Below are 114,197 nucleotides of genomic sequence, written 5' to 3'. Positions count from 1 at the left end.
CATCCCGATCCACCGGCCGTCCGCGCCGGCGGGCTCGCCCGTGACCCGGCGCAGCAGCACCTGGCGGCCGAAGAGGGACCGGTCGTCGGGTTCCGAGCACTGCACGAAGTCGTTCGTGCTGCCCGCGTCCTCATCCGTCGCGGCGGCGGAGTCCACGACCACCGCGAAATCCGCTGTGACCTCGACCAGGTCGCGCAGGATGTAGCCGCGCAGCATCAGGTCGCCGTAGGAGATGACGGTGTCGCGCGTCAGCGCCGGCAGCGCACGCCGCAGCGACTCCAGCTCGCCGGTCTCGTCGAACCGCTCGTTGACCTCCAGCTTCAGCCCCGAGATGTCGATCGCGTCCGCCCGGTACCCGCCGACCACGGTGATGTCGTTCATGCCCTGGGACTTGAACGTGTCGACGAGCCAGCGCAGCAGCGGCTTGCCGGCGATGGGCAGCATGACCTTCGGCCGGTCCTCGGTCACCGCCTCGAGCCCACGGCCCCGCGACGCGGCCAGGACGACGGCGGCCGGCGGCTGGTGCGCCACGGACAGGTAGCGCCGCTCGGCGGCGGCGTACTCGTCGGTGCCCTGCAGTCGAAAGATCTCCCGGACCGGCGCGACCCGGTCCTCCACGTTGACCAGGGTGCGGCTGTCGTGGATCTCGCGGGCCACCGACTGCATCGCCGAGGCCGCCGCGCGCAGCAGGTGGTTCGCCCAGATCACGACGCTGATCCCGGCCTCGCGGAACACGGTGGTGGGCGTGCTGTAGTACTTGGTCGGCACGATCACGAGCGGCGCCCGGTCCTGCCACTGCGCGGTGAACTCGAGGATCTCGTCCGGGCGCGACTTGGCGCTGTGGATCAGGATCGCGTCGGCCCCGGCCTCGTGGTACGACGCGGCGCGGTGCAGCGCCTCGTCCACGCCCCAGCCGGCGATCATCGCCTCGACCCGGGCGACCAGGACGAAGTCGTCGTCGAGCTGCGAGTCCTTGCCGGCCTTGATCCGGCCGCAGAACTCCTCGACCTCGGCCAGCGGCTGCCGGTCGCCGTCGATGAAGCTGTTGGTCTTGGGAAACTGCTTGTCCTCGATGCAGACGCCGGCGACCCCGCGCTGCTCCAGCTTGCGCACCAGGCGGCGGACGTTGTTGAAGTTGCCGAAGCCTGTGTCGCCGTCGAGCAGGATCGGCAGGTCGCTGGCGTCGGCCATGAACTCGACGACGTCGACGATCTGCGTCCAGCTGGCCTCGTTGTTGTCCCGGACGCCGAGCTGGGCCGACATGGCCAGCCCGGAGGCCCAGATCCCACCGAACCCGGACTCCCGCACGATCCGGGCGGACAGCCCGTTGTGCGCCTCCATCAGGAAGTCGAGCTCGTCGGAGAAGATCATCTGCCGCAGGGCCGCCGCCCGGGACCGCGGCGCGGGCGACCCGGCCTCGATCCGGGGCCGAGGCAGGTCGGCGGGCAGCAGTGGTTCGGCCATCGAGGGTTTCCCTTCGTCCTGGCGACGGTGTTCCCGGAAGGTGCGTGGCGGGTCACCGCGCTCCGACCGGCCGCCACTCGCGTGTCCGCACGATTGCGTTGTCGTCCAGGTAGCTCCAGGTCGGATCCGGCGTGCGCCAGTCGCCGTAGTGGAGCTCCAGGATCTTCTCGTGGTCGACGGGCTTGAGCCACGTCCGCCCGAGGAAGTCGAACGGTCCGAGGTCGAGCCGGGGCAGCCGGCCGACGGCCTCGACCAGGCCGGTGGAGTCGGCCCCGTACAGGTGGAACTCCTGCATGTCCTGCTCGGCGGGGTGGAGCCGGAAGAACTCGAACAGCGCCCCGCGCCGGATGAAGATCCGCTCGGTCAGCTCGCCGTGGTTGTCGCGGAACGAGTACCAGCGGCGGAAACCGGCCGCGAGCAGCGCAGGTTCGGCATTGTCGAGGAGCTCCTCGTCGGCCGCGTCGTAGCAGAAGTCCGCGTCGCCGATGTCGTGCAGCAGGAGCCGACCCTCGCGTGCCCAGCCCAGAAGCATTCCGCCCCAGACCCAGTAGCGCTCGCCGAACGCGGTGTCCGCCAGTACGTCGTTGAGCAGCCGGAGGTCCTCCACGAAGCGACGGGCGCGCCGGCGGCGCACGACCTCCGGGACCAGCCCGAGGCGGGAGAGGATCCGGTCGGCCTGGGGGCCGAGGAAGTCCCGCAACGCCACGACCTCGTTGCCGGGGATGCGCCGCACCGTGCGGTCCAGCTCCATGCTGCGCAGTTGGCGGCGCACCACGTCGACGACCTGCTCGATCGTCGCGGGCAGTTGCACCACGGTGTCCCCTTTCGGGTGTCGGAGCCGGAGATGATCGTGTCCAACCGGTGAATCGGACATGTACTCGAAGCAAACGGCCGCCAGCGTAGGTCATTGGGTAAAACGCGGCGAACCGAGCGGAACCGTCCGGTGCGAGGTTCCGTCCGCATTCCTCCAGCCATGATCGAACAGCAGTGCCGGATGGGCTTCCGCCTCTTTCGGACGATCTTGTTCGGCTCGGCTGCGGTGTTCTGGGGAGCGCCCGTTGTGGGCCGGTGGTGGGCGCATCACTCTCGTGACTCGCGGAAGGTTCGGCTCAGCCGCCGTCCGGAAATCGGAAGGTCACGACGCCGACGTCTCCTCGGCGGACGATCGGAGAAGCGGGAGGGCAAGGCGGACCCGGTGCGCGCGGGAGGATCTTCGGCGCTCAAAAGAAGGCACGGAGAATACGCGTCGGGAGGGGCGTGCGCTCCTCGCAGTATTCGTACCATTGGTCCTTCTGCACCCCTTCGATCGTCCGAATGAACAGTCTGGCGTCGATCGCCCGGCACGCGAGAACGATCTCGAATTCGGTCGTCGCCGAGGAGGCCAACGCCCGGTCGGCGAGATCATGTCGGTCGGGCGTCCTCCGGTGAGCAGGCGTCCGATGTTCCGGCTCTCGTCCAGGGTCAGGACGATGACCGAGACCGCGGTCGACGCGCGGGGTAGCTCCGGCGTCGATCCGTTCATGTGGCCCCCTGCCGTCGGTGCGCCCGCCGATCCACCTGCCTGCTCGTGGTGGGCGAGGCGTTCCGCATGCTCGTGTCATCAGCCGTCGACCGGCGCGGGTTCGCCGAGCTGGTTCGTGGCCATCGACGCGGTGGATCGCCATGTGACGCCTTCCGACACGTTCCTGGACCAAAGTTGGGCCGGGCGGCCGCACGAGTAGGACCGAGCAGCGCAGGGCGCTCGCAGGTGAAGGCCGTCTTCAGGCCGAGTGCGCCGCCCGCCAGGCCTCGTGCACCTCGGGCCGCAGCCTCCCCTTGTCCGGGACGGCGATCCCGTTCTCCCGGGCCCAGCGCCGGACCTCGGCGGTCGACGGCGGGGGTGCGGCCGGGGCGTCGGCCAGCGCGGAGTCGCCGCCGATCCGTTCGGCGGCCACGGCCTCGGTCTCGGCCCAGGACCGGGCTGCGGCGAGGAAGCGGTAGGTCCACTCCTCGGCGAGCGCGCGGGTGTCGCAGAAGACGATCGGGATCGCGGGCCATCGGACCTGTAGCTCCGCGAGGCCGTCGGCGATCGTGGCGGGCCGGACGTACGTCTGCTTGAAGATCGACGAGTACCGCTCCTCGACGACGACGGCCGCCCGCGGGAGAGTCGCGAGCTCGGTGAGGGCGAAGCGCAGCCGGCCGTCGGACACGCTGCCGACCAGATCGGACAGTGCCTTGCGCTCGACGGCCGCGACCACCGCGCCACCCTGCCCGAGGACCGCGTAGTCCCCGCAGCTCAGGCCGCGCTTGGTAGTGGTCACCTGCTGGCCGCTGAAGGAGTACGGGTAGCGCTCGTGGGCGTCGACGACGATCTCGAGTCCGGCGATCCCGGAGGCGCGTGCGGTCGGGAGCCGGACGTCCGGGCGCGCCTGCTTGCGGGTCCGCGGCGACTGCCAGAAGACCATCTCCCGCCCGCGGGCCCGGGTGAAGACGATCTGCGAGCGCTGCTCGCGCCCACGGTCGGCGACGACGTCGATCGCCGCCCCGCGCCGGACGCAGGACTTGAGCGCCACCCGCTCGACGATCTCGGGGTCGGGCGGCCACTCGTCCGCGTCGACGGGATGGCAGTAGATCGCCTTGGTGCGCGGCCAGGTGTCCTTGGCCCGGAAGACGAGCCCGCCGGCGAGCGGCACGCGGATCAGGTACGGCAGCGAGCTGTCCGGGTCGGGATTGCGGGCGACGAGCAACTCCACACCGCGAGTCTCGCGCACCGGGCAAGCACTGCTCCGAAGGGCGCAGTACTTGTCCAGATCGTGGCGCCGGGCACTGCCGGACGGCGATGCACCGATCTCCCGCGTCTGGAGCCCGGCCGGTGACGCCCCGCTCACGACCTTTCCGGATCGACCTCTCTACGGCGCCAAGGACGAGGCCTGGGACATCACGGGCTCGCTCATCGTGGCGCGGTGAACGACGCCGCTCCCATCGACCGAGCGACGTCCATGACGTACTGCCCGTAGCCGTTCCTGGCCTGCTTCTCGCCGAGCGCGTAGCAGGCGTCGGCGTCGATGAAGCCCATCCGCAGCGCGACCTCCTCGAGGCAGGCGATGCGGATGCCCTGCCGGTTCTCGAGGACCTGGACGTAGTGCCCGGCCTCGATCAGCGACTCGTGGGTGCCGGTGTCGAGCCAGGCGAAGCCGCGGCCGAGGTCGACGAGCCGGGCGCGGCCCTGCTCCATGTACGTGCGGTTGAGGTCGGTGATCTCCAGCTCGCCCCGGGCCGACGGCCGCAGCCGCCTGGCGAGCTCGGCCGCGTGGCCGTCGTAGAGGTAGAGGCCGGTGATGGCGCGGTCGGAGCGCGGCTTGTCGGGCTTCTCCTCGATGGAGACCAGCCGGCCCTGGTCGTCGGCCTCGCCGACGCCGTAGCGCTGCGGGTCCTTGACGGGGTAGCCGAACAGGACGCACCCGTCGCCCTCGGGGCCGAGGCCGTCCCGGGCGTCGCGGAGCATCCCGGAGAAGCGGGGGCCGTGGAAGATGTTGTCGCCGAGCACCAACGCGACGTTCTCGCCCGCGATGTGGTCCTCGCCGATGAGGAAGGCCTCGGCGATGCCGTTGGGTTCGGCCTGGATGGCGTAGGTGATGTCGAGGCCCAGCTCGCTGCCGTCGTCGAGCAGGCGGTGGAACATCGGCGCGTCCTCGGGCGTGGTGATCACGAGGATCTCGCGGACGCCGGCCAGCATCAGCGTGGAGAGCGGGTAGTAGATCATCGGCTTGTCGAACACCGGGAGCAGCTGCTTCGAGACGCCGCGGGTGATCGGGTGCAGCCGGGTTCCGGTGCCGCCGGCGAGGACGATGCCCTTCACGTGTCGATCCCCTCCCGGGCGAGATAGGCCTCCAGGCTCTCCCGCCAGTCCGGCAGCGTGACGCCCGCCTTCGCCGCCTTCGTCAGGTCGAGGACGCTGTTCAAGGGCCGTCGGGCTGCCTCGGGCTTGTCGGCGAAGTACGCGGCGGTGGTGGTGTCCGTGACGTCGTGTGTGTTCCGGCCGGACGCGGCGAAGACGAACCGGGCGACGTCCGCCCAGCTCGCGGGCTCTCCGTCGTTGGTCAGGTGGTAGGTGCCGGGCGCGGCGTCGAGGAGCCCGAGGATCCCCGTGGCGAGGTCGGAGGCCAGCGTGGGCCTTCCGATCTGGTCGGCGACGACGGTCGGGCTGACGCCCTTGTGCGCCAGCGTGCGCATGGTGCGGGCGAAGTTGGCGCCGTCGCCGATCACCCAGGTCGGGCGGACGATCCAGTGTCTCGGGGTGGTCGCGACGGCGGCGTCGCCGGCGGCCTTCGAGGCGCCGTAGGCGCTGAGCGGGGCGATCTCGGCGGTCTCGGGGATCGGGCCCTCGTGCGTGCCGTCGAAGACGTACTCGGTGGAGACGTGCACCAGGCGCAGGTCGTGCTCGGTCGCGATGCGGGCGAGCGCGGCGGGGGCGAGGGCGTTGGCGGCCCAGGCCCGGCGACGGCCCTCGGGCGTCTCGGCGGCGTCGACCTTGGTGTAGGCGGCGGCGTTGAGGACCGTGTCGAAGGCCGACCAGTCGACGGCGGCGACGGCGGCCTTGTCGGTCAGGTCCAGCTCGGCGTGGGTCAGCGCCCGCGCGGTCGGCAGGGCCGCGGCCAGCGCCTTCCCGAGCTGGCCGCCCGCTCCGAGGACGAGGGCGCGCACGGGGGCATTCTGCCGAGCGGCCCGTCGCTACCCTCGCCGGGTGCGCGTTCTGGTCACGGGTGGGGCGGGGTTCATCGGGTCGCACTTCGTGCGGTCGCTGGTTGCGGGCGCCTACCCGGCCCTGGCCGGTGAGGTCCGGGTGCTGGATCTGCTGACCTATGCGGGGCGGCGGGAGAACCTGGCCGGCTGCGACGTGGATCTTCGGGTGGGGGACGTCCGGGATCCTGCTGCCGCGTCGTCGGCGGTGGCGGGCTGCGATGTGGTGGTGCACTTCGCGGCGGAGTCGCACGTGGACCGGTCGATCGCGGGGGCGGCGGACTTCGTGTCGACGAACGTGGTCGGCACGCAGGTGATGCTGCAGGCGGCGCTGGACGTCGGGGTCGGGAAGTTCGTGCACGTCTCGACCGACGAGGTGTACGGGTCGATCGAGGCGGGGTCGTGGTCGGAGGACCACGTGCTGGAGCCGAACTCGCCGTACTCGGCGTCGAAGGCGGGCAGCGACCTGCTGGCGCGGTCGTATCACCGGACGCACGGGCTGGACGTGTCGATCACGCGGTGCAGCAACAACTACGGGCCGTACCAGTTCCCGGAGAAGGTGATCCCGCTGTTCGTGACGAACCTGCTCGACGGGGGCACGGTGCCGTTGTACGGCGACGGGCTCAACGTGCGGGACTGGCTGCACGTCGACGACCACTGCCGGGGGATCGCGCTGGTCGCGGCCTCGGGTCGGGCCGGGGAGGTCTACAACATCGGCGGCGGCACGGAGCTGGCGAACCGGGAGCTGACGGCGCGGCTGCTGGAGGCGGTGGGGGTGGACTGGTCGCGGGTGGAGCCGGTGCCGGACCGGAAGGGCCACGACCGGCGGTACTCGGTGGACTGGTCGAAGATCCGCGCCGAGCTGGGGTACGAGCCGCGGGTGTCGTTCGAAGCGGGGCTGGCGGAGACGGTGCAGTGGTACCGGGACAACCGGCCCTGGTGGGAGCCGCTGAAGAGCGGGGTGGCGTCGTGAAGTACCGGGAGCTGGGGATCTCGGGGGCGTGGGTGTTCGAGCCGCCGGTGTTCCCGGACCGGCGTGGGGTGTTCGTGGCGCCGTTCCAGGGGCCGGTGTTCCGCGAGGCGCTGGGGTTCGACCTGGTCGTGGGGCAGACGAACCACTCGGTGTCGCGGCTCGGGGTGGTGCGCGGGGTGCACTTCGCGGACGCGCCGCCGGGGCAGGCGAAGTACGTGTCGTGCCCGTCGGGGCGGCTGCTCGACGTGATCGTGGACGTGCGGGTGGGGTCGCCGACCTTCGGGCGGTGGGAGGCCGTCGAGCTGGACGACGGTTCTCACTCAGGGTCGATGCGCGCGGTGTACCTCGCCGAGGGGTTGGGGCACGCGTTCGTCGCGCTGGAGGAGGCGACGGTGATGGCCTACCTGTGCTCGACGCCGTACAACCCCACCGCCGAGCACGGGATCTCGCCGCTGGACCCGGAGCTGGGCCTGCCCTGGCCTTCTGATCTCGAGCTGGTCCTGTCCGACAAGGACCGGGACGCGCCCACCCTCGCCGAGGCGAAGGAGCAGGGGATCCTGCCGGTGTACCGGTAGGGCGTCCCAGCCGGGGCAGGCGATCACCCCCTGTGGACGCGGGGTCGGAGATCGACCGTGCTGGTCCACGATTCGTGATCGTGATGGTGCCCGCTGCCGAGGTGCCGCCGAGCTGAGCGCTTCGCGAGGCCGGCCCGGTACGGGCACCGGGATCAGCGGCCGAGGGGGACCAGGTGGCGGTCGAGTTCGTGTTCCACGGACTCGGCGGCAGCGAGGGCGAGGACCTCGTTGGCGACGGCGTCGACGCGGACGTTCGTGAGGCTCGGGCCGGTGAGCAGGGCGTCGACGATCGCGAGCAGGCGGACGCCCGAGGGGCGGGGCTGCGGGCTCACCAGCGGCTGCGCCCCGTCGAGCGCGGCCTTCAGCCCGGTGACCTGGTCCGACGGCGGCGGGGCGAGGGGGAGTGAAGCGCTCGGTTCGTCGCCGAGCAGCAGGGGGAGCCAGGCGGGCCGGACGCGGTCGAGATCCAGGAGGACGCCGCGCAGCTCCTCCCGGCCGGGCGTGATCCACATGCGACCGTCGGAGTCGCGGATGCTGCCGGTCGCGCGGTGGTCGACCTCCTCGGCGACGTCCTGCCAGCGGTTGTCGGGGTCCTCCGGCACCCAGGGCCCCGGCGGCCGCTCGGCGAACACGGTGCGGCGCACACAGACCGTGCTCCCGATGTGGTCGCCGCCGGTGAGCTGCAGCGACACGATCTCCAGGGTGACGGAGACGGCCGTGCCCTTCACGGGCTCGCGGGCCGCGAAGAAGCGAGGTGGGCCGCCGTCGCGGTCCGTGCGGAGCGAGCGGTTCAGGATGCGCTGGAGCTGGCCGAGCTCCAGGTCCAGGGTGGCGAGCTGGGTGCGGAGGGCGGGGTCGGGCGCCTCGGCTCCGAGGGAGGGCCCAGCGGGTTTCGCGGGCTCAGCGGGTTTCGCGGGCTCAGCGGGTTTGGCGGGCTCAGCGGGTTCTGCAGCTGTTGCGGGTTCCGAGCGCACTCCGGGTTCGGCGGGTTTCGGGGCCTCGGTGGGTCCGGTCGGTTCAGTGGACTCGGTGAGGTCGGCGGCCTTCGTGCGCTCGGGGGCGTCGGTCCGCCGGGCGGCCTGCGCGGCGACGGTGGCGCCCACCGCCCCGACAGCCGCGGCGGTCGCGGAGGTCGTGGCCTCGGGCACGGTCGGGACCTCCGCGGCGGCGCGCTCCTCGAGCAGCTCGTCGTCCGACGGGGTGGTGGGCTCCGGAATCTCCTCGACGACGGTGCGCTTCGGGCGATCGGTGGGGGCGGCCGCTGCTGCTGCGGTGGGTGTCGCCGGCGGCTCGTCACGTGACGGTGGCTGCTCTGAGCCGGTCGGGCCCTCCGCCGGTGCTTCTGCGGCCGGCTCGGTCGGCCGCTCGGTCGGCTCGGCGCCGGCTGCCGCCGTGGGCCCGGCGGGCGGGCTGCTCCCGGCCTCCGCGGCGGAGGCCGAGGGCACGCCGATGTCCGGCGGTTGCTCGCCCTCTCGTGGTGCGCCCGGCCCAGCGCTCGCCTGCGCCGCAACGGCTCCGACCCCCGCAGCGAGGGCCCCGGCCGCTGACAGCTGAGCCGCCGCGGTCCGCTCGGAAGCGGCGTGCTGGGCTTCGGCTGCGGCCGCGTCGAGGGAGGCGGTCGGTACGGCGGGTCCCGGGGTCGGCGGCTCGGCGGTGGTTGGCGCGGTCCGTGGCTCCTGCTGCTCGGGTTCGGGCTGGTCCTTCTGAGGCGACGGCTCGCTGTCGGGGGAGGCGGCTCGAGCAACCCCAGCCGCGCCCGCCGACGCCGTTTCCCGCTTCTCGTCCGGCTTCCCCTCGGACGGCCGGGCCTCGCTAGATCGAGCCGACGTGGTGCCGGTCGTCGCCGGAGACCGTGCTTCCCGTCCGTCGGCGGGCTGCCCCTCGGCACGACCGGGCACGTCGGCCTCGGTACGGCTAGGAGCGGTGCCGGGCTCGGACGTGGACGGCGTTGCCCGCGTCTCGCCTGGCTCGCCCGTCGTGCGGACGGACGGTGGGGGCCCGCCCTGACCGGACGGGGCGCCTTCGGGCTCGCCCGACTCGTCCCGCTGCGGCGCCACGCCGGTCTCGCCGCGCTCAGTCGGCTCGGCTGCGGTGCGGCCAGGCGGCTCGTCCCCCGTGCGATCCGACGGCTCTGCTCCGCTCTGACCAGGCCTCGCGGTTCCGGGCTCCGAGGCCGGCGCGCCCCGTTGCTCCTCCGACTCTGGGGCGCCGCGGTCAGTGGGCTCGGCTTCGCCGCGGTCGGATGCGTCAGCCTCGTCGCGGACGGAGGGTTGGGCTTCGCTGCGCGGGGACGGTTCGGCCTCGCGTCGTGGTGTCGGTTCGACCTCGCGTGGGGCGGACGAGGGCTCGGCCTCCTGGCGCTCGGCCGCGATCTCGCCTGCGGCGAGCACTCCGGCGGCCGCGGCCACACCGGATGCCGCGCCGAGGGGGCGGGAGTCGGGCGGCAGCACCTCGGCGGGCTCGGGCTCGGCGTCCTCACGCATGCGGGCCCAGCGGGCGTCGGCCTGCTGCTGAGTGCGGCGCCCGCGCTTCGACTTTCCGCGGCCGAGGTCCCGGCCGCGGCTCAGCCAGGACCGCTCCTTCCGGGCCGACGGCGTCTCGGCGCTCGTCGGCCGGTCGGCCCTTCCGAGGTCCGCCCGCCCGGCAGCGCCCGCCTCGGCCCTGTCCCCGGCCCGGTCTCCGGCCCTGTCTCGGGCGCTGCCGCCGGTCGTCGCGCCGCTGGTCGTGGCACCGGCGGTTCCCGCCCCGCCGACTCCTGCGCCGCCGACTCCTGCGCCGCCAGCCCCCGCACCGTTGCCGGCACCCCCGCCGCCCTCCGCACCGCCGCCGGCCCCCGCGCCACTACCGGCCTCGGCGCCGCCCACCTCCGACCCGCGTGCCCGAGCGCGCGCCCCACCGCCGGCCCCGGCGCCGCGGCTCCACTCGCTGTCGTCGCCTGTCGAAGCCCGACCGCCGCCCGCTCCGGCGCAATGGCTCCACTCCCGACCGTCGCCCGTCGACACATCCAGGTCGGCAGGGCGGACGCCCCGCTCCTCCTCCCGATCCGCCGGGCGCAGCGGCTCGGGGACCTCGTCCTCCCGCGCCTTGCTCCGCCGCCACCCGCGCCCCCGCCACACGAGGAACGCGGCGGGGCGGGCGCGCCCGTCGTCGGGATCGGGACGGTCGGAGGCGGAGGACCGCGGTCGGGCGATCCCGCCCCGGCGCCACAACAACCCCACTCCGACGACGGCGAGCACGGCGAGCACCAGCGCGGGGAGCGCGAGCTGCCAGCCCGTCCACCACGACGCCTGCGGGTAGGGCGCCACCGCGGGCAGGGGGAGCGGGGCGCTGCGTTCGGCGGGCGGGAGGCCAAGGCGGACCAGGCCGTTGGACGCCGCCTGGTTGCCGGCGTCGAGCCGGAGCGCGGACTCGTAGGCGGAGCGGGCGAGGTCGGTGCGGCCCTCGATCTCGGCGGCGGAGCCGCGGGCGGCGTCGGTGTAGGCCATCGTGTAGCGGTCGCCGACCTCGGTGAGCCCGTCGTCCGCGCACATGCCCTCGTTGCGCACCTGCGCCCGGGCGAAGAGCTCCGCGGCCTGCGCGAGCTGGCCCTCGTCGACGAGTCCGCGCGCCTGGTCGCACAGCGGGGTCGGGCCCGAGGTCGCACAGCCCGCGAGCCCGGCGAGGCCCGCCGCCGCGACCAGGGCCAGGGCCGCCCGCCGGAAGTGCATGCGGCCCATCGTGGTCGGGTGACGACGGCCGAACAACCCGAGCGGGTGACCGGGAGGTCACCGGGTGTGTCCGCGCGGCCAACCGTCGCGCCCCCGACCGGCGGACGGACGAATCGCCCGGCCTGCCATCGGGCCCGGCGCGGGGACCGCCCGTCGGGTATCACCTGTCCATGCACCCGCACGCCGTCCTCGCCTCGCTCGGTCCTCGCGACCGCGACGGTTTCGCGCTGCTCTCCGCCCCGGCCGTACCCCGCCCGGAGCGGTACGCGTTGGGGCGCAGCCTGCGCCAGGGGGTGCCGCGGTCCGCGCTCGCGGCGTGGTCGCCGAGCAACCGGCGCATCGGGGCCGTCGAGTCGGTGATCGCGACGAACGAGGGCCGCGTCTCGCGGCTGGTCCCGGTGCGGATCGGGCGGATGAGCGCCAGCCCGTACGCCTTCCTGCGCGGTGCCGCCGCCCTGCACACCGCGGACTTCGCGACCCTGCCCGCCACCGGGATCCGGCCGGTGATCTGCGGCGACGCGCACCTCGGCAACTTCGGCTTCTACGCCTCACCGGAACGCGAGCTCGTCTTCGACCTCAACGACTTCGACGAGGCCCACCCGGGCGCGTGGGAGTGGGACCTGCGCCGGCTGACGGCGAGCATCTGGGTGGCCGGCCGGGACAACTCCGCCACCGAGGAGCAGTGCCGGACGGCGGTCGCGCAGTGCGTCGACGCCTACCGCCGTCATCTCGAGCGGCTCGCTGAGGAGCCGCTGCTCGCGCGCTCCTTCGAGCGGATCGGCGCCCAGGAGCTGCATGCGGGGGCGCCCCGCAAGAGCAGCCGCAAGGCCGTGAAGTCGGCCGCGCGCAAGGCCCGGCGTCGCACCAGCGACCGCGCGCTGCCCCGCTTCACGCAGCGCGACGGGGCGGAGCGCAGCCTGGTCACCGAACCGCCGCTGATCACCCGCCCGGACCCCGCGCAGTTCGAGCGGATCCTCGCCGCCCTCGACGAGTACCTGCGGACCCTGCCACCGCACTGGGCGCGGGTGGTCGGCGGGTACCGGGCGGTCGACGTGGCGCACAAGGTCGTGGGCGTCGGGTCGGTCGGGCTGCGCGCCTACATCGCGCTGTGCGAGGGCTCCGGCGCCGACGACGTCCTGTTCCTGCAGCTCAAGCAGGCCCGCCGGTCCGTCGTCGCGCCCTACGTGCACGGCGACGCCGCCTGGCACGCCCACCAGGGCCAGCGCGTCGTCGAGTACCAGCAGGCCCTGCAGACCGTGTCCGACCCGCTCCTCGGCTGGACGACCGTGGGTGACCGGCAGTACTACGTCCGGCAGTTCCGCGACATGAAGGGCGCGATCGTCCTCGACGGCATCGACGCGGCCACCCTCGCCGACTACGCCGCCGTCTGCGGCCGGCTGCTGGCCAAGGGCCACGCCCGCACCAGCGGCGCGTCTATGATCAGTGGCTACATCGGCGGGGGCGGGAAGATGCGGCGGGCGATGGGCCGCTTCGCCCGCGCGTACGCCGACCAGACCGAACGGGACTTCGACGAGCTGACCGGCGCGATCCGCCGCGGGGTCCTGCCCTGCGAGGCCGGGGTGTGAGCCAGGTCCACCCCGCCTGACATGCCCGGACCCCACCCCATGGGCTAGGTTGTGCAGCCGTGAGCGTGGTGCAGACGGTGTTGGTCTTCGTGCTGCCGCCCCTGGTCATCTACGTGGTCGTCGCGCTGCTGACGATCGCTCGGAGGACCGCGAAGCGGCCGAGGTACCGCACGGGTGAGAAGTGGGACTACGAGCCCGTGCTGTGGACGGCGAACCCCGAGGGGGCGCACCTGCCCGCGCACGTCGAGCACATCGAGCCGGCCGACGGGGCCGCGACGACCGGGGGTGCCCGTGGCCACTGGTGAGCACGGCGGGCACGGCCACGGTGCCGTCGCCACCATCGACCCGGAGAGCCTCCCGGAGGGCACGGTCGTCACCGGGTCCGGGCGGTTGTCGGCCGCCGAGATCTTCAGCGAGCCGGACACGACCGGCCAGGTCCCCTTCACGGCCCCGCAGCTGTCCCGGCTCGACGAGGCGCTGACCCTCGCCAGCCGCGAGACCGGCCTGCTCTTCGCGATCTTCCTGGGCGACCTCGGCGCCAAGCCCGAGACCCGCGCGGCCGAGCTGCAGGCCTCGCTCGAGCGTGCCCCGGAGTCCGTGCTGGTCGCGGTGAGCCCGGGCCAGCGCGTCGTCGAGGTCATCACCGGCTCCGAGGCGAGGCTGCGGCTGCCGGACCGGGGCGCCAAGCTCGCCGTCATGAGCATGGTGGCCTCGTTCAAGGAGAGCGACCTGCTGGGCGGGCTGCTCAGCGGCCTCCGCATGCTGGCCGACCAGGCCGGCCCGCGCCGCTGACGCGACCGTGAGCACGGCCCGGGAGCGGGCCGTGCCACACCGCCATCACGCAATCGTGCGTGATGGGTAGGGCTCGTCAGCCATATGGTGCAATCATGTGGGCAAGGTGTACGGATTCACCCACGCCCCGGGTCGTAGCGCGTACCTGGTGGGCGAATCGGTGCCGTCCGAGTACCGTCCGCCGAACCCACAGCGAAAGCCGCCGTCGTACTCCATGAGCGAACCGACACGGATCGATCCCGGGCGGAAGCCCCCGGGCGTCGGCACCCCCGTCGTGGTCGTCGACGACCACGAGCTCGTCGCGACCTCGCTCGTGCTCAGCCTGCGCTCCGAGGGCATCGACGCGTCCCGCATCCGCCCGGCCGCCGAGCGCGGGATCCTCGCCGAGGCCGCCAAGCTCGAGCCCGGGCTGGTCCTGCTGGACCTGGACCTGGGCCGGGACGCGGAGGGCAACCGGATCGACGGCGTCGAGCTGGTCGGCCCGCTGCTGGGCGCCGGCTGGCAGGTCCTCGTCCTCTCCGGCAGCGCCGACCCGGCCCGTGTCGGCTCCGCGCTCGACGCCGGCGCGCTGGCCTGGGTGCCGAAGAACGCGCCGTTCCCGACCCTGCTCGCGGCCGTGCGCGAGGCCGTCGCCGGGCGTCCGGTGATGTCCGACGACCGGCGGCGCAAGTTCATCGACCTCTACCGCCGCAGACAGGCCGAGCGCCGGGACCTCGCCGAGAAGCTCGGCAGGCTCACCCAGCGGGAGCGGGAGGTGCTGGCCGAACTGGCCCGCGGCAAACGCGCCCAGGCCGTGGCCGACCACTTCGTGGTGTCGCTGGCGACCGTCCGCACGCAGATCCGCGCGGTGCTCACCAAGCTCGAGGTGAGCTCGCAGCTCGAGGCCGTGGCCCTCTACCGCCGGGCGACCGGCGCCTGATCCGCGTCCGTCGCAGCTCACCGCGGGCATGCGGTGTCGGGCGAACGCCCGGCGGCCGTTCGGCTGAGGTCCATCGTCCGCCGGGTACCGGGGTACCCGCATCCCTAAGATGGATGAACGGCGCGCCCGGGGCGCGCCCGGGGAGGGGGTCCTCGGGGTCATGGCGACCGGTGTGACGAGCGCGGTGGGGCGGCTGCGGCGCGCCCGCTTCACCTCGCGCCTGGCCGTCGACGTGGGTGCGCTGCTCGCGCTCTGTGCCGGGGTCGTCGTGCTGGCCTCCAGCCCGCGCGTGCTCGAGTGGCTCCACGAGGAGACCACGTCGGACATCGTCACGCTCGTCGCCGCCGGTGTCGGCGCGGCCGCCGCGATCCTGGCCCTGGTGGCGTCGCGGCTGCTCAACGAGGCCCGGCTGGCGTGGCTGGCGGCCGCGCTCGTCCTCTACTGCCTGGTCGTGCTGCCGTGGGGCGTCTCGGCGCCGGCGGGCACCGTCTCGTCCGCGACCCAGGTCTCGCGGCTCCTCGCGCACGCCACGGCGCTGGTGCTGCTGGTCTTCGCGCTCCGGTCGCCGCGGCGGATGGGCACCTGGGGCGGCTGGGTGATCATGCTCGGCGGCGCGGTCCTCGCCCTGCTCGCCCTGTTCCTGGTACCGGACCTCGGCCCCGTGACCCGGCTGGTCGCGGGCCCCGTCAGCTCGGTGGTCGTCGTCGCGGGCTGGGGTGGCGCCGCGGTGCTCGCGGTGATCGACGCGGCGCGCCGGCAGAGCACCACCCGGCTGCGGGTCGGGCTCGGTCTCGTGGTCCTCGCCGGCGCCCAGCTCTACCGGCTGACCACGCCGATGGGGCCGCCCGTACCGGATCTCGTGTTCCCGGCGCTGCGGCTCGTCGCGATGGCCGTGCTGCTGCTCGGCCTGCTCCAGCTCGTCCAGCGCGGCCTGCGCTCGCTGCAGGAGGAGAACTTCGAGCAGCAGGAGGAGCTCGCCATCGCCGCGCTGCACATGGAGCGCGCCGCCACGCACACGGCCGAGCGCAACCACGAGCTGCGCAACGGCCTCGCGGGGCTCGCCGGCATCACCCACCTGCTCTCGGCCGACGGCGAGGGGCCCGACCACGAGCGGCTGCGCAGTGCCGTCCTCGCCGAGCTCGGCCGCCTGCACACCATCCTCGAACGCTCGGCGGACCCGCTGGAGCTCGAGGAGGACCTCGCCGAGGTCGACGGCCCCGCCTCCTACGAGGTCGAGCCGATGCTCGCGGGCCTGGTGGCCCTGCAGCGGGCGCGGGGCCGGGACGTGCACCTCGAGGTGGCCGACGGGCTCGTCGCGACCGGGAACTCGGCCGTGGCGGCCCAGATCGTCACGAACCTGTTGGCCAACTGTGAACGCCACGCCGCGGGAACCCCGGTCACCGTGACGGCGTTTTCCGAGCATGACGACGTGGTAATCGAGGTCAGGGACCGCGGACCGGGCCTTCCCCCGGGGAAGGAGCGCGAGGTTCTCGGACGGGGTGTGCACGACGCCCGTGCCGGCGGTTCCGGACTGGGGCTCCACATCAGCAGGGAGCTCGTGGAGGGGCAGGGAGGGTCCCTGACCCTGCGGACGGTGGACGGTCCGCGCGGCTGTGCCGCGACGGTCACCCTTCCGGCCGTCGACGCGAATCGACCGGCCACCGACACCGTCGCGCGGTAAGGCAACCGCGCACACCGTCGGGCGTCTCACCTCACCTGGTGATTCCCCGCAGGGGTCGTTCGGTTGCATACTGTGGCGCATCCGGCCCCCCGAGGCCGGGTCGGAAGAAAGGTGGGATCCCGAATGGGTGAGTCGGACAACGCCCGTCCGCGCAACCGGACCACGGCGCGTCGTGGTGCGCAGGGATCCTCCTCGTCGGTGCTGACCCCGCCCACGGGGCTGCCGGCGGTGGACGATCTCGCGACGTCGGACGTCGCAGTACCCGCCCAGCGGACCGGCACGGAGAGCGGCACGCAGGCCGGTGCCCCGACCGCGCCGCCGGTTGCCCCGCCGCCGCAGGCCCCGGCCTCGGTCGGGACGTGCGTCTGCGGGCACGAGGCCGAGGCGCACGAGCACTACCGGCCGGGCGACGACTGCGGTGCCTGCGGTGCCGCCGTCTGCGGTCACTACACGCCGGCGGACGGCAGCGGCAAGAAGAAGGGCCTGCTGGGCCGCCTGCTGGGCCGCTGACCCGGCGCTCGACAGCACGAACCAGCGAGGGCCCCGTCGGACGTCGTCCGGCGGGGCCCTCGTCGTGCCCGGGTCAGGCGCGGCGCGCGTGCCACCGGGCGGCGACGAACTCCAGCAGCAGCGCCGTGCCCAGCACGAACGCCACCGCGGCGCAGAAGCCGCCCACGGTGTCGGTGGGGTAGTGGGCACCGGTCGCGATCATCGCCGTCCCGATCGTGCCGCCGACGACGAGGGCGATCGTGACGACCAGTGCGATACCCGTGATCCGTCCCGGCCGCACCAGGCTCACCAGCAGCAGCGCCGCGACCAGGGCGATCGACGTCGCGCCGCCGGTGTGGCCGCTGGGGTAGGCGAAGCCGCCGAACTCCATCGTGCGGCCGATCGCGGGCTTGAGGAAGGTCGTGGCCACGCCGGTGAGCCCCGGCCCCACGATCGCGACGACGGCGAGGCGGCGACGCCCCCACGCCAGGCAGAGCCCGCAGAGGGCGAACGCGGCGAACACCACCAGCGGCGGCGACCCGAGCTCACTGAGCCGTTGCAGGATCCAGCTGTGGGCCGAGGTCAGCGAGTCGACCAGGTTCTCGGCGTGCCCGTCGATCCGGCCGTAGCCGCGCTCGCCGGCGTAACGGGTCGCGAGCAGGGCGAACACGACCGTGGACAGCCCGACCGCGACGGCGGCGGGCCGGCGCAGGTACGCGGGCAGGGCCGGAGGGGCGGGCGGACCTGCGCTCGTCACGATCTCCAGAGTTCCCCGTGATCAACCGGAGATACATCGCCCGTTCGAGTAGAGCGGTGTGGTGTCGACCGCGCGGCCCGGCGGCGGGGAGACCTCGACCGCGACCAGGCCGGACGGGGTGAGCGACGCCTGGCACGCCGTGACGCCGCTGTCGAAGCCGCCCGTGTAGAAGTCGATGTGGGGGTGCCGGTTCGCCTGGTACTCGTCCTGGCAGGGCGCGCAGAGGTCCTCCATGACGAAGTACTTCCGCAGTGGCGCGTAGTAGACGAGTGTGCCGACGGCCATGTAGTCCGGGTCGGCGGCGAAGGTGATCGGGTCCGCGTAGGTGCCGGTCCCGCCGGCCTCGGAGTGCTTCACCGGGTAGGCGATCGCCGCGCTGCCGGGCGGGTCGTTGTCGTAGGCGCCGTAGAAGGTCACCTCGGTGTTCGCCGTCCGGCCGGCGGGGCCCGTGGCGCCGCCTCCTCCACCACCGCCTCCGCCGGAGCGCGAGCGGGGCGCCGCGGCGTTCGACGACGGGGCGGGCGTGGGCTTCGGCAGGTGCCGGCTGGCGTCGACGGCCGCCTGCAGGACCGACGGGGCGCCCGGGACGGGCATCGCCGCGGGCTCGTGGGCGGGCTCGGTCGTCGCCGGACCGGTGCTGACGAGCGCCGCCTGGTCGGCGCTCGGGTTGCCGCAGCCCGCGACGACCACGAGGCACGCCAGCAGGACGGGGTAGAGCGCGGACGTGAGGCGCATGCGCGGACTCCGGCGGGTCGGGGGCGCCGCAGGTCGGGGGAGCGCGGATCACCCTCGGTGAGGTGCGGAGTATGGCAGTGCCAGGAGGAGCAGTCGACATTCACCCGAACGCCGAGCAACCTTCTCGCTCGGTGTTACCGACCTGCGACGAAGCGTGGCACAGGAGGGATCCACAACGCGTCGGGGACGGGCTCTCGCGCGCACTGTGGATCCATAACGCGCCCGGGCCGGGTGCCGGGCGCGTCATGGATCCATGGTGCGGGTCAGCTGCGGTCGAACTCCCGCGCGGCCAGGGCACGGACGATGCCCGCCCGGCCCTCGGACACCAGCCGGCGCAGGGCCGGCGGGTGGCTCTCGTCGGCCAGCCAGGCGTCGGCGGCGTCGACCGTCGACTTCTCCACGGCCCAGGACGGGAACAGCCCGAGCACCACGCTCTGCGCGCGCTCCGACGTCCGCCGCGCCCACACGTCCGCCACCTCGGCGAAGTACTTCTCCACGTAGGGCGCGAGCAGGGCCCGCTGACCCGGGTGGCTGAAGCCGCCGATGATGGCCTCGTTGACGGCGTTGGGCAGCTCGTCGTCGTGCACCGCGCGGTCCCAGGCCTTCGCCTTGGCCTCCGGGGTCGGGACGAGCGAGCGGGCGCGCTCGGCCTGCCGCTCGCCGGCCGCGGTGGGGTCGCGGCGGTGCTCGGCCTCGATCGCCTCCTCGTCGGCCCGGCCGTGCGCGACCAGGGCGTGCAGCAGGCGCCACCGCAGGTCGGTGTCGACGGTCAGCCCCTCCGGGACGTCCCGGCCCTCGAGCCACGCGGCGAACCGGTCCAGCGTCGCGGCGGGCAGCACGCTGCCGGACAGCGCGTTGACCACGGCGAGCTGGGCGTCCGAGCCGGGCTCGGCCGCCGCGAGCTGCGCGGACAAAGCGTCGGTGAGCAGCGGCCAGCCCGTGTCGGTGGCCCACGACTCGTCGGCGTACGAGGCCACCGCGGTCTGCACCTGCAGCAGCAGCCGCTGCACGACGCCGATCTCGGTCTCCCGGCCGAACCCGCCGGCCACCAGCGTGGTGAAGTCGCGCGCCTTGAGCTCGGCCTCCCGCGTCATCTCCCAGGCCGCCGACCAGCACAGCGTGCGGGGGAGCGGCTCGGCGATGTCGCCGATCCGGTCGATCAGGGTGGCCAGCGAGCCCGGGTCGAGCCGCAGCGCGCAGTAGGTGAGGTCGTCGTCGTTGACCAGGACGAGCTTCCCGCGCGGGACGCCGACCAGCTCCTCGACGGGCGTGCGCTCGCCGGTGACGTCGACCTCGACCCGGTGGGTCCGCACGAGCCTGCCCTCGGCGTCGTCGTCGTACACGCCGACGGCGACCCGGTGGGTGCGCAGCTCGCCGGCGCCCGGCCGCGCGCCGCCCTGCACGACCTCGAAGGAGGTGAACCGGCCCTCGTCGTCGAGGTCGAACTGCGGGCGCAGCAGGTTCAGCCCGGTGGTGCGCAGCCACTGGGCGCCCCAGTCCGACAGGTCTCGGCCGGACGCCTTCTCGAGCGCGCCCAGCAGGTCGTCGAACGTGGCGTTGCCCCACTGGTGGGCCTCGAAGTAGGCGCGCAGGCCGGCCATGAACGGCTCCAGCCCGACGTACGCGACCAGTTGCTTGAGCACCGACGCGCCCTTGGCGTAGGTGATCCCGTCGAAGTTCACCTCGACGGCCTGCAGGTCCGGGATGTCCGCGGCGATCGGGTGCGTGGAGGGCAGCTGGTCCTGGCGGTAGGCCCAGGACTTCTCGACGTTCGCGAACGTCGTCCACGCCTGCGCGTACTCGGTGGCCTCGGCCTGGCAGAGCACGGAGGCCCAGGTGGCGAACGACTCGTTGAGCCACAGGTCGTCCCACCAGCGCATGGTCACGAGGTCGCCGAACCACATGTGCGCCATCTCGTGCAGGATCGTCTCGGCGCGCCGCTCGTAGAGGAACCGCGTGACCCGGGACCGGAAGACGTAGTCCTCGAGGAAGGTGACCGCGCCGGCGTTCTCCATCGCGCCCGCGTTGAACTCCGGGACGAAGAGCTGGTCGTACTTGCCGAACGGGTACCGGATCCCGAAGTTGCGGTGGTAGAAGTCGAAGCCCTGCCGCGTCTCCGTGAAGATCCGCTCGTGGTCCATGTGCGGGGCCAGGCTCGCGCGGCAGTAGATCCCCAGGGGGATCCCGTCGTGCTCCTCGTGCCAGGACGCGTAGGGGCCCGCGACCAGCGCGACCAGGTAGGTCGACATGATCTCGGACTCGGCGAAGCGGTGGACGGTCGCGGGGCCGGCCTTCTCGGTCGCCGCGAGGGCGTTGGACACGACCTGCCAGTCGTCCGGCGCGGTGACCGTGATCGTGTAGCGGGCCTTGAGGTCCGGCTGGTCGAAGCAGGCGAACAGGCGCTTGCAGTCGGCCGTCTCGAACTGCGAGTAGAGGTAGACGCCGCCGTCGACCGGGTCGACGAAGCGGTGCAGCCCCTCGCCGGTGTTCATGTAGGTGCCGGTGGCGCGGACGGTCAGCTCGTTCTCCGCGGCCAGTCCGGGCAGGGCGATGCCGTCGTCCTCGCGGTAGCCGGAGACGTCGAGCGTGGTGCCGTTGAGCGTCGCGCTCTCGACCGCGGCGCCGACGAAGTCGATCCAGCTGTCCGCGCCGGGCTCGGCGCAGGAGAAGCGGACCGTCGTGGTGGTGGCGAACGTCTTCTCGCCCGGTCCGCCGCGGCCGTCGGTGAGGTCGAGGTCGACGACGTAGCCGGAGACGGCGAGGAGGGCGGCCCGGCGCTCGGCGTCGGTCCGGGTCAGGTTGGGCGGGGCCATGAGCGCAGCGCGGTCCTTCCGGAGGGTTGTGGCGTGGGGGCATCCAATCACGTGGCCGGAGTGGTCGCCCCGTCATTGCGGCCGAGACTGCGGGGTATCCGGGAACACGTCGTCCACCCCTCGAGGTTGTGTCCGACGGAAGAGTCCCTCCCCGGACGAACGGAGTGCCCATGACCAGCACGGAGACGGACAAGGCGAAGGTGGACATCTGGTTCGACCCGCTGTGTCCGTGGGCGTGGCTGACCTCGCGGTGGATCCTCGAGGTCGAGAAGGTCCGCGACATCGAACTGAACTTCCACGTGATGAGCCTGTCGGTGCTCAACTCGGGCCGCGAGCTGCCGGAGCAGTACCAGGCGATCATGGAGAAGGGCTGGGGCCCGGTCCGCGTGTGCATCGCCGCGGCCGAGCTGAAGGGCCCGGAGGTCCTGCGCCCGCTGTACACGGCGATGGGCGAGCGCATCCACAACGGCGGCAACAAGGACTTCGACGTCGTCATCAAGGAGGCGCTGGCGGAGCTGGACCTGCCCGCGTCGCTGGCCGAGGCCGCCTCCTCGACCGAGTACGACGAGAAGCTGAAGACCAGTCACCACGCGGGCATGGACCCGGTGGGCATGGACGTCGGGACGCCGGTCATCCACGTGAACGACGTCGCCTTCTTCGGTCCCGTGATCAGCAAGGTGCCGCACGGCGAGGAGGCCGGGAAGGTGTTCGACGGCGCCCGCCTGCTGGCCGGCTGGCCGCACTTCTTCGAGCTGAAGCGGACCCGTACCGAGGAGCCGGACTTCGACTACTGATCCTTTTCGCCCGAACGGCACTTCTGCGCGGAAGATCCGCACGGAAGTGCCGTTCGTGTCATTCGGCGGAAATCAGTGGGCGGCGATGAACATGTCCCGCAGCACGCCCGTCTCGAGCTCCATGTCGCGCAGCCGCGCCTTGACGAGGTCGCCGATCGAGACCATGCCGGCGAGCCTCCCGTCCTCGACCACCGGGAGGTGCCGGTGACGGTCGCGGGTCATCCGGGCCATGGCGCTCGCGATCGGCTCGTCGAGCCGCGACGTCGCGACCTTCCTGGTCATGACCTCGTCGACCCGCCGCTCGAGCAGATCCGTCCCCCGGCGGGCGAGCTCCCTGATCAGGTCCCGCTCGGACAGGATCCCGACCATGCGCTGGTCCGCGTCGCACACCACCAGGGCGCCGACCCCCAGACGCTCGAGCCGGGCCACGGCGTCCGCGACCGTCGCCCAGGGCAGGATCGTGTGCACGGTCCGGCCTTTCGCGTCGAGGATGTCCGCAATCTTCATCGCCAGTCCCTCCGCCGCAGTTCTCGGACGCCGTTCATTCTGCTCCCGCAGGCTCGATTTCAGCACGAAACGATGTGAAAGATCACTGGTCCGGCGGAGTCGGGCCCCGGGCGTCGCCGGCCGGGTCCCGTTCACGATCGTGACCGGATGATCCGTTCCGGCCCGGGCGGGCGGGGCGCGCTGCGAGCGTGCGGCCCGTGGGTGGTTACGGACGGGCGCTGGGTGCGGCGCTGGCGGTGGTCGTCGTGCTGGCGGGTGTGCTCGTCGCGGCCGTGGTGCGGGAGGCGCCGGAGGGCGGGGTCCGGGTCGACGGCCGGTGGTTCTCCCGGCCCGACGGCACGCCCTTCTACTGGCTCGCCGACACGGCGTGGGGCCTCGTCACGGCGCTCGACGGCGACGAGGCCGCCGACTACCTCGGCACCCGGGCGGACCAGGGCTTCACCGTGGTGCGGACGGCCCTCGTCCGGCCCGGCGCGCCGCGGGACCGGGACGGCGCAGCGGCGTTCGCGGGGCACCTGGGTGCGCCGACCGAGGCGTACTGGCAGCACGTGGACGGCCTTGTCGAGGCCGCTGCGGCGGAGGGCATCACCCTGGCCCTGGCGCCGGTGTGGAGCGACGGGCTCGCCGGCAGCCTGGTCACGGAGCGCAACGCCCGGGAGTACGGCACCTTCCTCGGCGCGCGGTACGGGGACGCCTCCGTCGTCTGGCTGACGGGTGGCGACGACGGGGGCGGGCACGACGGGATCTGGGCCGAGCTGGTCGAGGGGTTGCGGGAGGGTGGGAGCGACACGCCGGTCGCGCACCTGCCGCGAGGGGCGTCGTCCCGGGTGGTGGGTGAGGGCGACGCAGGAGGTGCCGAGGGTGCCGCGGGCTCCGGTGGTGCGGGCCCGAGCGGGACTGTGGAGGGCGCCGGCCTCGACGTGGCCGATCTCGACGAGGGGGGCGAGATCGAATCGGGCGGCGGGGGCGGCCTCGCCCTGGGTGGCGAGGGCGATCTCGAGGCGGACGGTGGTTCCGGCGACCTGGCCGGGTCGGGCGATGACGTTGCCGAGTCCGGCGGGCTCGGCGACCAGACCGACTCCGGGACGGGCGATGGGCTCGATGCGGAGGTCGCCGCCGAGGTGGGCGGCGATTCCGGAGGCTCGGAGGAGCCGGCGGACGTGACCTCCGCGGCCAGCGGCAGCTGCGCGTCGTCCGCGTCGCGAGCCGACGCCCGGGCTGCGGCGGCAGGGACCGGGACACCGCTGCTCGACGCCACGCCGCCCACCGAGGGCGAGGACTGTGCCGGCACCACCGGCACCACGACCGACCACGACGTCCGGGCGGAGGCCTGGCGCGCGGCACTCGGCGGCGCGAGCGGGGCGACGTACGCGGACTCCACGGTCTCCGACTTCGAGCCGGGGTGGACCGAGGCCGTCGAGACCGACGGCGGCGCCCAGCTCGGCGTGCTCAAGCGCGTGCTGGAGTCGCGCCCGTACCGCCTTCTGGAGCCCGCCGACGAGGCACTGGCCGGCACCGGCTCCGCGGGCGACGCCCGGGTCTCCGCGGCCGTCGCCTCGGACGGCTCGTTCCTCGTCGCCTACACGCCCGAGGGCGAGGACGTGACCGTCGACCTCGACATGCTCGCCGCGGACCGGGTCCGGGCGTCGTGGGTCGACCCGCGGAACGGCGAGGTGCTCGAGGTCGAGGAGCCGGTCGAGGCGACCGGCATCGCCGCCTTCGAGGCCCCCGCCGGGACGGGCGACGAGCGGGACTGGGTCCTCGTGCTCGACGACGAGGCCGCGGGCTACGGCGCGCCCGGTACCGAGGTCCTCGAGGATCCCGGCTCCGCGACGCTCCCCGGGGCCGGCGACGGCGAGACCGACAGCGAGACCGACAGCGAGACCTTCAGTGAGACCTCCGGCGAGACCGACGGAGCGTCCGGTGACGAGCGGTCGCGGGCCGACGGGCACGGCGACGGCGACCAGCCCGAGAACGAGCGACCCGACCGCCGGTCGAGCGGCGGGGCGGAGGAACACGAGACGGGACAGGACCGGCCCGAGGAGCCTGCCCGACCCGAGGAACCCGCAGCGCCCGAGGAGCCGGAGCAGGAGGAGCAGGAGGAACAGGTCGAGCCGGAGAAGCCCGAGAAGCCGGAGCAGGAGCAGCAGGCCGAGCCCGAGAAGCCCGCCGAGCCCGAGAAGCCCGCACCGGCGAGCTCGGGCACCTGGGACAGCCTGGCGGCCTGCGAGTCCTCCGGGAACTGGGGCATCAACACCGGCAACGGCTACTACGGCGGGCTCCAGTTCGACTCCGCGACCTGGTCCGACTTCGGCGGCACCCGTTACGCCCCGCGCGCCGACCAGGCCACCAAGGAGCAGCAGATCGAGATCGCCGAGAAGGTCCGGGACCAGCGCGGCGGCTACGGCTCCTGGCCCGCCTGCGCCCGCAAGCTCGGCCTGCCGCGATGATCTGCCTGTCGATCATCCCGCCCCGCGACCCCGGGGCCCACGACGGGGCCCGGCGCGACCCGCCGGACGATCACCCGTCGTCACGTGTCACCCTGGCGAGGGAGCGCCGTCCGACCCGACCTCCCGCAGCCTCGCGCGCGCGGAGTGCCTACCCTTGACGGTCATGACCCCGTCCGAGCCCGACGCCCCGCGTATCGGGAACCGCTACCGGCTCGAGGAACGCATCGGCGTCGGGGCGATGGGCGCCGTGTGGCGGGGAACCGACGAACTGCTGAACCGGACCGTCGCCGTCAAGGAGCTGATCGCGGCCGCCGCGCCGGTCAGCGGCAACGGGGCCGACGCCGCCGAGGAGTCCCGCCAGCGCCTGCTGCGCGAGGGCCGGATCGGGGCGCGGCTGCAGCACGCGCACGTCATCAGCATGTTCGACGTCGTGGTGCACGACGACCGGCCGTGGCTGGTCATGGAGTACCTCCCCTCCCGGTCGCTCGCGGTGGTGCTGGGGGAGAAGGGGCCGATGGAGCCGCGCGAGGTCGCGGCGATCGGTCGTCAGGTCGCCGACGGGCTGGCGGCGGCGCACGCCGCGGGCGTGGTGCACCGCGACATCAAGCCCGGCAACGTCCTGATCGCCGAGGACGGCCGCGCCAAGATCACCGACTTCGGCGTCTCGCGCGCGGTCGACGACGTCCAGCTCACCCGCACGGGCATGATCGCCGGCACCCCGGCCTTCCTCGCGCCGGAGGTGGCGCGCGGGCAGGAGCCGACCTCGGCGTCGGACGTCTTCGCCCTCGGCGCCACGCTCTACGCCGCGGTCGAGGGCGAGCCGCCCTTCGGCCTCGACGACAACGCCTACGCCCTGCTCCACAAGGTCGCCACCGGCGCGGTCCGGCCGCCGGAGCACGCGGGTCCGCTCACCGCGCTGCTCATGCGCCTGATGTCCAACGAGCCCACGGACCGTCCCACCGCCGCGCAGGCGCGGGACGCGCTGACGGCGATCTCGGGCAGCGCCTCGACCGCGGGGCCGGCCACCACCGCGCCGGTCACCACCCGCATGCTGCCGGCGCCGGAGCAGGCCCCCGCCAAGCCCGGCCCCCGTACGCTCACGGACATGCCGGCGCCGCCGGTCGTCGTGCCGCCGGGATCGGAGCGGCCGCCGGCCGGGAGCCCGCCGCGCAGGCGGCGGCTGCTGCCGTTCGTCATCGCCGCTCTCGTGCTGATCGTGGTGGGCGTCGGCGTCGCGATCGGCGCGATCCGCTCGGCCGACGACGGCTCGAGCGGCGGGGCGACCGCGCCTCCCGTGGCCGCGCCGACGACCACCCCGTCGGCGACGAGGACCACTCCGCCCACGACGACCCCGCGCACGACCACCCCGTCGCCCACGCCGTCGAGCAGCGCGGCCTCGGACACCGACGCGGTGTCCTTCGTACAGCGCTACTACAGCCTCCTGCCCGACAACCCCGACGCCGCCTTCGCGCTGCTCGGCTCGCAGGCGCAGGCGGCCTCGGGCGGTCTCGACGGCTTCCGGAACTTCTACGGCGGCATGAGCGAGGTCGAGATCCAGAACGCCCGCTCCATCGGGCAGGGCCAGGTCTCGGGCACGATCGTCTTCACCCGCAACGACGGCTCCACCAGCAGCGAGCCCTACACCTTCCGGGTCGGCACGGGCAGCGACGGCAACCAGCTCATCCAGTCCTTCTCCCGCGCCTGAGCGTGTCCCGGCCCATGGACGCGCCAGTCACGCGGTCCGGGAGGCCGGCTCCGTGAGGTGGCCCGTCACCCACCGCACCACCTCGGCGGTGAACTCGGCGCGGTTGGCGACGGCGTGGGTCTCGTGGCCCTCGTCGTCGAACAGGAGGAAGTGGGGGGCCGCGCCGCGGGCCCGCAGCGCCTCGACGATCCGCTCGGCCTCGCCCAGCGGGACGTTGGTGTCGTACGCCCCGTGCACCACCATCAGCGGGGCACTGATCCGGTCGGCGCTGTGGATGGGGGACAGCGCGCGCAGCATCTCGCGGTCCCGCTCCGGGTCGCCGTACTTGGTGGTCGCGGCGGCGGCGATCCACGGCTCGGTGTCGGAGTAGAAGGTCTGCAGGTCGGACATGCCGCACACGTCGACGCCCACGGCGAACAGCTCGGGGAACCACGCGAGCGCGACGAGGGTGAGGTAGCCGCCGTAGGAGCGCCCGGACACCCCGACGCGGTCCGGGTCGGCGAGGCCCGACGACGTGAGGAAGCCGACCGCCGCCCGCACGTCCGTGATGGCGGTGAAGCGGCGGTCCAGGTCGTCCGCCTGCGAGAACACGCGCCCGAACCCGGCCGAGCCGCGGACGTTGGGCGCGAAGACCTGCACCCCCGACGCGACCAGCGCCTGGAACAGCGGCTGGAAGACCGGGCGTTCCTGCGCCTCCGGCCCGCCGTGCAGCCACACCAGGGTCGGCGCGGCGCCGAACCCGCCGCGCGGCCGGAACAGCCACCCGGTGAGCGTGAGCCCGTCCTCGGCGCGGAACTCGTGCAGCGTGGGGTCGACGAGCTGCTCGAGCGCGTCGAAGGTGTCGGGGAGCAGCGGGGTGGGCTCGGCGAGGGGGACGTCGAGCGCGATCCGGGCGATGTGCGGCGCCACCGCGGGCCCCTCGCTGCCGACGAGCAGCGCCTGGCCGTCGCGGGTGAACGCCAGTCCCGTCACCACGTCGCCGGGGTGGTCGGGCACCGGGTCGGTGAGGCCGGTGCGCAGGTCGACGAGCTCGAGCTCCGAGCGGCCGTCGACGTTCCAGACGAGCGCGGCGCGGGCGCCGGCCGGGTCGAGGGCGACCTGGTCGAGGTCGTCGTGTCCTCTGCAGGCGACCTCCCACGCGAGGGAGACCTCCCCGCCGGACGCGTCGTCGCCGATGGAGCACGCGAGCAGCGCCGGGTGGTCCCGACCGGCGTCCGTGTGCAGGTAGAGCACCGCGCCGGTGACGCCGAAGCGCCCGTCGGCCACGGTGGCGTCGTGCCCGGGGAGCAGGTCGGTGCGCCGGCCGGTCCACAGGTCGATGAGCTCGAGGGTGCGGGCGCCGCGGCGCCCGGTGCGCAGGACGGCCCGACGGCCGTCGCGGCTGACCGCGCACACGACGGCGGCCGGCCCGGAGCCGAGGACGATCGAGGAGCCGTCCCGGACGTCGACGAGGCAGGCAGTGCCGGACCCGTCGCCACCGGAGGCGCGGTCCGAGTAGATGGTGACGCCGAGCTGGCGGCCGGTGGGGGACCAGGCGCCGAGCGTGACGGCGGAGGAGCCGGCGGCGATCTCGCGCCGCTCGGTGCCGTCGGGGGAGAGCAGCAGGACCCGGGTCCGCTCCCCGCCGCCGGGGGCGACCTCGCAGGCGACGAAGGAACCGTCGGGACACCAGCTGAGGGCCTTGACGTCGCAGGCCACGACCGGGTCCACCTCGGTGTCCAGCGGCGCGGCGGGCTGCACGGCGGGCCGCTCGCCCGCCGGCATGGGGCCGACGTAGGCGCGCGGCCGCCCGTCCCGGTCGGAGACCCAGGCCAGCAGGGTGCCGTCCGGGGAGGGCAGCGCGGAGCGGTAGGAGGGGGTGAAGAGGTGCTCGTCCAGCTCACCGGCCAACTGCGCGCGGCGCCGGTCGGTGAAGGTATCCACGTTGACACCGTTCATGAGCTAGATCCCCCTCTCCTGTAACCACATCTCCAGCAGCGCTACCTGCCACAACGCGTTCGACCCCAGCTTGGTGCGCTGGGTGTTCGGATCCGCGAGCATACGGTCGAGCCAGTCGCCCCGGACAAGGCCCCGCGCCTTGGCCACCGGGTCGGTCACGGCGTCGCGCACCCGCTCGAGGAACGGTCCCTCCAGGTGACGGATGGCGGGCACCGGGAAATACCCCTTGGGCCGGTCGATCACCTCGTCCGGGACGACGCCGCGGGCCGCCTCCTTGAGGATGCCCTTGCCGCCGAGCGCGAGCTTCAGTTCTGGTGGGCACGCCGCCGCGAGCTCGACGAGCTCGTGGTCCAGGAACGGCACGCGTGCCTCGAGACCCCAGGCCATCGTCATGTTGTCGACGCGCTTGACCGGATCGTCCACGAGCATGATCGTGCTGTCCAGCCTCAGTGCGGCGTCCAACGTCCCGTCGGCACCCGGCATTCCGAAGTGCTCGGCGATGAAGGCCCGGCTGGGGTCGTGGTCGAGCAGCCATTCGGGCTCGAGGATGTCGGCCAGCTCACTGTGCGGGCGGTCGGTGAACACCGCCTGGTAGGCCTCGACGGCCTGGTCCCTGGGGGTGTCGCGCAGCGGCGGGTACCAGTCGTAGCCGGCGAACACCTCGTCGGCGCCCTGGCCGGACTGCACCACGGTGACGGACTTCGACACCTGTTCGGACAGCAGGTAGAAGGCCACGCAGTCGTGGCTGACCATCGGCTCGGCCATCGCCGTGATCGCCTCGTCGACGGCCGGGAGCATCCGCGCCGGGTCCACCAGGATCTGCTGGTGGTCGGTCTCGAACTCCTTGGCCACGATGTCCGAGAACTCGAACTCGTCGCCCTTCTCGCCGCCCGCGGCGTGGAAGCCGACGGAGAAGGTCTTCAGCCCCGTCTGCCCCTCCTGCGCCAGCAGCGCCACGATCAGCGACGAGTCCAGCCCGCCCGAGAGCAGCACGCCGACCGGCACGTCGGCGACCATCCGGCGGCGCACGGCCGTGCGCAGGCCGTCGAGCACGGCCTCCTTCCAGTCCGTGATCCCCAGCTCGGGGCGGCGCTCGTGGACCGGTCTCCAGTACACGCGGTCGGTGTGGCGGCCGTCGGGCTCGTAGACGCGGACGGTGGCCGGCGGCAGCTTGCCGACGCCGGCGAGGATCGTCCGGGGCGCCGGGACCACCGAGTGGAACGTCATGTAGTGGTGCAGCGCCACCGGGTCGATCGAGGTGTCGACCCCGCCGGCCTCCAGCAGTGCGGGCAGGGACGAGGCGAACCGCAGGACGCCCGCCCCTTCGGTCAGGTACAGCGGCTTGATCCCCAGCCGGTCGCGGCCCAGGACGAGCCGGCCGCTGTCCCGCTCGGCCACCGCGAACGCGAACATCCCGTAGAAGTGCTCCACGCACTCCGGGCCCCAGTGCGCGTACGCCTTGAGCACCGTCTCGGTGTCGGAGTCGGAGAAGAACGCGTAGCCGGCCGCCTCGAGCTCGCGGCGCAGGTCCTTGTAGTTGTAGATGCAGCCGTTGAACACCACGGCGAGCCCGAGCGCGGAGTCGACCATCGGCTGGGCGCCCCGCTCGGACAGGTCGATGATCTTCAGACGCCGGTGACCCAGCGCCACCGGGCCCGCCGCGTGCACCCCGGTCCCGTCCGGGCCGCGGCGCTCCATCGCCTTGACGATCCGGGCGACGACGGCCGGGTCGGCCGAGCTGCCGTCGAACCGCATCTCACCGGCGATACCGCACATGTGGCTACCTCCTACTGCCGACTACCGCAGGATCCAGGTGTCCTTGGCGCCGCCGCCCCGGGACGAGTTGACGATCAGGCTGCCGGACGGCGCGACCCGCGACAGCGCCGCCGGGACGACGTCGAGGTGCGCCCGGCCCCCGTACTGGCTCTGGAACACGAAGGCCCGCAGGTCGACCGCCCGCGGCTCCAGCCGGTTCCCCGAGAAGGTCGGGTGGGTGGACAGCGACACCATGTCCTGGGCCACCCACCCGGCCGGCTCGGCCCGGATCAGCTTCTCCACCTCGGTGAGCTCCGAGCGCTCGGCGTGCGGGCCGATCACGATCCCGCTGCCGCCGTAGCCGTCGACGGGCTTGAGCACGAGCTCGTCGAGCCGGTCGAGCACCTCCGCGCGCCGCTCGTCGTCGACGCAGGGGTAGGTCGGGACGATGTCCAGCAGCGGGGACTCGTCGAGGTAGTAGGTGATCATGTCGGGGACGTAGGCGTAGACGAGCTTGTCGTCGGCCACGCCGTTGCCCAGCGCGTTGAGCAGCGCGACCCGGCCCCGGGACACCGCGCTCGCCAGCGCCCGCCCGATCGGCCGCATGTCGGCGCCGCGGGCGTTCATCAGGTCCTTCTCGTCCATCCGGCGGTAGAGCGCGGAGAGCCGCCGTTTCCCGCCCGTCGTCACCAGGTAGACGCCGTCGTCGGTGACCTGCAGGTCCCGCGGCGTCACCACCGGCACACCCATGCGATCGGCGAGCAGCCTGTGCTCGAAGAAGGCCGAGTCGGACGGGCCCGACGACAGCAGCGCCACCTCGTCGGCCCCCGGGCTGCCCGAGTCGGTCGCCGAGAGCAGCGCGGCCCGCAGCCGTCCGGGCACGTCCTCGAGCCCGACGACGCCGGTGGGCGGCTCCAGGTCGCTCATCACGCTGCGGACCAGTCGCCGGCTCATGATCGAGTAGCCGATTCCGGACGGGACGCGCAGGTTGTCCTCGAGCACGAGCCAGCGGTCCGGTGCGTCGCGGACCAGGTCGATCCCGGCCACGGCGATCCGCACGACGTCGCCGGGCACGATCTCGCCCTCGCGGTTGCGGCCGGGCGCGCCGTCGACGACCGCCGCGGGGACGACGCCGTCGAGCAGGATGCGGCGCTCGCCGTAGACGTCCCGGACGAACAGCTCCAGCGCCCGGACCCGCTGCGCGAGCCCCTCCTCGAGGACGTGCCAGTCCTCGGCGCTCACGATCCGCGGCACCAGGTCCAGCGGGAAGAGCCGGCCCTTCGCGGTGCCGTCCTCGGGGCCGAACGTCACCCCGCGCGCCCGCTGCTCGGTCTCGAGCGCGGACTCCGCGGCGACCATCCCGCGGCGCCCGAGGCGCTCCAGCGCCCGGAACATCCAGCCGTACTGCGGCAGGACGGTGCCGCCGTTGCTGACCGCCTCGTCGAACCCGCCCGGCCGGTAGTCGGCGAGCAGCTCGCGGGCGAGCGGCACCTCGACCGGGGGCTCGATCGAGAGCAGCCGGCCCTGGGTGTTGGCGACGAGGGCGTCGACGACGTCCGTCAGCCGGCCGCGGCGACCGAACATCCGGCGTTGCCGGGCGGCGGCGCTGCCGCGCTCCAGGGTGGCCTGCGACAGCGCGAGGACCTGCTCCCAGTCGCCCAGCTCCTCGAGCTGCGGCCGCAGCATGTCGACGAGCTGCCCGACCAGCAGCGGGGGCGAGACCAGCGACGGACCGACCAGGTCGACGAGGTCGCCCTCGAGCCCCGAGCGCGCCGCCCGCCAGTTCGCCGAGCGCAGGAGCTCCTGCCGGCTCGTCGGCAGCGGGAGGCCCTTGTCCAGGTCCTCGCGGGCCTTGCACACCAGGGCGCGGAACAGCCCGGCGATGAGGACGACGTCGTCGACCTCGGTGCAGGCGTCGCACACCCGCAGCTCGACGGTCGGCACGTGCGCGCTCGGCCGGATGTCGAAGTAGAGCATTCCGGGGTCGCTGATCGTGCCCGACGCGATCAGCTCCTGGACCATCGCGTCGTACTCCGCGGCGGTCTCGACCATCGCCGGCGGGCCGGAGGTCGGCCAGCGCGACCAGACCATGCTGCGGTAGCTCGCGTAGCCGGTGTCGTTCCCGCGCCAGTACGGCGAGCTGGCCGACAGGGCGAGCAGGATGTGCAGGTAGGGGGCCACGCGCCGGACGACCTGCACCGCGGTGTCGCGGTCCGGCACGTCGACGTGCACCTGTGCGCCGCAGATGTGCTGCTCCCGCACGAGCATCTGGTACTCGTGCTGCATCTTCTCGTAGCGGGCCCCGGCGGAGATGTCGTCGCCGGTCAGGTCGACGAGCGGGACGGTGCCGGCCGCGACGATCCCCAGCCCGTGCGGCTCGGCGACGCTCTCCAGCTTCGTCCGCAGCCGGCGCAGGTGGGCGCCCAGGTCGTCGAGCGTCTCGCAGACCGGCGTGTTCGTCTCGACCAGCGAGCGCTGCAGCTCCCGCGCGAACTCTGCCCCGTCCAGCTGCGGCAGGAGGGTGTCGGCCTCGGGCGCGGCACGCCGCGTCTCGAGGTCCACGACGTGGAACTCCTCCTCGACCCCGAGAAGGGGTTTCCCGGCGCCACTCATGCGGGTGACGCTAGGGGCCGATTGTTACGGGCGGATAGCGTGCGGGCGGGGCCCTGCTCACGTCCGGACCCACCTCCGCGGGACTCAGCCCGGGTAGGCGGCCTCGAAGAAGGCGAGCTCGAGGTCCACGGCCTCGGCGAAGAACCGGGCCAGGCGGCGCGGGTCCCGGGCCTGCGGCGCGGCGCGGTCCAGCTCGGCGCGCAGGAACGCGACCCAGGCCTCGAACTCGGGGCCGCGGTGCAGGTCGATCCAGCCGCGGGCGATCGGGTCGGTCGGCAGCGGTCCACGGGGGCGGGATGCCCAGTCGAGGTAGAGCCATTCCGCCACGACGAGCACTGTGACGATCTCGGGGTAGCTCGCGTCCGCCCGCGTGGCGTCCATGAGGTCGATGAAGCCCTGCGTCGGGGCCGCCCGCTCCGGCGCCGTCCGGTCGGTGTCGGGGACGCCGAGGAGGTCGAACGAGCGGTGGAAGTAGTCGTGCTCGTCGCCGGCGACCAGCCCGACCTGGCGGGCGTGCACCACCCGCGCGGCAGGATCGTCGCAGGTGGCGACGGCGGCGCCCATCAGGGCCAGGAAGGCGTCGCAGAACTGGAAGTCCTGCACGAGGTAGCGGCGCAGCACGTCGGGCGCGACGGTCCCGGCCCACAGCTCCTCGACGAACCGGTGGCCGACCGCGGCCTCCCAGGTCTCCCGGCCGGACTCGCGCAACTCCTGCGAAAAGCTCACGTGCCATGACCCTAGGCCCAGGGGACGCCGGGGTGGGGCGAGCGCGCCTCCGCCTCGGCCTCGTCGAGCTCCCCGACCGCGACGGCGCGGGCGAGCGCGGCCACCGCCGCCAGCTCGCCGTGCTGGGCCCGGGCCTGGGCGGGGGTCATCGGGTGGCCGTGTCCCGGGACGTACGTGCCGGCGTCGAGGGCGAGCAGCGCGGCGACGGCGTCGGCCCAGGCGAGCGGGTGGGCGTCCTCGTAGTCCGGAGGCGCGCCGGACTCCAGCAGGTCGCCGGCGAACAGCACGCCCACGTCGGGCACGTGGACCGCGAGGTCGTGGTCGGTGTGCCCGGGCCCGGGCGCGAGCAGCACGACCTCGCGCCCGCAGAGGTCGACCGACGCCGGTGCGGGGTCCGGCGGCACCGGCTCGGTCGCCTCCAGCGCCGCGGCCGTCGACTCGTGGCCCTCACTGCGGTAGTGCGTGACCCAGCGCTCGCGCTGCCCGGCGGCAGTGCGCTCGAGCGCGTGGCGGCAGCCCGGGTGCGCGAGGACCGGGGCCGGCAGGAACGCGGTCGTGCCGAAGCAGTGGTCGAAGTGGGCGTGGGTGAGCACGACCGTCACCGGCAGCGCCGTCACGGCACGCACCGCGGCGGCCAGCTCGGCGCCCTGCTCCCGGTCGCCCCTGGTGTCGATCACCAGCGCACGCTCGGCGCCGAGGACCAGGCCGGTGGTGAGGTCGAGCTCGGCGTGCCGGCGGGCCAGGACCCCGTCCGCCAGCTCGATCCAGGTCACCGCGGCTGCGCCTTCGCGGAGGCGTACTCCTCGGGCGTGTTGACGTTCACCAGGGCCCGCAGCTCCGGGTCGCGCTCGCGCAGCGCGGGGTCGGCCAGCAGCTCCGCCTCGTCCGCGCGGTGCACGTCGACGGCCGCGAACAGGTCCGGCGGCCGGCTGCGGCCCTCCGCGATCAGCTCCGCGACGACGGGCGCCAACGCGGTCCGGTACGCCGCGGCGAGCGGCTGGTGGTGCCCGTGCGCGACCGGCAGCAGCACGGCGTGCTCCCCGAGCAGGCCCAGCACCCGCCGCACGTAGGCCTCGTGCAGGAAGGGCAGGTCGACCGAGGCCACGAACGCGACCTCCGCCCGTGTCACGACGGCCGCCAGGCCGACCGCGATCCCCTGCAGCGGCCCGCGCCCCTCGACGGGGTCCTCGGCGGTTTCGACGCCCTCCGGCAGCGGGGGCAGCTCCTGGCCGGGCGCGCGCACCACGACCACCGGCCCGTCGACGACCGCGCCGATGATCCCGCACACGCGGTCCAGCAGCGTGGTCCCGTCCCAGTCCAGCCACGCCTTCGACCGGCCCATCCGCGACGAGCGCCCGCCGGCCAGCACGATCCCCGCCGCAGCCACGGCCCGGACCCTACCGCCGCAGCGCATTACCTCCGACGTCGTCGACCGGCGGCGCCGCGGGCAGCAGGCTCGGTGCCATGACGAACACCGTGACGGACATCGTGGACCGCTACCTGACCGCCTGGAACACCGCCGACGCCGACGCCCGCGCCGAGGCCGTCGCCGAGGTGTTCACCGAGGACGCCCGCTACGTCGACCCGCTCGCCGACGTCACCGGGCACGAGGCCATCACCGCGCTGATCGGCGGCGTGCACACCCAGTTCCCCGGCTTCGTGTTCGGGCCGGTGGGGGAGGCCGACGCCCACCACGACGTCGTCCGGTTCCGGTGGGGGCTGGGCCCGGACGGCGCGGGCGAGCCGCCGGTGATCGGCGCCGACGCCGTGACCCTCGCCCCCGACGGCCGGATCGCCCTGGTGGTGGGCTTCCTCGACAAGGTCCCCGCCTGACCCGGGATGTGCAGCTCGGTCGGTCGAGACCGCCGACTCGCGGGTCAGACCGCCACCCGCATGACCCGGCCCCGGGCGCCGGTCCCGCCACCCAGGACGTCGGCGGTGCCGGCGGCCCAGCGGGCGGCGGACCAGGTGGCCGCCAGGGCGTCGAGACAGTCGTCGAGCCGGGCGCCCTCGGGGAGGTCGGCCAGCGCCCGGGCCGGGTCCACCCAGCGGGTCAGCGCCGCGATGCGCTGGCCCGCTCCCCGGGCCGTCTTCTTCGACGCGAACTCCGTCCCGGGCGCCAGCCCGCGGACCGCCAGCTCGGGGTGCACCTCGATCACGTTGGCCGGCAGCGGGTGCACCGCGTCCCAGGACAGGATCTGCCGGCGGATGTTGTAGGTCTGGATGCTGATCCCGCGCCCGGTCAGCTCCTGCGCGCGGCGCACGGCCGCCTCGTGCGTCGGCTCGAGCAGGACCTCCCGCGGCGGCGCCGGGAACACCGAGGACCGCGCGCGGCCGAGCCGGGCGGCGCACAGCGCGTCGCACTCCCGGGGCGTGCCGTCGACCGGCAGCGCGAGCGGGATGTCGACCCCGACGGCCGCACACCCCGCGGTCAGCCCGACCGCCTCGGCGGCGCTCGCGACCACGGCCCAGCGCACCGTCCACCGGGGTGCGCGCCCGCGCAGCACCACCACGACCCAGCCCCCGGGCACCCCGTCCACCCCGGCGATCTCGTTCATGAGGCAGGATTCTCGCCGTGCGCGTCTACCTCGGCAGCGACCACGCCGGCTTCGAGCTGAAGGCCCGGCTCTCCGAGCACCTCCAGGGTGCGGGCCACGACGTCGTCGACGTCGGCGCCCTGACCTACGACCCGGACGACGACTACCCGGCCTTCTGCATCGACACCGCCCGCCGGGTCGCCGGCGACCCCGGCAGCCTCGGGGTCGTGATCGGCGGCTCGGGCAACGGCGAGCAGATCGCGGCGAACAAGGTGAAGGGCATCCGGGCCGCCCTGGCCTGGAACACCGAGACCGCGAAGCTCGCCCGCGAGCACAACGACGCCCAGGTCGTCGGGATCGGGGCCCGCCAGCACAGCGAGGAGGAGGCGCTCGCGATCGTCGACGCCTTCCTCGCCACCCCGTTCTCGCAGGGCGAGCGGCACCAGCGCCGCATCGACCAGGTCGCCGCCTACGAGCAGACGGGCGCGAGCGCCGAGCAGGCCTGATGCCCGAGGGGCACACGCTGCACCGGCTGGCGCGGCGCCACCAGGCGCTGTTCGCGAGGCGGCCGGTGGCGGTCAGCAGCCCGCAGGGCCGGTTCGCCGACTCCGCCGCGCTGCTCGACGGCCAGGTGCTGACCCGTGCCGAGGCGCACGGCAAGCACCTGTTCCACCGCTTCGGTCCGGACCTGGTGGTGCACGTGCACCTCGGCCTGTACGGGACGTTCGACGACGGCGAGCTGCCCGCGCCGGAGCCGCGCGGCCAGCTGCGCCTGCGGTACGTCGGTGAGACGCACTTCGCCGACCTGCGCGGCCCCACGGCGTGCGAGCTGCTCACCCGCGCCGAGGTGAGGGCGATCCGCGAGCGGCTCGGCCCGGATCCGCTGCGCCGGGACTTCGACGCGGAACGGGTGTGGGAGCGGATCTCGCGGTCCGCCTCCCCGCTCGCGACCCTGCTGATGGACCAGAAGGTGCTCGCCGGCGTCGGCAACGTCTACCGCGCCGAGCTGCTCTTCCGGCACGGGCTGGACCCGCAGATCCCCGGGCGGGCGCTCGACCGCGGCACCTGGGACGCGATGGCCCCGGACCTCGTCGGCCTGATGCGGGACGGCGTGCGCCGCGGCCGGATCGACACCGTCCGGCCCGAGCACGACCCGCGGCGCAAGGGGCAGGCGGCGCGGAAGGACCGGCACGGTGGCGAGGTGTACGTCTACCGCCGCGCCGGGATGCCCTGCCTGGTCTGCGGCACCGAGGTCCGCACCTCCACCCACGCCGCCCGCAACCTCTTCTGGTGCCCCACCTGCCAGGCCACCCCGTGAGTGCCGACTGCCCCTAGAGGGGCAGTCGGCGCTCACGACCCCCGTTGAACTGGGATGACGGCCGGTCGACGCGCGGGATCGGGCCGGGCGGGGCAGGGTCGGGGACATGCCCGAAGGCCACACCGTGCACCGCATGGCGCGGTTGCAGCAGCGCCGGTTCGGCGGGGCGCCGGTCGCGGTGAGCAGCCCGCAGGGCCGCTTCGCCGCCGACGCCGAGCTCGTCGACGGGCGGGTTCTCGAGTCCACGGACGCCCACGGCAAGCACCTGTTCCAGCACTACGGCCCCGACCTCGTCGTGCACGTCCACCTCGGGCTGTGGGGCCGCTTCCCGAACCGACGGGTCCCCGTCCCGCCGCCCCGCGGGCAGATCCGGATGCGGATGGTCGGGCGCACCCACTACGCCGACCTCAGTGGCCCGTCGGCGTGCGAGCTGCTGACGGACGTGGAGGTGAAGGCGCTGCGCTCCCGGCTCGGGGCCGACCCGCTACGTGCGGACGCCGATCCCGACGAGGCCTGGGCCCGTGTCTCCCGCTCCCGCGCCCCGCTGGCCACGCTCCTGATGGACCAGAGCGTGATCGCCGGCGTCGGCAACGTCTTCCGCGCCGAGGCGCTCTTCCGCTGCCGCCTCCCGCCGCAGCTGCCCGGCCGCGAGCTGGGCCGGGAACGCTGGGAGGAGCTGTGGGCGGACCTCACCGCGATGCTGCGCGACGGCGAGCGGCGCGGCCGGATCGAGACCCTGCGGCCCGAGCACGACCCGGCCTTGCTGGCGCCGCCCGACCGGGGATCGGTCTGCGCGAGCGTCGTCTACACCTACCGCCGCGCCGGGCAGCCCTGCCTGGTGTGCGGCACGCCGATCGCCCGCGCCACCCACCTGGCCCGGAACCTCTTCTGGTGCCCGACCTGCCAGGACCCCTGTGAGTGCGGATGGTCGCTATGGCGACTATCCGCACTCACGAGGTGAGCGGGCCGGGTCAGGCGGGGGTCGCCTCGAGCACGACCAGCCCCACGGGCGACGGCGTCGGCACGATCCGGCGCAGCGCGAACCCGGCCGAGGCGAAGAGCTCCCCGAACTCCCGCGCGGTCCGCTCGCACCCGGTGGCGAGGAGCAGCATCGTCGTGTCCATGCGGATCACCGCCGGCCCGTCCGCGGCCCGCTCCGGCAGCATCGCGTCGACCACCAGCAGTGTCGCGTCCGGCCCCATCGCCTCCCGGCAGCGGGTCAGGATGCGGCGCGCGTCGGCGTCGTCCCAGTCGTGGAGGATCCGGGAGAGCAGGTAGGCGTCGCCGCCGGCCGGGACACCGGTGAAGAAGTCGCCCTCGACGACCTCGGTCCCCTCGGGCACGCGGGCGTCGGCCACCACCTCGGGCCTGTCGAACAGCACGCCCGACAGCGCGGGCGTGGCGGTGAGGACGGCGGACAGCAGCACCCCGGTGCTGCCGCCGACGTCGACCAGCCTGCGGAACCGGCCGAAGTCGTAGGCGGCGACGACGTCGGCCGCCTCGCGGGCCGACCGGTCCTGCTGCGAGGCCTGGAACGCGGCCAGCTCGGCCGGGCGGTCCGCGATGTGGTCGAAGAACGGCTTCCCCCGGGCCCGCTCGAAGGCCACCCCGCCGTCGCGGACCGCGTCGGGCAGCGCCGGCGCGGCGGTCGCGTACAGGCCGCCGCGGGCGCGGACCGCGCCGCGCAGCGAGCCCGGGACGTCGGACCGCAGCAACCGGCCGCTGGGGGTCAGCGAGAACGTCCCGTCGGGGAACTCGGCGAGCACGCCCTCCGCGACCAGCAGGCGCAGGACCCGGCGCAGCGGCCCGGGCCGGGCGCCGACCTCCGCGGCCAGCCGCGTGGCGTCGCAGGCCCCGCGGGCCAGCACGTCGGCCACTCCCAGCTCGGCCGCGACGTGCAGCGCGGCGGTGACGATGTAGCCGTCGGCCAGGCGGGACAGCCGGGCGGCGGGGTCGGCCACCGGGGCCGGTGACGTGCCCGGGGTCGTGCTCTGGGTCGTGCTCTGGGTCGTGCTCTGGGTCGTGCTCTGTGTCGTCGGGGCGACCATCAGGACCTCCTGTCGTCGACACGCAGGAGAGGGCACGGCGGGCGCGGGAGATACGGGAGAAGGGCCCGGAACCGATCCGGAAATGCACGACCGGCCCGGGACGTAGCGCTCCGGGCCGGTCAGTGTCGCAGGGCCGGTCGAGCCGGCCGACGTTCTGTCAAAGGGGAGTTATCCCGGTGATCAGAAGTCGAAACCTCCACCGCCGAAGTCGCCACCCATGTCCCCGCCGAAGTCGCCCCCGGCGTCTCCGCCCATGTCGCCGGCATCGCCCGAACCGTCGCCGCCCGCGGCCATGTCCGCGGCCATCCCGTCCGAGTAGCCGTCGGCGTAGGCGCTGCCTGCCATGCCGGAGAACATCGCGCTGAACAGCAGGGCCGAGCCGACGCCCCAGGCGCCGGCGACCAGGGCCGGCTTCCACCAGGGCTGGCTGTACCAGCCGGCGGGCACCGGCCGGCCCGCGACGTTGCCGCCGGGGTAGTAGTGCGCGTTGCGCTCCGAGGGGTTCGGCGAGGCGCTGTAGTGCTGGCCCTCGACGTCGACCTCGCGCTCCTCGGTGACCGCGCCCGCACGCGCCTGGCCGGGCAGCGGCGGCAGCTCGGGGCCGGGGTCGAGATCCATCGCGGTGCGCGCCGCGCGGACGTAGTAGAGGCCCTCGTAGGCGGTCTCGGTGACGCCCCGGGCCTGGGCGGTCGTGCGGGCCTGGTCCAGCTGGGAGCCGGCCGCGTTGTAGCGCTCGGACGCGTCGGCGAGGGCCTGCTTGGCCGCCTCGTTCGTGCCGACGAGGTTGAGCACCTGGCCGCCGAGGCGCTCGACCCAGCGGCGGGCGTCGGCCTTGGCGTCCTCGAGCTCGCGGGCCTGGCCGGCGTTGCGGTTGCGGACCAGCCACACGACGCCCGCCACCACGGCGAGCAGCAGGACGATGGTCACGAGGTCCACGGGATCTCCTTGTAGGCGGGTTGTGCACACCGACAACGGGCAGACCGGCACGAACGTTCCCGCGACTAGGCTCGTGTCCGTGGCGGACAGCAAACCGGTCGAGGCCTGGATGACCGACATGGACGGCGTGCTCGTCCATGAGGGGAGCATCATCCCCGGTGCGGACGCGTTCGTGAACCGCCTCCGCGAGACGGGCACCCCGTTCCTGGTCCTCACCAACAACTCGATCTACACGCCGCGGGACCTGCAGTTCCGGCTGCGCAACACGGGGATCGAGGTGCCGGTCGAGGCCATCTGGACCTCCGCGCTGGCCACCGCGGCGTTCCTCGACAACCAGCGGCCCGGCGGGTCGGCCTACGTGGTCGGCGAGGCCGGCCTGACGACCGCCCTGCACGAGATCGGGTACGTGCTCACCGAGTCGGACCCGGACTACGTCGTGCTGGGGGAGACGCGGACCTACAGCTTCGAGGCGGTGACGACGGCGATCCGGCTCGTCGAGCGCGGCGCCCGGTTCGTGGCGACCAACCCCGACCCGACCGGCCCGTCGAACGAGGGCAGCCTGCCCGCCACGGGCTCGGTCGCCGCGCTGATCACCCGCGCGACCGGCGTCGACCCCTACTTCGTGGGCAAGCCGAACCCGCTGATGATGCGCGCGGCGCTCAACCGGCTCGAGGCGCACTCCGAGACCACGGTCATGATCGGCGACCGGATGGACACGGACGTGGTGGCCGGCATGGAGGCCGGGATGCGGACGGTGCTCGTGCTGTCCGGGATCATGCGGGCCGCGGCCGTCGACCGCTACCCGTACCGGCCGACGCGCGTGATCGGGTCCATCGCCGAGCTCGTCGACGAGATCTAGCCGAGATCTAGCCGAGATCGAGAAACTGGGTGGTCCACGCCGGCGGGCACCACCGGCGTGGACCGGCGGCCGGTGAGGGAGGGGTTCTCCCGGCCGCGGGGTCGGCGTGCACGCCCGCGCCCGATCCGAAGATCGAACCGGCGGCGCGCCCCGGGAGATGACTCGGCTGGTTCATCCGCGGCGTTACGCGACGTCACGTGACTGTCGGCCGGTGTTCGGACGGGCCGGGCGTGCCCCGCGCCGTGCGCCCGGAAGCGGCTGACCAGCGCAGAGGACCGGCCCGCCGCGACGGACCGGAGCGGGCAGCGGTCGGCCCGTGGCGTAGGTCTCCGCGGTCGTGCTGTCGGAGCGTCGCAGCGGTGTGGACGCCGGGACGCTCCGCACGGCCACGTGCGCCTCCGGTGGTTCGCTGGACTTGGTCAGTCTCTCTGACTATTCTCGGCAGTCCTTCCGATCAGCTGTGCGACCGAGGAGGTCGGCATGAGCATCGCCATCCGGACCCGTGTCTCCGCACCCGTCGAGCTGTACGACGCCGTTCACGCCGAGGTGGTGCGGCGGACCGGGGGAGTGGTCGACGGACTCCTGGTCCACGTCGGCCTGCCGTCGTCCGACGGCTTCGAGGTCCTCGAGGTCTGGGAGTCCAGGGCCGCGTACGAGCACTACACGGAGACCCTGATCGCGCCGGTCGTCGCCGAGCTGTCCGCCGGGCGGACCGGTCCGACACCCGGGATGACGACGGAGGAACTGGAACCGCGCGGTCTGGTGATCCCCCGGAGCCCCGTGGTCGTCTGAAGCGACCGCGCAGGCGGCGGAGGGCGTGGCGCGCCGGGGCTTGCGGACTACAGGGATGTGATTACCCTCGGCACCATGAGCGACACCCTCTGGTGGAGCTGCGCCGCCTGCGGCTCCTACGCCGAACTGCCCGCCGAGGAGTCCGAGGGCTTCGACATCGGCTGCCCCGACTGCCGGGATCCCATGACGGCCCAGTGGTTCTGGGACGACCGGGCCGGCGAGGCCGCCTGACCTAGCCCGCGTTCGGGTCGCCCGCGGGGTCGAGCAGCTCCGCGGGCAGGTCGCGGTGCGGCAGCCAGTCGTCCGGCGTCGGGCCGTCCGTGCGGGCGAGCTGCCGCAGCGTGACGGCCACGACCGCGCGCCCCACCGGATCCTCCGGCAGGTCGACGGGCACCCGCCCGGCGCGCACCGCGTCCCGCACGGACTCCTTGAGTGCCCGCAGCAACGGGTCGCCGGCGACGTCGAGCAGGGCGTCGAACCCGGCGAGGCGGTCCGTGTCGAACGGGTGCGGCCGGCCGAGATGGTCGGCCGCCGGGTGCGCGGGATAGGCGTGCGCGACGGCCACGTGCCCCGCCCGGATCGGCACGGTCGGCGCGGGCCCGCTGCCGATCAGGTGTGGGAGCAGGTGGGTGTGCGGGCCGAGTGGCGAGCGCCCGTCCGGTCCGGGGATCGGGGCGTACACCTCGACCCGGCCGACGGCCGTCAGGAACACGCGGTGCGGGCTGCGGGCGACCAGCTCCGCGCCCAGGGACGTGGCGAACAGCGGCTGCCCGGCGTGCGCGCCGACCAGGGCCAGCAGCTCGGGGTCGTCGGTGCGGACGCAGGCGTCGACGGTCGGGGTGCCGAGCCCGAGGTCGACGAGCACGGCCCCGCGGTCGTCGGCGCGCAGGGCGTCGGCGTCGGGTCCCAGCTGCGTGACCGTCGTCCGGCCCGCACGCCGTGCCTCGGCGTGCGGCAGGCAGAACGCGACGGCCTGGGTCCAGTGCAGGCCCGGCCCCGCCGGGGTCTCGTAGGCGACCGGGAGGGCCGTGGGCGGCGGCTCGAGCCGGATCCCGCCGCGGGCCGTGACGACCGCGCTCCCGTCGCCGTCGGCCACCTCGTCCGGGTCTCGCGCGAACTCCGCGATGGCCCCCGGCGGGCCCATGCTCCAGCCCGTCGCCGGGTCGCCGAGCAGCGCCCGTCCCAGCTCCTGCGCGTCGACCACCCCGCGATGCTGGCCGGGGCACGGACCTGCCCGCAAGCCGGGCCCGATCCGGGCACGAACGGCGGGGTCCGGCGGACGAACGGACGGCCGCGTCCGGAACCGCGGTCGACCACTTGTTCGCCGCAGGAGCCGGGCGCATGCTGGGTAGTCATGCCGAGCACATGCAGAGGTCGGTTCCCGGGGCCCGGGCCGGGCCGCTGCGCCGCGCCCCCGTCCTGATCACGTCTCGAGGGATTCCCGTGTCGCTCACCTACGACATCGTCGTCAAGCGGAAGAAGCAGAAGGGCGGCAGCGCGCCGCACCCGACGCGGGGCGGGACCAACCGCACGTGGTGGCCGGACCGGCTGAACCTGGGAATCCTCGCCAAGAACCCGGCCGAAGCCGATCCGATGGGCGAGGGGTTCGACTACGCCGCCGAGTTCGAGACCCTGGACCTGGATGCCGTGCGCCGCGACATCGAGGAGGTCCTGACCACGTCGCAGGACTGGTGGCCCGCCGACCACGGCCACTACGGCCCGCTCATGGTCCGCATGGCGTGGCACGCGGCCGGCACCTACCGCATCCAGGACGGCCGCGGCGGCGCCCGCAGCGGCATGCTGCGCTTCGCCCCGCTGAACAGCTGGCCGGACAACAAGAGCCTGGACAAGGCGCGCCGGCTGCTGTGGCCGGTGAAGCGGAAGTACGGCCGCAAGCTGTCCTGGGCCGACCTCACGATCTTCGCCGGGAACGTGGCCCTGGAGTCGATGGGCTTCACGACCCTCGGCTTCGGCGGCGGCCGGGCGGACGTCTGGGAGTCCGACGGCGACGTCTACTGGGGCCCCGAGCGCACCTGGCTGACCGACGGCCGCCACACCCACGTCCGCGAGCTGCAGAGCCCGCTGGCCGCCTCCGAGATGGGCCTGATCTACGTCGACCCGGAGGGCCCGCACCGCGTCCCGGACCCGCTCCTCGCGGCGCGCGACATGCGGGAGACCTTCCGGCGCATGGGGTTCGACGACGAGGAGACCGTCGCGTTGATCGTCGGCGGCCACACGTTCGGCAAGACGCACGGCGCGGCCCGGCAGGACCATCTCGGCCCCGAACCCGAGGCCGCCCCGCTGGAGGAGCAGGGCCTCGGCTGGCGGAGCAGCTTCGGCAGCGGCACGGGCGCGGACGCGATCACCAGCGGCCTCGAGGGCACCTGGACACCCACCCCGACGAGGTGGGACGGCAGCTTCCTCACGAACCTGTACGACTACGAGTGGGACGCGGTCCTGAGTCCGGCCGGTGCGTGGCAGTGGATCCCGTCGGGCGGCGCCGGGGCCGGCACCGTCCCCGACGCCCACGACCCTTCGAGGACCCACACCCCGACGTTCCTCACGACGGACCTCGCGCTGCGCTTCGACCCGGGGTACGCGCCGATCTCACGGCGGTTCCGGGACGACCCGGACCTGCTGGCGGCGGCGTTCGCGCGGGCCTGGTTCAAGCTCACGCACCTCGACATGGGTCCGGTCCGGGGCTACCGCGGGCCGCTGGTCCCCGCCGAGACCCTGATCTGGCAGGACCCGCTCCCGGACGTCGACCACGGGCTCGTCGGCCCCGAGGACGTCGCCCGCCTCAAGCAGGAGCTCCTGGACTCGGGGCTGTCGCCGGCCCAGCTCGTCGTCACCGCCTGGGCGTCCGCGTCGACCTTCCGCGTGAGCGACCGCCGCGGCGGGGCGAACGGGGCGCGGATCCGCCTCGAGCCGCAACGCCGGTGGGAGGTCAACGAGCCCGACGGCCTCGACGTCGTGCTGGGCGCGCTGGAGGCGATCCGGGAGTCGTTCCACCGCTCGCGGAGCGACGGCACACGAATCTCCCTGGCCGACCTGATCGTGCTCGGCGGGTGTGCGGCCGTGGAACGGGCCGCCCAGCGGGCCGGGTACGCGGTCGAGGTCCCGTTCACGCCGGGCCGCACGGACGCCTCGCAGGAGCAGACCGACGTCGGGTCGTTCGCCGCTCTGGAGCCCGCCGCGGACGGCTTCCGCAACTACGTCGGCAGGGCGGACCTGATCGCGCCGGAGCACCAGCTGGTCGACCGCGCCCACCTGCTGACCCTCAGCGCGCCCGAGATGACCGTCCTGGTGGGAGGGCTGCGGGTGTTGAACGCCAACATCGGGCGGTCACCGCTGGGCGTGCTGACGGCGCGGCCCGGGGCGTTGACCACGGACTTCTTCGTGAACCTCCTCGACATGGGTACGGAGTGGACTCCGACGCGCTCGGGGCAGGTCTTCGAGGGCCGCGACCGCGCCACCGGAAAGACCCGGTGGACCGCGAGCCGCGTCGACCTCGTGTTCGGCGCGAACTCGGAGCTGCGCGCGCTCGCGGAGGTCTACGCCGCCGACGACGCGGGGGAGAAGCTCGTGCGGGACTTCGTGGCGGCGTGGGACAAGGTCATGAACCTCGACCGGGTATGACCGGCCGGGTGCGCCCGGAACGACCACACCCGGCCCGACGTGGTCGGGGTGGCGGGATTTGAACCCACGGCCCCTCGCTCCCAAAGCGAGTGCGCTACCAAGCTGCGCCACACCCCGTCGCGAAGGAGTCTAGGCCACCCGGTCGGGACCGCTGTGTCGACTACGACAGCCCGGCGCCGTTGTTCGCCTCCGAGGACGTTTTGAGGCCTCGGCGAGGTCGTCGCGGTGACCGCCAACGGGGCGCCCTGATCAGCGAGGTCGGCGACTACGCGCCGCCGACGCTGACCGGCGAGGCCTACGTGCACCGCCGCGACGCCGTCGACCTTCGGCTGCACCACGCGTCGATCCACGGCGTCGTGACCACCGAGGCGGACGACGCGGCCGGCGAGCCGATCGGGCTGTGGATGTTCGACGGCGGGGACGTCGCGGGGCGACGGGGGTGTCGCCCTGCACGGCGTGCAGGGCGACACCCCCGTCGTGCGCTGATGGGAGGCTCGGGCCGCTGCCTCGCCCTCCTGGCCCAACTCGGTCTCCCGACGGCCGACGTGGCGGACGCCTGGCGCGACGCGGTGGGGAGCCTGCCGGGGGTCGGCCGCTGATCGGCTATCCTTGCCGGGCCCGCGGAGGAATCCGGGGGCACGCGGGCGTAGCTCAATGGTAGAGCCCCAGTCTTCCAAACTGGCTACGCGGGTTCGATTCCCGTCGCCCGCTCCACGTCTGACCAGCGGTTATGGTATCGGACACCGGGGTCAGGGCAGCCGCGGGGGATCACTCGGGGTGCGAAACCTCGCTTATCCTGCTCCCATGCCGCGACGTTCCGGCGCTGGCGACAGCCGCGCTCGCGGGTCCGTCGAGACCCGCGCCAACGGGTCGCTGCGCGTCTCCGTGTATGCCGGGATCGACCCCGTCACGGGCCGGCGCCACTACCTGCGCGAGGCCGTCCCCGCCGGGCCGAGGGCGTGGCGCGAGGCCGAGGACGTGAAGAACCGGCTGTTGGCAGAGGTCGCTGCCAAGCGCAACCCTCGTACGAGCGCGACCGTCGACCAACTCCTCGAGCGCTACCTCGATCAGTTCTCCGGCTCGCCAACCACCTTGGATCTGTACCGCACCCACGTGCGCAACCACATCTCGCCCGTGCTCGGGCACCTGCGGGTCGGCCAGCTTCGACGCCGAGACGCTCGACTCCTTCTACGGCGAGCTCCTTCGCTGTCGGACCCGCTGCGCGGGTCGGCGAACAATCGACCACCGTGTCAGTGCGGCGCACGACTGCGACGAGCGCTGCACCCCGCACCAGTGCAAGCCGCTCGCGCCGACGACGGTCCGGCACATCCATTTCATCCTCTCCGGCGCCTACAAGCGGGCAATCCGCTGGCGGTGGCTGGCTGCTAACCCGATGGTCCATGCCGAGCCACCGCCTCCGCCGGGGCCGAATCCGCGGCCACCAACCGCGGCCGAGGCCGCCCGGATCGTGGACGAGTCCTGGCGGGATCCCGATTGGGGCGCTCTCGTCTGGACGGCAATGACGACCGGAATTCGCCGCGGCGAAATGTGCGCAGTGCGGGTGTCCGCGGTGGACCTCGACGAGGGCCGGGAGACGCTTTGGCTCCGTCGGGCGATTCGACGTGAGCCGGGCGCGGGCTGGACCGAAGCCGACCTCAAGACACACCAGCAGCGGCGGATCGCACCGGACACCGAGACGGTCGCCGTGTTGCGGGGCCAGATGGAGCGGTGCCGGGCCCGGGCCGCCGCTCTCGGGCTGAACTACCGCGCGGACGGCTACCTGTTCTCCGGCGCACCGGACGGCTCCACGTTCCTGACGCCGGACAGCGTGACGCAGCGCTACGACCGCATGGTCTCCCGGCTCGGCATCGAGACGACCATCCACAAGCTCCGGCACTACTCGGCGACCGAGCTGATCGCCGGCGGCGTCGACCCGCGGACGGTCGCCGGACGTCTCGGGCACGGTGGCGGTGGGACGACGACGCTCAAGGCGTACACCGCGTGGGTCTCGGAGGCGGATCAGCGGGCGGCCAAGGGGCTCGGAGCCGGGATGCCGCAGCGCCCCGCCGAGATGGACGACGCCGAACGGATCAGAGCCGAACCTCGCTATCCGTACCAGGTCGTCGCCGCGGCTGTGGCCCGGGAGGTCGCGGACGGGAAGCTCGCGCCGGGCGATCCGGCACCCTCCGCACCGGATCTCGTGAAGCAGCACGGTGTTTCGCTCGCGACGGCGAAGCGCTCGCTCGTCCTGCTGACCGAGTGGGGAACGCTTGCACGGCACGGCCGCAGTCCTCTCCACGTCGTCGGACCCGGGGAGGAGCTCACGCCTCTCGCGCCGGTGGCGGTCGAACCACCGTCGTCGCCAGTGGCGATCTCTCCTCCGCCAATGGCGATCTCTCCGCCGGTGACTGCCGAGGCCAAGTTGCTCACCCTGACCGTTCGCCATCGAGGGCAGGACGTTTCGACGTTCTCGACGGCCGCCAACCCGGCTAGTCCGGCCGCGTTGCATAGCATCCTCGCCGCCGCCGTCCGCCGAGCAGGAGGCGATGAGGGAGAGATCGGAGACTACGAGATGGACGTCCGGATTACAGGCGAGCCGGAGCCACTGCTCACCTTCGTCGCATCGCCGTGGACTGGGTAACAGCGACTGCGATGGACGGTCTCCGAGTTAGCAATTCCGGGCTGGCCCTGCGGTCGCGCACGCCCGGTCGACCCCCACTCAGCCGTTGCCCCTAGTGACGGCGTTGGCGGATAGCCCCGCTCTTCCCACGCACGAGATCGACCACTCGCTACGGTGCGTGGGTGACCGCAGCACAGGACGACGGCCGCTGGATCGTGCACGACGAGCGACCTGTCTACGAGAGCGACTGGGTCACAGTGAAACTCACCGACGTAGAGCTGCCATCCGGCGAGCGCTTTGAACACCACACCCTCAGCCTTCCGCCTGCGGCGATGACCGTCGTCCTCGACGACCCCGGCGAGCACGTGCTGATGTCGTGGCGGCACCGCTTCGTGCCGGACGTGTGGAATTGGGAGCTGCCGGGCGGGCTGCTCGACGTGAACGAGGAGCCTGCGACGACGGCGGCTCGCGAGGTGCTGGAGGAGACGGGCTACCGGGTCCGCGCGATCGAGCATTTGGTGACCTTTGAGCCGATGATCGGCATGGTCCGCAACGCCCACCATGTGTTCCTCGCCCGTGGAGCTGAGCTGGTAGCCGACCCGACGGAGCTGAACGAGGGGAAGTTTCAGTGGCTGCCGCTGGCGGACGTCCCGGAGCTCATCGCGCAGGGACGGATCGTGAACTCGGGTTCGCTGGTGGGGCTGCTCCACGTCCTGGCGCTGAGTGGGCGGAAGTCAGGCAACGAGTAGGTCCTTGATCCGCCGCCGCTGGCGCTTCGAGCCGGTGCGGCCGGCGAGCTCGCTGGCTCGACGCGCGTGCAGGTGTGCCTCGTTGATATCGCCGCGGGCGCGGAAGGCGAGGGCGAGGTCGACGCGGAGGCTGACTTCGGCGCGTCCGTAGTGTCCCTCGCCCATGGCGAGCAAAGCGGCGGCGAGCTCTTCAATCGCGCTGGCCTCGCCGAGGCGGGCGAGGCAGTGGCCGCGCCATCGGGCGAGGTGGCCAGCGTCGAGCATGACGTAGGGCAGCTCCTGCTCCCCAGCGTCGGGCAGCACGTCCGTGGCCGAGTCGAGGACGCGCAGCGCGCTGGGCGGCTCCTCGAAGGTGACCAGGCCGAGCTCGAGCGCGGACTTGCCGTAGACCTCGCACAGCAGCTCGATGTAGAAGTCGCTGACCGCGCCGCCCTGGTTCTCCCAGACTGCGATTCGGCGGAGCAGGCTCGCGTCCTGCGGCAGGGTCCTGCCGCGATTGCGCGCCGCGGTACGGAGCGCGTGGACGAGCCGAGTCTTGGTCCAGTCCCGCTCGCCGCGGGCCTGTGCAAGCTTGGTGGTCACGGCGCCTCCCGATCACCGGTGATCACACGATGACGCTCTGAGCTGCGGAAATCAACCCCCGTCCGAATGTCGCGTCATCCTGCGTCATCCCGCGTCATCTGCCGCAACCACGGTCCACAGGCCGACGCTCTGTCCACAGGAGCGAGTCGGAGCGATTGAGCGAACTCCGCACTCGCGCCGACCTTGGAAGGCAGACGGACAAGCGAGGTGGTGGGCATGTCAGGGCTGGTGATGAGCCGGGAGCCGCGAGGAGAGCGGCCGCGGTTCTACAGCGTTGCCGAGGTGGCGCGGATGTTCGGGATGTCGAAGGTGACGGTCTACCGGGCGATCGCCGACGGCGACTTCCCGGCGGTGAAGATCCGCGGCCGGTTGATCGTCCCTGCGCAAGCTGTCGACGCGATGGTCGAGGCGGCGGTGTCCGCGCAGAGCGTCGTGGACGTGGCGGCGTGGTCGGCCGAGGGCGCGTGATCGCGGTGGAGGCCGTCGGAGTTCTGATCTTCTTCTCGGTGGTCGGGGCGTTCCTGTGTGCGAAGGCGCGGTTCGCCGGTGGGGCGGTGGTGTTCTCGCTGGTGGCGTTGGTGTTGTTCGTGGCGACGCCGGCGGGGCAGGGGCTGCCCGGTGCGGTGGGGACGTTCCTGTCGACGCTGAACGACACGACCACCCCGGTCCTGTCCGGGCAGGAGGCGCAGCGATGAGCGCGCGGGACTGGCGTTCGCGGGCGGCGTGCCTGAACGAGGACCCGGAGTCGTTCTTCCCGGTGGTGGAGGAGGGCCCGCGGTGCGCGGCCCAGGTCGCCGCGGCGAAGGCGGTCTGCGGGCGCTGCCCGGTGCGCCGGACGTGCCTGGAGGACGCGACCGAGCGGCTCAGCCACGGCATCGCCGGTGGGCTGACCGCGGAGGAACGCCGGCAGGCCCGCACCGAGCAGACCGCCCACCGCCAGCCGGATTCTCCGCGCAGGGCGGTCCGGGTCGCCGGGCTCGCTCTGATCGCCCGGGGGGTGTCGGTGTCGGTCGTGGCCGAGCGATGCGGGGTGTCGGGGCGGACGACGGCGCGGTGGACGGCGCGGGTGTCGGCATGACCCGCTTCGACATCACCCCCCTTGCCCGTGCCGTGCTCGCGGTGAAGGACCTCATCCGCCGCGCCGCCTGCGAGGTGCACGGCGCACACGCCGTGGAGGTCCCGGTCGACGGGCTCCGGGCGCTGACCCGGACCGAGCTCGACGACCCACTCGCTGGGATCCGGGCTGCGGTCCTTGCGCGGTATGCGGCGTCGGCCGAGATCCGCGCGTATGCCGAGCAGGCCCGCGGTGTCGGCCGGGCCTGGGACGAGATCGCCAAGGCGCTCGGCCTCGACCAGACCCAGTTCGACGACCCGCGAGCCGAGCTGGCCTTCAGGCTGGTCGCGGAGAACCGCCCGCTGCCGTTCCGCGAGTCGTTTGAACGGCTCGACGCCTGGTGGCGCTGCGGCTCCTGCGGGCAGCGGATCCGGGATCACGACCCATTCGAGGCCAACCCCGCGGACAACGAGATCGGGCACGCCGCCACGTGCCGGCGCCACGCCGCCGAGGTCGCGGCCTCCCGGCTGTGGGAGGAGGCGAGGTGAACGCGTTCGTAGTGGTACTTGTCCTCGGCCTCGCGGGCGGAGCTGCGCTGATCTGGCGCCGCGGCAGTCACAGCCTCGCATCGGTGCTGGGCCTGCTGGCAGTCCTTCCGGGCGCCGGGCTGCTCCAGGCGCTCGCTTGGCCAGCCGTAGCGGTCGTATGTGCCTGCGCCGTCGGGTTCGGGGTCCATCGGTGGGCGCGATCGGCGGCGACGGTGTCGCGGTGGGGCGCCCGGTCGCGGCGCAAGGTCGGCGTCGCCTCGACCCTCGACCTGCTGCGGGCCGCCTCCAGGGTGGCGATGCGCCGGCGTGCGGCGACGGTGCGCCCCGCGCTGGCCCAGGTGTCCCGATGGCGGATCAGGACCGCGGAGGTGGCGGTGGAGCTGTGCCGCTCTGGGCTGGTGCGGGTGTGGGCGTCGATCGAGGATGTCACGCTGGTGTTCGGCGGCCCGCGCACCGGCAAGTCCGGGTGGCTGGCCGGGCGGGTCCTCGACGCGCCGGGGGCGCTGCTGGTCACCAGCACCCGCACCGACCTGTACGAGTTGACCGCGCCGCTGCGGGCGCGGCGGGGGCCGGTGTATGTGTTCAACGCGGTCGGCCTCGGGGAGCACCCGTCGACGATCACGTTCGATCCGCTGACCGGGTGTGCGAATCCGGTGACCGCGGCCGAGCGGGCGGCCGACATGCTCGGCGCCACGCACCGCCACGGCGCCGGGGGTGATCGGGATTTCTGGGATGCCCAGGGCCGGCGGATCCTGGCCGCGCTGCTACATGCCGCCGCGCTGGGCGGATGCCGGATGCGCGACGTTCTGGGGTGGGTGGCCGATCCGGAGCGGGCGCAGCGCGAGGTGACCGGGCTGCTGCGGCGCAGCGCCGATCCGGCGTTCGAGCAGGACCTGACCCAATTCGTCACTACGAACGACCGCACCCGCACCTCGATCACCTCCACGATCATGCCCGCGCTCGGGTGGCTCACCTCCCCGGCCGCCTCCGCGGCCGCCGAGCCCGGCCGGTTCGACGTGCGCGACCTGCTGGAGAGCCGGGCGACGATCTACCTGCTTGGGGCCGAGGAATCGCACGCCGCGCCGCTGGTGTGCGCGCTGAGCGGGGACATCGCTCGGGAGGCCCGCCGGCTGGCCGCCCGCCAACCCGGCGGGCGGCTGGATCCGCCGCTGACGTTGGCGTTGGACGAGGCCGCGCTGATCAGCCCGGTGCCGCTGCAGTCCTGGACCGCCGACATGGGTGGGCGCGGGGTGACGATCCTGGCCGCGTTCCAGTCCCGGGCTCAGTTGCTGGCCCGGTGGGGCGAGTACGACGCGGCCACGATTCTGAACAACACCGGCGCGGTGATGGTGTTCGGCGGCACCCGCGACCGCGAGGACCTGCAGTTCTGGTCCACCCTCACCGGGGAGCGCGACGAGGCGGTCACCTCCACCGACCTGCACGGCCGCGGCGGAACGCGCTCGGTGCGCAAGGTCCCGGTCCTGGCGCCGGCGCAGATCGCCAACCTGCCGGCCGGGCGGGTGCTGGGATCCGCCGCGGCATCCCGCCGATCATCGGACGGGTCCGGATGGCCTGGCACCGCCGCGACCTCCGCGCCCACCGCCGCGCCCTCGACCGTGCCGCGACGGCGGCGACGTGGGAGCGGCGCCGCGACACGCTCATTAAGTGGCGCCGCGAGGTGCTCGAGCGGGTGCTGATCTCGCTGGCGCGGCGCTGGCCGGACCGCTTCGGCCACGCAGCGCGACGGCTCCAGGCAGCCCATCGGGCACCCGACCGTCAGCCGCGTGAGCTCGAGCCTTCGCGGCCGCAGCTAGCCCTGGTGCCCGATCATGGGAGCGAGCAGTGACCGCGGCGAGCTCGCCGGATGCGGTCGCGGGGCTGGCCCGGGAGGTTGACGGGCTGCGGCGGATCGTCGAGCCGCTGCAGGGGCTGGCGGGGCGGGTGGACGAGCTGGCCCAGCTGGTCGCCCGGCTTGCTGATTCGGTCCACGCTGCGGCCGCCCGCCGGGCTTCGGCGCCGGCGTCGTCCTGGTTGATGGCCCCGACCGAGCCCGGCAAGGTGGCAGGGCTGCTCGACGAGGTCGCCGCTTGGATGGAAGCGATCTACCTGCGCTACCCCGACGCCTCCGCGAGCTTGCCGGAGTGCTGGTGCTGGCATCCCGACATTGTCGAAGAACTGGCCTGGCTGATGCGTGCCTGGTCCGCCGCCTACCAGGGCGAGACGGCGTCGGTGATGCTCGCGGCGGACTGGCACGACCGCCTCCGCCCCGGGGTGGTCCGGCGGATCCGTGCCTCGACCGGGACCTGCTCGCGCGACAACCACCGCGCCCGCCCCGGCTGGACCTCCTTGGACATGGCCGCGCCGGAGGTACCGAGCCTGGACGCGCTCGAGGCGATCACCGCCTGGTGGGCCGACCGGCGCGGCGAGCCCGCCCCGAACCCGAGCCGACCCCGGTGCGGGACTACGTCACCGGGGAGACCCAGCCGCGATGACCGAGCACCAGCCGCCAGCCGAGCACGAGGCGACGGTGGGTGGGCGTCGGGCGGTGCGGGCGGCGATCTGGCTGCCCGGGCTCGCCGTCGCCACCGGCGCGGCCGCGGCGACCGCGCACGGGCTCTACGAGGTCGCGGTCGCCTCCCGGGTGCCGGCCGGGATCGCCTGGCTGTAGCCGCTGATCACCGACGGGCTCGCGCTCGTGGCCTACGCCGCCACCGCTCGGCTGTCCGGCTCGGCGGCCCGCTACGCCTGGGCGGTTGTCGTGGTGGCCGCCGGGCTGTCCGGGCTGGCGCAGGCGATCTATCTCGCCTCCGACGAGACCCTCGAAGCCAGCCCAGCGGTGCGGTTCGGCATCGGCGCCTGGCCGGCCGCCGCGGCGGCGGTGGTGGCCCACCTCCTGTACCTGCTTGCCGACGCCAGCCGGCCTGTACAGCCGGTGGCTGTTCAGCAGGTCAGCGTTCGCCGGGTCGCTGTTCAACCCGAGGCTGTACAGCCCGTCCCGGCTGTACAGGCGACCAACACGGACGAATCGGCCGGCACGAATGAGCCGGGAGAGTCCGTCGCCGTTCGAGGCGGTGAACAGGACTCAGGTCGGCTGCCGGAGTCGCCGCAGCGCCTCGCCCGACGACCGGGTGCCGGAGGTGTCAGCCCGTCGCCTCGCGGGCGAGGTCCCGAAGCAGGAACTTCTGGACCTTGCCGGTCGCGGTCATCGGCAGTTCGTCGACCAGCACGAGCTTCTCCGGCAGCTTCTGCATCGAGATGTGTCGTTCCTTGAGAAATGACGTGATGTCCGTGAGGGCCGGCGTGGCCCCCGGGACAGGGACGACGACGGCGCAGGCCTTCTCGCCGAGTCTCTCGTCGGGATAGGGCACCACGGCTACCTGGGCGACCTGAGGATGAGCCAGAACGTACCCCTCGATCTCGGCGGCGCTGAGGTTAGTCCCGCCACGGATCACGATGTCCTTCAACCGGCCCGAAACGCGCATGTAGCCGTGCGCGTCCATGCGGCCGAGGTCGCCGGTGTGGTGGCGGCCGTGCGTGTCGATGGTGGCGGTGGTGCGTTCGGGGTCGCGCCAGTAGCCGAGGATCGCTCCCGGCCCGCGGTAGCAGATCTCGCCCTCCTCGCCGGTGGGAACCTCCTCGCCGTCGGGTCCGATCAGCGTGATCTCGACACCTTCGAGCGCGGGGGAGCCATCGGAGCCCGCTCGGCGCTCCAGGGGATCGCCGGGATGACAACAGGTGACCGCCATCAGCTCGGAACAGCCGTAGAGCGGCATGAGGACGCCGCCGTCGAAGGCCTGGTCGAACTCGATGGCGAGGGCTTCAGGGATAGGGGCGCCGGCGCAGAGCCACACACGCATGGACGACAGGTCGTGGTGCGCGGTGCGCTGGGCGTCGAGAGCCATCCGGACGAAGGGCGTGGCCGTGGCCGTGGCGGTGCATCGGTACTGCTCGATGCGGCGCAGTCCTTCGGTGGGTTCCCAGACGTCGAGCAGGTGCGTCTCGGCGCCGACCGAGAGCGGAACGAGGACACCGACCATCAGCCCGGTGGCGTGGGCGACGGGTGAGGGCATGAACATGACGTCGTCGGCCCCGAGTTGGAACACGTCGCGGGCGAGGCCGCGGGCGGAGAAATCGAGGGTATTCCAGGTGTGCACGCAGCCCTTGGCGGTGGACTCGGTGCCGGACGTGTACACGACGACCTGCGGGACATCGGCGTCCGGATGGTCGCCGAGCTCTGAATCCTCGGTCTCCGTCGCACAAGCGGCCTCGAACGTCAGCTCACCCTCGGCCGCTTCGCTCCGGACCACGACGATTGTCGACAGGGCGGGGCTGTCAGCCCGCAGGTCGCGGAACATCGCGGTGTGGTCGAACCCGCGGAAGACGCCGGTCGTGATCACCGCGACGGCGCCGGAATTGCGGAGCACATGTCCGATCTCGGTGTGCCGGTACACGGTCATGATCGGCACCAGGACCGCCCCGATCCGTGCGAGGGCCAGGTAGGCGATCACGAACTCGGACCAGTTCGGCAGTTGGACTGCGACCCGGTCCCCTCGGCGCACCCCCCGGCGGAGCAGCGCAGCGCCGAGACCCCGTGCGCGGGTCCGTGCAGTCGCATAGTCGAACTCGCACACTCCGTCCGAGACGAAGCGCTTGGTCGGGGTGGCCTCCGCCCAGCGGTCGAGCAGCGCCGCTGCCGAGCCGTCCTGCCACCATCCCTTCTCGCGGAAGAGCCGGATGCTCTCGGCGTCGTACCTGTCGCCGACCGTCAGGACCTGGGGCTCGGCAGTAACCATGGGATCTCCGCTTCGTCGCGACCGTCCGATGCGGCGTCGAACGCGGCCGGGCGCGCCGGCGGCGAACCCGGCGGCCCGGACGCCGATTCACGGCAACCCTAGCGAGATTCGGTCGCTCTCATCAATGGTCAGTCCAAAATCGTCGACGATCGTGCCACCGGCGGTCTCCGGCCCTCGAGGAGGCCAGGTCTGCGTCAGCTTCCGTCGGTGACCGTGATGTCGGTCCGGTTCTCCACCTCGAGCGCCGCCTTGGCGTGGTGGTGGATGTGCCGGGCCATGCGCCGCTGGGCGGCCTCGGCGTCGCGCTCGCGGATCGCCCGTGTGACGGATCGGTGGGCCCGCTGTGCGATGGAACGGACCTCGTCGGTCACGAAGCCCTCGGTGTTCGTGGCGGTGTAGATCGCGCGGGAGAGAGCAATCATGACGCCGGTCAGGATCTCGTTGTGACTGGCGGTGGCGACGGCAACGTGCCAGTCGACGTTGGCCTGCAGGAACTCCTCGAGCCCGCCCTCGCCGATGGCTTCGTTGGCCTCGTCGAGCCGGCGAAGGTCGGACTCGCTGCGATGCAGAGCCGCCAGGCGGGCGCAGAAGGGCTCCACCGCCTCGCGGGTCTCGTGGATCGAAGTCAGCCGGATGCGGCGTCCGCGAATCAGCAGCTCCAACGAGTCGGCGACCGACTCCTCGCCGGGCTGCTGGACGAAGGCCCCGCCCGCGCGCCCGGCCTTGATCCGGATCAGCCCCTGGACCTCGAGGATCCGGAGTGCCTCGCGCACGGTCGTGCGGCTCATGTGGGTCTGGGTGACGAGCTCGCGCTCGGGGGGCAGGGGCGTGCCCTCGGGGTACTCGCCGGACAGGATCCGCTCGCGCAGCTCGTTGGCGAGCACATCGGAGGCCTTGGGCACCTCCATCGGCGACAACCGGATCGCCGATCGTCCTCCGCCCGACACCATCCGGTCTCCGTCCGTGCTGATCCTCGGAGCGTACCGGAACCCGCGCGGTGTACCGGGCAGGCGGTCGTCGACGTGCCCGGGCGCGGGTGGGACTGGGAGGTGCACCCGCGCCCGAGCCGTGGAGCCGGTCGGAGCGTCGGCCCGGCCCCGGCGGCGCCGGCCCAGCGACGCTGCCTCGAGGTCGTGCCTGTCGGGGGTGGCGACGACCGACGGTCACGTTACGTGCGTGTGTGGTGCGTGAGCGTCATCCCGGGGGAGTGTTCCCCTACCCCCTTCGGGGTCGCCTGGCACTGCCGGTGCCGCACCTGACTCCCGCGGGCGTCAGCCGGGCGGACCGGCGAGGTAGAGGGCGCCGAGGGCAGCGACAGCGATCAACGCCGCCAGGACGACGAACACGGTCCGCTGGTCGAACTCGATCCGCCGGGGTCCCGACCGGGCGGCGCCGATCGCGCGTCGGGCCTGCTCGAGGGTGGGCGGGCCCTGTACATCGCCGGTCCCGAATCGTGCCTCGAGGGTGTGCGCGTCGTCGATCCCGTGCAGGAGGGCGTGGGCGGGTCCCTCGCCGACGATCCGGCCGTGCCAGAGCACCGCGAGGGTCCCGCCAAGCTCGCGGGCGAGGGTGAGATCGTGCGTGGTGACGAGGATCGTCGCGCCCGTGCGTTCCCGGTAGGCGTGGACCGCTGCGGCCACCGCGTCGCGACCGTCCTCCTCCGCGGCCTCGACGTCGTCGAGAACCAGCAGTGGCGCCTCGGCGGCGAGCGCTCGTGCGAGCGCGAGCCGGCGCCGCGCATGAGCGGGCATGTCGGCAGGCAGGGCCGTGGTCCACGGCAGCAGGTCGAGGTCCTGGAGCAGGCGCGCACAGCGGCGGTCGCGGGTCTCCGCGTCGACCCCCCGCTCGGCCAGCCCGGCCCGGACGTTGTCCGCGGCGGTCATCGAACCGAAGAGCGAGGTGTCGTAGAGCGTCGCGCCCCCGAGCATCACACCCAGTCCGTGGCGGATCCGCCGGAGCTCGTCCGGGGCTGCAGCCCATACGTCCGTCCCGCCGACCCTGACGGTTCCCGTGTCGGGCCGCAACAGCCCGACGACGTGCCGGACGAGCGTGGTCTTTCCTGCTCCCGAGGGGCCGATCAGCACGGTGACCTCACCGGGCCGCACCCGGAGGCAGAGATCGAGCAGGACCACCGCGTCGTCGCGGACGGTCGTCACCCCGGCCAGTTCGACGGCGGGGCCTACGGATCCGGGCATGGCGCCTCCCGCCGGGAATCATGACTGCCGCAGGACGGCCTTCCGGGTCAGGCATAGCTGGTCCGGACGGTCTACGCCCGGCCACTTCTCCGAAGGGAGGGGGCACCTTCCCCCGAGGGATGAGGTGGCGCCGAACACAGCGGGTCATGCTCGCTGCACGACGAGTGATCCACCGTCGAGCCCGGGCCGCGGCCGTTCCACCGGCGGTCGCGGCCCGACCCACGACCCGAGGACGTGTCGCCTGATGGAGGTACAGCGCCCCGTGACGATCGACCCGTTGCGGCGGGACCACGGAACGCGCTCCGAGCGCGGCCGCGGGGCCCACCATCGCCCGCGGCAGACGCGGACGTCCGCCACCTACCCGTGGCAGGTCGGAGTGGCTGCTGTGCTGTGGTTGGTTCTCGGCGCGGTGCTGATCGGCGCGGGTACAGGCATCACGAGCAGCTCCGCCGATCCGGAGCAGGTCGATAAGATCGTCGGCACGCTCGGCTCGGACACGGTGGCCGGTACCGCGCAGCACGGGCCCGGGATCCTCTGGGTCGGTCTCGGACTCGCGATCCTCGTGCTGGGCGCCCTCCTGGGGATCGGGCAGGGCTGGACCCGCTACGTCCTGATGGGCCTCGGTGTCGGCGCTGTCGTCGCGCTCGCGCTCGCCGGCGCCTGGGAGGTGCTCGTCGCGATGGCGGTACTGGTCGTCGCGAGCGTGCTGTTGCTCGCACCGCGCGTTCACCGGTACCTCGGATGAGCCGGAATCGCCAGGCGGCCTCCGCGCCGCTCGTCGCCGGCCTCGACTGGGCCGAAGCGGCCCGTGGCGCCTCCTCGGGCCTGAGCGTGCTGGTGGTCGGCGGCCTCGTACAGCCACTGGTGGGTGTGCTCACACCCGTGCTCGGCGCCGTCTGGTTGATCGTGGTCGCCGTGGCGGCGTTCGGTGTCGCCGGCCGTCGCATCGGCACGGCGACCGCGCCGTATCGCCAGGGCGCGGTCTGCGCCGTACTCGCCTACCTCTTCGTCCTGCCCCTGGTTGTGTACGCGAACCAGGGCCTCGACGTGGCCCAGGCCGCGGGGACGACGGTCACCGCCGTCGTCGTCGGCGGGCTGGTGGGTCACCTGCGCGGCCGCTCCGCAGTGCGTGCCCACGCCCGGACCCGGCCGAACACAACCTAGGAGCCCGATGACTACCTCCACCGACACCACGGCCGCACCCACGCCGGGAGCCGTCGGCATCCCGCGCCGGAGCGTGGGTGGTCGGCTGCGCTCGGCGGGGCGCGGCATCCGGGGCCCGCTGCAGCAGGCGGGCGAGATGGCCGAACTGCTCGCGACGATCGTCTACAGCGCGGTTCGCCATCCGCGCGGCTACTGGGGCGATGTCCGGGATCAACTCTTCGAGGTCCTCAAACTGTGCTGGTTCCCGATGGCCGTGGCCTGCGTGGCCTTCGGCTTCGGTGCCCCCGGTCTACAGGCCGGCAACCTGTTCATCCTGTTCGGCATCCCGGAGCGCCTCGGCTCCTTCTTCGTGATGGCGAGCGTCCGGGAGTTCGCCCCGTGGATCAACGCGATGGTCGTCGCCGGCGTCGTCGGTACCTCCATGACCGCCGACCTGGGCGCTCGACGGATCCGCGAGGAGATCGACGCGATGGAGGTGCTGGGCATCGACCCGGTACGCGCGCTGATCCTGCCGCGGGTCATCGCCGTGACGATCATGACCGGGCTGATGGACCTCGTCGCGCTGACTTTCGGCGTGCTCGGCGGCTACATCGCCGCGATGCAGCTCGACGCGGGCTCGGCGGCCTTCCAGCAGAACTTCTTCTCCAACGCCACCACGATCGACCTGTGGGGCAGCGTCCTGAAGACGACGCTGTTCGGACTGATCATCGGGGTCGTCTGCTGCTACAAGGGATTTCGCGCCCAGGGCGGGCCGATCGGCGTCGGCAAGGCCGTCAACCAGGCCGTGGTGATCTCGTTCGCCGCGATCTGGAGCTTCAACTTCGTCTTCACGACCATCCTGCTCGGGCTTTACCCCGAGATCCAGGTCTACCGGTGACCGGGGGGAGACCATGACCATCACCGAGCCCAACCCGGATCCGGGCGCGACGACCGCGCCCGGGGTGCCGACCGCCCCGCCCAAGCCGCCGCTGAGCACCCAGTTGCGCGACGGCCTCGCAACCGCTGGCGAGATCTTCCGCTTCTCCGCCAACACGGTTCGCGGCTTCCGCGACGTGCGGCACTACAGCAGCGAGGTGCTGCACCAGGCCGGCATCCTCGTCCTGTCCAGCGGCCTGATCATCTGGGTCATGCAGGGCGTTATGGGCACGGTCTGCGGCCTCGAGGCGAGCTACACCCTGAAGCAGATCGGCGCCCCGCTGTACTCCGGCATCTTCAACGCGTACTGCTCGATCCGCGAGATGGCACCCTACATGTGGGGCTACATCTTCGCTGCGAAAGTGGGCTGCGGGCTCGTCGCGGAGCTCGGCTCCATGCGGATCTCGGACGAGATCGACGCCATGGAGGTCATGGGGATCAAGTCCCGCAGCTTCCTGGTCGGCACCCGGGTGATCGCCGCCTGGCTGGCGATCCCTTTCCTCTACACGGTCGGGCTCGGGATCATGTACGTGACCATGTACCTGGTCACGGTCGTGCAGCTCGGCGGCGTCTCGCCCGGCGGTTACCTCTACATCTTCTGGCTCTACCAGAACCCCCTCGACTTCCTGTACTCGCTGGTCAAGGTCATGTCCTTCGGGACGACGATCGTGTTCGTCGGGTGCTACTTCGGCTTCAACGCCAGCGGCGGGCCGGTAGGGGTGGGTCGCAACACGGCGAAGTCGATGATGATCAACATGGTGCTCATCCACATCCTCGGGGTCCTGGGCACGCAGCTGTTCTGGGGTCTGAACCCGAACGCGCCGATCGCGAACTGACACCGAGGCACAGGAGGACACCAGCATGACCGCCCAACCCGCCTACGACGGCCGCGACGAGGCGCCCACCACCGTGATCCCACGGATCGCGCCGGTCGGCGAGCCGGCAGGGAACGGCAAGCCGCACACCATGGAGGTCCGCGGCGTGCACAAGACGTTCGGGTCCTTCAAGGTTCTGCAGGGCCTGGATCTGCAGTTCGCCGACGACGCCATCACCACCGTGCTCGGCCCGTCGGGCACGGGCAAGAGCGTTCTGATCAAGCACCTCGTCGGGCTGCTCGAGCCCGACGCCGGCGAGGTGATGGTCTTCGGTCAGGACATCTGGAAGCTTTCCGAGGACGAGCGCTACGACATCCGCAAGCGGATGGGCGTGCTGTTCCAGGACGGCGCGCTCTTCGGGTCCATGAACATCTTTGACAACACCGCCTTTCCCCTCCGGAAGCACACCGATAAATCGGAGGAGGAAATCCGCGAAATTGTGATCGCACGGTGCACCGAGGTGGGCCTGGAGCGCTCCCTGCACAAGTTCCCGAACGAGGTGTCGGGCGGGATGCGGAAGCGTGCGGGTTTCGCCCGGGCGATGGTTCTGAATCCCGACATTGTGTTCTTCGACGAGCCGGACTCGGGCCTCGACCCGGTCCGGACGAGTCTGCTCAACGACCTGATCCTGCAGATGCACGCCGAGCACGGCGGGACGTATCTGCTGGTCACGCACGACATCCGGACCGCCCGCAAGGTCAGTGATTACGTCGGCCTGATCTGGAAGGGTAAGGTCGTGCATTACGGAGAAGCGGAGGAGGCGTTCAACTCGCCCGATCCTTTCGTACGCCAGTTCCTGGCCGGCGACTCGGCCGGACCGCTCGGGATGGACTGACCTTCGAGCGAAGACGAAGAATCGATCGAAGAGCCGGTGCGCCGTAGCGCGTCGGCTCTTCGGCGTGCCGGCTATGAATCTATCCGGAGCGCTGCCCCGATCGGGTTAATCTGTCGGATCCAACGTTTCCCGCGGCGCTCCCGAATCGTTGGACCAAATGTGAAGCCACTCCGCCGGATAGCCGTCGCCGCCGTATCCGGGCTCCTCGTCCTGGGTGCCGTCGTCGCCATCGGTGGGACGGGGTCCTACCGCGTACAGGCCGTGCTCCCGTCCGCGGTCAACATCGTCGACGGCGGCGCCCTCCTCGTGAACGGGTTCGAGGCCGGCACGGTCGCCGGTATCGAGGCCCGCGACGGTAAGGCCTTCGTGACGATGGACCTCGACCGGGACGTCGCGCCGCTGCACGACGGCGCCACCGTGACCATCGGGTGGAAGGCGGTGCTGAGCGAGCGGTCGATCCAGATCACCGACGGCCCCGCGGGTAACGCGGAGTTGCCGGACGGGGCGATGCTGCCGGGCACGATGCCGAAGGCCACCGAGGTCGACGACGTGCTCAACGCCCTGGACGCGCCGACACGTGACCGGCTCCGCTCGCTCGTCGGCAACCTCGACGGCGCCCTGACGGGCAACGAGCAGAACCTCAACGCCACCCTGCGCACCTCCGGACCGGCGGTCTCGGCGCTCGGCCGGGTCTTGCAGGCCGTCGGCACCGACGGGCCGGCGATCCGGAACCTCGTCGTCCGGCTCAACGACATGATGGGCACGCTGCGCGACCGCGACGCGCAGGTTCGCACCGTGGTCGAGCAGGTCGCACGGTTCTCTGCCGAGACCGCGGGTCGCCGAGACCAGCTGCGTGACACCCTCGCCCAGCTTCCGCCGACCCTCGACCGCGCCAAGACCACCCTGGACCTGGTGCCGAGCGTGGTCGACGAGGCGACCCCGCTGCTCGACGACCTGCGGCCGGCCACCGAGAAGCTCGGCCCGGTCTCCCGCAGTCTCCGGCCGCTGCTCCAGGACCTGCGGCCGCTCACGGCCGATCTCCGCCCGACGCTCGGTGCGGCGCAGGACCTCCTCGACCGCACGCCGAGTCTGCTCGACGTCGCGCACGCCGACCTGCCCCCGCTGACCTCGATTGTCGGCGATCTGCAGGATCCGCTGGCCCTCCTGCGGCCGATGATGCCCGAGGTCATCGCCTGGGCGTCGCACTGGGGATCGGCGATGGCGAACTACGACGGCAACGGCAACTACGCCCGCATCTACTTCCAGGAGGGGACGACGAGCGTGACCGACATGCCCAGTGTCATCCCGCCCGGCATCACCTACGACCCCTACCCCAACCCCGGCGCCATCGCCGGACAGGAGTGGACCGACGCCTTCGGGGACGGCCTCCGGTGAGCGGGCCGACGACCCGTTCCCCCCGCAGGAGTCGCAGGCTCGGTGCGAGCCGGCTCGCGGCCGTCGCGGCGGCGGTGGTGGCGGTCGCGACCATCGGCGCCTCGAGCCCCGACGGCGGGGAGGGTGACCAGGTCCGCGTCCTTGCCCGCTTCGCCGACGCCAGCCCCCTGCTCGCGGGCAACGATGTGCGTCTGGCCGGCGTGAAGGTCGGCGAGATCGCCGGTATGCGTGTGGTGGACGGCGCAGCCCAGGTCGTCATGGACCTCGACCGGTCGGTGCTGCCGCTGCACATCGACTCGCGCGCGACGATCCGCCCCGTCACCCTGCTCGGCGAGCGTTTCGTGGACCTGGACCGGGGAAGTGCCGCCGCGCCCGTCATGGACCCCGCCCAGGAGATCCCGGTCGACCGGACCGGTCAGGCGACGGACCTCGACCAGGTACTCGACGTGGTCGACGACCCGACGGGCGAGGCGCTCGGCGCGCTCGTCGGCGTCCTCGGCGACGGTCTCGACGGCAACGGCCGCAACGTCGACGACGCGATCAAGGCGCTCGAGCCCGCGATGACGCGGACCGACGAGCTGGCCGGAGTCCTCGCCGACCAGAACGACACCCTGAACAGACTGGTCGACTCGCTCGAGCCGGTGGCCTCCTCGCTCGCCACACAGGACGGGAAGGCGCTCGACGGGCTCGTGGGCTCGGCGCACGGGTTGCTCGGCACCGCGGCCGCGAACCAGCAGGACCTGCGGGCGACACTGCAGGAACTGCCCGGCACGATCGGCAGTGCGCGGACCACGCTCGGCGAGCTGGCCGGTACTGCGCGCGAGGCCGCTCCGACCCTTGCAGCCCTGCGCCCGACCACCGACAACCTCCAGCAGGTGAGTCGCGAGCTCATCGCCTTCGCGGAGTCCGCCGACCCGGCTCTCGCCTCGCTCCAGCCCGTGCTCGACGAGGCGAAGGGAATGCTGGACGAGGTCCGGCCGGTCGCGACGAGCCTGCGCGAGCAGGGCCCGGACACCGTCGACACGGTGACGGGCCTGGAGCCGGTCGTCCGCGACCTGACCGCGAACCGCGGCAACGTCATGGAGTTCCTCAAGCGCTGGGCCCTCACGACCAACGCGAAGGACGGGCTCACCCACTACTTCCGGGCGTTCGCCGACGTCACGCCGATGACGGTGACCAGCAACGTGCCGGGTGAGGGCGGCAACGCCGGCCTCGGCGGCACCCCGCCGCCGCTGACGACCGACCCTGCCGGCGAGCCCGTCGAGCCGCCGCAGACCGGCAACCCCGACGGGCTGCTGACGCCTCCGGCCCAGGGCGGAGACGGTGGAGTGACCGGGCTGACCAAGGACCAGGAGGGCGGCGCCCTCGGCTTCCTCATCGGAGGGGACTCGTGAGCGCACCACGCAAGCAGGCCTGGCGCCGGCGACGCTCGACGCTCGTCGGCGTGGGGGTCGTCGGTTTCCTGGCGGCGATCGTCGCCTTCGCCATCACCGCGCAGAACGGCCTCCCCGGCTACCTCCCCGGAGTCGAGCGCACCGAGGTGAAGGCGGCGTTCTCTGACGCCGGCGCATTGCGGCGCGGCGACGACGTGCGCATCGCCGACGTGCGGGTCGGCTACGTCTCCGACATCGCCCTGGTCGACGGAACCCCGGTCGCCACGATGCAGCTCGAGGACGCCCGGCCCGTCTACCGCGACGCGACCGCGGCCATCGGCGCCCGCTCGGCCCTCGGACAGAAGTACCTGTCGCTGACCCCGGGCACCGAGGCCGCCGGCCGGCTCCCGGCCGATTCGACCATCACCGACACGACGCCCTCCCAGGAGCTGGACACCCTGCTGGACACCCTCGACCCGGCCACGAGGGACGCGGCGGCGTCGACCATCCGCAACGTCGGCGGCGGCCTCGCCGGACGCGGCACCGACCTGTCCGACGGCCTCCAGGCCCTACCAGCGGTGCTGCCGGACCTGGGCACCGTCTCCGATGCGTTGTCGGCCGACGGCGGCGCGGGTCTGTCGGACCTGTTGACCGCGGCCGACCGGCTCTCCCGCTCCTTCGCCGAGCGGCAGCAGAGTCTGGGCGAGCTGGTCAGCCAGCTGGACCCGACGCTGGCCGCCGTGAACACCGACGAAGGCAGGCCCGCGGCGGAGACGCTGAAGTGGGCGCCCGACACGTTGCGGGAGGCCCGGTCGGCACTGGACTCGCTCAACGGGCCGCTGGCCTCCACACGCGACGCGGTCACGGTCGTCCGCCCCGGTGCGGAGGCGCTCGGCCAGGCCACCCCTGACCTCCGCGGCGTCCTGCGCGAGGCGGTCCGGCCCCTGGACAAGGTGCCCGGTGTCTCCGGGTCGGCAGGGCCTGCGGTGGAGGACCTCACACCGACCGCAGCGAACCTGCAGCCCCTGGCCCGCCAGCTGGGCACGACCATGGACCAGGCCGCTCCGAGCACGCAGTACATCGGCCGCTACTCGAACGACCTGTCGCTCTTCTTCACCTACTTCGCCGACGCGCTGAAGTACAGCGACACGCTCGGCCACGGCCTGATGATCTACCCGATCATCAAGCCGGAGAGCGTGCTCAACAACGTGCCGATCGAGGACCCGACCGTTCACCGCGAGGCCTACCCGCCGCCGGGCGGCACCTTCGACCACTACGCGAACTCCCCGATCGGAGAGCGGCGATGAGCTTCCCCGCCATGCTGAGGCCGAGCGGCCGGCGCGGCCGCCGCGGCAAGGGCCTCTCCCCGGTGACCCTCGGGATCCTGTTCCTGGTCATCGTGCTGGCCCTGTTCCTCGGCCTGTTCAACAAGGACCGCATCGGGACCTACCTACGCGGCGGCGAGACGATCACCGTGCACTTCGCCGGGGACTACAAGCTCCGCGAGTTCATCAGCGAGGTGAAGGTCGCCTACGTCCCGGTGGGCAAGGTCAGCGGTGTCGAGCGGGCCGACGACGGTAGCGCGGTCGTGACCATGCGGGTCGACGACGAAGCAGTCGACACGCTTGGGTCTGCGCCCACAGCCACGGTCCGCGCGACCACGCTGCTCGGCGGGATCTACTTCGTCGACCTGCAGCCCGGCGGTGACCCGGGCCGCTTCACCGGCGACGAGATCCCCTTGGAGCGCTCGGCCGGACCGGTGGAGCTCGACCAGGTCGTCCAGGCTCTGCAGCCGGACGCACTGCAGGGGCTGCGCAGTACGGTGGGCAACCTCGACGGAGCGCTCGGCGAGCGCGGGTCCACCGCGCTGCGCCGGCTGACCGCCTCGGCGCCGGCGGCGCTCGGGCCCGCGGCCGGTGTGCTCGACGCCGCGCAGGGCGCGCACCCGGGCGACCTCACCGCCGTCGTCGACGGGCTGGAGAACACCGCCCGCGTGCTCACCGAGAACGACGGGCGGCTCGAGTCCATCGTGGACGACCTGTCGACCACCGGAACGGTGCTCGGCAACCGCAGCGTGGATGTCGGCGCCGCAGTCGAGGCGCTGCCGGCCACGCTGGCCAGCACCCGCGCCGGTCTCGAACGGCTCGACGGCACGCTCACCACGTTGCGGGACACCGCGTCCGACATCCGCCCGGTGGCGACCCGGCTCGACAGCACCCTCGACACACTGGACCCGGTGCTGCAGAAGGCCGTCCCCTTCGTGCACGACACCCGAACCCTGCTGACCGACGCCCGCCCGCTCGTCGGGGACCTCGTGCCGGCTGCATCGACCGCGACGGACGCGTTGAACGATCTGCGGGGCCCTGTGCTCGACCGCCTCGACGGACCGATCACCGACTGGCTGAACACCCCGTACCAGGGGAGCGGTCCGTACGACTCGTCGCAGTCCGACCGCCCGTTGTACTGGGACGTCGTCTACACCTTCGTCAACCTCGGCCGGGCCGCCGGCTACGAGGACCAGAACGGCGGCACGATCGGCTTCCAGCCCGGACTGGGCTCCGGCTCCACGAGCGGTTTGCCGATCAGCACGGACCAGATGGTCAAGCGCCTCTCGGGCGGCACCTACTCCCAGGAGCCCGTGACGACGCTGCCGCCGTTCAACGACGTCACCGAGCAACCGCCCGGGACCGGCCCGCTCGGGCTGGTGGGAGGTAACTGAGCATGACCACCACCACCACCACGACACCGCCCCGGCGGTCCAAGCTCCGGACCAGCCTGCAGCGCATCCGCAACGAGCCCGGCCTCGGCCGCAATGTCGTGATCGTCCTGGTCCTGTTGGCCCTGGCGCTCGTGACGGGCGGGATCATCCTCGGCAACCAGCGGTTCACCCTGCCCTGGACCGACCGGTACGTCGTCCACGCAGCCTTCGAGGCGTCCCCCGGCATCTCGCCCGGCAACGGACAGGAGGTCCGGGTGGCCGGCGTGATCGTCGGACAGATCGCCGAGGCCGAGATCGGGCCGGACGGCAAGGCGCGGCTCGAGCTCGACATGGAGCCGGGCACCCAGGTCTACGACAACGCCCGACTGGTGCTGAGGCCGAAGAGCCCGCTGAACGAGATGTACGTCGAGATCGCCCCGGGCGGGCCGCCCGGCAGGCTCGTGCCGTCCGGCGGCGATCTCCCGGTGACGAACACCGACCGACCGGTCCAGGTCGACGAGGTGCTCGCCCACCTCGACGGCGAGGCCCGACGCGGCCTCACCCAGCTCCTGGCCGAGTCCGACGTGGCGTTGGCCAGCGCACCGCAGGCGCTGCCCGGTGGCTTGGATGCCACGGCGGGAGTGACCGAGAAGCTCCAACCGGTCGTCATGCAGCTCGACCAGCGACGCGAGACTCTGCGCAGGCTCGTGACCGCCCTGGGGCAGATCTCCACGGCGGTCGGCGCGAACGACTCCCGGCTCACCGACGTCGCCGGCTCGCTGCAGACCACGCTCAGTGCACTGGCGGAGAACGATCAGCCGCTGGACTCCGCGCTCGGCCAGCTGCCGGACCTGACGGCGCAGTTGCGCGCGGCGACCACGGAGGTACAGGGGCTCGCCGACCAGCTCGACCCGACCCTGCGGAACGTCCAGGCGGCGTCGAACGATCTGCCAGAGGCACTGTCCCGGCTCGAGGGCACCGCTCACCAGCTCGACGCCACGATCGACGCGGCCGCGCCCGTGGTACAGAAGGCCACGCCCGTGGTCGCGGACCTGCGGCCGTATGTCGCGGACCTGAACCGTGCCCTGCCGTCGCTCGAGCGCACGACCAGCCAGCTCGAACCGTTCACCGGCACGCTGCTGGACTACCTGCCCGACGTGGGCGCGTTCTTCGTGAACACGCGCGACATCGTGAGCCTCCGCGACGGCAACGGCGGCATCCTGCGCGGCATCCTGACCTTCAACCCGGAGACCCTGCTGCCTCCGCCCGCAAATCTCGTGGGCACCGCCGGCGGCCCGATCACCGGACCGCTCGGTCCCTCGGACGAGCCCGTCCCTGCCCCGGTGGTCGGTCAGGCGCTCGACCAGGTCCCGTCCCCCCTCGTCGGCTCGAGATAGGTGAGCACCATGTCCGGACAGTCCTCCTCCCGGCTCCTGCGGCCGACGACGGTCAGGCTCCTGGTCGTCGTGGTCTTCACCGCCCTGTGCGCAGCCATCTTCGGCTTCCTCTGGGTCAACTCCGGCGGCAAGCTCCCGGGGTACAGCCCGGCGGCCTATCGGGTCCTGGTCGACGTGCCGCGGGTCGCCAACCTTGTCTACTTCGGTGACGTGATGATCGCCGGGGTTCCGGTCGGCAAGATCGCCGACATCCAGGACCAGGGCGACCACGCCCGCGTGACGATGGATCTCGAACCGGACAACGCGCCGCTGCACGAGGGCGCGGTCGTGCAGGTCCGGGCCAAGAGCCTGATCGAGGAGACGTTCCTCGAGATCACCGACGGCACCGGGCCGGAGATCCCGGCCGGCGGCACGCTGCCGGCCGGCTCGGCCCGCCCGCCCACGCAGGTCAACGACGTGCTGACCACGCTCGATGCGCCCACCCGTGAGTCGCTGGGTAGCGCGGTCCGAGCGGCCGGACTGAGCACGGCCGACAGCAAGCAGGCCGTCTCGGACGCCGTCGTCGGGCTCGGTGCGCTGGGCCGAAACGGTCAGGACGCCCTCGACGCGCTGGCCGCCCAGTCGGAAGACCTCAAGCAGCTCACCGGCTCCACGGCCGCGGTCCTCGCCGCGCTCAACACCCAGCAGGGCAGGATCGCGCAGCTGGTACAGGACGCCGACACGGTCACGCAGGCGACCGCGGACGGAGCGGAGGACATCCGCGGTGTCATGCGCGCGCTGCCCCCCGTGCTGGCGAGCGCCCGGACCGCGAGCGGTGACCTGCGGACCCTGTCCGAATCGCTCGCGCCGGTTGCCAGCAACCTGCAGGCGGCGGCACCTGACCTGTCCGCCGCCCTGGTCGAACTCCCCGGCACCAGCGCAGACCTGCGGGCCACGCTCCCGTCGCTCGACGGGGTCCTCGACCGGGCCCCGGCGACCCTCGATCGCGTGCCGACCCTGACCGACGACGTCGACGGGCTGATCCCGCCGACCTCGGAACTGCTGCGCGACGCGAACCCTGCGCTGGCCTACCTGCAGCCCTACGCGCCGGACGTAGTGTCGATCTTCCAGGGCTTCATGGCCTCGCTGGCCGGCGGCGACGCCCGCGGGCACATCTACAAGATCATGCCGCTCTTCAGCGAGCAGACCTTCAAGGGGATTCCGGTGAACACCAACACCCTGCCGCTGCGTGCGCGGCAGAACCCGATCCCGAAGCCGGGCGCCGCGCTCGACCCCGGGACCATCAACACCGATCCCTACCCGCGGGTCGAGCGGGACGAACCGCCCCGATGACGGCGGGCGCAAAGGTGACCCGCCGGGCGGCCCGGATCTCCGGGCCGCTCCGGCGGCTCGGCCCGGCGATCCGCGGAGCTCGGCGCGGCGCGCGCCGGGCGATCGGGGCACCCGCGGCGGCCCTCCGTTCGGCCCGACGGAATCCCCGCCGGGCCGGGGCGGTGGTCCTGGTCGTCGCCCTGCTGGTGGTGACCGTCGGCGGACTCGCCCGGCTGCGCACCGACACGGGCCTGGGATCGTTCCTGCCCTCGGGGGACCCTGCGGCACGCCAGTTCGAGGAACTCTCCCGGGACTTCGGCGGCGACCCCGTCGTCGTGCTGGTTGAGACCGACGAGCCGCGGGCCCTGCTTCGCGGGGATCGGCTCGAGTCGCTGGTCCGCCTCGAGGGCACCTTCGCGCGGCTTCCCGATGTGGCCACCGTCTACGGGCCCGGGACGCTGCTCAACCAGATCGCGGGCCGGACGCAGGATCTGCTGGCGGAACTGAGCGGCCGACGCGACGCGGAGCGTGTCCGCGCCGAGCGGGAGGCCCGCGACGCAGGTGCGTCCTCCGCGGTCGCCACCGCGGAGGCCGACCGGGCCGCGGCCGGGTTCGACGGGCGCTACGCGACCTTGCTCGCCCAGGGCCTACCTGCCGGACTCCCGACGCTGAAGAACCCCTCGTTCGTCGACACCGTGGTGTTCGGCGCGTCCGGGGGGCCGCGCTCGCAATGGCGGTTCGTGGTGCCGTCCGAGCGCACGATCGCCGTGCTCGTCCGGCCTCGGGAGGGACTCGACGCGAGCGCGGCCGCCGGCCTGGTCGACGGGGTCCGGGCGGAGCTCGCCTCGGCCGACCTGGGACCGGGTACGCGTGCAACCGTCTCCGGTGTACCGGCGGTCGTCGCTGCGCTGTCCGACCGCACGACAGCCTCCGCCCCGGTACTCGGCGGCCTTGCGATCGCCGCGGTCGCCGCGTGTTTCCTGCTCGTCCGCTGGACGCGTCGCCGGGAGCGCCTCGTGCCGGTCGCCACCACCGTGGCGGCGATCGCGATGACGCTGGCCGTTTTCGGATGGATCGGCCGCCCGGTGTCGCTCGGCGTGGTCGCCTTCCTCCCGGTCGTGCTCGGCATCGGCTGCTACTACCCGACCTACGTCCTGCTCGGGGCATCACGACGGACCGTGCTGACGGTCGCCTGTGCGACCGCGACGAGCTTCGGGACGCTGCTGCTGTCCCCGCTGCCCCTGGTCCGCGACCTCGGGGTCACGCTGTCGGCCGGCGTGCTGCTGGCCGCGCTCGTCGGGCTCGCGGCCCCGTTCCTCACCGGCCGGCCGGACGTGCCGTCCGAATCCGTAGTCGGCGCTCCAATGTCAACGACTCCGGTGCGCTCGCGCTGGGCGATGGGCGGTCTCGCCGCGCTGATCCTCGCCGCCGGGACGGGCTGGGCCGCACTGCCGGCCATTCCACTGCGCGCGGACGTCGACCAGTTCGCAGCGGGCCTGCCGGCCGTCGACGAGGCCCGGCACGTCGAGGACGTCGTGGGTTCCTCGGGCGAGCTCGACGTCGTCCTCCGCGGGCCCGACACGATGTCCCCCGAGGCCCTCACCTGGCAGCGTCAGGCTCTGGAGACGGCCGTGACACGGCAGGGCGACGCACTGCGGCCCGTCGTGTCGCCCCCGGCTCTGCTGCCCTTCCTCGGCGCCGACGCAACGGATGCACAGATCCTCTCCGCGCTGCGGCTGCTGCCGCCGTACCTGACCGGGGCCGTCCTCACGCCGGACCGGGCGACCGCGGTGCTGAGTTTCGGCGTGCGGCTCGAGGACCTCGACCGGCTCGCGGCGGCCCGCGACGATCTGCTCGCCGCGTTGCCCCCGCCGGCGCCGGGTTACGAGACGGAGGTGACCGGGCTGCCGGTCGTGGCGCTACGCGGCAGCGAATTGGTGTCGGCGGACCGGCTGGTCGCCAACGTCGCCGGCATCGTCGCTGCCGGGCTCGTCCTGGCCGTGGGGCTGAAGCGCCGCGTCGACGCCCTCGTGGCCGTCGTCTCGGCGGTGCTCGCCACCGGAACGGGCCTCTTCCTGGTGTGGGCCACAGGTACGGAGCTCACCCCGCTCACCGTGTCGCTCGGTTCCCTCATGGCCGCCGTGGGCTGCGAGTTCGCGGTGGTGCTGGCCGAGGCGCGGCGCCGTGGCCGGAGCGAGTTGCGCGTGGCCGTGCCGCTCGTCACGGCCGCCTCGGTGCTGGGCTACGCCGCCCTCCTGCTGGCGGACCTGCAGGTCGTCCGGCAGTTCGGGGCGCAGCTGGCCCTCGCGGTGGTGCTGTCCCTGCTCTGCTCGCACCTCCTGCTCCGAGTGACCGGGGCGCGCCCCACATCTCCCGAGATGTCCTCCGCGGCGACCGCCCCCACGGCGCCGCGATCCGACCGAGAACGATCGTCCGTGGCAGGAGTGTGCTGATGGCGTCGACGACGTACCAGAACGGAATTCGGAACGTGACCGGCGAGACGACCGACGAGAACGAGCCGACCGACCCCACGCGGGACCTCCTCGACGGTGTCGTGGACGACCCGGGCGAGGAGACCGGCCCCGCCGACGCCGACGGACAGACCGTGGTGTCCGAGGAGCCCGCGACGGCCATGGACGCCTCGCAGCAGGGGGTGCCCGACGAGGCCGGGGAGCCCGAGAGGGCCGTGGGGGCCGCGGACGAGGCCGACGCCATCGGGGACGGCACGGGCGACGGAAAGGCCGATCGGGTGCGCGGCCTGCTCCGACGGGCAAGGACAGGCTTGCGCGCGGTCCGGCTCCCGGCGTCCCGGCGCGGCAAGATCGTCGCGGCGCTGGCGCTCGTCCTGGTGCTGGGCCTGACCGGTGGCAGCCTCACCTGGTGGTTGACCTGGCGACTGCCCGACGGTGTCGCGTACCGCGCAGCCGGGCAGGACGTCACCGTCGAGGACCTCGACCACCAGATGGACACGTTGACCGCGCTCTACGGGATGCAGAAGCCCGAGGACCCGGCCGCCCTCGACACCTTCCGGCGTGACTTCGCCAAGGCGTCGGCCGTCGGTGGCGTCATCGACCGGGCGGCGGCGGCCCAGGGGATCGTGATCGCTGACAAGGCCGCCCAGGACTTCCTCAGCCGGTACGTCGACCAGTACTTCGGCGCGGGTGACGGCGCTCGGCAGAGGTTCGTGACGGCACTCGGCACCGTGGGTACCTCCGAGCCCGCTGTGCTCGCGGAGATCCGGCGGCAGATGGCCGCCTCGCGGCTGTTCGAGACGGTGACGAAGGACGTGCCTGCAGCGACGGATGCGGACGTCGACGCCGCGTTCACGGAGCGCAAGGAGGCCCTCGCGACCCCCGAGACGCGCACTCTCGGCAATATCGTGGTTGCCGACGAGGCGACCGCCCAGCAGGTGCTGGCCGAGATCCAGGGTGGCCGGCCGTTCGCCGACGTCGCCCGTACCCGCAGCGCCGACGCCTCCAGCCGGGACGCCGGGGGGGCGATCGGCACGCTCGCCGCGACTCAGCTCGAGAAGCCTTATGCCGACGCGGCCTTCGGAGCCGGTCAGGGTGCGGTCTTCGGGCCGGTTCGCACACAGTCCGGCTGGAACGTCGGTGTGGTGACCGCGATCCAGGCGTCCACGCCGGCCGATCCGGCGCGTCTGCACGAGCCGCTCAGGCAGCAGCTCCTGCTGGAGCGGCAGGGGCAGCGTTGGCGCGACTTCCTGGGGGGCGAGCTGGCTGCCGCGGACGTCCGCTACGCCGACGACTACCAGCCGGCCGATTCCGCGGCCCTCCCGTCGACCCCGACCGGGATCACCCCCGGCGCGCCGCGTTAGGTCCGCCGTGCTGCTCGGTGTGCTCGCCCAGGCGCTCCTCGCCGTCGCCCTCGTGGCCCTCGGGCTGTGGGGGAGGGCGGCGGCGGGGACGCTTCCGGCCCGTTCGCTCCCGCCGGAGGAGCGGGAGCGACGCTCTCGCGTCCTGCACCGCGGTGGCACGGGGTGCGTTCTGTTGGGGGCCCTGTTCGCCGTGACCACGGTGACGGCCCTCCTGTGACCGGCGCGGCGCCGACGTGGGGGCGATCGGCGCGCGCGACGAAGGGGGCCTCCGGTGCCGCTGCCGGAGGCCCCCGGTCGTCGTTCAGGCGGTGGGCAGGTTCAGCCGCGCAGGTAGCGGCAGACGGCCTCGGCCCGGTTCGCCGCGGACAGCTTCCGCAGGATGTGCTTCACATGTGCCTTCACCGTCGCCTCGGTCACGAACAGGGTCGAGGCGATGCGCGCGTTGGTGTCGCCGGCCGCCATCAGCTCGAGCACCTCCCGCTCCCGGGCGGTCAACGAGCGGAGCACAGCGGCGCGGGCGCTGCGGCTGTTCCCGTCCGCCTCCGGGAGGTCAGGCACGGGGACGGGGCGGGAGACTGGCTCGAGATCGGCCTCGACGGCCTCGTCCACCATGTCCAGGACGGACGAGCTGTACTGCTCCACGCGCGCGCGGATGGCTTGCAGGCGCTCGTGCAGGACGGCGCGCTCGAACGCGTGGCCCATGCACTCGGCCAGCATCCCGAGGACGTCGCGGTCGAACTCGTCGACGACGCCGTCCTCACCCGAGTCGACGTGCACGAACCCGATGACGCTCCGACCGACCACGAAGGGCGCGGCTACATACGCACGCGACTGCGTGAGGTCGAGCAGCTCGCGATGGACCCGGGGATTGCTCTGGGCGTCCGTGACGAGGATCGGGGAGCGCCGGCGGACCAGCTCGGACTCGATCAGTTGCTGATCGACCTGTCTCGGGGCCTCGCTTCCGGCGACCCGCATCGCCTCGGCCATCCCGGGATCACCCTTGACGAAGGCGGAGCGGGCGATCCAACGACCGTTGCGCAGCTTCGAGACGAGGCAGCGGTCGTACCCGACCCTGCCGATCTCGTGCGGCGCCCGATCGATGAGCGTGCCGACGCTGGTGGCCGAGCGGAGCCGGTCGAGCACGCCCTGGACCGAGGCCAGCGCCTCGGTCCGCCGGGCGAGCCCGGCTTCCCTGATCGCGGTACGCGCCTGCGCGACCTGCAGGAGGACCGCGGAGAGCCGGGCCCGGTCCGCGCGCTCGAGCTCGGCGCGGGCGAGAGCGTCGACGACCGTCGACTGGGCGGCGTCGAGCGCGACCTCGGCGGCGTGGGGGCCGAGGCTCACGGCAGGGCCGGGAGCGCCGTCCCATCCGGTGAGCCGGGCGACGAGTTCGAGGACGGAGCGCGCTCGCCTGATCTCGCTGCCCACCGCGTGGGGGCGGCGGAGGCTCCGGGTGGTGGTGGTGCGGTCGAAGACGGCCGACTGACTGGTCGACGGCATCGTGTCTCCTCGTTGAGCACGGGGGCGGTACGCGCTCGGTGGTCCGGAGGGCCCGCACCCCCGATGCGTACTTATGGTCCAACAGTTCGCTAACGACTGTCCTTCGAGAGGGTTACGTGGATCTCACACCTCCGAGTGCCGGGTGACGCGAGTAGGCGGATCCGGCCGGTCCTGGATTGAGTTTTCGGTCCAACAATTCTACCGTGCCTCTTCGGTGAAGGGCCAGGCTCCACCCTTTCGGTGACTCGGCCACGCCGGCTCCGGCGTAGGAGCGGGGCGGCGCCCTCCTCGACGACGAGAGGAAACAGCGAGTGCGAGCAGCGGTGCTCACAGGGTTCGGTGACGCGTCCAACCTGGTCTACGAGGACTTCCCGGACCCGGAGCCGGAGCCGGGATCGACAGTGGTGCGGTTGGAGGCCGCAGCCCTGAACTGGCACGACGTGCTCGTCCGGCAGGGGAGGTACGGGTCGCCCCTGCCGCACGTGCCGGGTAGTGACGGCGCCGGGACACGGGTCGACGACGGCGCGGAGGTCATGATCCTTCCCTCGCTGTGGTGGGGGTCGGACGAGCGGGCGCCGGGCCCGCGATGGGAGATCCTCGGCGACCACCGACCGGGTACCTACGCCGAGTACGTCCGGGTACCGAGCGAATGCGTCGTACGCAAGCCGTCGGGGCTGTCTTGGTCCCACGCCGCCGCTCTCCCGCTGGTCGGTCTGACCACGTACCGCGCCCTGTTCACCCGCGCACGGCTGCGGGCCGGAGAGTCGCTGCTCGTCCTCGGGGCCGGGGGTGGAGTGGCCACCATGGCCGTCACTCTCGCCGCCGGCATCGGCGCCACCGTGCACGTCACCTCCTCGGCCACGGAGAAGATCGACGCTGCGGTCGCGCTCGGCGCGACGGGGGGCGTGAGCTACCGCGACCCCGGCTGGCCCGCGGCCGCCCGAGCGCTCTCGCCCGACAAGGCCGGCTTCGATGTCGTGCTCGATCCGGTGGGGACGTGGGCGCAGGCGCTCGAGGCCGTCCGGCCGGGCGGGCGCGTGGTCGTGCTCGGCTCGGCCCGCGCAGAGCGGGCGGACCTCGACGTCCGGCGCTTCTACTTCGGACAGTACGACCTGCTCGGCACGACGATGGGTAGCCCGGCCGACTTCGCCGGACTCGTCGACCTCGTGGAGCGGCGGGGCATCGTCCCCCCGCCTGTCGACCGTGAGTTCCCTCTGTCGGACACCGCCGACGCGCACCGCCACCTGGAGTCCGGACGCGGCTTCGGGAAGGTCGTTCTGCGGATCCGCGGCACCTGACGCATCGACGCCTCATTCGACCGGCTCCGGCGACCGGCGCCGGGCCCCGATCCACCGGAGACAGCCATGACCACGAACGGGATCCGCCTCGCGGCCGCGCGCACGACGATGCCGGCCACCACGTCCCGGGTGCGGTACGAGATCGACGACCAAGGGGTCGCCTGGCTCACCCTTGACCATCCGGACAGCCGCAATGCCCTGGGTGACGCAATGCTCGACGAGCTTCTCGTGGGCTTCGCGGCCGCGCGGGCCGGCGACGCCGTCCGGGTCGTCGTGCTCGGCTCCTCGCATGAGCGGGTGTTCTCCGCCGGAGGCGATCTGAAAGCCTTCGCCGGCGACGTGCCCACGATCGAGAAGTACGCGGGCCTCGAGCGCTTCCCGCAGCTCTACCTGGCAATCGCCGAGCTGGGCAAGCCGGTGATCTGCGCGGCGGGTGGCGACGTGCTGGCGGGGGCCTTCGGGCTGGCGCTCGCCTGCGACCTGGTGATCGCCCGCGAGGGGGTCCGGTTCGGCTGCCCGGAGATCAACGTCGGGGTGTTCCCCTTCATGATCTCCGCGCTGATCTACCGCAACGTGGACCGGATGAAGGCGAACGAGTTGATGATGCTGGGTGACCCGATCACCGCGACGGAGGCCCACCGGCTCAACATCGTCAACGCCGTGGTGCCGGGCGAGGAGTTCGCCGAGACGGTGCGCTCCTGGGCGCATCGCCTCGCCGCGAAGTCACCGCTGCTGATGCGGCTGGGGAAGGACGCCATCGCCGCCACCCGGGACCTTCCGCTTCGTGAGGCGCTCGACGGGCTGCGCTCGCAGCTGGCTCTCGCCTTCACCACGGAGGACATCAAGGAGGGGGTCGCCGCATTCCGGGAGAAGCGCGATCCGGTGTGGCGCATGCGTTGAGCGCTGCGGGAGCAGCGGACGGGTAGCCGTCGGGATGACGAGTCTTCCCCCCAGGAGCGATGTGCGACACAGGCCTCCGGTCGGACGATGGCGCTACTCGATCCGACGTAACTCGGGCCGTGAGGCCCGGTACGCGGCGTCCGACGACGCCGCCGCGAACCACCGGAGGACCCGTGACCACCACCGAGGCGGACACCGCCACCACGAAGCCGGTGCCCGACGACATCGCCCGGCAGATCGTCCTGCCGGAGGGCCACCGCGACGAGGTCGCGCTGTTCGCGGCCTACAAGTGGCTGCGGGAGAACAACCCGCTCGCCCAGGTCCACGTCGAGGGCTACGACCCGCTCTGGCTGGTCACCAAGCACGCGGACCTGATGGAGGTCGAGCGCCAGCCCGACGTCTTCACCAGCGGCGGTGGCGAGGAGAAGGGTTCGCACAACCCGATCCTCGCCAATCAGGCGGGCGACGCGTTCACCAAGAGCCTCACAGGCGGCAGCCTGCGCATCCTCGAGACCGTGACCTACCTCGACCCGCCGGAGCACACGGCTGTCAAGGACGTCGCCAACGACTGGTTCCGCCCGGCGAACCTGAAGCGCTGGGAGGACACGGTCCGGCGGCTCGCCCGCGAGGCGATCGACACGCGGCTGGAGTCCGGTGTGAACGAGATCGACCTCGTCAAGGACTGGGCGATCTACTATCCGCTGCACGTCGTCATGACGCTGTTCGGTGTCCCGGAAGAGGACGAGCCCCGCATGATGGGGCTGACCCAGGACTTCTTCGGCACCGCGGACCCTGACACCGCGCGGGCCGACGTCGAGCCGCTGAGCCCTGAGGCCGCCGCTCAGCAGTGGGCGGCTGCGATCCAGGACTTCTACGCCTACTTCGACTCGCTGGTCGAGGCCCGGCGCGCCGAGCCTCGCGAGGACCTGGCGTCGATCATCGCCAACGCGCGGCGCGAGGACGGCGAGTTCTGGCCGAAGACCTTCGCGTACGGCTGGTTCGTCGCGATCGCCACCGCCGGTCACGACACCACGACGACCACCCTGGCCGCCACGTTGGAGGCGCTCTCCTACCACCCGGAGACCCTCGCCGCGCTGCAGCAGGACCCGAAGCTGATCGGTGACCTGGTCAACGAGGGCCTGCGCTGGGCCTCGCCGGTGAAGCACTTCGTGCGCCGCGCGACGCGCGACTACGAGCTGCGCGGGCGGACCATCCACGAGGGCGACCGGCTGATGCTGCTCTACCAGTCGGGCAACCGGGACGAGGACGTCTTCGACGAGCCGACGAGGTTCGACATCTCGCGGCGGCCGAACCGGCAGATCGCGTTCGGCTACGGCCCGCACATGTGCATCGGTCAGCACCTGGCCAAGCAGGAGCTGCGGATCATGTTCGAGGAGCTGCTGCCCCGGATCAGGTCGATCGAGGTCGTCGGCGAGCGCAAGGTCATGCAGACCAACTTCGTCGGTGGGCTGAAGAACCTCCCGGTCAGGCTGGAGCTGGCGTGACCTCCCCTCCTGCCGGCGCGGGAAGCCGCGTCGTCGTCATCGGTGGGGGACATGCCGCTGCGGCGCTCGTGGGCCTGCTCCGGCAGGAGGGGCACACCGGCGAGATCGTCCTCGTCGGCGACGAGCTGGACCATCCGTACCACCGCCCCCCGCTGTCGAAGAAGTTCGTCGAGGGCGAGCTGGAGCAGTGGCTACGCCCGCCCGAGTTCTACGGCGAGCAGCGCATCACCGTTAGGCTCGGCGAGCAGGCCACTGCCATCGACCGGGCCGCGCGGACCGTGCGGCTCGACTCCGGCGTCGAGCTGGCGTACGACGTCCTGGTGCTTGCCACCGGGGCGCGGCCGCGGCCGCTCCCGGTCCCCGGCGCCGACCTGGGCGGAGTGGGTGCCCTGCGCACCCTCGGCGACGCCCGCGCCCTGCGCAAGTGGATCGAGGAAGGGCGCAGGCTGCTGATCGTCGGCGGCGGCTACATCGGTCTCGAGGTCGCGGCCGTCGCCCGGTCGCGCGGGGCCGAGGTGGTCGTCCTCGAACGCGAGGGGCGCGTGCTCGCCCGTGTGGCGAGCCCCGAACTGTCCGCGATCATGACCGAGCGCCACACCGAGCGGGGGACCGTCATCCGCACGGAGGCGGCGGTCGTGGCGTTCGAAGGCGCGGACCGGCAGGTCCGGCGGGCCGTTCTCGACGGCGGTGAGACGATCGACTGCGATGCGGTCCTGGTAGGCGTGGGAGCCCTGCCCCGGGACGAGCTCGCGACCGCCGCGGGGATCGAGACCGGTCCGCCGGGCCGTCCCGGTGTCCTGGTGGACGCCGGTGCGCGGACCAGCGATCCGGCGGTGCTCGCGATCGGCGACGTGACGTGCCGACCCGTCCCCGGTGTGGAGGGCCCGGCCCGGCTGGAGAGCATCCCGAGCGCCACGGAGCAGGCGAAGCAGGCCGCGGCGACGATCCTCGGGACGCCGCCCCCGCAGTCCGAGACGCCGTGGTTCTGGTCGGACCAGTTCGACCTCAAGCTGAAGATCGCAGGCATGGTCGCGCCGGGTCCGGAGACCGTGCTGCGCGGCGACCCCGCGCGCGGTCGCTTCGCCCTGTTCCATCTGGTGGACGGCAGACCGGTGGCGGTCGAGTCGGCCAACGCCTCGCCCGAGTTCATGGCGGGCAAGAAGTGGATCGGTGCGGGCACGCGCCTTGATCCCGACGTGCTGCGGGACGCGGACGCCGCGCTCCGCGGCGCCGCGCTCTGACCCCTGACCTTCCCGGACGCCATCAGACCCCGGCGAGCACACCCTCGCCCCAACCCAGGAGCACCATGCCCAAGGTCACCTACGTGGTCCCCGACGGTTCCGTACACGACGTCGAGGTGCCGGCCGGACAGAGCGTCATGGACGGGTCGGTCCGCAACAACCTGCCCGGCATCGTCGCCGAGTGCGGGGGGAGCTGCTCGTGCGCGACGTGCCACGTGTACCTCGACGAGGAGTTCGCAGGTCTGTTCGACGAGGCCACGGACGAGGAACGGGACCTGCTGGAGTTCGCCGAGGGTTCCGACGCGCGCTCCCGGCTGTCCTGTCAGCTCATCGTCCGCGACGGATGTGACGGCGTGCGGATCAGCGTCCCGGACACGAACGGCTGACCCGTCCCGCCCCGAGTAGTAGCCGCAGACAGCCGAGGAGCTGAAGAGAGCACATGAGCGTCCTGACCGGAACCACCGACTACACCTGGTTCTACATCGACGGCCAGACCGCGAAGCCGGACTCGGGGGAGACCCTCGCGGTACAGGCGGCGGCGACCGAGGAGCGCCTCGGCAGCGTGCCGGTGTCGACCGAGCGCGACATCGACGACGCCGTGGCCGCGGCCCGGCGCGCCTTCGACGACCCGCAGGGTTGGGCCCACTGGGAGCCCACCCACCGACAGGAGGCGCTCGAGCGCTTCGCCGTAGCCCTGGAGAAACGTGCCCAGGAGACCGCCACGCGGGTGAGCCTGCAGAACGGCATGCCGATCTGGTTGGCCCAGCAGTTCGAGGCCGGATTCCCGGCGCTGCTGCTGCGCTACTACTCCGGTCTCGTCGCGAGCACTCCCCAGGAGGAGACCCGGGACGGGATGCTGGGCGGCAAGGCCCGGGTGATCCGCGAGCCCGTCGGCGTTGTCGGCGCGGTCGTGCCGTGGAACGTCCCGCAGGGCATCACGTTCCTCAAGCTCGCCCCGGCGCTGGCCGCCGGCTGCACCGTGGTGCTCAAGCCCGCCCCCGAGACCGTGCTCGACGCTATGTTGATGGCCGAGGCCGCGCTGGAGGCCGAGCTGCCCCCGGGCGTGCTCAACGTCGTTCCCGGCGGGCGCGAGGTCGGGGCGCACCTCATCGCGCACCCCGGTGTCGACAAGGTCTCGTTCACCGGCTCGACGGCGGCGGGCCGCGCGATCGCCGAGACCTGCGGCCGGCTGCTGCGCCCGGTCACCCTGGAGCTCGGCGGTAAGTCCGCGGCGATCGTGCTCGACGACGCCGACCTGTCGTCGACCATCGAGAGCTTCTTCGCCTCGACCCTGCTCAACAACGGGCAGATCTGCTGGCTGGGCACCCGCGTACTCGCACCGCAGCACCGCTACCAGGAGGTCGTCGACACCGTCAGCGGGCTGGCCGGGTCGCTGCGCATCGGTGACCCGCTCGACGAGTCGACCCAGATCGGGCCGCTCGTGTCGTCGCGGCAGCGGGACCGGGTCGAGTCCTACATCGCCAAGGGCAAGGCGGAGGGCGGTCGACTGACCGTCGGCGGCGGCCGCCCCGAGGCGTTCGACCGCGGCTGGTTCGTGCAGCCGACGGTGTTCGCCGATGTGGACAACAACCACACGATCGCCCAGGAGGAGATCTTCGGGCCGGTGCTGTCGGTGATCCCCTACGGCACCGAGGACGAGGCCGTCGCGATCGCGAACGCGTCGGACTTCGGCCTCGGCGGCAGCGTCTGGACGGCGGACCCCGAGCGCGGCGAGGCCGTGGCCCGCCGGGTGCGCACCGGGACGATCGGCATCAACGCCTATGTCAACGAGCCGACCGCGCCCTTCGGCGGTGTGAAGGCCAGCGGCATGGGCCGGGAGATGGGCCCCGAGGCGCTGCACAGCTACCAGGTCCTCAAGACCGTCTACCTCGACGCCTCCGCCTGAGCGCGGCGTCTGTGAACGAAGGAGATCCCATGAAGAGCCGCGGAGCCATCATCCGCCAGGCGCCTGGCAAGTTCGAGATCGCCGATCTGCTCGTCGACGAGCCCCGGCAGAACGAGCTGCGGGTCAAGATGGTCGCGTCGGGCCTGTGCCACTCCGATGACCACATGACCACCGGCGACCTGCCGGTGGCCGTGTACCCGGTGTGCGGTGGCCACGAGGGCGGCGGCATCGTCGAGGCCGTCGGGCCGAACACCACGGGCTACGAGGTCGGTGACAAGGTCATCTTCTCGTTCCTGCCCGCCTGTGGGAAGTGCCGCTGGTGCTCGACGGGGCACCAGAACCTGTGCGACCTGGGCGCGAACGCGCTGCTCGGGGCGCGCTGGGACGACCCGACGAGCTTCCGGCTGCAGCTGGAGGACGGCACTCCCGTCGGCCAGGCGCTGGGCATCTCCACCTTCGCCGAGCACACCACGGTCGCCGTCGACTCGGCGATCAAGGTGCCCGCCGACACCCCGCTGGAGAAGGCCTGCCTGCTGGGCTGCGCCGCGGGCACCGGATGGGGCTCGGCGGTGTACACCGGCGGCGTGCAGGCCGGCGACACGGTCCTGATCCTGGGCTCCGGAGGCATCGGCTCGAACGCCGTCCAGGGTGCTGTGCACGCGGGCGCGGCCCGGGTGATCGTGGTCGACCCGGTGGCGTTCAAGCGGGACGTCGCCCTCTCCCTCGGGGCCACCCACGCCGTCGAGACGGTCGAGGAGGGCACCGCCCTCGCGCAGAGCTTCACCAACGGGCAGGGCGCGGACGTCGCCATCGTGACGACCGGGGTCATCACCGGCCCGCACATCGCGCAGGCCTTCGCCGGCGTGCGCAAGCAGGGCACGGTCGTGGTGACCGCGCTCGGCAACGCGACCGAGGTCGGCATCCCGGTGCCGCTGCTCGAGCTGGTCCTCTTCGAGAAGAAGATCAAGGGCTCGCTGTTCGGGTCCTCGAACCCGCGGGCGGACATCCCCAAGCTGCTCGAGCTCTACCAGGCGGGCGTCCTCAAGCTCGACGAGCTGATCACCACCGAGTACGCCCTCGACGACATCAACCAGGGCTACGAGGACATGCACGCCGGGCGCAACATCCGCGGCGTCATCCGGTTCTGACGGGCGCGATCCCCGGGAACGACCAGGGACCCCGCCGGGCCCACGACCGCATCGGTGGGCCGGGCGGGGTCACGCCGTGTGTCGGGCGCGCGGCGCGGGCCTCAGGGCCTCAGCCCATGCTGCTTCCGCCGTTGACGCCGATCACCTGGCCGGTCACGAACCCGGACTCGGGCCGCAGGAGATAGGCGACGGCGCCCGCGACCTCGGCGGGATCGGCGGGCCGGGCCATCGGGATCAGTCGTACGGCGTCGTCGACCACCGCCTCGAGGGCGGACGGGAGCGTGCCCGCCTCGATCGCCGCGGCGAGCTCGGGGGTTAGCGTGTAGGACGGCGCGACCGTGTTCACCGAGACGCCGGCGTGGGCGAACTCCCGCGCCAGCCCGACGGCGAGGGCGTGCACGCCACCCTTCGCCGCGTTGTAGATCGCGTGTGCGGTCAGTCCGTTGCGCACGGACTCGGCGCCGATGTTGACGATGCGCCCGCCGCCCCCGGCGACGAGATGGGGGAGCACGGCCAGCGTGGACCGCAGGGTCGTCCACAGGTTGTTGTCGATCGTCGCCCGCAGGGTCTCCTCGGTGTGCTCCAGCGTCGGCCGGATGACTCCGCCGCCGGCGTTGTTGACCAGCGCGTAGACCTGCCCGAAGGCGTCGATCGCCGCGGTCAGCATCCGTTCCGCGGTCCCGGGGGCGGAGAGGTCACCCGCAAACCCAGTCGGTACGGGTACCCCCTCGCCGGGCTCGAGCGCGTCGAGACCGCCCTTGAGTTCCTGCTCGTCGCGGGCCGCGACGAGCAGGCCGGCGCCGTCGGTGAGGAGCCGGCGGGAGACGGCCAGGCCGATGCCGGTCGCCCCGCCGGTCACGATCACGGCCCGCCCGAGGAGCGGGCGGGCCGGGTCGGTGCTCTCGCGAGTGGTCACAGGATGATCGCCACGTCGGAGACCTGGCGGAGGCTGCCCATCCGCAGCACGCACCGTTTCGACGCGATGCGCAGCCTGCCGTCGACGACCCGCAGGCGGTACTGGTAGCGGCCTGCGTAGGAGTACGAGCGCTCCCCGCGGAAGCGCCAGACCACGAACTCGGCCAGGACCGGCAGCTCGTCGCCCTCGACGGGGAGGAGGCGCACGTTCGTCACCTGATGGCTGGTGGCGGAGTGCGGGTACTCGCGGTGGGCGCGCCGGGAGTTGAGCCGCTCGACCCGGCAGGACAGTCGCAGGTGGTCGTCGTCGACGAGCACCAGGTCCCGGGCCGGATCTCCCTCCGGGGTGTCGTTGCAGGGGATCACGTAGCGGCAGTCGTCGGTGTAGAGGGTCAGCCAGGTGTCGAGCTCCCAGTCGTCGAGCAGGCCGGCCTCGAGGTAGAGCAGGTCCTCGACCTGGTCCCGGGTCACCCCGTCCAACCGGCCGACCTCGGGGGCGGGCACCGGCCCGGCGTCGGATCGCGCGTCCGCGGTGGCGGTCATCGGGTCTCTCCCATCATCTGCTCGTTCCAGCGCCGCCAGAAGGCACGCATCTGTTCCTCGTCGTTGGCCTGCGGCTCGCGGGCCATGCCGCGGGAGATGTCGTTCCACTCCACTCCGCCGCTGTGGAAGCCCTGCTGGCAGGACTCGAGGGCCTCGATGTCGTCCGGGGTGGCGAACCCGCCGGGGCCGAGGAAGGTCAGGAAGCTGTCCAGCCGGCGCTGGCGCAGCTGGGGCAGCTCCTCGCTGGGGGCGAGCTCCCAGGCGGTGACCTCCATGCGGTCCGCGGAGACCGGCACGAAGGTGCGGACGGTGACCGCCATGATGTCGTTGATCACGAGGTTGGGGTAGATCAGCAGGTTGCGGTTGGTGTCCGCCATCCGCGAGGCACGCTGCTCGCCGTGGCGCTCCACCAGCTCCGCGCGCAGCCGGCCGATCTCCTCCCGGGAGGCCTCACCGAACAGCGGCTCCCACTTGGCCACGGGGCGGCCCCACGGGGCGGCGTACTCCAGGACCGCGTGGCCGTTCCCGAGCGACTTCGCCGTGCCCTGCACACCGCCCGCGAGATCGGTGCCCAGGGCGACCAGGTACTTGAAGTAGGTGTCGTGGGTCGACACGGCGTGGTAGCCGTCGATGCTGTTCTCCGCCAGAAGCTTCCAGTTCGCGTTGATCGCGTACTCGTTGGTGCCGGAGATGATCTCGGGGGTCCCGGTCGCGTCGACGACGAGGTCGATGTACTCCTTCGCGTCCGCCAGGTACTCGACCAGACCCACGATGGTCGGGTCGTAGGAGAGGAACACGAAGCCGCGGTAGCTCTCGACACGGGGGACGCTGCGCAGGCCGAGCGCCGAGAAGTCGAGCCCGTCGCCGTAGGCCTGCCGGTCCGGGACACCGACCAGGTCGCCGTCGGTGTTGAACGACCAGGCGTGGTAGAAGCACGAGAAGACCTTGGCGGTGCCGCGGTCGGTACGGCACACCATCGCGCCGCGGTGTGTGCAGCTGTTGTGGAAGACGTTTACCTGCCCGGAGCGCCCGCGGACCATGAAGATCTGTCGGCCGCCGACGGGACGGCGCACGTAGTCGCCCTTGTCCGGGATCTCGGACTCGTGCCCGACGTAGAGCCAGCTGCGCGCGAAGACACGCTCCAGTTCCAGGGCATGGACCTCGGGCGACGTCATGGTCGAGCGGTGCACCCGGAAGCGGTGTCCGGCGTGATCCTCCTCGACGAGAGGGCCACTCGGAGCCTGCTGCCGGATCGGGTCGTGCGTGACGGTCATGTGTCTGACTCCTCGACGGCGTCGTCCAGGTTCCCGCCTCGATCGGCGGATTTGGTCCGACCGTACCGATCCTGTGTGTAGGATTCAAGACAATCGACCCTGAGGAGGCTCCGTGCCGGAGGACGGGAGGCCGCTGTCACGTGCCCAGCGGGTGGCGGCGGACGTCGAGAACGAACTGCTGGCGGAGCGCACTCCAGTGGGCGCCAACCTCGGGCGCCGGACGGACCTCATGGAGCGGTTCGGGGTCAGTCCCACCGTGATGAACGAGGCCCTGCGGATCCTGCGGGACCGTGGCCTGGTGGTGGTCAGATCGGGGCCCGGGGGAGGGGTGTTCGTCGCGAGCCGACCGCCGCAGGTGCGGCTCGGGGCGCTCGACCTGTGGTTCACCGGCACCGGTGCGGACCCGTTGGAGCTGTTCGAGGCCCGTACCCATCTCGAGGACGTCCTGGCCAGGGTCGCGGTCGACCGCGCAGGACCGTCGGACGTGCGCGACATGGAGTGGGCGCTCGAGGCGATGCGGTCCGCCGCCGACCCGCGGGCCTATCTCGAGGCGAACCTGCGGCTGCACCTGGCGATCGCCCGTGCGGCCCGGATCCCGGTGCTGGCCGGCATGTACGAGTCCATCGCCGCGATCATCAGCGGGAGCCTGGTGCGCGTCGAGCTCCTCCCCGGGCACGAGGAGATGTACGCCCACAACATCCAGGTGCACGCGGAGCTGGTGGCGGCGATCCGGGACGGCGACCGGGAGGCGCTCGACAAGGTGCTGGGCCTGCATCGGGGCGACCTCGTCCGGGCCGTGGACTCCTCGCGCTCGCCGGTGACGGCCGACGACTCTTGAATCTTGCATACAGGATTGCGTAGGGTGGCCCGACGGCAGCGACGCCGACGACACGTGGAGGGATCATGGCGGAGTTCCTCGGCCTGGGGCTGACGCACTACCCACTGCTCGCCGGGACGGACGAACACATGGCCGGCCTCCTGCGCTGGACGCTGACCGACCCGGACATCCCGCAGGAGCTGAAAGACCCGACCTCCTGGCCGGAACGGATGCGCCGAGAGTGGGGCGAGGACGGCGGGACCGCCGCGGCTTCCGCCCACCGGGCCGAGCTCGTCGAGCACCTCGCACGCTGCCGGGCCGAGCTCGACGAGTTCCGGCCCGACCTGGTGGTCGTGTGGGGCGACGACCAGTACGAGAACTTCCGCGAGGAGGTCGTGCCGCCCTTCTGCGTGCTGGCCTACGACGACCTCGAGGTCCCGGCGTTCGAGGTGATGAACGAGCGCGGCAGCCCCAACGCCTGGGGCCTCCCGGATGACTTCGGGATCACCCTGCACGGCGACGCCGCCGCGGCCCGACGCCTGGCGAACGTCCTCATCGAGTCGGGCTTCGACATGGCGTACTCGTACCGCAAGCGGGCGGGGGCGCACTTCCCGCACGCCATCCTCAACACCCAGCTGTTCCTCGACTACAACGATGCCGGATCCAAGTTCCCGTACCCGCTGCTGCCGATCACCGTGAACTGCTACGGGCAGCACGCGATTGCACGCAAGGGTGGGTTGGCGCGGTTCGCCGACATCGCCCACGAGCAGCTGGATCCCGTCGGTCCCTCGCCGGCGCGCTGCCTGGACCTCGGCGCCGCCGTCGCCCGGGCCTTCCGGGACACCGACCTGCGGGTCGCGCTGGTGGCGTCGTCGAGCTGGTCGCACGCGTTCCTCACCGACAAGCTGTGGCACCTGCGCCCGGACACCCCCGCCGACGAGCGGCTCTACGAAGCTTTCCTCGCCGACGACGTCGACACCTGGCGCGCGGTCGCCGGCGCCGAGATCGTCGATGCCGGACAGCACGAGATGCTCAACTGGTTCTGCCTGCTGGGGGCGGTGCACGAGCTCGGGCTGCCGCGTGACTGGTCGACCTTCGTGACCACCGACGTGTTCAACTCCAACAAGTGCTTCGCCGTCTTCAAGGCGCCTGCCGAGGTGGGTGCCGGGACGGCGGGACGGGACGTCTCATGACCACGGCAACGGCCGCCGACCTCGTGCAGCGCAATCGGGTCGTCGTGCCCGGCCTCACCGCTGAGCCGATCGACACCTTCTACCTCGAGGCCGGGAGCGGCGCACCGGTACTGCTGCTGCACGGCTCCGGACCCGGGGTCTCGGGCTGGGCGAACTGGCAGCACACGATCCCGGGTCTCGCCGAGCACTTCCGCGTCCTCGCGCCGGACACCGTCGGCTACGGCGCGACCTCACGGCCCGCCGACGTCGTGTACTCATTGCAGACCTGGACCGACCACATCGTCGGGTTCATGGACGCGCTGGGGCTCGACCGCGTCTCACTCGTCGGCAACTCCCTCGGTGGGCGGATCTCCCTCGACATGGCCGAGCGATACCCGGACCGGGTCGAGCGGATGGTGCTCATGGGGTCGCCCGGCGTGGGGATGACCGTGACGGACGGGCTGAAGGCCCTGCGGGCCTACGAGCCGTCTCCCGAGAACATGCGGGCGTTGCTGCTCGACTACTTCGCCGTCGACAAGTCGATCATCACCGACGAGCTGGTGCGCATCCGGTACGAGGCGAGCGTCGAGACCTTCGACGCCTATCGAGCGATGTTCACCGATCCGCGGCACAAGGGCAACGAGCTGGGCATCACCGAGGAGCAGGCCCGCGCGATCCGCACGCCCTCACTGCTCGTCCACGGCCGCGAGGACAAGGTCGTCCCGCCGGAGGTGTCGTGGACGATGCTCCACCTCCTGGCGGATGCCGACCTGCACGTGTTCGCACGCTGCGGGCACTGGACGCAGATCGAGCGGGCCGGCGAGTTCACGGCGCTGGTGGCGGACTTCCTTCGTGGGTGACCCGAGCAGCAGCACGCCCGTGCTGACCCCTCCGATCACACCGCACGGCCGGCCGGAGGAGCTGTTCGCCGTGGCGCCGCTCCGAGCCGGCCGTGGTTGGGCGGCAGGGACGATGACGCTCGGCCCGTGGTTGCAGGATGGGCTCGGCGGGGACGGGCTGGCATCCGGCGCCCTCGCCGTGCTCATGGATGACGTGGTGGGGCAGGCCGCCCTCTCGTGCATGCCGTCGGAGATGTGGGCCGTCACCACGGAGCTGAGCCTGAGCTTCCCAGCGCCGCTGCCTGCCGGGGGCCGCGTGCTCGCGGAGTCGGAGATGCTGCACGTGGACAGCAACGGTGGCGCGGCCCGCGGGCGCGCCGTCCACGAGGACGGGTCCGTCGTCGCGGCGGCCACGGTCTGGCTGCACGCCGTGACCGGGGTGCCGGCCGCCGGTGCGGCGGCGACCGGTGGCGAGGCCCGCCGTCGTGCAGGACTCTCCGCCGCGCTCGGCGTTCTCCACGAGGGTGGTGGGCGGCTCACGACCGAGCCGTCATCCTGGCTGGAGAATGCCCAGGGGGTGATGCACGGTGGTGTCCTCGCCTGCCTGGCCGAGATGTCCGGTCGCCGTGCCGCACCGCAGGAGGCGGTCCGGGGTGGGCCCCTCGGCGGGCGCTGGCGAACCTCGTCGGTGCACGTCGTCTACCTGCGGCCGGCGACCGGTCCGCTGACCGTCGTCCCTGAGCTCCTGCACGCCGGGCGTTCGCTGGCGAGCACCCGGGTCCGCATCCTGGGGGCCACCGGAAAGGCGGTCGCTGAGGCATCGGTCCTCCTGCGACTCACTGACGATGGGCTCGGGGCCGGCGGCAGTGGGACATGACAGGGAAGGGTCGATGACCGGGTACGGCTTGACGATCTTCGGAGGAGGGCGGGGAGCGGATCGGTACGCACGGCTCGGTGCGATCGCCCGCGAAGCCGAGGATGCCGGCTTCGACGGCGTGTGGGTGAGTGAGCTCTACAACCGGTCCGCCACGGTCTCGAGGGCCATGCTGGCCGCGGCGACCTCGCGAGTCATGGTGGGCTCGAACATCGCTTACGGCCCTGGCCGCTCGCCTTTGATCTTGGCGGCGGAGGCGCGCGACCTCGACGAGCTCTCGGAGGGCCGGTTAGTGCTGGGCCTCGGCACCGGCACGCGCGGCATGCTGGAGAACTGGCTGAGCGTGAGCGGGGAGTCGCCGGCCGCGAGAATTACCGAGCTGGTCGAGGTGCTGCGGAAGCTGTGGCGGCTGCACGAGGGCCCGGTGCACCACGAGGGGCGCTTCTACAAGGTCAACGTGTCACCGACTGCAGACACGCCGCCGCCGTTTCAAGAACATCTGCCGATCTGGACCGCGGGCGTCAACCCGGGCATGATCCGGGCGGCCGGACGGGCCTCCGACGGCCTGGTCGGGCACCCGATGTTCACGCGCCGCTACCTCGACGAGGTCGTCCGACCGGAGCTGGCCGTGGCTGCTACCGCAGCCGGTCGCAACCTCGACGCGTTCCAGGTCATGGGTATCCGGATCTGCGCCGTGGCCGAGGGGGCGTCCGACCTCGAGCAGGCCCGGCGCCGGGCGGCGTTCGCCGTCGCCCAGTACGCCGCGTCGCGGGTCTACGACCGGTTGTTCGCCCTGCACGGTTGGACCTCCGAGCAGGAGCACATCCGCGAGGCGGCCCGCGCGAAGGACTTCGCGGCCATGGCGGCAGCGGTACCCGATGCCGCGATCGACGAGTGCACGATCGTCGGCACCGCCGCCGATCTACCCACGGTGGTGGCCAGGCATGCGGAGCCGGTCGATCACCTCGTCCTGACGCCTCCGCCGTGGGGGCTCGACCCCGAGGAGACCGACCAGATGACGAGCCGGCTCATCGCGGCGATGCGCCGTCCGCTCGCGCCGCCACCGGCGAGGTGATGCCCGTGCTTGCTCCGACGGCCGTCGACGTCCACGCCCACCATCTCGGCACGGACGTCCCGCAGCCTGGCCCGCACGACCCGTCCGCACCCCGACTCGTCCTCGACAGCGGGTCCGCGGGAAGGATCATGTGCGGCGAGGTCACCTTCCGGAAGGTGACGTCCGTGCTCTGGGACGTCGACGAGCGCCTGCGTGAGATGGACATTGCGGGTGTCTCCCACCAGGTCGTCTCGCCCGTGCCGGTCACCATGGAGCACGCGTGCTCCCCGGGCGCCGACCCCGCCTATGCGAGCTGGATCAACGACTCCGTGGCCGCCGCGTGCGAGCGGTCGGACCGGCGGCTCCTGGGCCTGGGCTGCCTGCCCCTCGCCGACATCGGCAAGGCGGTCGACGAGCTGGCCCGTTGCCGGGATCTGGGGTTGCGTGGGGTCGAGATCGGCACGCGGGTCGGTGACCTCGACCTCGACGCCCCTGAGCTCGCCCCCTTCTGGGCAGCCTGCGACCGGGTCGGCGCGGCGGTGTTCGTCCACCCGATCCTCGGCGGACAGGGCGTGGTTCGCCGGGCCGGCCAGCCCTACGACCTGGGACTCGGGATGCTTGCGGACACCGCCATCGCCGCATCGTCGCTGGTCTTCGGCGGCGTTTTGGAGCGCCATCCGAACCTTCGGGTCGCCCTGGCGCACGGCTGCGGCGCCTTCCCCTGGGCCTACCCCCGCCTGCGGGTCGCCGCGGATCTGGGTGGTGCGGGTGACCCAGACCTCTGGGACGCGCTGACGCGCCGGCTGTACGCCGACACCCTCGTGTTCGACGACGAGCATCTCCGGCTGCTCGTCCACCGCTTCGGCGCGGACCGACTGCTGCTCGGCAGCGACGCACCCTTCTTCCCCGACCAACTGGCGAAGTCGATGCGCTCGGTCGAAGTGGCCCGCGAGTCGGGTGCGCTGCCCGCCGACCTCGGTCACGAGCGCCTGTGCCGCAACGCCCTGGAGTTCCTGGGCCTGGACGATGCCTGAGCCCGCAGGCCCTCGGGGACGCCGGCACGAGTACCTGGCCCTCGGGGCCGATTCCCTCACCGACGGAAGGACGACCATGCCGAACGGCATCCAGGAGGCCGCCGAGCGGCTGCTCGAGGCCACGCGGACGCGCACCCCGTGCGCGCCGATCCGAGACCTGCTGCCCGACGGGAACGCCGGGACGGCGTACGCCGTGCAGAACATCCTGACCGCGCGGTCCCTGGAGGAGGGCCGTCGGATCGTCGGCCGCAAGGTCGGCCTGACGTCACCGGCCGTACAGCGGCAGCTCGGTGTCGACCGCCCCGACTTCGGCGTGCTGTTCGCCGACATGGAGGTCGCGGACGCCACGGTGGCCGACTCGGGCCGGCTGCTCCAGCCGAAGGTGGAGGCGGAGATCGCCTTCGTCCTGGCCGCCGACCTCGACGCCGCGGACCTCGACGCCGCCGCGGTCCGGGCCGCCACCGCACACGTGGTGGCGGCGCTGGAGATCGTGGACAGCCGGATCGCCGGCTGGGACATCACGTTCGCGGACACCGTGGCCGATAACGCCTCCAGTGCGATGTACGTGCTCGGGACCGAGCGGCTCGATCTCGCCGGGCTGGACCTGACCACGGTACGGATGGAACTGGTCGACGGGGCCGGCGCCACGGTGAGCGAGGGGACCGGGGCGGCGTGCCTGGGCGACCCGGTCGAGGCGGTGCTGTGGCTGGCCCGGACCTGCCGGGATCTCGGGGTCCCGCTGCGGGCGGGGGAGGTTGTGCTGTCCGGCGCTCTGGGGCCGATGGTGCCCGCGACGACGGACGGCGTCTACACCGCGCGCCTGTCCGACCTCGGCACCGTGTCGGTCGGCTTCTCGGGCACCGCCCTTCGGCCCGGTGGCGGTGTCGCCCACACCCGCCCGCTGAGCGTCGCGAACTGAGAGGACGCACGCCTTGAGGACGAAGGTCGCGATCGTCGGTTCGGGCAACATCGGCTCGGACCTGATGTTCAAGGTGATCCGGCTGTCGCAGACGCTGGAGATGGGCGCCATGGTCGGCATCGACCCCGCTTCCGACGGGCTCGCCCGGGCACAGCGACTCGGGTACGCCACCACCGCCGAGGGTGTGCCGGGCCTACTGCAGCTGCCGGTGTTCGATGACATCGGTGTGGTCTTCGACGCCACCTCGGCCAGGGCACACGTCGCCAACGCCGCCCTGCTGGAGCCGCACGGGAAGATCCTTGTCGACCTCACGCCCGCCGCTCTCGGCCCGTTCGTGGTGCCCGCGGTCAACCTCGACCAGCACCGCACCGCACGCAACGTCAACATGGTGACCTGCGGTGGGCAGGCGACGATCCCGATGGTCGCCGCGGTCTCGCGGGTCACGGACGTGCCCTACGCCGAGATCGTCGCCTCCATCGCCGCCCGCTCGGCCGGACCCGGAACCCGGGCCAACATCGACGAGTTCACCGAGACCACGTCGAAGGCGATCGAGGTCGTCGGCGGCGCGCGCCGTGGCAAGGCGATCATCGTGCTGAACCCGGCGGAACCGCCCATGATCATGCGCGACACCGTGCTGTGCCTCGCGGCGGGCGGGGACCCCGACGAGATCCGGGCCTCGGTGAACGCCATGCGCGCCGAGGTCGCCCACTATGTGCCCGGCTACCGGCTCAAGCAACAGGTCCAGGTCGACCCGATCCTCGACGACGAGCCGCTGAGCACCCTGATCGGCGACGCCCCGCGCCCGCGCTGGCGGGTCGCGGTCTTCCTCGAGGTCGAAGGTGCGGCGCACTACCTGCCCTCGTACGCCGGGAACCTGGACATCATGACCTCGGCCGCGCTGCGCACAGCCGAGCAGTTGGTCGGCGCTCAGCTGGAGGTGACCCGGTGACCGCACAGCTCTACATTCAGGACGTCACCCTGCGGGACGGTATGCACGCCGTCCGGCACCGGATGACACCCGAGCAGGTGCGGGCCATCGCCGCTGCCCTGGACAGGGCCGGGGTCGCGGCCATCGAGGTCGCGCACGGCGACGGCCTGGCCGGGGCCAGCCTGACCTACGGTCCGGGCAGCCACACCGACTGGGAGTGGATCACCGCCGCGGCCGAGGTCGTCGAGCACGCTGTGCTCACCACCCTGCTGCTGCCCGGCATCGGCACGATCGAGCAGCTGCGGACGGCCTTCGACCTGGGCGTGCGCTCGGTGCGCGTGGCCACTCACGCGACCGAGGCCGACATCGCGATCCAGCACATCGAGACCGCCCGCGAGCTCGGGATGGACGTGTCCGGGTTCCTGATGATGTCGCACATGGCCCCCGCCACCGACCTGGCGGCCCAGGCGAAGATCATGGAGAAGGCCGGCGCGCACTGCGTCTACGTGACCGACTCCGGTGGCCGGCTGACCATGCGCGACGTCCGTGATCGGGTCCGCGCCTACCGCGACGTCCTGGAGCCCACGACCCAGATCGGCATCCACGCCCACGAGAACCTCTCGCTGTCGGTGGCGAACTCGGTGGTCGCCGTCGAGGAGGGGGTGACGCGGGTCGACGCCTCCCTGGCCGGGCACGGCGCCGGCGCCGGGAACTGTCCCGTCGAGGCCTTCGTCGCGGTCGCGGACCTCCACGGCTGGGACCACGGCTGCGACCTGTTCGCCCTGCAGGACGCCGCCGACGACATCGTCCGCCCGCTGCAGGACCGGCCCGTGCGCGTGGACCGGGAGACCCTCACGCTGGGCTTCGCAGGGGTGTACTCCAGCTTCCTGCGCCACGCCGAGCGCGCGGCCACGCAGTACGGCCTCGACACGCGGGACATCCTCGTCGAGGTCGGCCGCCGCGGCCTCGTCGGCGGCCAGGAGGACATGATCGTCGACATCGCCCTCGACCTCGCCGGGAACCGCGTCTGAGAACGGTCCCCGGCGCCGCGGGCGGACCGGCGGCTGTCAGGTCCCGGGCCGCGCCAGGTCGCGGAGCAGGAACTTCTGGATCTTGCCGGTCGCAGTCATCGGCAGTTGGTCGACCAGGACGACCTTCTCCGGGAGCTTCTGCATCGAGATGTCGCGTCCCGTGAGGAACGACGCGATGTCCTCGAGCGTCGGCCGCTCGCCGGGCGTCGGCACCACCACGGCGCACGCCTTCTCGCCGAGCCGCTCGTCTGGGTAGGGCACGACGGCAACCTGGGCGACGGCCGGGTGAGCCAGCACGTAGCCCTCGATCTCGGCCGCGCTGAGGTTCGTGCCCCCGCGGATGATGATGTCCTTCAGCCTGCCGGACACGCGCATGTAGCCGTGTTCGTCGAACTTCCCCAGGTCACCCGTGTGGTGCCAGCCGTCGGAGTCGACGGTGGCAGCCGTGCGCTCCGGGTCGCGCCAGTACCCGAGGATGGCGCCGGGGCCGCGGTAGCAGATCTCACCCTCCTCTCCGACGGCCGCGGGGTCCCCGTCGGGTCCGAGCAGCCGGAGCTCGACGCCTTCCAGCGCGGGGGTGCCGTCCGAGCCCGCCCGACGCTCGAGGGGGTCTCCCGGATGGCAGCAGGTGACAGCGAGCAACTCGGTGCAGCCGTAGAGCGGCATGAGGACGCCGCCGTCGAAGGCCTGGTCGAACTCGACGGCCAGGGCCTCGGGGATGGGCGCGCCGGCACACAGCCAGAAACGCATTGAGGAGAGGTCGAGCCTGGCCTCGCGCTGGGCGTCCAGTGCCATCCGGACGAAGGGGGTCGCGGTGGCCGACGCCGTGCAGCGGTACCGCTCGATGCGGCGCAGCGCCTCGGTGGGCTCCCAGACGTCGAGCAGATGCGTCTCGGATCCTGTCGCGAGTGGGACGAGCACCCCGACCAGCAGGCCGGTGGCGTGCGCGACGGGGGACGGCATGAACATGACGTCGTCCGGACGGGTCTGGAACACGTCCCGGGCCAGACCGCGGGCAGAGAAGTCGATGGTGTTCCAGGTGTGGACGCAGCCCTTGGCGGTCGACTCGGTCCCGGACGTGTAGACGATGACGTGCGGGTCGTCGGGGTCCGGGTACTCGCCGAGGTCCACAGAGCCGGACGCAGGGGCGCACGCCTCGTCGAACGCCAGCTCGCCGGCGGCCGGGGTGGCGCGCGCGACGATGAGGTTCGCGAGCGCCGGGATCTCACGCTGCAGGGCGCGGAACATCTCAGCGTGGTCGAACCCGCGGAACTCGCCGGTGGTGACGGCGGCGACGGCGCCGGAGTTGCGCAGGACGTGCGCGACCTCGGTCTGCCGGTACACGGTCATGATCGGCACCGTCACCGCGCCGATGCGGTTGATCGCCAGGTACGCGATCACGAACTCCGTCCAGCTGGGCAGCTGGACGACAACCCGATCCCCGCGCCGGACGCCGAGGCGCAGCAGCGTGGCGCCGAAGCCGTGTGCACGTTCGCGGAGCGTGCCGTAGTCCAACTCCGTCGTCCCGTCGGACACGAACCGCCGTGTAGGGGTGGCCTCCGCCCAACGGTCGAGGAGGCCGGCAGCGGAACCGCCCTGCCACCACCCGTTCTCACGGTAACGCCGCCGCGTCTCCTCGTCGTACCGGTCGTGCACTGTCAGGGCGGGGGTCTCGGCAGTGACCATCGGTGTTCTCTCCGCTTCGTCGCGAACGCCCGGTTGTGATCGGGGGCACGATGCTAGCGAGAAGGCATCGCCCTTATCAATGGTCGGTCCAAAAGTTACGCTGTCGCCCATGTATCCCGGTGTGCACTCGGCGACGATGCCGGACAGGCCCGCCCTGGTCATGGTCGGGAGCGGGAACCGAGTCACCTGGGCCGAGCTCGACGCCCGCAGTGCGGCGCTGGCGGCCGTGTGGCGCCGCGCCGGCCTCGCGATCGGGGACGTCGTCCTCCTCGCCCTGACCAACGACGTGCGCTGGGCCGAGATCGCCTGGTCCTGCTGGCGTAGTGGCCTGGTGCTCGCTCCCGTCGACACTCACCTCCGTGCGGACGAGCTCGCACCCCTGGTCGAGATGGCCAGGCCGGCCGCCGTGGTGGTGGGGACGGAACTCGTGCCGACGGTCCGGGCCGCCGTGGGTCTCGCGGGGGTCCCGGATCCGATGTGGTCGGTGGTCGGTCAGGGCTACGACCAGATGGTCTCCGCAGCTCGCCCGGAGGACGCTCCACCGGAGACCATGGGCGGCCGGTTGCTGTTCAGCTCGGGCACGACCGGTCGACCAAAGCCATTCCGCGAGAGCCCTCCGGGCGTCCACCCTCGCGAGGTCTCACTGCGGTACGCCACGATGATGACCGACCTGGGCGTGGTCCCGCGCCCTGGCGAGGAGCCGCCGACGTTCCTCAGTCCCGGTCCCGCCTATCACACCGCGCCGATGGGCTTCCTCCACGCAGTGCAGCAGCTCGGCGGCACGGTCGTCATGGCCGAGCGCTTCGACGCGGAGCAGTGCCTCTCCGCGATCGAGCGGCACGAGGTGACGCACAGTCTCTGGGTGCCGACGATGTTCGTGCGCATGCTCCGGCTATCGGCGGAGGTCAGGGGACGGTACGACCTCGACTCCCACCGTGTCGCGGTGCACGGCGCCGCTCCGTGTCCGCCGACGGTCAAGCAGGCGATGCTCGAGTGGTGGGGTCCGATCCTCCACGAGTACTACGGCTCGTCGGAGGGCTACGGGAGGACCTCGATCGGCCCCGAGGAATGGCTCGCGCACCCGGGCTCGGTCGGTCGGGCCAAGGGTGGTTCGATCCGCATCGCCGACGCCGAGGGGCGTGACCTGCCGGCGGGGGAGACCGGGCGCGTCTGGCTCGTCCGCGACGGTGCGCCGGAGCCCCTTCGCCGGCCGGACGGTGGGGCCGACCTCGCGGCGACGCCGGGATGGGGATGTGCGGGTGATCTCGGCAGGCTCGACGACCAGGGGTACCTCTACCTGTCGGGCCGCAGTTCGGAGCTGATCATCACGGGCGGGGTCAACGTCTATCCGCCCGAGGTCGAGGACGTGCTGGCCCTGCATCCGGCCGTGGAAGACGTCGCCGTGTTCGGGGTGCCCGACGGTGAATTCGGCGAGCAGGTCCGCGCGGCGGTCCAACCGCTGGGTACTCCCGGCCCCGGACTCGCGACGGAGCTCGTCGAGTACTGCCGGCAACGGCTGGCGCCCTTCAAGTGCCCGAGGGTCGTCTATGTCGTCGAGCGGCTGCCCCGGACCGAGACGGGCAAGGTGCGCCGGGCCGATCTGCAGGCGCTGTCGCAGGATCGGTGAGGAGTCTGTCTTCCACAGGTTTGGTCTGACCCTTAGCATATTAAGCGCTACGGACCGAAGGAGCTTCGATGGATCTGGCGGACACCCCCGAAGAGGCGACGTTCCGGCAGCGGGTACGGATCTGGCTTGCCGAGTCGCTCCCCGCGCTGCCCTGGCCCGAACCGGTCGAGCTCGTGGACAAGCTGCCGTTCTGGAGGCAGTGGCAGCGGATGCTGTTCGACGGCGGGTTCGCCGGGATGTCGTGGCCCCAGGAGTACGGCGGCCAGGGAGCCGACGCCCGGATCCGAGCGGTCTTCACGGACGAGGCGGACCGCGCCGGCGCCCCGGAGCGGCTGAACACGGTTGGCGAGGACTTCGCCGGGCCCACGATCATCGCGTTCGGAACCGACGCCCAGAAGGAACGCTTCCTGCGCCCGATCCTGGCCGGTGACGAGCTGTGGTGCCAGCTGTTCTCGGAGCCGGATTCCGGTTCCGACCTGGCCTCGCTGCGCACCAAGGCCACGAAGGTCGACGGCGGGTGGCGCATCTCCGGGCAGAAGATCTGGACCAGTCGGGCCCACCTCGCGACAAACGCGATCCTGCTGGCCCGGACGGGCGGCCCCGACCTGCCGCGGCACAAGGGGATCACCTACTTCCTCCTGCCACTGGCGAGTAGGGGCGTGACGGTCAGGCCGCTGGCCCACATGCTGGGCGAGGCGGAGTTCAACGAGGTCTTCCTCGACGACGTCTTCGTGCCGGACGACCTGGTCCTCGGCGAGGTGAACGGCGGCTGGAAGGTCGCCATGGCGACGCTCGGCTTCGAGCGGGTCGGCATCGCGACTGGCCGGGTGAACACCAAGCGCGCGGTGGACGACATCGTCTCCGAGATCCGCGGGATGACCGGCGCGGACGGCACGCCGCTCGGGGCGGACCGCGTCGTCCGGCAGAAGGTCGCTGACCTCTACGGGCGTGCGCTCGTGCACAACGCCATCGGGCAGCGTGTCCTCTCGCTCGCTGCAGACGGCGCGGCACCCGGACCGGTGACCTCGATCGGCAAGCTTTACTTCTGCCCGCTGGTCGAGGACCTGGCCGACTTCCGGCAGTCGCTGTCCCCGATCGGCGGGCAACTGGCGACGACCGAGCAGTCCGACGCCGAGAGCCGCTGGCAGCGGTTGGCCTACCAGGCCCGTGGCACCGCCATCGCCGGTGGCTCGACGTTCATCCAGCGCAACATCGTCGCCGAGCGGATGCTCGGCTTGCCGAGGAGCTGACCGTGTCGACCGTCTCCGAGACGCACGAGGGACAGGACACCGCCTACGTCTGGACCCCGGGACTGGACTACCTGGAGTCGGCCAGGGTCGCCCGGTTCGCCCGCCGACACGGGATCGAGGGGATCGCCGCGCTGCGTGAGCGCTCGGTCGCCGACGTCGGGTGGTACTGGGGCGCTGTCGTCGAGGACCTCGGGCTGCCGTTCAGCTCTCCGTGCTCGCAGGTGCTCGACGACTCGCAGGGCATCACCGACCCCGAGCGGTTCGTCGGCGGCGAGCTGAACCTCGCGGACGCGTGCCTGGCCCGCTGGGCGGCCGATCCCGAGTTCCGTGACCGTCCCGCCGTCGTGCACGAGGACGAGGGCGGGGCGGTCGACCGGCTGACCTTCGCCGAGCTCGACGAGCGGGTGCGACGGGTTGCGGCAGGGCTCCGCGAGCTCGGTGTCGGTCGCGGGGACGCGGTGGCTCTGTACCTTCCGAGGGCCACCGAGGCGGTGATCGCCTTCTACGCGGCGGCCCGGCTCGGGGCGGTGCTGGTCCCGTTCTTCTCCGGGTTCGCCGCCGGTGCGGTCGCGTCGCGGCTGGACGACGCCAACGTCCGCGTGGTGATCGTCGCGGCCTCGACGGTCCGACGGAAGCGCACGGTGGCGATGCTGCCGACGGTGCGGGAGGCAGTGCGTCACTGTCCGGGCGTGCGGCATCTCGTCGTCGTCGGCGGCGAGGGGCACCCTGACGCCGCCGTGCCCGAGGTGTCGTGGCGGGACCTCCTCGCGCACGATCCGGACGCCGGTCCCGCGGTGCAACTCCCGGCGACCGAGACGCTCCTGCTGGCCTACACGTCCGGCACCACCGGCCGTCCGAAGGGTGCGGTGCACACCCACGCCGGCTTCCTCGTGAAGACGGCGTCGGAGGTCGCCTACTCGTTCGACGTCGGCCCCGGCGGCGTGTTCTGCTGGATCACCGACATGGGCTGGATCATGGGCCCGCTGTCGATCGTGGGAACTCATTCCAACGGCGGCACCCTCGTGCTGTACGAGGGTTCGCCGGACGTGCCCGACCTGAACCGGCTCTGGAGCCTCGTCGAGCGACACCGGGTCACGATGCTGGGCGTCTCCCCGACGCTGATCCGCACACTGCGGACCCGCGACAGCGACCTCTCGGGGTTCGACCTGAGGTCGGTGCACACCCCTCGGTTCGACCGGGGAGCCGTGGGACGCCGAGTCCTACGACTGGTTGGCACGGACCGTGTTCGGTGGCCGGGTCCCGATCATCAACTTCTCCGGGGGCACCGAGGTCGGTGGCTCGTTCCTGGCGCCCTACCCGATCGAGCCGATCCGCAGCTGTTCCCTCGGCGGGCCCTCGCTGGGGATGGACGTCGACGTCGTCGACGCCTCGGGGAAGTCGGTACGCGGCGAGGTCGGCGAGCTGGTCTGCCGCCAGCCGTGGCCCGCGATGACCCGGGGGTTCTGGCGTGACCGGAGCGCTACCTCGAGGCCTACTGGTCCACGTTCCCCGGGATGTGGCGGCACGGGGACCACGCGGTGGTCGACGCCGACGGACAGTGGTACCTGCGCGGGCGGTCGGACGACGTCATGAACGTCGCGGGTAAGCGACTGGCGCCGGCGGAGGTCGAGGCCGTGCTGATCGCGCACCCCGACGTGGCGGAGGCCGCCGTCGTCGGAGTGCCGGACGCCAAGAAGGGCGAGGCGGTCTGGGCGTTCTGGGTGCCGCGACAGGGCGACCCGAGCGCTGCGCCGGAGGAGATCGCCGCGGAGCTGCGCGCACGGGTGGCGGACGAGCTGGGCAAGCCGTTCGCGCCTTCGCTGCTCCGCCCCGTGGCACAGCTGCCCAAGACCCGCTCCGCGAAGATCATGCGGCGGGCCGTCCGGGCCGCCGCCCTCGACGAGGATCCCGGGGGCCTGTCCGGAGCCGAGAATCCCGAGGCGCTCGAGGTCGTTCGTGCGGCGGCGCGGGACGCGAAGCGTGCCTCCGATGCCCGCTGACCGAGCGAGCGGTGGTCATGCCCGGTCAGTGGTCGGCGACGGAGATCTCGGTCCGGCTGTCCGCCTCCAGCGCCGCGGCGGCGTAGGAGTGGACGTGCCGGGCCATCCGCCGCACCGCGGCATCGGGGTCGCGTTCCGCAACGGCGCGGGTCACCGACCGGTGGGCCCGCACGGCGATGGAGCGGACCTGCTCGTTGACGAAGCCCTCGTTGTTCGTCGTGGTGTAGATAGCCCGCGAGAGCGCCATCATGACTCCGGTGAGGATCTCGTTGTGGCCCGCCTCGGCCACGGCGATGTGCCAGGCGACGTTCGCCCGCAGGAAGTCGTCCAGGTTCTCGGCCGCGGCGACCTCCTCGTTCGTGACGTCGAGTCGCCGCAGGTCGGTCGGTGTGTGGTGCAGTGCCGCGAGCCGGGCGCAGGACGGCTCGACGGCCTCCCGGGTCTCGTGAACCGAGGCCAGCCGGAGGTGCCGGCCCCGGATCAGCAGGTCCAGCGAGCTGGCCACGGACTCCCCGCCGGGCTGCTGCACGAAAGCGCCGCCCGAGCGACCCGCGCGAATCCGGATCAGCCCTTGCACCTCGAGGATGCGCAGCGCCTCACGCACCGTGGTGCGGCTCATCCGGGTCTGGACGACCAGTTCGCGTTCGGGGGGCAGCGGGGTGCCCTCGCTGTACTCCCCGGACAGGATGCGCTCGCGAAGTTCGTTCGCCAGGACATCCGAGGCCTTGGGCACCTCCATCGCTGGGAGCCGGATCACCGATCGGGCGTCGTTCGGGGCCATCGCGCGCCCTCCTTGGTCTAAAGGTCTGACCCAATCTAGCATCGACAGAGGCGACGCACGGTGCGGTGCGCATCGCGGATCGACGAGGAGCAGGACATGCGTTGGGAACTCTCCGCCGAGCAGGCCGACTTCCGCTCGGTGCTCGCCGACTGGCTGACCGAGGTGTGCGCACCCGAGACGTTGCGCAGCTGGCTGGACGCCGGCGACCACGGCGCTTTCGAGGAGCGCTTCACGGCTGACGGGTGGTTCGGTGTCGGGTCGCCGGAGGACCTCGGGGGCGAGGGGGGTGGGCTCGTGGAGCTTGCTCTCGCGGCCGAGGAGCTCGGGCGCCGTGGGGCGCCGTCGTCGGCCTGGCTGGGGTCGATGCTCGCCCTCCCGGCCCTTGCGCGGGACGCCGAGGCGGCCAAGACGCTGCTGGCGGACGGGATGACGACGGTCCTTGCGGTGCCGTCAGGCGCGGTCCCGAACGGACGGCACGCCCTGGCGGGCGACGGCGGTCTGCGGGGAGCGATCTCGACGGTGCTGGCCGCGACCCGGGCTCGGCGCTTCGTCGTCCCGGTCGAGGACGGAACGCTGCAGCTGGTCGAAGCGGGCCAGGACGCCGTGCGGGTGCACGGACGGGAGCTGACCGATAGGACTCGCACCGTTGGCGACGTGGAGTTCGACGGTGTGCACGGCACGACGATCCCGGGCGACGCGGCCGAGGTGCTCGAGCAGGCGGCCCTGCGTGCCGCGGTGCTGGTGTCGGCCGACGCCCTCGGGGTGATGGAGCGAATGCTCGACGAGACGGTGGAGTACGCCGGTCAGCGCCGTCAGTTCGGCGTGCCGATCGGATCCTTCCAGGCGGTCAAGCACGCGGCGGCGGAAATGCTCGTGAAGGTGGAGTCGGCGCGGTCGATCGTCTATCTCGCAGCGGCTTCCGTGGAGGCGGGGCTGGACGACGCACCTCTGCACGCTGCGGCCGCGAAGGCGCAGGTCTGTGGCGCTGCATCTGTAGCCGCGGACACCGCGCTCACCTTGCACGGGGCCATCGGATACACGTGGGAGCACGACCTCCAGATCTTCTACAAGCGGGCGAAGCTCGACGCGCAGCTGTTCGGCTCCGTCGCCGAGTGGAACGAACGGCTCGCGGCCAGGTTGGAGCTCCTGCCAGGAACGTCACAGGGCTAAGCGTGTCCTTTGGTCAGTCCTTTGTTAGGATCAGACCGATACCAAGACGACGTGGTCCTTGGAGGGGCGCGATGGATTTTCGAGCTCACGGACGATCAGGCGACGATCCGGGACGCGGTCCGGGACCTCGCAGGCAAGTTCGACGATCAGTACTGGATGGAGCACGACCGGGACAAGGAGTTCCCGACCGAGTTCTACGACGCATTGGCGTCGGGCGGCTGGCTCGGCATCACCACACCTGAGGAGTACGGCGGACACGGATTCGGGATCACCGAGGCCTCCATCCTCATCGAGGAGGTCGCCAAGTCCGGCGGTGGCATGAACGCGGCCAGCTCCATCCACCTGTCGATCTTCGGCATGCACCCGGTGATCAAGCACGGCTCGGAGGAGTTGAAGCAGCGCACGCTGCCGCGGATCGTCGACGGCTCGCTGCACGTCTGCTTCGGCGTGACCGAGCCGGGCGCGGGCCTGGACACCACCCGGATCACCACGTTCGCCAAGCGCGAGGGTGATCACTACCGCGTCAACGGCCGCAAGGTGTGGATCTCCAAGGCGATGGAGTCCGAGAAGGTCCTGCTGCTGACCCGCACCCAGAAGGTGGACGAGGTCGCGAAGAAGACGGACGGCATGACGCTGTTCCTCACAGACCTGGACCGCTCCAAGATCGACATCCGGCCCATCCCGAAGATGGGGCGCAACGCGGTGACGTCCAACGAGCTGTTCATCGACGACCTGATCGTCCCCGTGGAGGACCGAGTCGGCGAGGAAGGCCAGGGCTTCACGTACATCCTCGACGGGCTCAACCCGGAGCGGATGCTGGTCGCCGCCGAGGCTCTCGGGATCGGCCGGGTCGCGCTGAACCGCGCGGTCACCTACGGCAACCAGCGCGAGGTGTTCGGCCGTCAGATCGGCATGAACCAGGGCATCCAGTTCCCCCTGGCGGACTCGCTGGCCCACCTCGACGCGGCCGAGCTCATCCTGCGCAAGGCGACCTGGCTCTACGACCAGGGCAAGCCGTGCGGCCGCGAGGCCAACACCGCGAAGTACCTGTGCGCCGAGGCGGGCTTCCAGGCCGCCGACCGGGCCCTGCAGGCCCACGGCGGCATGGGGTACTCCGAGGAGTACAACGTCGCCCGATACTTCCGCGAGGCCCGGCTGATGAGGATCGCCCCGCTGTCGCAGGAGATGGTGCTCAACTACCTGGGCTCGCACGTGCTGGGCCTGCCCCGCAGCTACTAGGAATGGGGAGCTACTGATGCCCGCACTCGACGTCTTCTCGCTCGACGGTCGCGCCGCGCTCGTCACCGGTGCCGGTGGTGGCATCGGCGCCTCGGTCGCGCACGCCTTCTCCCGCGCCGGTGCGGCCGTCATGGTCACTGATGTGAACGAGGACGCGGCTCGTGTCGTCGCCAAACAGATCGTCGAGGCGGGGGGCGTCGCGGACAGTCAGGTGCTCGACGTCCGGGATCGCGCGGCTGCCGACGCAGCTGCGGCGAAGGCCGCTGATCTCGGCGGTGGTGCGATGCACATCGTCGTGAACAATGCGGGAGCGATCTCGCCAGCGATGTTCCCGAAGCTCACCGAGGACGCCTTCCGGCGGATCGTCGAGATCCACCTGGTGGGCTCGTTCACCGTCTCGCAGGCGGCGCTGCCGTTCCTCGCCGACGACGGGTCGGGCCGCATCCTCAACGTCACCTCGGCGGCCGGGCTGGTCGGCACGATCGGTCAGGCCAACTACGGCGCCGCCAAGGCCGGGATCGTCGGGCTCACCAAGTCCCTGGCCAAGGAGCTCGCCCGCAGGCAGATCACCGTGAACGCGCTGGCCCCGCTGGCCGCGACGGCGATGACCCAGAACATCCGGGACAACGAAAAGCTCGCGGCCAAGACGCTGGAGCGGATCCCGCTCCAGCGGTGGGCGGACCCGGACGAGATCGCAGCGAGCTTCGTCTTCCTCGCCTCGCCCGCAGCCGGATACATCACCGGCCAGGTGCTGCCGGTCGACGGCGGGACGGTGATCTGAGTGCCGCTGCAGGGCCGGGACGTCTTCGTCGTCGAAGGCGCGCGGACGCCGTTCGGCAGGTCCCACCCGGAGAAGGGGTGGTTCCGCGACACCCACCCCAACGAGCTCCTCGGCGCGGTCTACCGCGACCTGCTCGGCCGCGCCGGCATCGCCCCCACGGTGGTCGAGGACCTCGTGGTGGGCTGCACCGCCCCCTTCGGCGAGCAGTCGCGCAACATCGCCCGCAACGCCTGGCTGCAGGAGGGCTACCCGCCCGAGATCCCCGCCGTCGTGCTGGACCGGCGCTGCGGGTCCGCGCAGACGGCGAGCGAGATGGCCGCGTCGCTGATCGCCTCCGGGGTGCACGACGTGGTGATTGCCGCCGGTGTCGAGCACATGGGCCACGTGCCCATGAACTCGCCCGCCAAGATCTCCGAGCTCTACGGCGAGCCGTGGACGGCGAAGATGTGGGAGCGGTACGACTTCGTCTCGCAGGGCGAGAGCGCCGAGCTGATCGCCGAGAGGTGGGAGCTGTCCCGCGAGGAGATGGACGACTTCGCCGCGCGGTCGCACCGGCTGGCCGCGGAGGCCATCGAGTCGGGCAGGCTCGAGGACGAGCTGATCGACTGGGAGCTCGACGGCGAGGTCCGCCGCGGTGACCAGACCGTGCGGCCGGGCACCACCACCGAGACCCTCGCGGGGCTCAAGACCGTGTTCCGCCCCGAGAACGGCCGTATCACCGCGGGGTCCTCCTCGCCGATCTGCGACGGGGCAGCGGGTGTCCTGCTCGCGTCCCGCCGGGCCGTGGACGAGCACGGGCTCACCCCGCGGGCGAAGATCCTCGACCAGACCACCGTGGGTGTCGACCCGATCATCATGCTGACCGGCCCCATCCCGGCCACGCACAAGCTGCTCGAGCGCAACGGGCTCAGCATCTCCGACATCGACCTGTTCGAGGTCAACGAGGCGTTCAGCTCCGTCGTGCTCGCCTGGCAGCGCGAGCACAAGCCGGACATGGACCGGGTCAACGTCAACGGCGGCGCCATCGCAATCGGCCACCCCGTCGGGGCGACCGGCGGGCGGCTGCTGGCCACGATCGTCGCGGAGATGGAGCGCAGGGACGTCGAGCTGGGCCTGGTCACCATGTGCTGCGGCGGTGGGCTCGGCACGGCGACCCTGCTGCAGCGGGTCTGACCATGATCGACCTGCGGCCGCACATCCGGGAGGGCGACGGCGTCTGGTGGAGCCAGGCCGGGGCGGAGGCCACTCCACTGGTCGACGCACTGCTCGACCAGGTGGCCGACATCGGCCCGGTGCGGGCATTCTGCGGGCTGAGCTTCAACCGGCGACTGCGCGAGGTGCCCTCGCAGCTCACCCTGGCCTCGTACGGCGCGATGGGGGAGCTCAGGAGGGCCCGTAACCTGCAGGTGGTACCGGCCCACTACTCGGTGCTGCCGCGGCTCTTCGCCGAACGGGCCCTGCCCGGGGATGTCGGGCTGGTTCAGGTGTCCCCGCCGGGGCCGGACGGCGTGTGCTCTCTGGGCATCGGCGTGGACTACGCCGGGGACGCGGTGCGGCACAGCAGGGTCCTGATCGGCGAGGTCAACCACCGGATGCCCCCCAGCACCGGCACGCCCGGCATCCCGATGGACCGCTTCGCCGCGACGATCGAGACGGACCGGCCGCTCCCGGAGGCCCCGGACCGCGCGCCGGACGCCGTGGACGAGGCCGTAGCCGCCCGCGTCGCCGAGCTGGTCGAGGACGGGGACACCGTGCAGATGGGCGTCGGCTCCCTGCCGACGGCGATCATGGACGGCCTCGTCGGACACCGTGACCTCGGTTTCCATTCCGGCATGCTCACCGACGGGGTGCTGCGGCTGGTGGAGAAGGGCGTGCTCACCGGGCGGCGCAAGGAGATCGACGAGGGCCTGCTGGTCACCGGCACCGCGATCGGCAGCGCTCATCTCTACGCCCGCATCGGAGAGCTGCCCGTGCTCTTCCGGCCCGCGAGCTACACCCACGACCCCGGCGTCCTCGCCCGGCTGCGCCACCTCGTCGCGATCAACTCCGCGATCGAGGTGGACCTGTCCGGGCAGGTCAACGGCGAGGCCGTCGGCGGACGCTACCTCGGCGGGATCGGCGGCCAGGCGGACTTCTCCGGCGCCGCCGCCCGCACCGGCGCCCGCTCGATCATCGCGCTGCGCTCCACGGCCGGCGCGGCCTCGACGATCGTGCCGCGGCTGCGCGGGCCGGTCAGCACCGGCCGCGCCGACGTCGATGCCGTCGTGACCGAGCACGGGACCGCCTGGCTGCGGGGCTGTCCGCACGGCGAGTACGGCGAGCGGCTCGTCGCCGTGGCCGCCCCCGAACACCGAGACGACCTCTACCGAACCCTCCGGGGGGAATCGTGACCAGACCGGACAAGGTCCACATCCGCGAGGTGGGACCGCGCGACGGCTTCCAGAACGAGCCCGAGCACATCCCCACGGACGACAAGATCCGCCTGATCGACGCGCTGGGCCGCTCCGGGTTCACCCGCATCGAGGTGGCGAGCTTCGTGCGGCCGGACGTCATTCCCCAGCTGTCCGACGGCGTCGAGGTGCTCAACCGCATCGACGTACCGGAGGACGTGCGGCTGATGGTGCTGGTCCCGAACAGCAAGGGTCTGGACAACGCCCTGAAGGTGCGGGAGAAGTTCCACGACGCCGCGATCTTCGTGAGCGCGTCGGAGACGCACAACAAGAAGAACGTCAACCGTGCGATCGCGGACACCATGGCGGACAACGACGTCATGGCCAAGCGGATCCGCAGCGAGGGCCTGGGCTGCGCGGCGGTCATCGCCACCTCGTTCGGCTGCCCCTACGAGGGCAAGGTCGAGATGGAGCAGGTGCTATCCCTCGCCGAGCGCTTCGCCGAGGCGGGCGCCACCGAGGTCGGCTTCGGTGACACCACCGGCATGTGCAACCCGGCCTACGCCCGGGACTTCTTCGCCGCGGCCCTCGAGCGGCTGCCCGGCGTCGAGGTCACCGCGCACTTCCACAACACCCGCGGGCAGGGGCTGGCCAACGCGTATGCCGCGCTCGAGGCCGGCTGCACCAGCTTCGAGTCCAGCTTCGGCGAGCTGGGCGGCTGCCCGGTCCCGAAGGGCTCGACGGGCAACATCGCCACCGAGGACCTGGTGAGCATGTTCCACGAGATGGACGTCGACACCGGGATCGACCTGCCGAGTGTCATCGAGGCGGCACGCGAGGCGCAGCGCGTGCTCGGCCGCACCCTGACCAGCCACTCGCTCATCGCGGGGCCGATCGACTGGCACCTGTAGAGCGCCTGAACCCACCCGGCCTGAACCCGACACTGCACTCCCCGACGAAGAGGACCACCCATGAGTAACCGCACCGCGTTCGTCACCGGCGGCGCCCAGGGCATCGGCAAGGGCATCACCACCACGCTGGGCGCGCACGGCTTCGCCGTCGCCGTCGTGGACCTGAACACCGAGGCCGCCCAGGCCACGGCGACCGAGATCACCGAGGCCGGCGGTCGGGCGATCGCCGTGCAGGCCGACGTGACCGACACGGCGTCGGTGCAGGCCGCGGTCAAGACCGTCACCGAGGAGCTCGGCCCCATCGAGGTCGCGGTGAACAACGCGGGCTGGGACGACTTCATGCCGTTCCTGAAGACCACCGAGGACTTCTGGGACCGGATCCTGGAGATCAACTTCAAGGGTATGCTCCGGGTCACCCACTCCGTCGTGCCGGGCATGGTCGAGCGCGGTTTCGGGCGCGTGATCAACATCGGCTCGGACGCCGGCCGCGTGGGCTCCTCGCTCGAGGCGGTCTACTCGGGCGCCAAGGGTGGCACCATCGCCTTCACCAAGACCCTGGCCCGCGAGGTCGCGACCAAGGGCGTCACCGCCAACACGGTCTGCCCCGGCCCGACGGACACCCCGGCGCTGCGCAAGTTCGCCGACGCGTCCGGCCAGGACGCGGACAAGGTGATCGGCGGGATGACCCGGGCGGTCCCGATGAAGCGGTTGGGGCTGCCGGAGGACGTCGCGGCCGCCGTCGCGTTCTTCGCCTCCGACGCTGCCGGGTACATCACGGGCCAGACGCTGTCCGTCAGCGGCGGCCTCACGATGGCGTGAGGGTCTCCGGACCACGCGAGCCGGTGGAATGGGCGGATGTCGGCAAGGCCCATGGGTACACCGACATCCGCCTGGGCCACTCCGGAGACGGCATCGCCAAGATCACGATCTGCCGGCCGGAGGTGCGCAACGCCTTCCGGCCGCAGACCCTGATCGAGGTCTCCGACGCGCTGACCCGCTCGCGGGAGGACGGCACGATCGGCGTGATCGTGCTGACCGGGGAGGGGCCGGCCGCGTTCTGCTCGGGCGGCGACCAACGCGTCCGCGGCGATACCGGTACCTGGAGGAGCCCGGTGGCGTCGGCCGGTTCCACGTCACGGACCTGCACGTGCAGATACGCAGGCTGCCCAAGCCCGTCGTCGCGATGGTGGCGGGCTACGCCATCGGCGGCGGGCACGTGCTGCACCTGGTGTGCGACCTGACGATCGCGGCGGACAACGCCCGATTCGGCCAGGTCGGGCCGAAGGTCGGCTCCTTCGACGGCGGCTACGGTGCCGCGTTGCTCGCCCAGCAGGTAGGACAGAGCGCGCCAAGGAGTTCTGGCTCCTCTGCGAGCAGTACGACGCCGCAGAGGCGCTTGAGATGGGCCTCGGGATTACCGTCGTGCCGCTTGCCGAGCTCGAGACGGAGACCGTCGCCTGGTGTCGCCGGATGCTACGGCTCTCCCCGATGGCGCTGCGGCTGAGCAAGGCGAGCTTCCACGCGGCGGAGGACGGTCTCGCGGGCATCCAGCAGCTTGCCCATGACACCAACCTGCTCTTCTACGCCTCGGAGGAGGCGCAGGAGGGCCGCGAGGCGTACAAGGCGAAGGCGGGCCCCCGACTTCGACCGTTTCCCCGCCGCGCCTGACCGAGAGGACCGACCATGACCGACGCATCCGTGGTGACCTGGGAGGACGCCGCCCACGGCGTCCTCGTCGCGACGATGGACCGCAAGCCCGCCAACGCCCTCGGTCCGCCGATCATCGACGGGCTCAACGCCCTGGTCGACGAGGCCGAGCAGCGCGGGACACGGGTACTCGTGCTCACCTCGGCCATCCCCGGGTTCTTCGCCGCGGGCGCCGACATCAAGCACATGGGCGGCATCGACGCGGATTCCTTCCGCGCCTACGGCAACCGGTTGCGCGGTGCGGTGGAGCGGCTGGCCGGGGCCGACCTGGTGAGCATCGCGGCCGTCGAGGGCGTCGCGTTGGGCGGGGGGCTCGAGCTCGCGATGGCGTGCACCATGCGGGTCTCGGGCGCCGAGGCGAAGTACGGCCTTCCCGAGGTCCGGCTCGGTCTGATCCCGGGCGCCGCGGGTACCCAGCGGCTGCCGCGGCTGGTCGGCAGGGGCCGGGCGATCGACATCATGGCCACCGCCCGTCAGGTCCCCGCCGACGAGGCAAAGGCGATCGGCCTCGTCGACCGTCTGGTGACCGCCGGTGGTGCCCGCGAGGCCGCCTTGCAGCTCGCCGAGGAGCTGGCCGCGCTGTCCCGGCCTGCGATCACCGCCGTGATCAACACTGTCGATGCGGCGTTCGATCTCCCGTTCGCCGAGGGGCAGAGATACGAGATCGACGAGATCCAGGGCCTGTTCGAGCACGGCGAGGCGCGTGAGGGCCTCACCGCGTTCCTCGAGAAGCGGTCGCCGAAGTTTGCCTGAGCCCGATCGAGAGGACGACACCGATGTCGGACGAGGGACACACGACACTGGGGCTGGAACGGCCACGCGACGGCGTCGTCGTCCTCACCCTGGACCGCCCGGAGCGGCTCAATGCCATGACGGCGACCATGTTCGACGAGCTATAGACGGTCGCCCGAGCTCTCGACCGTGAGGAGGGGCTCCGGGTCCTGGTGCTGACCGGCGCCGGGAAGGCCTTCTGCGCCGGCTACGACCTCGCCGACGCGGAGCAGCTGCCCGGCCTCGGCGCGCTGGGCATGCTCGAGCTGCAGGAGAAAGCGGCGCGGGCACTGGCGGCACTCCGTGGTATCCGGGTCCCGGTCATCGCCGCGGTCAACGGGGCGGCGGCAGGCGGGGGGCTGTCCCTGGCGCTCGCTGCGGACATCCGGCTGGGTTCGCGGCGGGCGAGGTTCAACGCGGCATTCGTGAAGATCGGGCTGTCGGCGGGTGATCTCGGCGCGTCCTGGCTGCTGCCGAGGTTGATAGGACCTGCGGCGGCCGCCGAGTTCGTCTACTCCGGCCGCATGATGGGTGCCGAGGAGGCCGAGCGCACCGGTCTGGTCAATCGCGTGGTGCCCGAGGAGGACCTGCTGGCCACCGCGCTGGAGATGGCCGAGCAGATCTGCGGCAACTCTCCGGGCGGGTGCAGCTGTCCAAGCGGGCGTTGCAGGCGAACATGGAGGTCACCTCCTACGCCGCGGCGCTCGAACTGGAGAATCGCGGGCAGGCCCTGCTGACCCGGAGCGAGGACATGACGGAGGCCCTGACGGCGTTCCGCGACGGCCGCGCCCCGACCTTCCGAGGCCGTTGATGACTGCCACGGACAGCCCGACCGTGCCGACCGCGCCCGCCCGCACGGTGATCGAGCTGGAGACCCTCCTCCTCGAGCTGCGGGCGGACGGGGTCGCCGGGCTGACGGTGAACCGACCGGGCCGGGCGAACTCGCAGACCGTCACGATGTTCCACGAGTTCACGGACGCAGCCCTCGCGGTGCGGGACACCGGCGCCCGGGCGCTGATCCTGCGCGGCGCGGGGGACCGGGCGTTCTGCTCCGGCTTCGACCTCGCCGAGGTCGGCGCCATCCAGCAGATGGGGGTCCGGGAGTTCCTCCGTTTCCAGGAGGCCGCGACCGGCGGCCTGGCCGCGATCAGGCAACTGCCGTTCCCCGTCATCGCCGCGATCCACGGCCCCGCGGTCGGCGGTGGGCTGGCGCTCGCGCTGGCCGCCGACATCCGTCTCGCCGCCCCCACAGCCAAGCTGTCGTGTGCGTTCGTTCGCGTGGGCTTGTCCTGCGGCGAGCTCGGCACGTCCTGGCAGCTGACCCGATTGCTCGGCTACGGGCGAGCGGCCGAGCTGGGCTTCACCGGCCGGATCGTCGGCGCCGCCGAGGCGGAGCGGATCGGCCTGGTGAACCGCGTCGTGCCGAGCGAGGACCTGTTCGCCGAGGCCGACGCCCTGGCTGCGGCGATCGCCGGCAACTCGCCGGGCGGTGTCCGGATGTCGAAGCGGGCCCTGCTGCGCAACCAGGAGATCTCCTCGTACGGGGCGGCCCTGGAGTTGGAGAACCGCGGGCAGGCGCTACTCACCTGTACCGAGGACATGCCCGAGGCCCTCGCCGCGTTCACCGAGGGCCGTGCGTCCCGTTTCACCGGGAGGTAGCGATGACCGCCATGACTCCGTCCGGGCTCCACGTCCCCGACCCCGGCTTCGGCCCTCACGACGACCTCCGCCACTGGCCGACCAGTCCCGGTGGCAGGATGCGCGACTCCCTGTTCTGGGAGATGATCATGCCTGACGAGCGGCTCGGAGCGCAGGTCTACCTGTACCTGACCGACCGCGGGAAGTCCGGGTTCAACGTCGCGGTGTGGGGCCCGGACGCCGAGCCGCTGGCCTTGGAGCTCGACGGCGGCACCGTGCCGGAGGACATGGACTTCGACGACTTCCGGCTGAAGGGCCTGACGGTGCGGCAGCCGGAGCTGCGACGCACCGCCGAGGTGACCTACGAGAGCGAGAAGGTGCGCCTGAAGTACCACTTCGAGGCGATCCAGGACGCCTTCAGCTACCGCAGCAACCCGGGCGGCCTGCCCGAGTGGTTCGCCGCCAACCGCCTGGAGCAGACGGGCCGGGTGAGCGGCTTCCTCGAGGTCGCGGGGCGCCGCATCGAGTGGGACCGGCGGATGGGCCACCGCGACCACTCCTGGGGCAACCGGGACTGGGGCGTGCCGCACCACTGGAAGTGGTCCGTCGCCTACACCGACTCCGGACGCGCGATCAACGGCTGGATCTGGATCGCGGGCGGCGAGTGGGGCTTCGCCGGCTCCGTGCTCAAGGACGGCGTGACGATCCCGGTGTCACACATCGAGCACCACGCCACCTACCAGGACGACATGTCCCAGAAGCGGCTCGAGGCCACCCTCGTCGACACCGCGGGCGGCCGGACCGAGGTCACCTTCGACCGCTACGGCCTGGTCAAGCTGCCCACCAACGACAAGATGGCCACCGAGATCTGGGAGTCTGCCTGCGACGCCACGATCGACGGCGAGCCGGCCGCCGGGCAGTGGGAGACGCACTGGCCCCGCGAGTACCTGAACCACCTCGTCGCGAGCAGGAACCGGTGAGCCCTGCCGACGTGGGGGCCGGCTGGGACTGGTCGGAGGCCGACCTCGCCGCGCTGGAGACGTTCCTGGCCAAGCACGGTGTGTCGGACGGCCCGCTCACCGCGCGGCGGATCGGGGACGGGCACTCCAACCTGACCTACCTGGTCCGCGGCAGCCGCGACGTCGTCGTCCGGCGGCCGCCGCCCCCGCCGCTGCCGCCGGG

At 72.4% G+C, this 114,197-nt stretch carries 105 protein-coding genes, 2 tRNA genes and 5 pseudogenes (2 of these 112 running past the window's edge); 81 read left to right on the top strand and 31 right to left on the bottom strand.

Annotation, left to right across the window (positions count from 1 at the left end; all coding sequences use genetic code 11):
• The 5 genes from aepX to rfbD all read right to left on the bottom strand — a co-directional run.
• Positions 1-1,464: the 5' portion of a phosphoenolpyruvate mutase gene (aepX, locus tag AB0B41_RS01390; protein ID WP_358197635.1), read on the bottom strand. 213 nt of this gene lie to the left of the window's left edge; only the first 1,464 of its 1,677 coding nucleotides appear in the window; its start codon is at positions 1,462-1,464; the stop codon falls past the left edge of the window.
• Positions 1,465-1,516: 52 nt separating this feature from the next.
• Positions 1,517-2,278: a hypothetical protein gene (locus tag AB0B41_RS01385; protein WP_358197633.1), complete on the bottom strand. Its 762-nt coding sequence runs from the start codon at positions 2,276-2,278 to the stop codon at positions 1,517-1,519.
• A gap of 946 nt (positions 2,279-3,224) precedes the next feature.
• Positions 3,225-4,196 carry an ERCC4 domain-containing protein gene (locus AB0B41_RS01380; RefSeq protein WP_358197631.1) on the bottom strand — a complete coding sequence of 324 codons (972 nt, stop codon included), beginning with the start codon at positions 4,194-4,196 and terminating at the stop codon, positions 3,225-3,227.
• Between the two features lie 197 nt (positions 4,197-4,393).
• The gene (gene rfbA / locus AB0B41_RS01375; RefSeq protein ID WP_358197629.1) at positions 4,394-5,302 is read right to left on the bottom strand and encodes a glucose-1-phosphate thymidylyltransferase RfbA; all 909 of its coding nucleotides are present in this window, start codon (positions 5,300-5,302) and stop codon (positions 4,394-4,396) included.
• Positions 5,299-6,147, bottom strand: coding sequence for a dTDP-4-dehydrorhamnose reductase (rfbD, locus tag AB0B41_RS01370; RefSeq protein ID WP_358197627.1), 849 nt, complete (start codon positions 6,145-6,147; stop codon positions 5,299-5,301). The genes rfbA and rfbD overlap by 4 nt, the downstream gene beginning before the upstream one ends.
• A gap of 40 nt (positions 6,148-6,187) precedes the next feature.
• Here rfbD and rfbB point away from each other — a divergent pair, with 40 nt between their 5' ends.
• The gene (rfbB, locus tag AB0B41_RS01365) at positions 6,188-7,156 is read left to right on the top strand and encodes a dTDP-glucose 4,6-dehydratase (protein WP_358197625.1); all 969 of its coding nucleotides are present in this window, start codon (positions 6,188-6,190) and stop codon (positions 7,154-7,156) included.
• Complete coding sequence (gene rfbC, locus AB0B41_RS01360) at positions 7,153-7,731, top strand: dTDP-4-dehydrorhamnose 3,5-epimerase (protein ID WP_358197623.1); 579 nt, start codon at positions 7,153-7,155, stop codon at positions 7,729-7,731. Before rfbB ends, rfbC begins: the two co-directional genes overlap by 4 nt.
• 152 nt (positions 7,732-7,883) lie before the next feature.
• On the opposite strand, the gene AB0B41_RS01355 is transcribed toward rfbC, so the two are convergent.
• Entirely contained in the window at positions 7,884-11,438 is a 3,555-nt protein-coding gene (locus AB0B41_RS01355) for a hypothetical protein (protein ID WP_358197621.1), read from the bottom strand.
• A gap of 170 nt (positions 11,439-11,608) precedes the next feature.
• On the opposite strand from AB0B41_RS01355, the gene AB0B41_RS01350 reads away from it, so the two are divergent.
• The 6 genes from AB0B41_RS01350 to AB0B41_RS01325 all read left to right on the top strand — a co-directional run bounded on the left by AB0B41_RS01350 (position 11,609) and on the right by AB0B41_RS01325 (position 16,926).
• Positions 11,609-13,024 (top strand): DUF2252 domain-containing protein, encoded by a 1,416-nt coding sequence (locus tag AB0B41_RS01350; protein ID WP_358197619.1) that lies wholly within the window; start codon positions 11,609-11,611, stop codon positions 13,022-13,024.
• Between the two features lie 59 nt (positions 13,025-13,083).
• A complete protein-coding gene (locus AB0B41_RS01345) occupies positions 13,084-13,329 on the top strand; it encodes a hypothetical protein (RefSeq protein WP_358197617.1) in 246 nt (81 codons plus the stop codon).
• The gene (locus AB0B41_RS01340; RefSeq protein ID WP_358197615.1) at positions 13,316-13,816 is read left to right on the top strand and encodes a DUF5130 family protein; all 501 of its coding nucleotides are present in this window, start codon (positions 13,316-13,318) and stop codon (positions 13,814-13,816) included. Before AB0B41_RS01345 ends, AB0B41_RS01340 begins: the two co-directional genes overlap by 14 nt.
• A gap of 214 nt (positions 13,817-14,030) precedes the next feature.
• Positions 14,031-14,735, top strand: a complete 705-nt coding sequence (locus AB0B41_RS01335) for a response regulator transcription factor (RefSeq protein WP_358197613.1) — start codon at positions 14,031-14,033, stop codon at positions 14,733-14,735.
• A gap of 160 nt (positions 14,736-14,895) precedes the next feature.
• A complete protein-coding gene (locus tag AB0B41_RS01330) occupies positions 14,896-16,416 on the top strand; it encodes a HAMP domain-containing sensor histidine kinase (RefSeq protein WP_358197611.1) in 1,521 nt (506 codons plus the stop codon).
• A 123-nt stretch (positions 16,417-16,539) separates the two neighbouring features.
• Positions 16,540-16,926: a hypothetical protein gene (locus AB0B41_RS01325; RefSeq protein ID WP_358197608.1), complete on the top strand. Its 387-nt coding sequence runs from the start codon at positions 16,540-16,542 to the stop codon at positions 16,924-16,926.
• A gap of 73 nt (positions 16,927-16,999) precedes the next feature.
• Here the strand turns inward: AB0B41_RS01325 and AB0B41_RS01320 are convergent, their stop codons facing one another.
• From AB0B41_RS01320 to pepN, 3 genes are all read right to left on the bottom strand, one after another.
• A complete protein-coding gene (locus AB0B41_RS01320) occupies positions 17,000-17,662 on the bottom strand; it encodes a phosphatase PAP2 family protein (protein ID WP_358197606.1) in 663 nt (220 codons plus the stop codon).
• Between the two features lie 21 nt (positions 17,663-17,683).
• Positions 17,684-18,397, bottom strand: coding sequence for a hypothetical protein (locus AB0B41_RS01315; RefSeq protein WP_358197604.1), 714 nt, complete (start codon positions 18,395-18,397; stop codon positions 17,684-17,686).
• A gap of 263 nt (positions 18,398-18,660) precedes the next feature.
• Positions 18,661-21,210, bottom strand: coding sequence for an aminopeptidase N (gene pepN / locus AB0B41_RS01310; RefSeq protein ID WP_358197602.1), 2,550 nt, complete (start codon positions 21,208-21,210; stop codon positions 18,661-18,663).
• Between the two features lie 170 nt (positions 21,211-21,380).
• Here pepN and AB0B41_RS01305 point away from each other — a divergent pair, with 170 nt between their 5' ends.
• The gene (locus AB0B41_RS01305; RefSeq protein ID WP_358197599.1) at positions 21,381-22,004 is read left to right on the top strand and encodes a disulfide bond formation protein DsbA; all 624 of its coding nucleotides are present in this window, start codon (positions 21,381-21,383) and stop codon (positions 22,002-22,004) included.
• Positions 22,005-22,076: 72 nt separating this feature from the next.
• Here AB0B41_RS01305 and AB0B41_RS01300 read toward each other — a convergent pair whose 3' ends face one another.
• Positions 22,077-22,511, bottom strand: coding sequence for a CBS domain-containing protein (locus tag AB0B41_RS01300; RefSeq protein ID WP_358197597.1), 435 nt, complete (start codon positions 22,509-22,511; stop codon positions 22,077-22,079).
• A gap of 188 nt (positions 22,512-22,699) precedes the next feature.
• Here AB0B41_RS01300 and AB0B41_RS01295 point away from each other — a divergent pair.
• From AB0B41_RS01295 to AB0B41_RS01285, 3 genes and pseudogenes are all read left to right on the top strand, one after another.
• Positions 22,700-24,271 (top strand): annotated as a pseudogene (locus AB0B41_RS01295) (DUF4038 domain-containing protein); the annotation flags it as partial.
• 447 nt (positions 24,272-24,718) lie between these two features.
• Positions 24,719-24,961, top strand: a pseudogene (locus AB0B41_RS01290) (transglycosylase family protein); the annotation flags it as partial.
• Positions 24,962-25,124: 163 nt separating this feature from the next.
• Positions 25,125-26,666: a protein kinase gene (locus AB0B41_RS01285; protein WP_358197594.1), complete on the top strand. Its 1,542-nt coding sequence runs from the start codon at positions 25,125-25,127 to the stop codon at positions 26,664-26,666.
• 27 nt (positions 26,667-26,693) lie between these two features.
• Here the strand turns inward: AB0B41_RS01285 and AB0B41_RS01280 are convergent, their stop codons facing one another.
• The 6 genes from AB0B41_RS01280 to AB0B41_RS01255 all read right to left on the bottom strand — a co-directional run bounded on the left by AB0B41_RS01280 (position 26,694) and on the right by AB0B41_RS01255 (position 35,085).
• Positions 26,694-28,604 carry a prolyl oligopeptidase family serine peptidase gene (locus tag AB0B41_RS01280; protein ID WP_358197592.1) on the bottom strand — a complete coding sequence of 637 codons (1,911 nt, stop codon included), beginning with the start codon at positions 28,602-28,604 and terminating at the stop codon, positions 26,694-26,696.
• 3 nt (positions 28,605-28,607) lie between these two features.
• Complete coding sequence (locus tag AB0B41_RS01275; RefSeq protein ID WP_358197590.1) at positions 28,608-30,380, bottom strand: N-acetylglutaminylglutamine amidotransferase; 1,773 nt, start codon at positions 30,378-30,380, stop codon at positions 28,608-28,610.
• Between the two features lie 21 nt (positions 30,381-30,401).
• Positions 30,402-32,972, bottom strand: coding sequence for a carboxylate--amine ligase/circularly permuted type 2 ATP-grasp protein (locus tag AB0B41_RS01270; RefSeq protein ID WP_358197588.1), 2,571 nt, complete (start codon positions 32,970-32,972; stop codon positions 30,402-30,404).
• Positions 32,973-33,056: 84 nt separating this feature from the next.
• Positions 33,057-33,698, bottom strand: a complete 642-nt coding sequence (locus tag AB0B41_RS01265) for a TenA family protein (protein ID WP_358197586.1) — start codon at positions 33,696-33,698, stop codon at positions 33,057-33,059.
• Between the two features lie 11 nt (positions 33,699-33,709).
• Positions 33,710-34,471, bottom strand: a complete 762-nt coding sequence (locus AB0B41_RS01260; RefSeq protein ID WP_358197583.1) for an MBL fold metallo-hydrolase — start codon at positions 34,469-34,471, stop codon at positions 33,710-33,712.
• Positions 34,468-35,085 (bottom strand): molybdenum cofactor guanylyltransferase, encoded by a 618-nt coding sequence (locus tag AB0B41_RS01255; protein ID WP_358197581.1) that lies wholly within the window; start codon positions 35,083-35,085, stop codon positions 34,468-34,470. The genes AB0B41_RS01260 and AB0B41_RS01255 overlap by 4 nt, the downstream gene beginning before the upstream one ends.
• A gap of 77 nt (positions 35,086-35,162) precedes the next feature.
• Here AB0B41_RS01255 and AB0B41_RS01250 point away from each other — a divergent pair, with 77 nt between their 5' ends.
• Positions 35,163-35,531 (top strand): nuclear transport factor 2 family protein, encoded by a 369-nt coding sequence (locus AB0B41_RS01250; RefSeq protein ID WP_358197579.1) that lies wholly within the window; start codon positions 35,163-35,165, stop codon positions 35,529-35,531.
• Between the two features lie 44 nt (positions 35,532-35,575).
• Here AB0B41_RS01250 and AB0B41_RS01245 read toward each other — a convergent pair whose 3' ends face one another.
• Positions 35,576-36,256, bottom strand: coding sequence for a DUF429 domain-containing protein (locus tag AB0B41_RS01245; protein WP_358197576.1), 681 nt, complete (start codon positions 36,254-36,256; stop codon positions 35,576-35,578).
• Between the two features lie 17 nt (positions 36,257-36,273).
• Here AB0B41_RS01245 and AB0B41_RS01240 point away from each other — a divergent pair, with 17 nt between their 5' ends.
• From AB0B41_RS01240 to AB0B41_RS01230, 3 genes are all read left to right on the top strand, one after another.
• A complete protein-coding gene (locus AB0B41_RS01240; RefSeq protein WP_358197574.1) occupies positions 36,274-36,741 on the top strand; it encodes a ribose-5-phosphate isomerase in 468 nt (155 codons plus the stop codon).
• On the top strand, positions 36,741-37,553 hold the full coding sequence (locus tag AB0B41_RS01235) for a DNA-formamidopyrimidine glycosylase family protein (RefSeq protein ID WP_358197572.1): 813 nt from the start codon (positions 36,741-36,743) through the stop codon (positions 37,551-37,553). The genes AB0B41_RS01240 and AB0B41_RS01235 overlap by 1 nt, the downstream gene beginning before the upstream one ends.
• 106 nt (positions 37,554-37,659) lie before the next feature.
• Positions 37,660-38,514, top strand: a complete 855-nt coding sequence (locus tag AB0B41_RS01230; RefSeq protein ID WP_358197570.1) for a zinc finger domain-containing protein — start codon at positions 37,660-37,662, stop codon at positions 38,512-38,514.
• 10 nt (positions 38,515-38,524) lie between these two features.
• On the opposite strand, the gene AB0B41_RS01225 is transcribed toward AB0B41_RS01230, so the two are convergent.
• Together AB0B41_RS01225 and AB0B41_RS01220 are read right to left on the bottom strand one after the other, a co-directional pair.
• Entirely contained in the window at positions 38,525-39,601 is a 1,077-nt protein-coding gene (locus AB0B41_RS01225) for a methyltransferase (protein ID WP_358197567.1), read from the bottom strand.
• A gap of 180 nt (positions 39,602-39,781) precedes the next feature.
• Positions 39,782-40,537: a hypothetical protein gene (locus AB0B41_RS01220; RefSeq protein WP_358197565.1), complete on the bottom strand. Its 756-nt coding sequence runs from the start codon at positions 40,535-40,537 to the stop codon at positions 39,782-39,784.
• 109 nt (positions 40,538-40,646) lie between these two features.
• Here AB0B41_RS01220 and AB0B41_RS01215 point away from each other — a divergent pair, with 109 nt between their 5' ends.
• The 3 genes from AB0B41_RS01215 to AB0B41_RS01205 all read left to right on the top strand — a co-directional run bounded on the left by AB0B41_RS01215 (position 40,647) and on the right by AB0B41_RS01205 (position 42,419).
• Positions 40,647-41,396, top strand: a complete 750-nt coding sequence (locus AB0B41_RS01215) for an HAD-IIA family hydrolase (RefSeq protein ID WP_358197783.1) — start codon at positions 40,647-40,649, stop codon at positions 41,394-41,396.
• A gap of 480 nt (positions 41,397-41,876) precedes the next feature.
• On the top strand, positions 41,877-42,188 hold the full coding sequence (locus tag AB0B41_RS01210) for a hypothetical protein (protein WP_358197563.1): 312 nt from the start codon (positions 41,877-41,879) through the stop codon (positions 42,186-42,188).
• Between the two features lie 75 nt (positions 42,189-42,263).
• Positions 42,264-42,419 (top strand): hypothetical protein, encoded by a 156-nt coding sequence (locus tag AB0B41_RS01205; RefSeq protein WP_358197561.1) that lies wholly within the window; start codon positions 42,264-42,266, stop codon positions 42,417-42,419.
• Between the two features lies 1 nt (position 42,420).
• On the opposite strand, the gene AB0B41_RS01200 is transcribed toward AB0B41_RS01205, so the two are convergent.
• Positions 42,421-43,392, bottom strand: coding sequence for a hypothetical protein (locus AB0B41_RS01200; protein ID WP_358197559.1), 972 nt, complete (start codon positions 43,390-43,392; stop codon positions 42,421-42,423).
• A gap of 239 nt (positions 43,393-43,631) precedes the next feature.
• On the opposite strand from AB0B41_RS01200, the gene katG reads away from it, so the two are divergent.
• Positions 43,632-45,827, top strand: coding sequence for a catalase/peroxidase HPI (gene katG, locus AB0B41_RS01195; RefSeq protein WP_358197556.1), 2,196 nt, complete (start codon positions 43,632-43,634; stop codon positions 45,825-45,827).
• Between the two features lie 40 nt (positions 45,828-45,867).
• Here katG and AB0B41_RS01190 read toward each other — a convergent pair.
• Positions 45,868-45,944: transfer RNA gene (locus tag AB0B41_RS01190), tRNA-Pro, on the bottom strand.
• Between the two features lie 83 nt (positions 45,945-46,027).
• Here AB0B41_RS01190 and AB0B41_RS01185 point away from each other — a divergent pair.
• From AB0B41_RS01185 to AB0B41_RS01170, 4 genes are all read left to right on the top strand, one after another.
• Entirely contained in the window at positions 46,028-46,426 is a 399-nt protein-coding gene (locus AB0B41_RS01185; RefSeq protein ID WP_358197554.1) for a hypothetical protein, read from the top strand.
• Positions 46,427-46,467: 41 nt separating this feature from the next.
• A tRNA-Gly gene (locus tag AB0B41_RS01180) sits at positions 46,468-46,541 on the top strand.
• Positions 46,542-47,220: 679 nt separating this feature from the next.
• Positions 47,221-48,468, top strand: a complete 1,248-nt coding sequence (locus AB0B41_RS01175; RefSeq protein ID WP_358197551.1) for a tyrosine-type recombinase/integrase — start codon at positions 47,221-47,223, stop codon at positions 48,466-48,468.
• 161 nt (positions 48,469-48,629) lie between these two features.
• Positions 48,630-49,196, top strand: coding sequence for an NUDIX hydrolase (locus AB0B41_RS01170; protein ID WP_358197549.1), 567 nt, complete (start codon positions 48,630-48,632; stop codon positions 49,194-49,196).
• On the opposite strand, the gene AB0B41_RS01165 is transcribed toward AB0B41_RS01170, so the two are convergent.
• Positions 49,182-49,778 carry a hypothetical protein gene (locus tag AB0B41_RS01165; protein WP_358197547.1) on the bottom strand — a complete coding sequence of 199 codons (597 nt, stop codon included), beginning with the start codon at positions 49,776-49,778 and terminating at the stop codon, positions 49,182-49,184. The two genes, AB0B41_RS01170 and AB0B41_RS01165, sit on opposite strands and share 15 nt — an antisense overlap.
• 216 nt (positions 49,779-49,994) lie before the next feature.
• On the opposite strand from AB0B41_RS01165, the gene AB0B41_RS01160 reads away from it, so the two are divergent.
• From AB0B41_RS01160 to AB0B41_RS01130, 7 genes and pseudogenes are all read left to right on the top strand, one after another.
• On the top strand, positions 49,995-50,246 hold the full coding sequence (locus AB0B41_RS01160) for a helix-turn-helix domain-containing protein (protein WP_358197544.1): 252 nt from the start codon (positions 49,995-49,997) through the stop codon (positions 50,244-50,246).
• Positions 50,243-50,473 (top strand): hypothetical protein, encoded by a 231-nt coding sequence (locus AB0B41_RS01155; RefSeq protein WP_358197542.1) that lies wholly within the window; start codon positions 50,243-50,245, stop codon positions 50,471-50,473. The genes AB0B41_RS01160 and AB0B41_RS01155 overlap by 4 nt, the downstream gene beginning before the upstream one ends.
• Positions 50,470-50,688, top strand: a pseudogene (locus AB0B41_RS01150) (WhiB family transcriptional regulator); the annotation flags it as partial. The gene AB0B41_RS01155 and the pseudogene AB0B41_RS01150, both read left to right, overlap by 4 nt.
• On the top strand, positions 50,665-50,856 hold the full coding sequence (locus AB0B41_RS01145) for a helix-turn-helix domain-containing protein (protein ID WP_358197781.1): 192 nt from the start codon (positions 50,665-50,667) through the stop codon (positions 50,854-50,856). The pseudogene AB0B41_RS01150 and the gene AB0B41_RS01145, both read left to right, overlap by 24 nt.
• The gene (locus tag AB0B41_RS01140) at positions 50,853-51,380 is read left to right on the top strand and encodes a hypothetical protein (RefSeq protein WP_358197540.1); all 528 of its coding nucleotides are present in this window, start codon (positions 50,853-50,855) and stop codon (positions 51,378-51,380) included. The genes AB0B41_RS01145 and AB0B41_RS01140 overlap by 4 nt, the downstream gene beginning before the upstream one ends.
• Positions 51,377-53,077 carry a TraM recognition domain-containing protein gene (locus AB0B41_RS01135; RefSeq protein WP_358197538.1) on the top strand — a complete coding sequence of 567 codons (1,701 nt, stop codon included), beginning with the start codon at positions 51,377-51,379 and terminating at the stop codon, positions 53,075-53,077. Before AB0B41_RS01140 ends, AB0B41_RS01135 begins: the two co-directional genes overlap by 4 nt.
• A 791-nt stretch (positions 53,078-53,868) precedes the next feature.
• A complete protein-coding gene (locus AB0B41_RS01130; RefSeq protein WP_358197535.1) occupies positions 53,869-54,048 on the top strand; it encodes a hypothetical protein in 180 nt (59 codons plus the stop codon).
• Between the two features lie 472 nt (positions 54,049-54,520).
• On the opposite strand, the gene AB0B41_RS01125 is transcribed toward AB0B41_RS01130, so the two are convergent.
• The 3 genes from AB0B41_RS01125 to AB0B41_RS01115 all read right to left on the bottom strand — a co-directional run bounded on the left by AB0B41_RS01125 (position 54,521) and on the right by AB0B41_RS01115 (position 58,368).
• Positions 54,521-56,173 (bottom strand): AMP-binding protein, encoded by a 1,653-nt coding sequence (locus tag AB0B41_RS01125; RefSeq protein WP_358197533.1) that lies wholly within the window; start codon positions 56,171-56,173, stop codon positions 54,521-54,523.
• A gap of 194 nt (positions 56,174-56,367) precedes the next feature.
• Positions 56,368-57,081 carry an FCD domain-containing protein gene (locus AB0B41_RS01120; protein ID WP_233306664.1) on the bottom strand — a complete coding sequence of 238 codons (714 nt, stop codon included), beginning with the start codon at positions 57,079-57,081 and terminating at the stop codon, positions 56,368-56,370.
• Between the two features lie 363 nt (positions 57,082-57,444).
• On the bottom strand, positions 57,445-58,368 hold the full coding sequence (locus AB0B41_RS01115; RefSeq protein ID WP_358197530.1) for an ATP-binding cassette domain-containing protein: 924 nt from the start codon (positions 58,366-58,368) through the stop codon (positions 57,445-57,447).
• 244 nt (positions 58,369-58,612) lie between these two features.
• Here AB0B41_RS01115 and AB0B41_RS01110 point away from each other — a divergent pair, with 244 nt between their 5' ends.
• The 14 genes from AB0B41_RS01110 (at position 58,613) to AB0B41_RS01045 (ending at position 74,383) form a co-directional block, all read left to right on the top strand.
• On the top strand, positions 58,613-59,113 hold the full coding sequence (locus AB0B41_RS01110; protein ID WP_358197528.1) for a hypothetical protein: 501 nt from the start codon (positions 58,613-58,615) through the stop codon (positions 59,111-59,113).
• On the top strand, positions 59,110-59,532 hold the full coding sequence (locus tag AB0B41_RS01105; RefSeq protein ID WP_358197525.1) for a hypothetical protein: 423 nt from the start codon (positions 59,110-59,112) through the stop codon (positions 59,530-59,532). Before AB0B41_RS01110 ends, AB0B41_RS01105 begins: the two co-directional genes overlap by 4 nt.
• A 7-nt stretch (positions 59,533-59,539) precedes the next feature.
• Positions 59,540-60,409, top strand: coding sequence for an ABC transporter permease (locus tag AB0B41_RS01100; protein WP_233306668.1), 870 nt, complete (start codon positions 59,540-59,542; stop codon positions 60,407-60,409).
• 13 nt (positions 60,410-60,422) lie between these two features.
• On the top strand, positions 60,423-61,283 hold the full coding sequence (locus AB0B41_RS01095; RefSeq protein ID WP_233306669.1) for an ABC transporter permease: 861 nt from the start codon (positions 60,423-60,425) through the stop codon (positions 61,281-61,283).
• A 25-nt stretch (positions 61,284-61,308) separates the two neighbouring features.
• Complete coding sequence (locus AB0B41_RS01090) at positions 61,309-62,157, top strand: ABC transporter ATP-binding protein (protein WP_358197523.1); 849 nt, start codon at positions 61,309-61,311, stop codon at positions 62,155-62,157.
• A gap of 159 nt (positions 62,158-62,316) precedes the next feature.
• Complete coding sequence (locus tag AB0B41_RS01085) at positions 62,317-63,552, top strand: MlaD family protein (protein WP_358197521.1); 1,236 nt, start codon at positions 62,317-62,319, stop codon at positions 63,550-63,552.
• On the top strand, positions 63,549-64,946 hold the full coding sequence (locus AB0B41_RS01080) for an MlaD family protein (protein WP_358197519.1): 1,398 nt from the start codon (positions 63,549-63,551) through the stop codon (positions 64,944-64,946). The genes AB0B41_RS01085 and AB0B41_RS01080 overlap by 4 nt, the downstream gene beginning before the upstream one ends.
• Positions 64,943-66,232, top strand: a complete 1,290-nt coding sequence (locus AB0B41_RS01075; RefSeq protein ID WP_358197517.1) for an MlaD family protein — start codon at positions 64,943-64,945, stop codon at positions 66,230-66,232. The genes AB0B41_RS01080 and AB0B41_RS01075 overlap by 4 nt, the downstream gene beginning before the upstream one ends.
• Positions 66,229-67,644 (top strand): MlaD family protein, encoded by a 1,416-nt coding sequence (locus AB0B41_RS01070; RefSeq protein WP_358197514.1) that lies wholly within the window; start codon positions 66,229-66,231, stop codon positions 67,642-67,644. The genes AB0B41_RS01075 and AB0B41_RS01070 overlap by 4 nt, the downstream gene beginning before the upstream one ends.
• Before the next feature lie 2 nt (positions 67,645-67,646).
• Positions 67,647-69,020, top strand: a complete 1,374-nt coding sequence (locus tag AB0B41_RS01065) for an MlaD family protein (protein ID WP_358197512.1) — start codon at positions 67,647-67,649, stop codon at positions 69,018-69,020.
• 9 nt (positions 69,021-69,029) lie between these two features.
• Positions 69,030-70,352: an MlaD family protein gene (locus tag AB0B41_RS01060; RefSeq protein WP_358197510.1), complete on the top strand. Its 1,323-nt coding sequence runs from the start codon at positions 69,030-69,032 to the stop codon at positions 70,350-70,352.
• A complete protein-coding gene (locus tag AB0B41_RS01055) occupies positions 70,349-72,784 on the top strand; it encodes an MMPL family transporter (RefSeq protein WP_358197508.1) in 2,436 nt (811 codons plus the stop codon). Before AB0B41_RS01060 ends, AB0B41_RS01055 begins: the two co-directional genes overlap by 4 nt.
• Positions 72,784-74,166 (top strand): peptidylprolyl isomerase, encoded by a 1,383-nt coding sequence (locus AB0B41_RS01050; RefSeq protein ID WP_358197506.1) that lies wholly within the window; start codon positions 72,784-72,786, stop codon positions 74,164-74,166. The genes AB0B41_RS01055 and AB0B41_RS01050 overlap by 1 nt, the downstream gene beginning before the upstream one ends.
• A 7-nt stretch (positions 74,167-74,173) precedes the next feature.
• Positions 74,174-74,383, top strand: a complete 210-nt coding sequence (locus AB0B41_RS01045) for a hypothetical protein (protein ID WP_233306679.1) — start codon at positions 74,174-74,176, stop codon at positions 74,381-74,383.
• A 101-nt stretch (positions 74,384-74,484) separates the two neighbouring features.
• Here the strand turns inward: AB0B41_RS01045 and AB0B41_RS01040 are convergent, their stop codons facing one another.
• The gene (locus AB0B41_RS01040; RefSeq protein ID WP_358197503.1) at positions 74,485-75,666 is read right to left on the bottom strand and encodes a LuxR C-terminal-related transcriptional regulator; all 1,182 of its coding nucleotides are present in this window, start codon (positions 75,664-75,666) and stop codon (positions 74,485-74,487) included.
• Positions 75,667-75,989: 323 nt separating this feature from the next.
• On the opposite strand from AB0B41_RS01040, the gene AB0B41_RS01035 reads away from it, so the two are divergent.
• From AB0B41_RS01035 to AB0B41_RS01005, 7 genes are all read left to right on the top strand, one after another.
• On the top strand, positions 75,990-76,964 hold the full coding sequence (locus AB0B41_RS01035; protein ID WP_358197501.1) for a zinc-binding dehydrogenase: 975 nt from the start codon (positions 75,990-75,992) through the stop codon (positions 76,962-76,964).
• Positions 76,965-77,030: 66 nt separating this feature from the next.
• Positions 77,031-77,864, top strand: a complete 834-nt coding sequence (locus tag AB0B41_RS01030) for an enoyl-CoA hydratase/isomerase family protein (protein ID WP_358197499.1) — start codon at positions 77,031-77,033, stop codon at positions 77,862-77,864.
• Between the two features lie 173 nt (positions 77,865-78,037).
• Positions 78,038-79,369, top strand: a complete 1,332-nt coding sequence (locus tag AB0B41_RS01025; RefSeq protein ID WP_358197497.1) for a cytochrome P450 — start codon at positions 78,038-78,040, stop codon at positions 79,367-79,369.
• On the top strand, positions 79,366-80,610 hold the full coding sequence (locus AB0B41_RS01020) for an FAD-dependent oxidoreductase (RefSeq protein ID WP_358197495.1): 1,245 nt from the start codon (positions 79,366-79,368) through the stop codon (positions 80,608-80,610). The genes AB0B41_RS01025 and AB0B41_RS01020 overlap by 4 nt, the downstream gene beginning before the upstream one ends.
• A 65-nt stretch (positions 80,611-80,675) precedes the next feature.
• Positions 80,676-80,996 (top strand): 2Fe-2S iron-sulfur cluster-binding protein, encoded by a 321-nt coding sequence (locus AB0B41_RS01015; protein WP_358197492.1) that lies wholly within the window; start codon positions 80,676-80,678, stop codon positions 80,994-80,996.
• 53 nt (positions 80,997-81,049) lie between these two features.
• Positions 81,050-82,516 (top strand): aldehyde dehydrogenase, encoded by a 1,467-nt coding sequence (locus tag AB0B41_RS01010; protein WP_358197490.1) that lies wholly within the window; start codon positions 81,050-81,052, stop codon positions 82,514-82,516.
• Positions 82,517-82,545: 29 nt separating this feature from the next.
• Positions 82,546-83,664, top strand: a complete 1,119-nt coding sequence (locus tag AB0B41_RS01005; RefSeq protein WP_358197488.1) for an NDMA-dependent alcohol dehydrogenase — start codon at positions 82,546-82,548, stop codon at positions 83,662-83,664.
• Between the two features lie 109 nt (positions 83,665-83,773).
• Here the strand turns inward: AB0B41_RS01005 and AB0B41_RS01000 are convergent, their stop codons facing one another.
• Genes AB0B41_RS01000 through AB0B41_RS00990 form a run of 3 tightly spaced genes read right to left on the bottom strand, consistent with a single transcriptional unit; the run spans position 83,774 to position 86,396 of the window.
• A complete protein-coding gene (locus AB0B41_RS01000) occupies positions 83,774-84,580 on the bottom strand; it encodes an SDR family oxidoreductase (protein WP_358197486.1) in 807 nt (268 codons plus the stop codon).
• Positions 84,577-85,122, bottom strand: a complete 546-nt coding sequence (locus tag AB0B41_RS00995; RefSeq protein WP_358197484.1) for an aromatic-ring-hydroxylating dioxygenase subunit beta — start codon at positions 85,120-85,122, stop codon at positions 84,577-84,579. Before AB0B41_RS00995 ends, AB0B41_RS01000 begins: the two co-directional genes overlap by 4 nt.
• Complete coding sequence (locus tag AB0B41_RS00990; protein ID WP_358197481.1) at positions 85,119-86,396, bottom strand: aromatic ring-hydroxylating dioxygenase subunit alpha; 1,278 nt, start codon at positions 86,394-86,396, stop codon at positions 85,119-85,121. The genes AB0B41_RS00995 and AB0B41_RS00990 overlap by 4 nt, the downstream gene beginning before the upstream one ends.
• Before the next feature lie 112 nt (positions 86,397-86,508).
• Here AB0B41_RS00990 and AB0B41_RS00985 point away from each other — a divergent pair, with 112 nt between their 5' ends.
• The 9 genes from AB0B41_RS00985 to dmpG all read left to right on the top strand — a co-directional run bounded on the left by AB0B41_RS00985 (position 86,509) and on the right by dmpG (position 95,064).
• On the top strand, positions 86,509-87,234 hold the full coding sequence (locus AB0B41_RS00985; RefSeq protein WP_358197479.1) for an FCD domain-containing protein: 726 nt from the start codon (positions 86,509-86,511) through the stop codon (positions 87,232-87,234).
• A gap of 65 nt (positions 87,235-87,299) precedes the next feature.
• Positions 87,300-88,406: an extradiol ring-cleavage dioxygenase gene (locus AB0B41_RS00980; protein WP_358197477.1), complete on the top strand. Its 1,107-nt coding sequence runs from the start codon at positions 87,300-87,302 to the stop codon at positions 88,404-88,406.
• Positions 88,403-89,245: an alpha/beta hydrolase gene (locus AB0B41_RS00975; protein WP_358197475.1), complete on the top strand. Its 843-nt coding sequence runs from the start codon at positions 88,403-88,405 to the stop codon at positions 89,243-89,245. The genes AB0B41_RS00980 and AB0B41_RS00975 overlap by 4 nt, the downstream gene beginning before the upstream one ends.
• Entirely contained in the window at positions 89,238-90,101 is an 864-nt protein-coding gene (locus AB0B41_RS00970; RefSeq protein WP_358197472.1) for a PaaI family thioesterase, read from the top strand. The genes AB0B41_RS00975 and AB0B41_RS00970 overlap by 8 nt, the downstream gene beginning before the upstream one ends.
• Complete coding sequence (locus AB0B41_RS00965; RefSeq protein ID WP_358197470.1) at positions 90,070-91,173, top strand: LLM class flavin-dependent oxidoreductase; 1,104 nt, start codon at positions 90,070-90,072, stop codon at positions 91,171-91,173. The genes AB0B41_RS00970 and AB0B41_RS00965 overlap by 32 nt, the downstream gene beginning before the upstream one ends.
• A 5-nt stretch (positions 91,174-91,178) precedes the next feature.
• The gene (locus AB0B41_RS00960; protein WP_358197468.1) at positions 91,179-92,186 is read left to right on the top strand and encodes an amidohydrolase family protein; all 1,008 of its coding nucleotides are present in this window, start codon (positions 91,179-91,181) and stop codon (positions 92,184-92,186) included.
• Between the two features lie 76 nt (positions 92,187-92,262).
• Entirely contained in the window at positions 92,263-93,105 is an 843-nt protein-coding gene (locus AB0B41_RS00955; protein WP_358197466.1) for a fumarylacetoacetate hydrolase family protein, read from the top strand.
• A gap of 13 nt (positions 93,106-93,118) precedes the next feature.
• The gene (locus AB0B41_RS00950) at positions 93,119-94,054 is read left to right on the top strand and encodes an acetaldehyde dehydrogenase (acetylating) (protein ID WP_358197464.1); all 936 of its coding nucleotides are present in this window, start codon (positions 93,119-93,121) and stop codon (positions 94,052-94,054) included.
• The gene (dmpG, locus tag AB0B41_RS00945; RefSeq protein ID WP_358197462.1) at positions 94,051-95,064 is read left to right on the top strand and encodes a 4-hydroxy-2-oxovalerate aldolase; all 1,014 of its coding nucleotides are present in this window, start codon (positions 94,051-94,053) and stop codon (positions 95,062-95,064) included. The genes AB0B41_RS00950 and dmpG overlap by 4 nt, the downstream gene beginning before the upstream one ends.
• 36 nt (positions 95,065-95,100) lie before the next feature.
• Here dmpG and AB0B41_RS00940 read toward each other — a convergent pair whose 3' ends face one another.
• Positions 95,101-96,750 carry an AMP-binding protein gene (locus AB0B41_RS00940; protein ID WP_358197460.1) on the bottom strand — a complete coding sequence of 550 codons (1,650 nt, stop codon included), beginning with the start codon at positions 96,748-96,750 and terminating at the stop codon, positions 95,101-95,103.
• 109 nt (positions 96,751-96,859) lie between these two features.
• Between AB0B41_RS00940 and AB0B41_RS00935 the strand changes: the two genes are divergently transcribed.
• The 5 genes and pseudogenes from AB0B41_RS00935 to AB0B41_RS00915 all read left to right on the top strand — a co-directional run bounded on the left by AB0B41_RS00935 (position 96,860) and on the right by AB0B41_RS00915 (position 101,627).
• Positions 96,860-98,377 (top strand): AMP-binding protein, encoded by a 1,518-nt coding sequence (locus tag AB0B41_RS00935; RefSeq protein WP_358197458.1) that lies wholly within the window; start codon positions 96,860-96,862, stop codon positions 98,375-98,377.
• Positions 98,378-98,445: 68 nt separating this feature from the next.
• Positions 98,446-99,627 (top strand): acyl-CoA dehydrogenase family protein, encoded by a 1,182-nt coding sequence (locus AB0B41_RS00930; RefSeq protein ID WP_358197456.1) that lies wholly within the window; start codon positions 98,446-98,448, stop codon positions 99,625-99,627.
• Between the two features lie 2 nt (positions 99,628-99,629).
• Positions 99,630-100,769, top strand: a pseudogene (locus tag AB0B41_RS00925) (AMP-binding protein); the annotation flags it as partial.
• A 100-nt stretch (positions 100,770-100,869) separates the two neighbouring features.
• Positions 100,870-101,220: a hypothetical protein gene (locus tag AB0B41_RS00920; RefSeq protein ID WP_358197454.1), complete on the top strand. Its 351-nt coding sequence runs from the start codon at positions 100,870-100,872 to the stop codon at positions 101,218-101,220.
• Complete coding sequence (locus tag AB0B41_RS00915; protein WP_358197451.1) at positions 101,142-101,627, top strand: hypothetical protein; 486 nt, start codon at positions 101,142-101,144, stop codon at positions 101,625-101,627. Before AB0B41_RS00920 ends, AB0B41_RS00915 begins: the two co-directional genes overlap by 79 nt.
• A gap of 25 nt (positions 101,628-101,652) precedes the next feature.
• Here AB0B41_RS00915 and AB0B41_RS00910 read toward each other — a convergent pair whose 3' ends face one another.
• Positions 101,653-102,408, bottom strand: a complete 756-nt coding sequence (locus AB0B41_RS00910) for an FCD domain-containing protein (protein ID WP_358197449.1) — start codon at positions 102,406-102,408, stop codon at positions 101,653-101,655.
• A 96-nt stretch (positions 102,409-102,504) separates the two neighbouring features.
• Here AB0B41_RS00910 and AB0B41_RS00905 point away from each other — a divergent pair, with 96 nt between their 5' ends.
• The 15 genes and pseudogenes from AB0B41_RS00905 to AB0B41_RS00835 form a co-directional block, all read left to right on the top strand.
• The gene (locus AB0B41_RS00905; RefSeq protein WP_358197447.1) at positions 102,505-103,578 is read left to right on the top strand and encodes an acyl-CoA dehydrogenase; all 1,074 of its coding nucleotides are present in this window, start codon (positions 102,505-102,507) and stop codon (positions 103,576-103,578) included.
• Between the two features lie 51 nt (positions 103,579-103,629).
• The gene (locus AB0B41_RS00900) at positions 103,630-104,817 is read left to right on the top strand and encodes an acyl-CoA dehydrogenase family protein (RefSeq protein ID WP_358197445.1); all 1,188 of its coding nucleotides are present in this window, start codon (positions 103,630-103,632) and stop codon (positions 104,815-104,817) included.
• A gap of 16 nt (positions 104,818-104,833) precedes the next feature.
• Positions 104,834-105,598 carry an SDR family NAD(P)-dependent oxidoreductase gene (locus AB0B41_RS00895; protein ID WP_358197442.1) on the top strand — a complete coding sequence of 255 codons (765 nt, stop codon included), beginning with the start codon at positions 104,834-104,836 and terminating at the stop codon, positions 105,596-105,598.
• Positions 105,599-106,771: a thiolase family protein gene (locus tag AB0B41_RS00890; RefSeq protein ID WP_358197440.1), complete on the top strand. Its 1,173-nt coding sequence runs from the start codon at positions 105,599-105,601 to the stop codon at positions 106,769-106,771.
• 2 nt (positions 106,772-106,773) lie between these two features.
• Entirely contained in the window at positions 106,774-107,988 is a 1,215-nt protein-coding gene (locus AB0B41_RS00885; RefSeq protein WP_358197438.1) for an acetyl-CoA hydrolase/transferase C-terminal domain-containing protein, read from the top strand.
• Positions 107,985-108,899: a hydroxymethylglutaryl-CoA lyase gene (locus AB0B41_RS00880; RefSeq protein WP_358197436.1), complete on the top strand. Its 915-nt coding sequence runs from the start codon at positions 107,985-107,987 to the stop codon at positions 108,897-108,899. Before AB0B41_RS00885 ends, AB0B41_RS00880 begins: the two co-directional genes overlap by 4 nt.
• A gap of 60 nt (positions 108,900-108,959) precedes the next feature.
• A complete protein-coding gene (locus tag AB0B41_RS00875; protein WP_358197433.1) occupies positions 108,960-109,718 on the top strand; it encodes an SDR family oxidoreductase in 759 nt (252 codons plus the stop codon).
• Positions 109,715-110,140, top strand: coding sequence for an enoyl-CoA hydratase-related protein (locus AB0B41_RS00870; protein ID WP_358197431.1), 426 nt, complete (start codon positions 109,715-109,717; stop codon positions 110,138-110,140). Before AB0B41_RS00875 ends, AB0B41_RS00870 begins: the two co-directional genes overlap by 4 nt.
• Positions 110,083-110,567: pseudogene (locus AB0B41_RS00865) on the top strand (enoyl-CoA hydratase-related protein). Before AB0B41_RS00870 ends, AB0B41_RS00865 begins: the two are co-directional and overlap by 58 nt.
• Positions 110,568-110,582: 15 nt before the next feature.
• Positions 110,583-111,359, top strand: coding sequence for an enoyl-CoA hydratase-related protein (locus AB0B41_RS00860; RefSeq protein ID WP_358197429.1), 777 nt, complete (start codon positions 110,583-110,585; stop codon positions 111,357-111,359).
• Between the two features lie 23 nt (positions 111,360-111,382).
• On the top strand, positions 111,383-111,505 hold the full coding sequence (locus AB0B41_RS00855; protein WP_358197427.1) for a hypothetical protein: 123 nt from the start codon (positions 111,383-111,385) through the stop codon (positions 111,503-111,505).
• A gap of 45 nt (positions 111,506-111,550) precedes the next feature.
• Positions 111,551-112,114 carry an enoyl-CoA hydratase-related protein gene (locus AB0B41_RS00850; protein ID WP_358197424.1) on the top strand — a complete coding sequence of 188 codons (564 nt, stop codon included), beginning with the start codon at positions 111,551-111,553 and terminating at the stop codon, positions 112,112-112,114.
• Between the two features lie 73 nt (positions 112,115-112,187).
• Positions 112,188-113,036: an enoyl-CoA hydratase-related protein gene (locus AB0B41_RS00845; RefSeq protein ID WP_358197422.1), complete on the top strand. Its 849-nt coding sequence runs from the start codon at positions 112,188-112,190 to the stop codon at positions 113,034-113,036.
• Between the two features lie 2 nt (positions 113,037-113,038).
• Positions 113,039-113,995 (top strand): hypothetical protein, encoded by a 957-nt coding sequence (locus tag AB0B41_RS00840; protein ID WP_358197420.1) that lies wholly within the window; start codon positions 113,039-113,041, stop codon positions 113,993-113,995.
• Positions 113,992-114,197, top strand: partial view of a phosphotransferase family protein gene (locus AB0B41_RS00835; RefSeq protein WP_358197419.1) — the beginning only. Its footprint extends 820 nt past the window's final position; the window shows 206 of its 1,026 coding nt (coding positions 1-206); the start codon lies at positions 113,992-113,994; its stop codon lies off the right edge, out of view. The genes AB0B41_RS00840 and AB0B41_RS00835 overlap by 4 nt, the downstream gene beginning before the upstream one ends.

The sequence above is a fragment of the Pseudonocardia sp. NPDC049154 genome, from assembly GCF_040648315.1.
Classification (GTDB): domain Bacteria; phylum Actinomycetota; class Actinomycetes; order Mycobacteriales; family Pseudonocardiaceae; genus Pseudonocardia.
The sequence above is the reverse complement of the archived record's forward strand: the minus strand, read 5'-3'. Positions and strand labels throughout refer to the sequence as shown.

Coding starts and splice junctions, on each gene's coding strand:
- AB0B41_RS00860 (WP_358197429.1), top strand. CDS start 110,583: ATGACCGACGCATCCGTGGTGACCTGGGAGGACGCCGCCCACGGCGTC.
- AB0B41_RS01120 (WP_233306664.1), bottom strand. CDS start 57,081: ATGGAGGTGCCCAAGGCCTCCGATGTGCTCGCCAACGAGCTGCGCGAG.
- AB0B41_RS01355 (WP_358197621.1), bottom strand. CDS start 11,438: ATGCACTTCCGGCGGGCGGCCCTGGCCCTGGTCGCGGCGGCGGGCCTC.
- AB0B41_RS01230 (WP_358197570.1), top strand. CDS start 37,660: ATGCCCGAAGGCCACACCGTGCACCGCATGGCGCGGTTGCAGCAGCGC.
- AB0B41_RS01250 (WP_358197579.1), top strand. CDS start 35,163: ATGACGAACACCGTGACGGACATCGTGGACCGCTACCTGACCGCCTGG.
- AB0B41_RS01270 (WP_358197588.1), bottom strand. CDS start 32,972: ATGAGTGGCGCCGGGAAACCCCTTCTCGGGGTCGAGGAGGAGTTCCAC.
- AB0B41_RS00905 (WP_358197447.1), top strand. CDS start 102,505: ATGCGTTGGGAACTCTCCGCCGAGCAGGCCGACTTCCGCTCGGTGCTC.
- pepN (WP_358197602.1), bottom strand. CDS start 21,210: ATGGCCCCGCCCAACCTGACCCGGACCGACGCCGAGCGCCGGGCCGCC.
- AB0B41_RS00975 (WP_358197475.1), top strand. CDS start 88,403: ATGACCACGGCAACGGCCGCCGACCTCGTGCAGCGCAATCGGGTCGTC.
- AB0B41_RS00990 (WP_358197481.1), bottom strand. CDS start 86,396: ATGACCGTCACGCACGACCCGATCCGGCAGCAGGCTCCGAGTGGCCCT.
- AB0B41_RS00845 (WP_358197422.1), top strand. CDS start 112,188: ATGACTGCCACGGACAGCCCGACCGTGCCGACCGCGCCCGCCCGCACG.
- AB0B41_RS00910 (WP_358197449.1), bottom strand. CDS start 102,408: ATGGCCCCGAACGACGCCCGATCGGTGATCCGGCTCCCAGCGATGGAG.
- AB0B41_RS01325 (WP_358197608.1), top strand. CDS start 16,540: ATGGGTGAGTCGGACAACGCCCGTCCGCGCAACCGGACCACGGCGCGT.
- AB0B41_RS00895 (WP_358197442.1), top strand. CDS start 104,834: ATGCCCGCACTCGACGTCTTCTCGCTCGACGGTCGCGCCGCGCTCGTC.
- AB0B41_RS01125 (WP_358197533.1), bottom strand. CDS start 56,173: ATGGTTACTGCCGAGCCCCAGGTCCTGACGGTCGGCGACAGGTACGAC.
- AB0B41_RS01160 (WP_358197544.1), top strand. CDS start 49,995: ATGTCAGGGCTGGTGATGAGCCGGGAGCCGCGAGGAGAGCGGCCGCGG.
- AB0B41_RS01245 (WP_358197576.1), bottom strand. CDS start 36,256: ATGAACGAGATCGCCGGGGTGGACGGGGTGCCCGGGGGCTGGGTCGTG.
- AB0B41_RS01005 (WP_358197488.1), top strand. CDS start 82,546: ATGAAGAGCCGCGGAGCCATCATCCGCCAGGCGCCTGGCAAGTTCGAG.
- AB0B41_RS01105 (WP_358197525.1), top strand. CDS start 59,110: ATGAGCCGGAATCGCCAGGCGGCCTCCGCGCCGCTCGTCGCCGGCCTC.
- AB0B41_RS00980 (WP_358197477.1), top strand. CDS start 87,300: ATGGCGGAGTTCCTCGGCCTGGGGCTGACGCACTACCCACTGCTCGCC.
- AB0B41_RS01015 (WP_358197492.1), top strand. CDS start 80,676: ATGCCCAAGGTCACCTACGTGGTCCCCGACGGTTCCGTACACGACGTC.
- AB0B41_RS01010 (WP_358197490.1), top strand. CDS start 81,050: ATGAGCGTCCTGACCGGAACCACCGACTACACCTGGTTCTACATCGAC.
- AB0B41_RS01050 (WP_358197506.1), top strand. CDS start 72,784: ATGGCGTCGACGACGTACCAGAACGGAATTCGGAACGTGACCGGCGAG.
- AB0B41_RS01100 (WP_233306668.1), top strand. CDS start 59,540: ATGACTACCTCCACCGACACCACGGCCGCACCCACGCCGGGAGCCGTC.
- AB0B41_RS01300 (WP_358197597.1), bottom strand. CDS start 22,511: ATGAAGATTGCGGACATCCTCGACGCGAAAGGCCGGACCGTGCACACG.
- AB0B41_RS00875 (WP_358197433.1), top strand. CDS start 108,960: ATGAGTAACCGCACCGCGTTCGTCACCGGCGGCGCCCAGGGCATCGGC.
- AB0B41_RS01225 (WP_358197567.1), bottom strand. CDS start 39,601: ATGGTCGCCCCGACGACACAGAGCACGACCCAGAGCACGACCCAGAGC.
- AB0B41_RS01285 (WP_358197594.1), top strand. CDS start 25,125: ATGACCCCGTCCGAGCCCGACGCCCCGCGTATCGGGAACCGCTACCGG.
- AB0B41_RS01280 (WP_358197592.1), bottom strand. CDS start 28,604: ATGAACGGTGTCAACGTGGATACCTTCACCGACCGGCGCCGCGCGCAG.
- AB0B41_RS01060 (WP_358197510.1), top strand. CDS start 69,030: ATGTCCGGACAGTCCTCCTCCCGGCTCCTGCGGCCGACGACGGTCAGG.
- AB0B41_RS00995 (WP_358197484.1), bottom strand. CDS start 85,122: ATGACCGCCACCGCGGACGCGCGATCCGACGCCGGGCCGGTGCCCGCC.
- AB0B41_RS00855 (WP_358197427.1), top strand. CDS start 111,383: ATGTCGGACGAGGGACACACGACACTGGGGCTGGAACGGCCACGCGAC.
- AB0B41_RS01175 (WP_358197551.1), top strand. CDS start 47,221: ATGGTCCATGCCGAGCCACCGCCTCCGCCGGGGCCGAATCCGCGGCCA.
- AB0B41_RS01115 (WP_358197530.1), bottom strand. CDS start 58,368: ATGCCCGGATCCGTAGGCCCCGCCGTCGAACTGGCCGGGGTGACGACC.
- AB0B41_RS01130 (WP_358197535.1), top strand. CDS start 53,869: ATGACCGAGCACCAGCCGCCAGCCGAGCACGAGGCGACGGTGGGTGGG.
- AB0B41_RS01110 (WP_358197528.1), top strand. CDS start 58,613: ATGGAGGTACAGCGCCCCGTGACGATCGACCCGTTGCGGCGGGACCAC.
- AB0B41_RS00965 (WP_358197470.1), top strand. CDS start 90,070: ATGGGCTCGGGGCCGGCGGCAGTGGGACATGACAGGGAAGGGTCGATG.
- AB0B41_RS01215 (WP_358197783.1), top strand. CDS start 40,647: ATGACCGACATGGACGGCGTGCTCGTCCATGAGGGGAGCATCATCCCC.
- AB0B41_RS00930 (WP_358197456.1), top strand. CDS start 98,446: ATGGATCTGGCGGACACCCCCGAAGAGGCGACGTTCCGGCAGCGGGTA.
- AB0B41_RS01095 (WP_233306669.1), top strand. CDS start 60,423: ATGACCATCACCGAGCCCAACCCGGATCCGGGCGCGACGACCGCGCCC.
- AB0B41_RS01350 (WP_358197619.1), top strand. CDS start 11,609: ATGCACCCGCACGCCGTCCTCGCCTCGCTCGGTCCTCGCGACCGCGAC.
- AB0B41_RS00915 (WP_358197451.1), top strand. CDS start 101,142: ATGTGGCGGCACGGGGACCACGCGGTGGTCGACGCCGACGGACAGTGG.
- AB0B41_RS01030 (WP_358197499.1), top strand. CDS start 77,031: ATGACCACGAACGGGATCCGCCTCGCGGCCGCGCGCACGACGATGCCG.
- AB0B41_RS00940 (WP_358197460.1), bottom strand. CDS start 96,750: ATGGTCACTGCCGAGACCCCCGCCCTGACAGTGCACGACCGGTACGAC.
- AB0B41_RS01330 (WP_358197611.1), top strand. CDS start 14,896: ATGGCGACCGGTGTGACGAGCGCGGTGGGGCGGCTGCGGCGCGCCCGC.
- AB0B41_RS01305 (WP_358197599.1), top strand. CDS start 21,381: ATGACCAGCACGGAGACGGACAAGGCGAAGGTGGACATCTGGTTCGAC.
- AB0B41_RS01065 (WP_358197512.1), top strand. CDS start 67,647: ATGACCACCACCACCACCACGACACCGCCCCGGCGGTCCAAGCTCCGG.
- AB0B41_RS00955 (WP_358197466.1), top strand. CDS start 92,263: ATGCCGAACGGCATCCAGGAGGCCGCCGAGCGGCTGCTCGAGGCCACG.
- AB0B41_RS01070 (WP_358197514.1), top strand. CDS start 66,229: ATGAGCTTCCCCGCCATGCTGAGGCCGAGCGGCCGGCGCGGCCGCCGC.
- AB0B41_RS01040 (WP_358197503.1), bottom strand. CDS start 75,666: ATGCCGTCGACCAGTCAGTCGGCCGTCTTCGACCGCACCACCACCACC.
- AB0B41_RS01205 (WP_358197561.1), top strand. CDS start 42,264: ATGAGCGACACCCTCTGGTGGAGCTGCGCCGCCTGCGGCTCCTACGCC.
- AB0B41_RS00885 (WP_358197438.1), top strand. CDS start 106,774: ATGATCGACCTGCGGCCGCACATCCGGGAGGGCGACGGCGTCTGGTGG.
- AB0B41_RS01055 (WP_358197508.1), top strand. CDS start 70,349: ATGACGGCGGGCGCAAAGGTGACCCGCCGGGCGGCCCGGATCTCCGGG.
- AB0B41_RS00935 (WP_358197458.1), top strand. CDS start 96,860: ATGTATCCCGGTGTGCACTCGGCGACGATGCCGGACAGGCCCGCCCTG.
- AB0B41_RS01090 (WP_358197523.1), top strand. CDS start 61,309: ATGACCGCCCAACCCGCCTACGACGGCCGCGACGAGGCGCCCACCACC.
- AB0B41_RS01275 (WP_358197590.1), bottom strand. CDS start 30,380: ATGTGCGGTATCGCCGGTGAGATGCGGTTCGACGGCAGCTCGGCCGAC.
- AB0B41_RS01140 (WP_358197540.1), top strand. CDS start 50,853: ATGACCCGCTTCGACATCACCCCCCTTGCCCGTGCCGTGCTCGCGGTG.
- AB0B41_RS01210 (WP_358197563.1), top strand. CDS start 41,877: ATGAGCATCGCCATCCGGACCCGTGTCTCCGCACCCGTCGAGCTGTAC.
- AB0B41_RS01315 (WP_358197604.1), bottom strand. CDS start 18,397: ATGCGCCTCACGTCCGCGCTCTACCCCGTCCTGCTGGCGTGCCTCGTG.
- AB0B41_RS01235 (WP_358197572.1), top strand. CDS start 36,741: ATGCCCGAGGGGCACACGCTGCACCGGCTGGCGCGGCGCCACCAGGCG.
- AB0B41_RS00840 (WP_358197420.1), top strand. CDS start 113,039: ATGACCGCCATGACTCCGTCCGGGCTCCACGTCCCCGACCCCGGCTTC.
- AB0B41_RS01335 (WP_358197613.1), top strand. CDS start 14,031: ATGAGCGAACCGACACGGATCGATCCCGGGCGGAAGCCCCCGGGCGTC.